Genomic DNA, 115,343 nt, shown 5'->3' with positions numbered 1-115,343 from the left:
ATAAGACAGAAGCGGTGTACAGGTCCTGTTGAATCCGTAAGCCGGTTATCGGGGACAGGCGATAAACGAAATTGGTTGGAGCCGCGCCGGACCGTTTTTGTTTCCCGGCGGCCGACAGAAAGAGCACCGGCACAGTTGGGTAAAAGACTTTCTCATCATGGGTGATCCGACTGGGACCAAAGACATAGACATGCACAAAAAAGTCTGGCGGCAGGTGGTTCAACCTCCCGCCGGATTCATTTTAGATGTACCAGAGAGAGGGTTGGGGATGGAGAAACTGGTGATCAAAGGCGGCAGGCCATTATACGGAAATGTGAGGATCAGCGGAGCCAAAAACAGCGCATTAGCGATGATTCCGGCTGCACTTCTTCCTGATTCGCCGACTGTATTGGAAAACATCCCTGAAATCGGCGACATCGCCGTTTACATAGAGATTTTGCAAAAGTTGGGAGTCAAGGTTGCGTCAACTGGTAAAGAATTGCAGATCGATCCCTCTACTCTTCAACTTCAACCGGTGCTGGACCCCAGAGTCGGTGAACTTCGCGCCTCTTATTATCTCATGGGGGCACTTTTGGGCAAATTTCATGAGGTGACCATTGGCTTGCCGGGCGGGTGCAAGCTGGGCCTGCGCCCGATTGACCAGCATATCAAGGGGTTTGAAGCGCTGGGTGCAAAAGTGAACCTCAAAGACGGTGTGGTACATATAGAGGCCCCCGGTCTGAAAGGAGCCCGCATCTACCTGGATGTTGTCAGCGTGGGAGCCACGATTAACTTGATGCTGGCGGCCGTTTGTGCGGAAGGGATCACCGTGATTGAAAATGCGGCCAAAGAGCCGGAGGTCATAGACGTAGCTACTCTGCTTTCCAGCATGGGAGCACAGATCAAGGGTGCCGGGACGGATGTGATTCGCATCCGTGGGGGGCGCCGGCTGCACGGATGCCGTCATTCGATCATTCCCGACCGCATTGAAGCCGGTACCTATATGATCGCTGCTGCTGCTACGAGAGGCCAAGTAAGGATCGAACAGGTGATTCCGAAACATCTGGAGTCCGTTTCTGCTAAACTGAGAGAAATGGGTGTTCAGATCGAAGAAGAGGAAGAATCGATTACGGTGTCCGGACGAGATTCTTATGCCTCTGTCGATATCCGAACCTTGCCTTATCCCGGGTTCCCAACCGATCTTCAACAACCTTTCACCTCCCTCTTGACCCAAGCTCACGGTACCAGCCTCATCACTGATAGCATTTATTCCTCCCGTTTTGATCATGTCGGCCAATTGGAAAAAATGGGTGCCAAAATTCAGACGGAGGGCCGTACGGCCATCGTGAGAGGAGTTACACCTCTTGCGGGGACTCAGGTTCACGCCTTCGATCTGCGGGGCGGAGCGTCTCTGATCATCGCCGGGCTGATCGCCGATGGTGTGACCCGTATTACAGGAGTTGAGAAAATCCGTCGGGGTTATGAGCGGCTGGAAGAGAAGCTGAACGGTTTGGGCGCCGAAATCTGGCGGGAATAGCTTTTTCCCTTTCTTTCCCGGCGATTCCCAGGTTAAGAGTATAACATAAGCGAAAAATATGTTACTCTATTTGTGGAGAAATGACATACTTATACGGAATGGCTGGAGAACAGAAAGGGAGATGAATGACGTGGAAAGAAGTTTAACCATGGAACTGGTACGTGTCACCGAAGCGGCAGCGATTGCGGCCGCCCGCTGGATGGGCTTTGGAAAAAAAGACGAAGCGGATGAAGCGGCCACCTCCGCGATGAGAAAAGTGTTTGATACCATTCCGATGAGGGGAACGGTCGTCATCGGCGAAGGTGAGATGGATGAAGCTCCCATGCTTTATATCGGGGAGCGCCTGGGCCTGGGATATCTCCCTGAAGTGGATGTGGCCGTCGACCCGCTTGAAGGGACCAACATTGTGGCAAAAGGCCTGTGGAATGCCCTTTCAGTCGTGGCCGTCTCTGACCGGGGAGGACTGCTCCATGCGCCGGATATGTACATGGATAAGATCGCCGTCGGTCCAAAAGCGGTCGGACAGGTGGACATCGACGCTCCGGTGGAGGATAATTTAAAAGCAGTCGCCCGTGCCCAAGGGAAGGATATGGAGGATCTGGTGGCCGTGGTACTCGACCGGCCGCGCCATGCGAAACTGATCGAGGAAATCCGCAAGGCAGGGGCCCGGATCAAACTCATTCCGGACGGGGATGTCGCCGCCGCGATCCATACCGGATTTCCCGACACCGGAGTCGATATTTTATTTGGTTCAGGAGGAGCTCCGGAAGGAGTATTGGCAGCGGTTGCACTAAAATGTTTGGGTGGGGAAATCCAGGGCCGCCTGCTTCCTGAAAATGAAGAACAATATCAACGGTGTGTTCAGATGGGGATCCAAGATCCCAAACGGGTTCTGCGCATGGATGATCTCGTCAAAGGGGATGACGCCATTTTTGCGGCGACGGGTGTGACTGACGGTGAGCTCCTGCGCGGAGTGCGCTATCAAGGCAACCTGGCCACGACGCACTCGGTCGTCATGCGCGCCAAAACGGGAACGGTCCGCTTTATGGACGGAACCCACCGGCTGGAAAAGAAGCCGAATCTGGTTTTATAGGTAGTCCCTCTCAACTGCTTGCGGGAAGGGAGGGGAAAATTTGATAGTGTGGTGATGGACCATGGAAGAGCTCACACTGAGCGATCTGGAGAATCTAAGATTGACCGATCTGTATAAACTGGCGAAAGAATATCAGATCTCTTATTATAGCCAGATGAAAAAGAAAGAGTTGATTTTTGCCATCCTCAAGGCGAAAGCGGAACGGGACGGTTTAATGTTTATGGAAGGCGTTCTCGATGTTCTCCCTGAAGGATACGGATTTTTAAGGCCTATCAATTTTTTGCCGTCCTCTGAGGATATCTATATCTCCGCTTCGCAGATCCGCCGGTTTGACCTTCGCTCCGGTGATCTGGTATCCGGAAAAGTAAGGCCTCCCAAAGAGAATGAGCGTTACTTCGGCTTATTGCATGTGGAAGCGGTCAATGGGGAGGACCCCAATGTAGCGGCCGAGCGATTGCACTTTGCTGCGCTTACGCCTCTGTATCCGGAGAAGCGCTTGATTCTGGAGACGTCCCCGGATAAGCTTTCTACCCGCGTGATGGATCTCATTGCCCCCGTGGGACTGGGCCAGCGGGGATTGATCGTGGCACAGCCCAAAGCGGGAAAAACGATGCTCTTGAAAGAGATCGCCAACAGTATCACCCAAAACTATCCGCAAATCGAATTGTTTGTTTTGCTGATCGATGAGCGTCCTGAAGAAGTGACGGACATGCAGCGCTCGGTCAACGCTGAAGTGGTCAGCTCCACCTTTGACGAGCTGCCGGAAAATCATATCAAAGTGGCCGAACTCGTGTTGGAAAGGGCCCAGCGGCTGGTGGAACACAAAAAAGATGTCGTCATTCTCCTTGACAGCATCACCCGCCTCGCTCGTGCCTACAATCTGGTCATTCCTCCGAGCGGCAGGACTTTGTCCGGGGGAATCGATCCTGCTGCCCTTCATCGTCCCAAGCGCTTTTTCGGGGCGGCGCGCAATATTGAGGAAGGCGGCAGCTTGACCATCTTGGCCACTGCGCTGGTCGAAACGGGTTCGCGCATGGATGATGTGATTTACGAAGAGTTTAAGGGCACCGGCAATCTGGAACTGCATTTAGACAGAAAGCTGGCCGAACGGCGCATTTTCCCTGCCATCGATATCCGGCGTTCCGGAACCCGCCGCGAAGAGCTTCTCTTAAGCAAGACGGAACTGGAAAAGCTGTGGATGTTGCGCAAGTCGATGAATGACAGCTCCGATTACACCGAAGCTTTTCTCAAAAAATTGAAAAGCGCAAAGTCGAATGAAGAGTTTTTAGCTTCCCTGGAACCGAAATCTCCCCGCCCAACCACCACTGTTTCCTGACTTCGAAACTTTTCGGGGCATACGGAGGCACTTTCGCACATAAGATGAAACCGGGTGATCTCACCCCACATTTCATCTTCTGTGAGGTGCTATGATGTCTCGCAAAAAAGCGTTGTTGGCTTCTTCCCTCACCATCTGCTCAGCGTCCGCTTCTTGGGTGACAGGCACTGACAAACATCCCGTCTATGCGGAAGAGCTGCAAAACAGCAAGCCGGATGGGAATCAGGAGCAAATTGCCCAAGAAGCGTTTTACCAGTATCTCAACCCCATATCAGCAGTTGCTGAAGGGAATCTGGCCGCCAAGGTAGAGACAAAACCACTCACGTATGAAGTAAAAACAGGTGATACCCTATATCAAATCGGGCTCTTTTACGGAGTTCACCACGACCGGCTGGCTCTGTACAACCGTATCGATGATCCGCGCCGCTTGCAGGTTGGCCGGCTTCTCAATATTCCTTTGACGCGAAAATGGGTGCGGTTGAAGTTCGGGGACACGCTGGAGAGTCTGGCTGAGGAATACAACACCACCAAGGAGTTGCTTCTCCATCTCAATCCGTCGCTCAAAGATCCTCAGATTACTTACGTGGGCCAGTTGATTGCCGTCCCGCAAAAGTTGGAAGTACCCAAACCGACGGCTCCGTCTGTGAAACAGAAAAGACCCGTCCGCCTTACGACCCAACCGTCCATTCGCCGGGGATCGTATGTATTTCAGTGGCCGGTGAGCGGGCAAATCACCAGCAATTTCGGATGGAGGAACGGCCGCCAGCACAAAGGGATCGACATTTGGAGTGCGGAAAAGTCGAGGGCTGTGATTTATGCTTCGCTTGACGGTGTGGTCGTGAAGGCCGGTTATTCGGGTGCATACGGGAATCTGGTCATCGTTGACCACGGAGGAGGCTGGGTGACCTACTATGCACACTTAAGCCGGATCAGCGTGAGCAAAGGGGACAGGGTGGCGACCGGCCAGGCGTTGGGGAATATGGGACAGACGGGAAATGCGACGGGTTACCACCTTCATTTTGAAGTCCGAAAAAACGGTCAGGCGATCAATCCGTTATCTGTATTGAGATAATCTTGGCTCTTATCTTTTGCCTCTTACATCAAAACTGACCCAAGATGGATCCGCAATTTTGCGTGAACATAGAAAAAGCTCTCTTTCTCCCTCTCCTTGCAGCCAATGGTTGTTTATGCTATAATACTTCAGTGATTTGTATTGAACGAAACAGTTGCATCGGCTTAGAAAGAGGTGAGAACAGATGAAAAACGGAATTCATCCGGCATACAAATTGACAACTGTCACCTGTGCGTGTGGAAATACATTTGAAACCGGATCGACTGTAGAAAACCTGAGAGTGGATATTTGTTCCGAATGCCATCCATTCTTCACCGGTAAACAGAAATCAGCGGCCGCCCGCGGACGTGTAGACCGCTTCAAAAAGAAATACAATCTGAAGTAATCCATCTATACTGTGGATAAGATATGACAGGCAGGCGAAACCGCCTGTCTTTTTTTCTTTTTCAGGGTTGTGTCATGTATGGGAGGCGATGGAATGGAACAACTTAGCGAACAAGGGGGGTGTTTTTCATGCCGGATCAAAGGAAAGAGCTGAAATCCTCGTTGCCGGGGCCGGTTTCCGCACCCGCTGAACCGGCGGACGGAGTGGCTTCGTCAAGACCTCCGGGTCCCGCGGGGGAACGAAACAGAGAAAGATGGACGAAGAAGGGGCCTGTGACGAAATCGTGATTTCCCCGTTTTCTTCCGGTATGGGAAGGCCATCTGCTTGTCGGATGGCTTTTTTTGTGCGCGGCTTTGGTCCGGGTTTGGAACTTTGTGCCGATGCCATTTTCCCTGTAACTGTGATACAATGTCATTCGTCAGATGAGGGGGAGGAAGAGAGTTGAGATCGAATGATACGTTTCTTGTGCATCGTGAAGGATGGATCGAAGTCATTTGCGGGGGGATGTTTTCGGGGAAAAGTGAGGAGTTGATCCGCCGGATCCGGCGTGCGCAAATTGCCAAGTTGCGTGTCAAGGCATTTAAACCGGCGATCGATGACCGCTATCACAGAGAAGCGATTGCCTCCCACAACGGTTTGGTTGCTGATGCTGAGGCTGTTCGCAACGCATCTGAAATATTGGCCGGTGTGGCCCCGGAGACCGATGTAGTGGCGATCGATGAAGTGCAATTTTTTGAGCCGGAGATCGTGGAGATTTGTCAAAAGCTGGCCGATCAGGGAAAGCGGGTCATCTGTGCCGGTCTCGATCAGGATTTTCGCGGACAACCCTTTGGGCCGACTCCGCTCCTCTTAGCCGTTGCCGAGTATGTCACAAAATTACAGGCCATCTGTGTCCGATGCGGCGGTCCTGCCAGCCGTACGCAGCGGATTATCAACGGGCGTCCGGCTGCCGTTGATGAACCGGTGATTCAAGTGGGTGCTTCCGAGCAATACGAAGCCCGCTGTCGACATTGCCACGAGGTGTTGAAAAGTTCGGCCCAGGCCAAAGAAGCATAACATACTTAATTTTATTCATACGGAATACTTATCCATCCGGTCATACTTAAGCAAATCGGAACGTTTCATCCGGTTCATGGAAACGTCCGGGCGAATTCCTTGCTTGACAGCGGAAGAAGTGGCATGCAAGAATGGTAACAAGGAATGAATTTATCTGACGATAAGTGAGTGGTTGCGATGGAGGCAGGGAAAAATCCTCCCGGACAATCGCATATAACCCTCTTGAAACAAGGGACTGTGCAGCAGTGAAAGCACTCTGCACAGTCCCTTTTAGTTTATTAAAGCGACGAAAGGGCGGTCAAATCATGTTTGCAGAACAAAAGGATCGTGTCGTTCAAGGATCGCAGGTCGTGTTGGATGGTGAACGGCTGACCCCGGAAGATGTGGCGGCAGTGGCCTATGGACAAGTTCCTGTCGCATTGAGCGAGGAAGCGGTTGGGCGGGTGTCCGCGTGCCGGCGAAAGGTGGAGGATCTGGTGTCAACCGGAAAGGTCGTGTACGGGGTGACCACGGGCTTTGGAAAGTTCAGCGATGTGCGCATATCGTCAGAAGATGCGGCAGAGCTGCAAGTCAACTTGATCCGCAGTCACGCTTGTGCGGTAGGTCACCCGCTTCCGGAGCCTGCGGTCCGCGCCTTGATGATGTTGAGGGCCAATGCGCTCGCCAAAGGGTATTCAGGCATTCGACTGCAAACCTTGCAACTGTTGATCGATTGTATCAATCAGGGTATCCATCCCGTGATCCCCGAACAAGGCTCCCTCGGTGCCAGCGGTGATTTGGCCCCTCTTTCCCACCTGGCACTGGTATTGATAGGAGAGGGAGAAGCCTTTTATCGCGGGGAGCGCCTGCCGGGAGCGAAAGCATTGGCAAAAGCGGGGCTTCAACCGGTCAAACTTCAGGCCAAAGAGGGACTTGCCCTGATCAACGGCACACAGGTCATGACCTCGATCGGTACTCTGGCTTTGATCCAAGCCGAACGGTTGGCCAAGATCGCTGACGTGATCGCTTCTCTTACCCTGGAATGCTTACATGGAATTCCGGAAGCGTTTGCGGAAGAGGTCCAACGCGTACGCCCCTATCCCGAACAGATCGGTGTGGCGGCCAATCTGCGGGCCTTGTTAAACGGGAGCGGCCTGACGAGCCGGCAAGGGGAGCTTCGCGTTCAGGATGCGTACACATTGCGCTGTTTGCCGCAAGTACATGGGGCCACGCGCCAAGTGCTTGCCTATGTACGCGACAAGATTTCCATAGAGATCAATTCGGCGACGGATAACCCGTTGTTGTTTGTGGAGGAAGATCAAGTGATCTCCGGCGGTAATTTCCACGGGCAGCCCATTGCCTTTGCAATGGACTTTTTGAAAATCGGCATGAGCGAGTTGGGAAATATTTCGGAGCGGCGAACCGAACGGCTGGTAAATCCGGCTTTGTCGGGCGGTCTGCCTGCTTTCTTGAGCCGCCGTCCGGGCATGGCCTCAGGCATGATGATCCCGCAATATGTAAGCGCTTCCCTGGTCTCCGAAAACAAAGTGCTGGCGCATCCCGCGAGCGTGGATTCGATACCTTCCTCTGCCAATCAGGAAGATCATGTGTCGATGGGCACGACGGCCGCCCGTCATGCGGCAAAGGTGATTGACAATGCGGCCAAAGTGCTGGCGATCGAATTGATCTGTGCCGCGGAAGCTGCTGATTTCGCAGGGGTAAATAATCTCGCCCCCGCCACCCGGGTCCTGTACGAACAGCTGAGGGGAATCGTGCCGCCTGTCACGCAAGACCGCTCGATCAGCCGGGACATAGAGAACGTTGCCGCTCATCTCTTAAAAGGGGAATGGCTCAAAGCCGTTGAGGCGGTCTCCGGCCCTCTTTTCTAAGCCCAGGTCAATGGGACAACCGAAGGATGAGATTTCAAGGATCTTTACAATGCTCGTCGTTACAATGACACAAAAGCCAGTCCACGCATGATGGTGGCTGGCTATTGTGTCTATTTTAGTTTCATCAGAGGGCTGGAAGGAAGGAGTTCATTGGGGAGTACAACGTGATCCCGCATTTGCGCGGCACTTGTGGGATATTCCACATATTGCGGCAGATGGACTTCATCGATGAACAAGATCCCGTCATACTGTTCGCGTGGAACGATTCGTTCGTCCCATAATCCCCAGTCAAGCACTTGGCGCCCGGTAAACATCCATGAAGTGGCTTTTTTGTTTTTCGTGTGCAGAAGGTCGACAAAAATATTGGGATTACCGGACTTGCTCAGAATGGATTCCAGATTTCCTTCCGGGTGGGGATAGCGGACCGGTGCCGGCTGTCTGTTATTCAGTGCGGAAACCCCTCTGTTCATGTAGAGTCCAACGACATAAGAATCTTTTTGCAACTGTTGCGGCAACAGCTGTCCCATGGTCACAAGTGAAGTTCTGTACGGATTTTCTGTCCGGGTATTCGCTTTTCGTATATGGATATTGTGTGCCCATACGATAATCTTTTTGTTTGGATACAATTTTTCGGCTAACCAGGTGAGATTTTTGGCCATTGCCTGATCGCGTAAGACAGAACCTTCATCCAGATATTTCTGAGCCTCTTGATAGTTCTGCTCCTGGGTATATTTAGAGAACAAGATGTATTTCTCCAGAATGCGATCGATCATATGGATGCGGTCTTGCAACGCATATTCCGTCACCGCCAGCAGTTTTCGATCCCGGGGATAAACGGCGCTTAGCTCCTTTTTGTTTTCTCTTACAAATTTCAGGAGATCTTTGTAACCGCCGATCAATGATCCTTTTTCCAGCCGGAAGCGGTCCGCATCCGTTTCAGAAGTATAGATCTGAAGAAATTTGCTTTCCAATTGATAAGCCTTTTCCCCCATCAACGGGTTCACTTTTTGGAACCAGTCTTTCAAAAAGTTCCGAAATGAGCCGTTGGATGGCTGTATATCAAAACCGGTGAGAATGAGCGGATCGTTGCTTTTCTGTTCTTTTTTCAGATATTCAAAGAGCGGGAGTGTTTCTTTGGCGTGCCACACGCCATAAATTGAATCTTGCATGGTTTTGAGCGGCGTCTGATCAGCCGCATGGAGGTTGGCGGCCGTCGTTTCGGCCAGGCCCGATTCGAACGCCAATACGTCATAATCCAATTCCTCATGCAAGTATTGAATGAGTCTGGCCTTGGCTGAATTAAATTCTGCCGCGCCGTGAGAGCTTTCACCTAACAGAACCACTCGTTTGCCTTTTAATGTTTTCTTCAAAAATTGCAAATCCTCATAGGTATCCCCATCTTCCGGGGCTAATTTTTCTACGGGGTTCGCGTGACTCTGCAACCATTTTGTCCACTCGGGCTGTTCCGTCGCTGATCCGGAGTCAGCAAAGCCGGTGTGGCTTGATAAGAGCGTTGTGACAGAGAAGCATGCGGCAATCGCGAGTGTGCACCACTTCATTTTTTTGGACATGAATATCCCCCTTCCTGTGAATATTGTAAATGTTGTATCTTAACAGCAACTGAATAACAATTGAATAACATTTAAATTGTTATCAGTCGGGTTCGGGCAGAATTCATGCCGGAGAGAGTTTTAAACACCCATGATACGCCAACTTCTTTATGGTTATGGCTTGTCGATCCTGTTCCACACAGCCTGGCTGAGATATGTGTATTGCTGTTCATTTGTGTCCGCAAACGCCTCGTCTCTAGTGGAAGGAATATCTTGATATTCGATTTCCCCACTAAATTGAGATGAAGTGAAATCATATACCTGGCCGTTAATTCGCTTATAAAAATGCCAGCCTTCCGACAATGGGGTTTTTAAAATCTCACCCCCCAATAAATCATTCACAACCAGTGCCGTAACCCCGCACTGTCCGCGTGCCGGATTATCAGGGGAATATTTTGTGCTCGATTTCTCTGACCAAACCTCAAATAAAATCTTAAGCAATGTTTCATGACTCAAGTTTGAGTGTTTCATCATCATGAACTCCGTTATGGCTTAAAACACCAGATGGAGTAATGAAGAGCCAGGTTGAGTTCGTTTGCTTGTCTTATAAGTGGTTAAAAAAGCGACACCAATTTTGAAGATGTCGCTTTTTGATTTGCTTTTATGGCATGAAAAGGGTTAGCACACCCAAACCGATATTGTAAGTCGCGTGGACGACCATGCTGACAGTGGTATTGATGTAGTTGCGGACAAATGCCAAGCACAGGCCGACCAGAAAGACAATCACCGTCGCGATGCTGAAACCGTAATTGGCATGAACCAGGGCAAAGAGAAGGGTGGTGAAGATGAGCCCGAACCGCGGTTGCAGGGCTCCGCGGAAAATGGTTTCTTCCCCTATAGCGGCAGCCAGACCCAGGGTCAGGATGCCCGGGATGGAAGTGAACAGCGGACCCAGCATTTTTTGCGTCAGTTCTTCCACGTGAGGATCTGCCGTGAGCCCCAATAATCCGGCGGCGAATTCCAAAGCGAGCGCGCCGCTCATCAGCCCGATCCCGATGCCGAGGCCTGCGAGCAGTTGACGGCCGGAAGGTTTGACAAGGCCCAAGCGGGATAAGCTTTCCGGCAAAGTTCTGCGCGACAGCCAGCCGACGCCGATCAGTCCGAGAATAAAGAGCAGGATATCCTGCGACCACAGGCTGGCCAATACGCCGTTGCCCGTCGGCTGCCCCGGCAGTTCACTCAATGTGGCGAGGCCGACCCCCAGAGTGACGAAAAACTGGATAAAAACCAGCATGCTCATGGAAAGTGACAGTGCGTGAGTGCGTTTGACGGGATCGATGGGGATGATCTTGGCGATTCCTTTACGGATGGGGAAAATGAGCACCAGCATCGCGATCAGCGATGGCAGCCAGATCCCGAGTCCCACTTCATCCAATTGATTCAATATTCCGGAAACACCTGGAAGAGGCATTTGAAGTTCCTGTTGCATAGACTGCCGGATGGATGCCCCGGCAGGACCGTTCATGAACAGGCCCGCGAGATGGATGAGCAGTCCCAGCAGAAAACTGCCGGCATAGCCGATGACTACCAGTGTATAACAGACGATTCCAAGCTCTTTTCCCCTGCCGGGATTTTCGGCCGTGCGGCCCCGTTCGGAGAGGTTGGCCAGATAAAAAAGAAAAATAATCGGCGCAAACGTCGCCAGGTTACCTAAAATGTTGCTTACTACCTCATTCATCATTTAAATCTCCTTACCTGTTTTGTCAAAAAACTCTCTTTTCATCATAACATCATTCGGGGTTCGGGAGCGGATCAGATTTCTTCCAAAGGAGCAATATGATATGATACAATCATATGACGTGCCAATGAAGACGATAACGATTTCAAGTTGAAATAGAGAGACAGGAACTGGATATCGAAGTGGGAGTGAAGAAGAATGCTGGAACGGTTGGAAGCTGTTCACCAACGTTATGAAGAGCTCAGTCGTTTGCTGTGTGATCCGGAAGTGATCAATGATCCGAAAAAGTTGAAAACTTACTCGAAAGAGCAAGCGGGGTTGGAAGAGACCAACCAGGCTTATCTGGAATATAAACAAGTGGTGGAACAACTGCAAGATGCAAAAAAGATGCTGGAAGAAAAGCTGGATGACGAAATGCGCGAGCTGGTCAAGGCTGAAATAGAAGAACTGTCCGACCGCAAAGAAGAGCTGGAAGAGAGGATTAAAATTCTCCTGCTCCCCAAAGACCCCAATGATGACAAAAACGTGATCGTGGAAATCCGCGGGGCGGCGGGCGGAGAGGAAGCGGCCTTGTTTGCGGCCGATCTCTACCGGATGTATACCCGCTTTGCGGAGCGGCAGGGATGGAAAGTGGAATTGCTCGAAGCGAACGCCACCGGGCTTGGCGGATTCAAAGAGGTCATTTTCTCCATCCAGGGCAGCGGTGCCTACAGCCGTCTCAAGTATGAAAGCGGGGCCCACCGCGTTCAGCGCGTTCCCGCCACCGAGTCGGGCGGCCGGATTCATACTTCCACCGCAACGGTTGCCGTCCTGCCGGAGGCAGAGGAAGTGGAAGTGGAGATTAACGAAAAAGATCTGCGAATCGATACCTTCTGCTCCAGCGGTCCGGGAGGCCAAAGCGTCAATACGACGAAATCGGCGGTGCGCATCACTCACCTGCCAACCGGAATCGTCGTTTCCTGTCAGGACGAAAAATCGCAAAACAGCAACAAAGAGAAAGCGTTGCGTGTGTTGCGCGCCCGGCTGTATGACATGAAGCAGCAGGAAGAGAGAGCCAAACTGGCCGATCAAAGAAAAAGCCAAGTGGGGACCGGAGACCGCAGTGAACGGATCCGCACCTATAACTTCCCGCAAAGCCGTGTGACCGACCATCGCATCGGTTTAACCCTGCACAAGCTGGACTTAATCCTCGATGGGGATTTATCCGAAATCGTTGATGCACTCATTTTGAATGAACAGGCGGAGCTGTTAAAACAAGCCGAGTAACCTTCAGCCTTGAAGGGAGCTGAACAGATGGAATCGATCGGTACGATTCGGGAAGCCTATCAATGGGCTTCCTCTTTTTTGCAGGATGGGGGGATTTCATCCCCGGAATTTGAAGCGGAACTCCTCATTCGCCGCTCCCTTGGAGTGGATCGCACCCGCTTTTTTACCATGTGGAAAGAGCCCTGGCCCGCCGAACTCACCCCGCGGCTCAGGCAGTGGATACAGAGACGGGTGCAGGGTGAGCCCCTTCAATATATATTCGGGGATCAGGAGTTTTATGGACGAACGTTTGAAGTGAATCCTTCTGTTTTGATCCCCCGTCCTGAAACGGAGCTGTTAGTGGAGACGGTTTTAAGGGAAGCGGACAAAGAGTGGGGAGATCAGCCGCTTCATGTGGTGGACGTTGGGACGGGAAGCGGTGCGATTGCGGTGACACTGGCCGTCGAACGCCCCCGTTGGCGCGTGACCGCTATCGACATCTCCCGGTCGGCACTGCAAACAGCGAGGAGAAATGCAGCCCGTCACGGAGTGGAAGAACGGATGGAGTGGATTCACGGGGAATATTTGACCCCGCTCTTGGGAACCGCCTCTGCACCTGATATTCTTGTTTCCAATCCCCCTTATATTCCTTCCGGTCAGGTCCCCAAACTGGAAAAACAAGTCAGTCAGTTTGAACCCCGTCTGGCCTTGGACGGTGGAGAAGACGGTCTCGATCCTTACCGGGTGTTGACGAAGCAACTGGCCGAATGGGACGGGAAAAGAGTTCGTCTGGTCTGTTTTGAGATCGGTGCGGACCAGGGGCCAGAGGTCTCGAACCTGGTACGCAACATTTCCCGTGAAGTGAGCGTGTCTGTACGTCAGGATTTGGCCGGCCGTGACCGGATTGTCGTCGGATGGATTCGCGGGTAGAGAATTGATTTCAAAAAAGTGCGATTAAACCGCCTCCTCTTTGTCCATACTTTTGATAGGGACAAGGAGGAGGGCTTAAAACCATGAAAGCTGGAAATTATTTATTGGTTATCCTGTTTATTTTTTGTGCGTGGTTGGTTTATTCCCATCCGGGGACGGACGACAGGTGGCTGGTGGGGGAGGCTTCCGGTGATGTGCAAATCCCGGATCAGGCTATTCGTTTGCGCATCCTGGCAAACAGTGACCGGGGCGAGGATCAGTGGCTGAAGCGGAAAGTCCGGGATGAAGTGGTCAAAGAAATGGAAACTTGGGTCAAACAGCCCAGAACCATCACAGAAGCCCGTCAGGCCATCAAGCAACATTTGCCCCGCTTTGAGCAAATCGCTGAGGAGACGGTGGCCCGGAACGGATTCCATTATCCGGTCAAAGTGGACTTTGGTCTGGTTCCGTTTCCGACCAAGCTTTACGGGGATAAAGTCTACCCGGCGGGAAACTATGAAGCCTTGCGCATCACACTGGGTGAGGGAAAAGGGGACAACTGGTGGTGTGTGCTGTTTCCGCCTCTCTGCTTTGTGGATATGAGCAACGGGGATGCCGTGCCGAAGGAGAACCAAAAAACATTGTCAGCGTCCATCGCTACATCCGATCAAGCCTATGCGGCACAACTCAAACAGGAGAAAAAAAATACGGTCGAAGTCCGTTTTCTGATTCTGGAACAATTGAATCATCTTTTCAAATGAGAATCCGGTCGAACCGGATTTTTTTGTTCTAGCGCTCCCGTTCCCTTCATACCGCTTAGTATAGGACAAGATGTCAGGAGGGGAATCAAGGATGTTTGTGATTCGCCGGGCAGCCGAGCGGGATCTGTTTCAGATGAGAAGGTTGTTAAATGAAACAGGGCTGAATGATCACGGAATGGAAGACCATCTCCGGCATTTTTTCGTCGTCGAAAGGCCGGGAGGAGAAGAGGAACCGCCGGAAATTGTTGGGGCCATCGGGATGGAGGTATACCATCCTTTCGGGTTATTGCGCTCATTTGTTTTAAAACGGGCTTCATGGAACCCGGCCATCGGGGTTAAACTGATTCACATTTTGCTTTCCTATGCCGCCCAGCTAAAGCTGACACATGTTTACTTGCTGGCGGGAACGACCACTTCCTTTTTTGAGCAAATGGGGTTTTCAGTGATTCCCTTTGCGGACATCCCCGAAGATATTCAAGAATCGGAACACATGGAACGCTGCGCATCCAAAGGGACGCCGATGGTTTATGCATGTTTTCCCAACGATCCGCATTAGAGGAAACCGTCCCCTTTTTTGTGGTATGATATCTGAACAACATCAACGGTCACTGCCGGAGCGGCTGGTTTTCAAGAGTACGGAGAACCGACACGGCCGACCGCCCCGGGAAAACAATCGCAGAAGCATCTTCACAGAAAAGGGGAATGTGGAGTGGAATCGAGAGTCAGTCGCTGGTGGAAAGTTCCTGCCGGGATGGAACCGGATGAGCTCAAAAACAGGGAGGAAGTGATCCGGGCGGCCGATTGCTTGCGACAGGGGGGGCTTGTCGCTTTTCCCACCGAAACGGTTTACGGATTGGGAGCCATAGCCACCTCCGAACAAGCGGTTGCGCAGATCTTTGCCGCCAAGGGACGTCCATCGGACAACCCCCTGATCATACATATCGGAGATAAAGATCAACTGAGTCATTGGGTGAGTGAATTGCCGGATGTGGCCGGGAAACTGGTCCGTTCCTTTTGGCCCGGTCCGCTGACATTGGTGCTTCCCCATCAGGGAAATATCGCTGCCAATGTCACGGCCGGGCTCGACACCGTTGCCGTTCGCATGCCCTCCCATCCTGTCGCCTTGGCTCTGTTGCAACTGGCCGGAGAGCCTGTAGCGGCACCAAGTGCGAACCGATCGGGCCGGCCCAGCCCGACCGAAGCTGCCCATGTCTGGCATGATCTGGCGGGTAGGTTGGATATTTTGCTGGATGGCGGGGAAACAGGGGTTGGCGTTGAATCGACGGTTGTCGATGTGACCGGGGAAATACCGGTGCTGCTTCGTCCGGGGGGAATTACCGTCGAAGCGCTCACCCGGGCGGTTGGACATGTCGAGATCGATGCCGGTTTGAAACAGGAAGAGAGCGTCCCCCGTTCGCCGGGAATGAAATACCGCCATTATGCTCCGCAGGCGGAGATGTGGCTGGTGGAGGGGCAAGAGGAGCATGTGCTTGCCCGGATCCGGGAACTGGGAGCCGATGCGATGCGCCGGGGGAGGAAAGTGGGAATCTTAACGACGGAAGAACATGCGGACAAGTTCCATGCAGATGTCGTGATTCCTTGCGGGCGCAGATCGGATCCGCTCAGCGTGGCCCGGGGATTGTATCAGGCATTGCGCACATTTGATGCCAGGGGGGTGGATTTCATCCTGGCGGAAGCATTTCCGGAAAAGGGGATTTTTTATTCGGTCATGAACCGGCTTCGCAAAGCGGCGGATGGGAAAGTGATTCGCGTATGAAGAGCCAAATCTGTCAAACCTGGTTAAGTCGTTAAGGCTGTTGACCTTCTTTGTCAACAGCCTTAACCGACGCCTTTTCCAATCAATCGATTTCTTTCAGCTCAATGGGCGGCCATTATTGCTGGTTTGCCAGGTACTCGGCGAGCTGGTCGAAAGTACCGCCAAAGCCCTGTTTGAGCATAGGCTTCATGGCCTCATAAGCCGCTTTCTCCGCTTCAGACGCGTTCAGCGGGAAACCTTCAAGTGTAAGAATGGTTTTGTTGTCGTTTTCTTCGAGCGTCAGGATATTGAGAATCTCAAGTGGCCAGTTTGGATGGAACGAGGCTCGAACCGGATTGCCTTCTTCGTCCGAAAAGGACTGGACAAACACCAGTTTTTCCGGAGGATTTACTTCCCGGTAAATAAAGTTGCCCCACATGACTTGATTTCCATCGGGAGTTTTCTGGCAGCCCAGAAACATGCCGCCGGGATGCACATCCATTGTAACGATATGGATCGAAAAACCTTTCGGTCCCCACCATTTCCCGAAGTGCCCGGGATCCGTCCAAACCTTAAATACAAGTTCACGCGGGGCATCGAAGACGCGGGTAAGCAACAACCCTTGATTTTGAATACTGGTCATGGAAAATCCTCCTTGTTTTGGGAAGGAACCGATACCTTTCCTACCTTCCGTTCTTTTAAATCGTCGTCAAACCGATCCGATCGTTGTCCCGCATGTAGCGGAATAACTTCAGCCATTCGTCCAATGATTGGCGTGGCTCCGGACGCAGCCGGTAACTGCGTCGCCTGGATCAGGGCGCACTTCGACAATTCCCGCTTCGTTCTGGATCTTCAAATGTTTGGACACCTGTGGATGACGGAACAGAAGCCGGTCAGCCATCTCCCCGACCGTTAGGGGACGATCACGAAGGAGTCAACCATCTGCCATCGGTTGGGTTCAGCCAGAGCTCGCAAAGTAGATACTTTCACCTCCATCAATCATTTCTCCTTTTTTTAAATATACCAATTAGAGAATATTCCCTTAATTGAATGTATTATGGTTGGGATGTGCTCCATCCCGGTTATGGGTCATAATCTCACCAGGTTTGATAAACCTGGTTCTTTTTTGTGTGGACGAGGCATACCATGTGACAAGCATGGTTCGACAGGAGGAAGCGGGATGGAGTTTACCTTGCCTGAGTGGGGACAGGTGCTCACACTCTCAATGATCGCCGTCGCATTGGGGATGGATGCGTTTTCGCTCGGGATCGGGCTGGGGATGAAACGGCTCTCTAAGCGCAAAGTGGCCTGGTTGAGCATGTCTATCGGTTTTTTCCATGTCATGATGCCCCTGGCCGGGATGATGATGGGAAAGTATCTGAGTGTGGTGATGAAGGACATAGCGGCAATGGTTGGAGGGGGACTCCTGTGTTTTTTGGGGGCCAATATGTTGTTTCAAGTAGTAAAAGGTGAAAAAGAACTGAAGACATTCAACGTGAATTCATTCATTGGTATTCAACTTTTTTCTTTAAGTGTGAGTCTCGATTCTCTGTCGGCGGGACTCAGCCTGGGACTGTTTGAAGCGGATCTTCTTCTGGCGGTTTTGATGTTCGGGTGCGCGGGTGCTTTGATGGCGGCAACCGGACTTTATCTGGGGAGATTTGTGGGGGACTGGCTCGGAAACTACGGGGAAGCGTTAGGCGGATTTATTTTACTTTTGTTGGGGAGTAAGTTTTTATGGTGACAGAAGCGAAAGAAGCTATCGTTTACAGTGCCTTGACCGGATCTTTCACTTTTTTGGGGGCGATTCTGCTATTATGTTTCTCCCTGACAAAAAGGATCATCGCCTTTTCTCTGGGGTTGTCTGCGGGAGTGATGCTGATCGTCTCTTATTTCGCTCTGCTCCCTCCGGCTTTTGTTTACGGGGGAGCCTTCCATCTCTCGGTCGGCATGGGCGCGGCGGTTCTCTTCATGCTATTGCTCCGGCAGATTCCTTTCAGTAAAGTAGGAAGTAAAGAGGAATCCTCCCGGTTTGACAGACTCGCCTTTTTCCTCGCGATCGCCGTAGCTTTGCATAATGCTCCGGAAGGGGCGGCAATGGGAATCGGGTACAGGATGGATCCGGATATGGGGCATATCCTCGCCATCGCCATGGCGATCCATAACATTCCGGAGGGGATCGGGCTGGCGGCGCCGCTCATCGCTGCAAGGCGTCATCCGCTCGTCATCGGAATAGTTGGACTTCTGTGCGGTGCGGCACTGCCGGCCGGAGCCTGGTTGGGAATCCGCTACTTGACCGGCTCGCCCGATATCCTTTCCGCCGGTCTGGTTTTTGCCGCTTCGACGATGATCTGGGTCGTGGTTTGCGAAATTTGCCCCCGAGCATTTGGCCTGGATAAGATCATGGCTTGTATCGGTACCGGGACAGGGATTTTGTTGATGTATATCATTCATCTGTTCCACTGATACTTAAGAAGAGAAGAAATGAGGGGAGCGGTTATGTTGCGAATTTTATTTGTCTGTACGGGGAACACTTGCCGCAGCCCCATGGCAGAGGCGATTTTGAGGAAGATCGCGCAGGACGAAGAGCTGGAAATAGAAGTTCGCTCTGCGGGTGTGTCGGCAATGAACGGCTCGCCGGCTTCCAAACAGGCATTGCAAGTACTGGGGGAAAAAGGGATACGGCATTCGCATCGTTCACGGTTGATCGAACCGGAACTGGTTGACTGGGCAGACCTGATCCTGACCATGACACGGACGCATAAACACTTTATGATCCACGATTTCCCGGACAGCATGGAGAAAGTCTACACCTTGAAAGAGTATGCCGATCTTGATCCGGAAAAGGAAGCGCTTCTCCGCAAGCTTGACCGGCTGGACACGGAACTGGAGGCGAAGAGGGCGGAGATCCAGGCCCGGTTTTCCCTGAGAGCGGAAGATCCATGGCCTGAAGAAGCGGAACAAGCTCTGCGTCAAGAGGTGGAGCCACTCCTGAAGGAGCGCAAGAAACTGCTGAAGAAAATGGACGAAAGCTCGTCTGATCCCGATATCAGCGACCCGTTCGGCGGGTCGGTGGACGTGTATCGCCAGTGTGCGGATGAGCTGGAGAAGGCCATCCGCAAAATCGTCCAAAGGTGGAAAAGGGAAAAACGGTTTTAGATTGTGTCAGCAGAATCCGGAGATCGAAGTCCGTTCCGGAATTTGTGTTCGCCTCCAATGCAGTGTTGCAGTGTGAAAGAGGGCCTGTTTTGCCCGCTCCGAAATCGTTTTTCCGACTCCGTTCCGATGCAGTGGCAGAGTCGCTCGTCGCAAAAATGATTCTGGCATATCAAGATTGACAAAGAAACGAATCCACGAAAGGTTGCAGAACTCTGGATGAAAGCCCGCTCCGGAATTTGTTTTCCGTTTCCGCGTGAGTGCAGCGGCAGAGTCGCTCCGCCGGAAAACAAATTCCTCCGCTCCATCGTGTCTGACTATCAGTTTCTCAAAATCACCCATCGACAGTCGACAACCTAGAGATGAAATGCAAAATCGTGCAGGGAGGCCGTGATTGGACGAAGTGCCTTTGAGGCCGTCCCCAGCGGAGGCCCCGAGCGAAGGGAGGGAGCGGATCACCTGTTTGAGCGACAGCGAGTTTGATCCGCGCCCGTAGTGAGGGGCCGGAGCGGCCGGTTTCTACTTCCTCGCCGGCCTCAAGAGCACGGAGACCCACACGGCCGACCGCCCCGGAAGCACAAACATAGAAAAAATTCTTGTCACAACCCGCATTGCTTCCTGAGGGCCTCAAGAGTATGAACACCAACACGGACAACCTCCCGGCAGCACAATCACAGAAACGCCCGCTTACCCAGCACCCTTTTATAGCAAACATGTGTGTCTGTTTCGCGGTACACCCGGAGACGAAAGTGGACTTAACCATCTTGCAAGTAAAATCACAAGAACGCTGCTACTCAGCCCCCTTTCACAAAATCGAATAACTTCAAATGTTTTCCTTGGCCTCTTTACAGACAAAGCAGGTATACTGGAAGCGAAGATGAGAACAGGAGGCAAGTGTGATGAGAGTATTACTTGGGTCGGACCACGGGGGAATCCGCTTAAAGCAAGAGATTAAAACCTTGCTGCAAGAGATGAACATTGAATTTGACGATGTGGGATGTGATTGCGAAAGCTCGGTCGACTATCCGGACTATGCCAAACCGGTGGCGGAAAGGGTGGCCAGCGGGGAGTTTGACCTGGGCATTTTAATATGCGGCACCGGAATCGGGATGTCCATTTCTGCCAACAAAGTGAAAGGAATCCGCTGTGCGGTGGTGAGCGATGAGTTTTCTGCGCGCATGAGCCGTGAGCACAACAATGCCAACATCCTGGCACTGGGGGAACGCGTCGTCGGTCCCGATTTAGCCAAATCGATCGTTCGCACCTGGTTGACCGCGGAGTTCGCGGGCGGCCGACATGCCCGGCGCGTCGAGAAAATTCATCAGCTGGAAGGAAGCGGAGAAAAGTGATTGACAACGGGCAGATCCAGACAGAAATGAAATCAGTCATCGAAGAACTGCTCGCCGAGATGCCGCTATCGGACAAGCATGTACTGGTATTTGGAGTGAGCACCAGTGAAGTCGCCGGGAAACGGATCGGTACCAGCGGCAGTGACAGGATCGCTTCCGCGCTGTTTGAAGCCATCATTCAAGTCCAGCGAGGGCATGGATTCCATCTCGCCTTTCAATGTTGCGAACATTTAAACCGGGCATTAGTGGTGGAAAGAGAAACCGCCGAAAAATTCGGCTGGCCGGAGGTGAGCGCGGTCCCTGTTCCCCAGGCGGGAGGCGCGATGGCCGCTTACGCGTTTCGTCACTTGAAGGATGCCGTCCTGGTGGAACAGATTCAGGCAGATGCCGGAATCGATATCGGGGATACATTGATCGGCATGCATTTAAAGCCGGTCGCAGTTCCGGTTCGCCCAGTGCAGAAAAAAGTGGGGGAAGCCCATGTAACTATGGCCAAAACCCGGCCCAAATTGATCGGCGGTGCCAGGGCCGTTTACGAAATTTATCTCTCCTGAACGGGACTCCTTTGGTAGAATAGGAAAAGCGGATTGAATAAAGGGGGAAAATGGTGTGGAACAACTCAGAGCAAAAGACCCGCAAGTGGCGGAAGCGATTGCTGCAGAACTTCAACGCCAACGGAACAATATCGAGCTGATCGCTTCGGAGAACTTTGTCAGCGAAGCCGTGCTCGAAGCCATGGGAACCGTACTCACCAATAAGTATGCGGAAGGTTATCCCGGAAAACGTTACTATGGCGGCTGTGAATATGTAGATGTGGCGGAAAACCTGGCGAGGGAACGGGCCAAAAAACTGTTTGGTGCAGAACATGCCAACGTCCAGCCCCACTCCGGAGCCCAGGCCAATATGGCAGTTTATTTTACCGTGCTCGAACCCGGAGACACCGTGTTGGGAATGAACCTGGCTCACGGCGGACACCTGACTCACGGGAGTCCGGTCAACTTCTCCGGCAAACAGTATAACTTCGTCGCTTACGGAGTCGATCCGGAAACCCACCGCATCGACTATGAGGAAGTTCGCAAATTGGCCCTTGAGCACAAACCGAAATTGTTGGTGGCGGGCGCCAGCGCATACCCCCGGGTCATCGACTTTGCCCGGCTGCGGGAGATCGCGGATGAAGCTGGCTGCCTGCTGATGGTGGATATGGCCCATATCGCCGGACTGGTCGCAACCGGCCATCATCCAAACCCGGTCCCTTATGCGGATTTTGTGACCACCACCACCCACAAAACCCTTCGCGGTCCGCGCGGGGGAATGATCCTGTGCAAGGAGAAATATGCCAAAGCGATCGATAAATCCGTGTTCCCCGGCATCCAGGGCGGCCCGTTGATGCATATCATCGCAGCCAAAGCGGTCGCGCTTGGAGAAGCGCTCTCAGATGAGTTTAAAGCTTACTCGCAGCAAATTGTGGACAATGCCGCCCGTTTGGCTGAAAGGCTGAAAGAACACGGTTTTAACCTGATTTCCGGCGGAACGGACAACCACTTGATTCTCATCGATGTGCGCAATTTCAACCTGACGGGGAAAGTGGCCGAGCATCTGCTGGACGAAGTGGGCATCACCACCAATAAAAACGCCATTCCGTTTGACCCTGAAAGCCCGTTCGTCACCAGCGGAATCCGGATCGGAACGGCCGCCGTCACCAGCCGCGGCATGGATCTGGCCGCGATGGATGAAATCGCCGACATCATGGCGCTTGTCCTCAAAAACCCGGAAGATGAAAAAGCCAAACAGGAAGCGCGCAACCGGGTAGCGGTGTTGACGGAAAAATACCCTCTTTACCCGGGGATGAAAATATAAGCGTAAAGCGGTGGATGGCTGCTGTACCTGAAGCGGTATAGCGGCCATTTTTTGAAAAAAGGGTTCCTGAGTATATCCGCATTTCCCGGAGATCGAGAACGGCCGCGGGAATAATTCATTGCAAAGCTTGTACACTCATCAGTTATATGGTTATATATCATTTGGATAAGCTGATAAAAAATTGGAAAACAAAACAGATGAGAGGTGAAGGTTGTGTCCAATGTATACGTATTTGACCATCCGCTCATTCAGCACAAACTGACGTACATACGGGACAAAAACACGGGAACGAAAGAGTTCCGCGAGCTGGTCGACGAAGTGGCGGCGCTGATGGCTTATGAAATTACAAGAGACATGCCGCTCAGGGACGTGACGGTGGAAACGCCGGTAGCTACGGCTAAATGCAAAGTGCTCGAAGGAAAAAAACTGGGGCTCGTGCCGATTTTGCGTGCCGGACTCGGCATGGTGGACGGGATTTTAAAGCTGATCCCCACCGCCAAAGTCGGGCATATCGGACTGTACCGCGATCCTGAGACCCTGGAACCGGTGCAATATTACTCAAAAATGCCCAGCGACATCGGCGAGCGCGACCTGATCGTGATCGATCCCATGCTCGCGACCGGGGGCTCGGCTGCTGAGGCGATTCGCATTCTCAAAGAGATGGGAGCCAAAAACATCAAACTGATGTGCTTGATCGCCGCACCGGAAGGGATCGAACGGGTGCAAAAGGATCATAGTGATGTCGACATCTATGTCGCGGCCGTGGATGAGAAGCTGAATGAAAAAAGTTATATTGTTCCCGGCCTGGGAGATGCAGGAGATCGTCTCTTCGGAACGAAATAGGCATAATCGGGAGCGTTGTTTCATGTAATGAAACTGGATATGAAAAACAGACGCCCTCTGATCGTTCACAGGCTGAAATATTTATTTATAAGGAGTTGGTTAACAAGCATCAATCAATAAAAAAAGAGTGTTGTTACAAATAATGGAATTCTTTCCGTGTGGTAACCAACAGTGTATAAATGTGACGAAACGTTCAAATCTCTCGCTGAGAAAGCGTTGACAACACATGTAGCGCTTCGTTACTATAGGCAGGGGAAAGAGATATACCCATCAGACCAATCACAAAACATTCCCACAGCTCCTCGAGTGTAAATCCTTGCCTCAATGAAAAGAATTTTTAGTGGGGGATTCAAGTGAATAACAAGGGAAACCCGTGGCAGATCGCCGCTATGATTGGTTCGCTGGGTATGGAAATCATCCTCCTCACAGTCGGTGGGGCGTGGTTGGGAAACAAGCTGGATGCGGTTTGGAACACCAAACCCTTCATGCTGCTCGCAGGAGTGATCGTCGGATTGGCTCTGGGCTTCTTCAGCGCCATCTATACATTAAAAGCTTTTACAAAGGAATGAACTCCTCATGGATCCCATGAAGCCCGTTCGCCGCCGAGTGGTGGCCTCCACTGCTGGACTCCTCATCGCTTTATTGATCACCTGGCTTCTTACCCCTTACAAAGATCTCACAGCTGGTTTGATTCTCGGTGTTTGTGTAAGTTTGTACAATGTGCTGTATATGGCGCGGAGAGTAAGGCTCGCAGGAGAATTTGCCGCTCAGACCGGCTCGACGAAAGCCAGGGGTACAGGAATGATCAACCGTTATCTCATGGTTGCCCTTGCCATCCTCATCGCGATGAAATACCCGGATTGGGTCGATGTCAGAACGGTTGCGCTAGGGGTGCCAGTCTGTTATATACTTCTCGTTTTGCTTGAGTTTTGGGAAACAAGGCGTCAAACATCGCCGTCCGGAAAGGGGTGAACTTACCTTAGATGGAGAAAACACCGAAGCTGTCTTTGGGACCAAGTGAACTGTGGAACCTTGACTTAACCGTGGTGATCACGACAACGATTACTTGCATACTGGTGTTTATCATCGCAGTGCTGGCTGCGAGAAGCCATTCCCTGGTGCCGAAAGGCATGCAAAACCTCGTTGAGATGATCATTGAGTTTACGCAAGGAATCGTGCGCTCCAATTTGCATGGTAAGATCGGCGAACGGTTCTACGGTTTTGCCTTTACGCTTTTCCTGTTCATCTTTATCGCCAACCAGTTAGGACTTATGTTTAACGTTGTCACCGAGCATCACGAACCGGTTCCCGCTCTGGGAATTGAAGCGGCTGACCATGGCGGACATGCCGCTGAAGGAAAAGAAGAACACAACGCCTATGCTTGGTGGAAGTCGCCGACGGCTGACATCAACGTTCCGATTGCGATGGCATTTGCCATTACCATTGTGGCTCACTTCTTAGGGATCAGAAAGTCGCCGAAGAAATACGCGTCTCACTATTTCCAACCATTCTGGTGGATGTTCCCGCTGCATATCATCGATGAGATCGCCAAGCCGATGACACACGGCATGCGTCTCTGGGCAAACATCTTTGCCGGTGAGGTTCTCATCATCGTTATGCTCAAGGGAAGCGTGTTCCTGACCGGAGCGCCGCTGCTCGTATGGCTCGGCTACTCCGTGTTTGTCGGAACCATTCAGGCCTATGTATTCACCGTTCTAGCCATGGTTTACATGTCTCAAAAGCTGTCCACTGATCATTAATTAAATTACATGAGTTAAAAACACAAGGAGGAACTAAACATGGAAGTTTTAGCAGGTGCAATCATGCTCGCTTTCGCAGCGATCGGTGCAGGTATTGGTAACGCATTGGTATTCGGACGTTATCTGGAAGGTGTGGCTCGTCAACCGGAAGCACGCGGAATGCTCTTTACGCAAACCTTTATCGGAATCGCTCTCGTAGAGGCTCTGCCGATCATCGCCGTTGCTTTCGGCATCATGTCAGTTCTCGGCATTCTGTAATTGGATGATGAAGTCTTCAGGACGGGGAAGATCAAGGGTCCCCGTCCTCCACTTACGAGAAGGCATAGAGTGGCTTTTTCAGGTGTTTTCAGAAGGGAGTGAACGGGATTGCTAAACATTGAAATACCAACGATGTTGTTTCAACTGGGTGCATTTATCGTATTGATGCTACTCGTTTCCAAATTTGCGCTCCGCCCGATCCTCAACACCATGAAACAGCGCCAGGATCACATCGAGAGCCAGATCAAGGCGGCTGAGCAAAACCGGCTGGATGCGGAAAAGCTGATCGAAGAACAAAAAGAAGCCTTAAAACAAGCGCGTCAGGAAGCCAAAGAAATCATTGAGCGGGCCAAAGCGCAAAAAGAGCGCGAAGCGGAAGAGATCATCCGGAAAGCACAAGAACGTGCCGAGCGCATGATCCAAGAGGCGACGACCGAAATTCAAAGGGAAAAAGAAAAAGCGCTGGCCAGCCTGCGTGATGAAGTGGGCGCCCTCTCTGTCCAGCTCGCTTCCAAAATGCTTGAAAAAGAACTGGACCAAAAAGGGCAGGCCCAACTGGTGAACCGCTATCTTGAACAGGTAGGAAGATTGCAATGAGTGGATCGGCTGTAGCGAAACGTTATGCAAAAGCGCTGTTTGAAGTCGCCTTGGAGAAAAACCTGCTCGATCAAGTGGAAAAAGATCTTCAGCTCATTGCCGAAACTTTTTCCTCCACACCGGAGCTCATCGAGTGGCTCAATCATCCTGCTACGGATACCGCTAAGAAAAAAGAATTTTTCTCCTCTGTTTTTACCCAAGTGACTGAGCTTGTAAAAAACTTGCTCTTTTTGCTCGCAGACCGTCACCGGGAAAACATCGTTGCAGAGATCTCTGCTGAGTATAAGCATTTGGCCAATGAGGCCAAAGGAATGGCAGAAGCCATCGTCACCACGGCCTTTCCCATGACCGAGGAAGACAAGAAAGAACTGGTGGAAACGTTCCAGCCGATTGTTGGCAAAACGCTTCAAATCAAAGAAGTGGTCGACTCCGACATTCTCGGGGGAGTCATCGTCCAAGTGGGAGACCGTTTGTACGACGGAAGCTTGAGAACGAAACTAACCCGCTTTCAAGAGCGGTTGAAAGGGACAAGAATCGGATAGATAGACGTTACAGATTGGGGTGACATTCAAATGAGCATTAAACCGGAAGAGATCAGCTCGCTCATTAAGCAGCAGATCGAGAACTACCGAGCTGAAGTCGAAGTGACTGATGTCGGTACCGTCATTCAAGTAGGGGACGGAATCGCTCGTGTTCACGGGCTGCAAAACGCGATGGCCGGTGAGCTTGTTGAGTTTGATAACGGCGTTATGGGTATGGTTCTGAACCTGGAAGAAAACCATGTGGGTATCGTTATCCTGGGACCGTACACCGGGATCCGCGAAGGAGACCAAGTCAAACGCACCGGACGCCTCATGGAAGTGCCTGTAGGTGAAGCCTTGCTGGGCCGGGTCGTCAACCCGCTCGGTCAGCCGCTGGACGGCAAAGGCCCGATCGAAACCACCGAATTCCGCCCGGTCGAATCTCCGGCACCCGGCGTTATCGATCGTAAATCGGTTCATGAACCGATGCAAACAGGGATCAAAGCGATTGACTCCATGGTTCCGATCGGCCGCGGTCAGCGCGAGTTGATCATCGGGGACCGTCAAACGGGTAAAACGACGATCGCCATCGACACGATCATCAACCAGAAAGATCAAAACATGATCTGTGTATATGTGGCTATCGGGCAAAAACAATCAACTGTTGCCCAGGTGGTTGAAAAACTGCGCCGCCACGGTGCGTTGGATTATACCATCGTTGTTGTCGCCAGCGCGTCCGATCCGGCACCGCTCCTGTTCCTGGCTCCTTATGCCGGATGCGCGATGGGTGAATACTTCATGTATAAAGGCGGACACGTCCTCTGTGTATACGATGACCTCTCCAAGCAAGCGGCAGCTTACCGTGAGCTTTCCCTCTTGCTTCGTCGTCCGCCGGGCCGTGAAGCTTTCCCGGGGGATGTATTCTATCTGCATTCCCGCCTGCTGGAGCGTGCGGCAAAACTTTCCGATGAGCGCGGCGGCGGTTCCTTGACCGCTCTCCCATTCATCGAAACCCAGGCCGGAGACATCTCCGCTTATATTCCGACCAACGTGATCTCCATCACGGACGGACAGATCTTCCTGGAGACGGACCTGTTCCATGCGGGGATCCGCCCGGCGGTCGCCGTAGGTTACTCCGTATCCCGTGTAGGGGGTGCGGCGCAAATCAAGGCGATGAAAAAGGTAGCCGGTACCCTGCGTCTCGACCTGTCCCAATACAACGAACTCGCTGCTTTTGCCCAGTTCGGCTCCGATCTGGATAAGGTAACCCAGGCGAAACTGGAGCGCGGTAAGCGTACGATCGAGATCTTAAAGCAGGATGAAAACCAGCCGATGCCCGTAGAAAAGCAAGTCATTTCTCTTTATCTCGTCACCAAAGGGCACTTGGACGACATCCCGGTGAAAGACGTGCGCCGCTTTGAAAGCGAGTTCCATGCTTACCTGGAGTCCAATCAGGCGGACATTTATTCGAGCATCCGCGAGAGCAAAGAGCTGAAAGAAGAGACCGAAACGAAGTTGAAACAAGCCATTGAAAGCTTCAAGAAAGGCTTTGCCGTTTCTGAGTAAGATACGACTTTTCGTCTCAAACGCTGACTGAGCATTTCCCGGGCCGCGCTGTTTTCCGGCGGCCCGGAATGAATGTTCGGTGGATGAAAGGCGGTGAACATTCACATGGCACAATCGATGCGGGATATTAAACGGCGCATCCGTTCCGTTGAGAATACGAAAAAAATCACCAAAGCGATGGAATTGGTGGCCGCGGCCAATTTGCGCCGGGCTCAGGACAAAGCGCAAGCGTCTCGGCCTTATGCCGATAAGATGCGTGATGTGATCGTGAATCTGGCACAGGGAACCACGGGGGTCAAACACCCGATGCTCGTCTCCCGTCCGGTGAAAAAGACGGGCTATCTCGTGATCACTTCCGATCGCGGCCTGGCCGGGGGTTATAACGGCAACCTGCTCCGCATGCTTTTACAAAACCTGAAAAAGCGCCATCAAAGCAGTGACGAGTATGCCATTTTTGTGATCGGCCGCAAAGGACGTGATTTCCTCAAAAAACGGAAGCTTCCGGTCATCGGAGAGGTAACCGGTCTGCCGGATTTTCCGGAGTTTGCCCATATTGGCGAGATTGCGAAACAGGCGGTTCAATTTTACGAGGAAGAAAAATTTGATGAGCTCTACATCGTATACAACCAGTTCATCAACCCGGTTGTGCAACGCCCGGTTGAGAAGCGGCTGTTGCCGCTGACCAGCGAAGATTTGCAGGAAACTTCGGCAGCGGCCCGTACGGTCTACGAATATGAGCCGTCCCAGGAAGAAGTTTTGGCGGCCATTCTGCCTCGCTATGCGGAGACGCTCATTTACAGCGCTCTGTTGGACGGAAAAGCGAGCGAATTTGCGGCCCGGATGAATGCGATGAAAAATGCGACCGATAATGCGACCGAGATGATTGAAAACCTGGTCCTGCAGTTTAACCGGGCCCGTCAAGCAGCGATTACGCAAGAGATCGCCGAAATCGTCGGCGGTGCGGCGGCCTTGTGACGGACGTGATTCTCTGCACTCTTTTATCAATCATCGGAAAATGAATCGGCAAAAGGTTTGGTTTGTGAAACCAGTTGCAAATGCAGTTTAAGGAGGGAATCTGATGAGCACTGGACGTGTTGTTCAGGTGATGGGTCCGGTTGTCGACGTGGAATTTGAACGCGGACACTTGCCTGAAATCTACAATGCGATTAAAGTTAAGCGAACTGACGGCAGCGAGCTTACACTGGAAACAGCTCTTCACCTCGGGGATAATCTGGTGCGTACGGTAGCCATGGCTTCCACCGACGGGTTGGTTCGCGGGATGGAAGCAGTCGATACAGGAGCACCGATCTCTGTCCCGGTTGGACGTGAAATCTTGGGACGCGTATTTAACGTATTGGGCGATCCGATTGATGAAGCCGGCCCGGTGGAAGCAAAGGAAACACTCCCGATTCACCGTCCGGCTCCGAGCTTTGAACAACAATCCACCGCACAGGAAATGCTGGAAACGGGAATTAAAGTCGTTGACCTGCTCGCTCCTTATGCCAAGGGTGGTAAAATCGGGCTCTTCGGCGGTGCCGGAGTGGGTAAAACCGTATTGATTCAGGAACTGATCAACAACGTGGCACAAGAGCACGGGGGACTTTCCATCTTTGCCGGTGTGGGAGAGCGTACCCGTGAGGGGAACGACCTTTACCATGAAATGAAAGACTCCGGCGTTATCAGCAAAACAGCGATGGTATTCGGTCAGATGAACGAGCCGCCGGGTGCCCGTCTGCGCGTTGCCCTCAGCGGTCTCACCATGGCTGAGCACTTCCGTGACAGCGAAGGGCAAGACGTGCTTCTCTTCATCGATAACATTTTCCGCTTTACCCAGGCTGGTTCCGAGGTATCCGCTCTCCTGGGACGTCTGCCGTCCGCGGTAGGCTATCAGCCGACACTCGCAACGGAAATGGGTCAATTGCAAGAGCGCATTACCTCGACCAAAACCGGATCGGTTACCTCGATTCAAGCGATCTACGTACCGGCGGACGACTACACGGACCCGGCTCCGGCAACCGCGTTTGCGCACTTGGATGCGACCACCAACCTGGAACGCCGCCTGGCGCAAAAAGGGATTTATCCGGCGGTAGATCCGCTGGCGTCCACCTCCCGGATTCTGACCCCGGCCGTTGTGGGCGAAGAACATTACCGCGTCGCGCGCGGTGTGCAACAACTTCTGCAGCGTTACAATGAGCTGCAGGATATTATCGCCATCCTGGGTATGGATGAATTGTCCGAAGAAGATAAACAACTCGTTGCACGGGCACGGAAAGTAGAGAAGTTCTTGTCCCAGCCGTTCCACGTAGCTGAGGCGTTTACCGGACAACCGGGCAGATATGTACCGGTCAAAGAAACGGTTCGCAGCTTCAAAGAGGTACTCGAAGGAAAACACGACGATCTGCCTGAAGATGCGTTCTACATGGTCGGTACCATTGATGAAGCGATTGAAAAAGCGAAACAACTGGGATATACCCGCGAGGTTTAATCAGGACCGCCTAACGTCTCCCGCCTCAACAGCGGGAGACAAACATGACTTTTTGGCTGATCTGTGAAGCAAATGCCAGGCTTGTGCGGCCCCTGGATGGGGCTACTTTCAAGTCCTTCCTTTCAGCAGAAAAATGAGATGATTTTAGTGTTAGTGAACAACCGACATGAAGACCTCATCCGGTGAAAATCCTGCTTCGAAAAATGAGTCAATCAAAGATAAAACGAACAAATGAAAGTGTAGGTAAACACCGGTCGACGATCAGTCCTTTTCTTCCCAATCCGGGACGGCGTGAATATTCAGTCTGCCACGGGCAGTTGATGCGATAGATTCAAGTTGCGATCTGTTGAAGGGCGTTTCAATCAATTTTTCAAAGGGAGGAGTGATGTCCGTGAGTAAAATGCAGCTGGATATCGTAACACCGGAAAAAGTCATCTATTCTGATGAAGTGGACATGGTGATTACGCGGGCTGCTGAAGGGGATATCGGAATTCTGCCCAAACATGCTCCTCTCGTCAGCCCACTCAAAGGAAACCGGGTACGTGTCAAGAAGGACGGCAAAGAAGAAGTGATTTCCGTAAGCGGGGGCTTTTTGGAAGTGCGCCCGGATAAGGTTACCATTCTGGCGGAAACCGCTGAACTTCCTGAATAAAAATCTATACACGAAAAAAAGGGGACTCTTGCCATTTGGAGTAAGGAGTCCCCTTTTTTTTAAAAATATGAAAGGGTTGTTAAATAGAGGAAACTAAAAATTACATCAGGAAGACCTGAAAAGATTGACCGTCAGAGGCAGTAACCCAAATCAGGCAAGCTTCTCACAATTAGGAAAGTGGTGTATAATCAATCAGTAGAGGCTGGCTGAATTTTGAGCAATTTCTATTTAGCTTTGCGTGATTCCTAAAGAGCGCGTTGCATAAATAAAAGGCAAAACTTGAAGCGGCCGATGGCCCAATGATGCAACAATCTCTATAAACAAATTTAAAATAAAAAGGCAGCCGGCCCGGGTCAGCGGAGGATTCATCAAATGTAAACGCTTTATTTTTTGTTTTCTTCGCCTCCTGACCCCATGTTTCCAAATCTGTTAGGTACTCAAACAGGCGGAGGGTTGTCCGGATGAGTTTAGACCCCAGTTTGATGCATATCGCTGTTTTTTTTATTGTCGGGATCGCCTTGCCGGTGGTTGCGCTCGGTATTGGACGCCTGTTGCGTCCGCATCAGCCATCTGCTGATAAGTCCGTCACTTATGAGAGCGGCGTTGACCCGACCGGGGACAGTTGGGTCCAATTTAATGTTCGTTATTATTTATTTGCCCTGCTCTTTGTTATTTTCGATGTGGAAACTGTTTTTTTGTATCCCTGGGCTGTCGTTTATGACTCCTTGCGTAAGGAGATGGGTTTGTTTGTGCTGGCTGAGATGCTGGTCTTTCTGCTGTTTCTTGTCATCGGGCTCATCTACGCATGGAAAAAGAAGGTGTTGGAATGGAAATGAATTTAGAAAATATCACCCCGTTTGAAGAGCAAGAATTAAAGAGAAACGTGCTGACGACCAATTTGGAGATGATCAAAGCATGGGCCCGCAGCAATTCCATGTGGCCTCTTACCTTCGGGCTTGCCTGCTGTGCGATCGAAATGATGGGAAGCGGGGCGTCTCACTATGATTTGGACCGCTTCGGCGTCATCTTTCGCGCATCTCCCAGGCAGTCGGATCTGATGATCGTAGCGGGAACGGTGACCAAAAAGATGGGGCCGCTCCTCAGGCGTTTGTATGATCAGATGCCCGAGCCCAAATGGGTGATCGCCATGGGCTCCTGTGCCACGGCCGGAGGGCCTTATGTGAAATCGTATTCGGTTGTGAAAGGTGTCGACCAGATCGTGCCGGTCGATGTCTATATTCCCGGGTGTCCGCCAAACCCTGCGGCTCTCATTTACGGAATCCACAAACTACAGGAAAAAATCCGATATGAAGCAAAACACGGGAAGAAGGTGACCAATCAGTGACGGAGAAAGAGAAGCGTGATCCGGCATCCTCTGAGGAAGCGGGAGAAACTTTATCGGCGGACAATCGAGCACAGGATGTGTCACCGAAGCAGCCGGGAAAAAGGGAGGAAACGGACCGGACGGATTCTGACCGCCCGCAGTCCTCTCAGAAACAGGAGGCTGCCAGAGAAGCCACTCCCAAAACCCCTCGTCCTGCAGCGGCCGGGAGAGCGCGTCCTGCTGCAGGGGCAAGGAACCGTCCGGCTGTGAAAAAGGAAGAAGAAAAACCGCTTGAGCCGTCTCCGCTGGAACCCGTGCTCAACCGCTTTGTAGAGATCATCAAAGAGAAAGCGGGGGCGGAAGCGATTGAAGAGGCTTATGTGAATCGTGCGGGCCGTCACTTGCCTGTGTTGGTCATCAAAAGAGAGTCATGGCCCTCCGTTGCCGGGCTTCTAAAGGAAGATCCGGGGCTCTCCTTCGATTATGTGCGAAATCTTTCCGGGGTGGATTACGAAACACACATGGAAGTGGTCTACCATCTGTATTCTTTTGCTCACTCCCATCAAATCGGCATTCGTGTCAAAACAGACCGGGAGGAGTCAAGGATGCCAAGCGTTCAGCATCTCTGGAAAGCAGCCGACTGGAATGAACGGGAGATCTATGATTTACTCGGCATCCGTTTTGAAGGTCATCCCAACTTGAAGCGGATTCTCATGCCGGATGATTGGGTGGGGCATCCTTTGCGCAAAGACTACGAACCACTGGATAAGGAGGTATAATCCTTGCTCCGAACGGAAGAAATGCTGTTAAACGTCGGACCCCAACATCCGAGCACGCACGGCGTTCTCCGGCTCATCGTCAAAATCGACGGCGAGACGATCGTCGATGCAGAGCCTGTGATCGGCTATTTGCACCGGGGAACGGAAAAATTGGCGGAAGACTTGAATTATACGCAAATTATCCCCTACACGGACCGGATGGACTACCTGTCGGCGATGACCAATAACTACGCAATCGTCCACGCTACCGAACAGCTGATGGGACTGGAAATTCCCGAACGGGCCGAATTTTTGCGCGTGATCGTCATGGAATTGAACCGGATTGCCAGCCATTTGGTGTGGATGGGAACCTATCTGCTCGATATCGGCGCAATGAGTCCGTTCCTGTACGCGTTCCGGGACCGTGAGCAGATCCTGAATCTGTTCAACGAATTATGCGGGGCCAGGATTACCTACAATTACATGCGCGTCGGAGGCGTGAAATGGGACGCGCCCCCGGGTTGGATCGATAAAGTGGGTGAGTTTGTCCAATACATGAAAAAGCAGATGGACGAATATCACGGGCTGATTACCGGTAACGAAATTTTCATTCAACGGACCAAGGGGATCGGCATCTATGATCGGGAGACGGCCATCCAATTTGGCTTATCCGGCGCCAACCTGCGCGTAACCGGAGTCAAGTGGGATCTGCGCAAGAACCAGCCTTACTCCATCTACGAGCGGTTTGACTTTGACGTACCGGTTGGCCAAACCGGCGATTTGTATGATAAATATCTTTGCCGTATGCAGGAGATTGTGGAATCATTGAAAATATTGGAACAAGCCGTGGAACAGTTCCCGGAAGGCGGATCGACGATGGGGAAGGTTCCGCGTGTACTTCGTGTTCCGGAAGGTGAGATATACGTAGGGATCGAATCGCCCCGCGGCGAGCTGGGCTGCCATATTGTGAGCAAAGGCAAAGACAAACCCTGGCGTCTGAAGTTCCGCCGCCCTTCGTTCTATAATTTGCAAATTCTGCCTACCCTTTTAAAAGGGGAAAACATTTCCAACCTGGTGGCTATTTTGGGCGGAATTGACATCGTGTTGGGGGAGGTGGATTGCTGATGAACCTGATGATGGTTGTGGGGCCGGTCCTTTTGCTCTTTATTGTTCTGGGGTTTGTCACTTATGCCATATTGTTTGAGCGGAAGGTGATCGGGTGGATCCAGAACAGGATCGGCCCGAACCGCGTCGGACCGTGGGGGCTTTTGCAAACGGTGGCTGACGTATTTAAATTGCTGATCAAAGAGGACATCATTCCTGCCAAAGCGGATGAGTCCCTGTTCCGATTGGCTCCGGTGATCGCGTTTGTCCCCGCATTTGCCGTGCTCGCGGTCATCCCGTTTACGGAAAAAATCCAATTTGCCGATTTTGCTGTCGGACTCCTGTATTATATGGCCATCTCCAGCATTACCATCATCGGCATATTGGTCGGGGGATGGGCATCCAACAACAAATACGCTCTGCTCGGCGGAATGAGGTCGGCGGCTCAGATGATCAGCTATGAGATCCCGCTCGTCATGTCGGTGGTCGGCATCATCATGAGCGTCGGATCATTGAATCTCCATGAAATCGTGGAGGCGCAGCAAAAGGTCTGGTTTATCTTTCCCCAGTTTGTCGGGTTTGCCGTTTTTCTGATCGCCTCCATTTCCGAATTAAACCGGACGCCGTTTGACCTTCCGGAAGCCGAATCGGAACTGGTGGCCGGTTATCATGTGGAATATACGGGATTCCGGTTCGCTTTCTTCATGTTGGCTGAATACGTTTATGTCTTTGCCATGGCCTCGCTGACGACCGTCCTGTACCTGGGAGGCTGGAACGCCCCGTTTGGGCTCACGTTTATTCCGCCGATCGTCTGGTTTATTTTGAAATTTTCCTTGATCGTCTTCTTCCTGTTCTGGGTGCGTGCCACGATGCCGCGCATCCGTGTCGACCAGCTGATGCAATTTGCCTGGAAAGTGCTGTTGCCACTGGCGCTGGCAAACATTTTTATCACCGCCGTCTTTAAAGAGATCCCCGTGATCGGGAAGTTTTATTAAACAGGATGGGAGGGAAGCGGACATGTTTGGATTAGTCAAAGGTCTTGGCATAACCTTGAAAAACATGACCAAACCCAAAGTGACCTACAGCTATCCGGATGAGCCGCTGGAAATGCCGGACCGCTTCCGGGGCATCCAGCACTTTGACCCCGAGAAGTGCATTGTGTGCAACCAGTGCGCGCGAATCTGTCCGACCGATTGCATTACCCTGACCGGCAAGAAGCATCCGGATCCCGAGAAAAAAGGAAAAGTGATCGACACCTACGATATTAACTTCGAAATTTGCATCTTGTGCGATTTATGTACGGAAGTGTGTCCCACCGAAGCGATTGTGATGACGAACAACTACGAACTGGCCGTTTACAGCCGCGATGAGCTGTTCAAAGATCTCGAGTGGCTTCATAACAACAATACAAACATTCGGGTGGAAAATAACTCGGCCAAACCGAAGGCGCCGGGAGGGAAGTCATCATGAACCTGACTGGCGAATTTGTCGCTTTTTTCATCCTTTCGGTGATGGCGATCGGCGGAGCGGTCTTCATGATCAACTTTACCCGCGTCATTCACATGGCCCTGGCCCTGGCCTTCACCTTTTTCAGTATCGCGGGCATTTACCTGCTCTTAAATGCTGAGTTCGTCGCTGTCATTCAGGTGCTCATCTACACAGGTGCCGTCTCCATTTTGATGCTGTTTGGCATCATGCTGACCAAGCACCGGGATGAAGAGAAAGGGAGTATCGCCCCCTGGCATTCCGTGCTCAGCTTCATCGCGGCAGGCGCTTTTTTTGGCATCGTGATGTGGATCATTTACCGGACCCCGATCGCGGGTGAACAGGTCGATCTGAAACAGTTCGGAGTCGCCAGGCTGGGGGAAGCCGTGTTTAAGCAATACGTCATTCCTTTTGAATTGGCTTCGGTCTTGCTCCTGGTCGCTTTAGTCGGGGCCGTGATCCTGGCCAAAAAGGAGGAAAGATGATGTACCTCACTTCTTATCTGGCCCTGGCCGCCATCTTGTTCAGCATCGGACTCTACGGGGTTTTGACGAAACGAAATGCGGTCATGGTTTTGTTTTGCATCGAATTGATGCTGAACGCCGTCAATATTAATCTGATCGCTTTTTCCAAGTTCGGGCTTTTTCCCAATTTGACCGGTCAAATCTTTACCCTGTTCACCATCACGGTGGCTGCGGCGGAAGCGGCTGTGGGAATTGCCATCCTGATCGCCCTTTACCGCAATAAGGAAACGGCAGAAGCGGATCAATACAATTCGATGAAAGGTTGACGATCATACTCGTAAAAATCATGGAAGAAGGAAGGGTAAAACATGAACGTGCTATGGATTCCCCTCTTTCCGCTGATCGCCTTTCTCCTTCTCACAGCGGGGAGGAAGGTTTGGAGCAAAGGGATTTCGGCTTTGATCGGCATCATCGCCACCGCTTTCTCGTTTCTCCTTTCGCTTCCGGTTCTGTGGGAAAGCCTTGCGGGCGGAAAGACAATCGTTTGGAAGATACCCTGGTTTCACATCAACCAACAGGTGATCCAGTTCGGGATTGAAGCCGGACCGCTCAATGTGTTGATGCTCACGATCGTCAGCGGCGTCAGTTTTCTGGTTCACCTTTATTCCTGGGGGTATATGCGGAAAGACCAACGGATCAATACGTTTTATGCATATCTCACCCTGTTCACCTTTTCCATGCTGGGTCTGGTCATTTCTTCCAACCTGCTGGAAATCTACATTTTCTGGGAACTGGTAGGAGTATGTTCGTTCCTCTTGGTCGGCTTCTGGTATTTTAAACCCGAAGCCAAAGCTGCGGCGAAAAAAGCGTTTATCGTCACCCGGATCGGTGATATCGGACTGTTTATCGCCGTTTCGCTTCTCTTCTGGCAAGTGGGAAGCTTTGAACTGAGCGATTTGAAGGCGGCAGTGGCGAACGGACAGATCGAACCGGCGATGATCACCTGGATTGCCATTCTCGTGTTCATCGGCGCGGTTGGAAAATCAGGTCAGTTTCCCCTACATACCTGGTTGCCGGATGCGATGGAAGGTCCCACTCCGGTGAGCGCTTTAATCCACGCCGCCACGATGGTCGCGGCAGGCGTTTTTCTGGTTGCCAATCTGTTTTTCTTGTTTGAGGCTTCCGAAACGGCCATGAGCGTAGTAGCTTACACGGGTGGATTTACGGCCATTTTTGCTGCTTCGATCGGCCTGGCGCAAAACGATATCAAACGGGTGCTCGCTTATTCCACGGTCAGCCAGATTGGCTACATGATGTTGGCTCTCGGTTCAGCCGGCTATGTGGCGGGCGTTTTCCATCTGATGACCCATGCTTTCTTTAAAGCTCTGTTGTTCCTTGCGGCGGGAGCAGTCATTGTCAGTCTTCATCATGAACAGGATATCCGCAAAATGGGCGGGTTGTGGAAACAGCACCGCTGGCTGGGGATCTGGTTCCTGACCGGGTGTTTGGCAATTGCCGGAATCCCTCCTTTTTCCGGGTTTTTCTCCAAAGATGAGATTCTGATGTCCGTTTATGCGGATGGCCGTCAGGGACTCTTTTCCGTGGCGGTGATTGCCGCGTTCTTCACCGCTTTTTACATGTTCAGGCTGTTTTTTATGGTTTTCTCCGGATCGTATCGCGGAGAGCAGAAGATCGAAGGGATTCCCCGGGTGATGATGATTCCCATCATTGTGTTGGCGGTGCTGTCGACAGTGGCCGGATTTGCCAACACCCCGGGCAGGCTGCTGGAACATTGGCTGGTCACCGGTTCCGGTGTCGCATCGGACTCGCTCCATCATGCACCCGGCTGGATTCCCGTGCTCGCCATCGCCGTCTCGCTCTTGGGAATCGGCCTCGCTTATGTGATGTACGGCCGGAAACGGCTGGCCCCGGAAGCGGTAGTCAAAGCCGTTCCCTGGGTCTATCAGCTCGTTTACCGCAAATATTACATCGACGAGCTTTATCAAATGATCATCGTCTTGCCGCTGAAAGCGTTTGGCTGGTTTTTGCACGGTTGGGACCGTTTTATCGTCGGCGGGCTGGTTCATCTGAGTGCCTGGTTTGTTTCTTTCCTGGGCTCTGTGGGCTCTCGGATACAAAATGGTCAAGCGCAAACCTATGCCCTGGTCAGCTTGATCGGATTGATATTGTTGATCGTCGGCCTGACAGCGGGGAGGTTGTTTGAATGAAGGTCATTACGGCTTGGTTACCTACTCTGATCACATTTCTTCCACTGATAGGCGTTCCCGTTATCCTTTGCCTTCCCCGGAAACAAACCGGCTGGCACCGCCTGGCAGCGATGCTGGCTACTTTGCCGTCTCTCTTGTTAGCGGGCTACATGTATGCCTTATTTGAAGCGGGTCAGAAAGGGATGCAGTGGTTCCAGTCGTTTGTTTGGTTCCGTATCCCGATTCCCGACCCCCAGGTGGAACCGTGGGTGTTCCACTACAGCATGGGAGCGGACGGTCTTTCCATGCCGCTGGTTTTGCTCACTTGTATCGTAAGTACGCTGGCCGCGGCCGCCTCTTTGTACATCAAAGAAAGAACAAGAGAGTACTATATTCTTCTCTTGCTCTTGCAAACAGGGATGGCGGGTGTGTTTCTGTCTGCCAACTTTTTCCTGTTCTTCATCTTCTTTGAGATTACCCTGATCTCCATGTATTTCCTCATCGGCATCTGGGGATATCTCGGAAAAGAAAAGGCGGCGAATCACTTTTTGCTGTACAACGGTCTGGGATCAGGCTTTCTGCTGTTTGCCCTGGTGGGGCTCTTGCTTTTGTCCGGCAATCTCGATTACGGAGTCATTCAACAAAACATGGCCCAGTTGATGGCCCATCCCGAGCTGGTGAACGGCCCGGTCAAAACGATGGTGTGGGCGATTTTTGTCTCGCTTATGATTGCGTTTGCCATCAAGCTTCCGATCTTCCCTTTCCATTCCTGGATGCTGCGGGTTCATGTGGAGGCCCCGACGCCGGTGGTCATGATCCACTCCGGCATTCTGCTCAAGATGGGAGCCTACGGGTTGATCCGGTTTGGGCTCGGCATTTATCCCGCGTTTATGAAAGAAGTGGCGACCCTCTTGGTCATTCTGGGACTGGTGAACATCTTGTACGGGGCCATTCTCGCCTTTGTGCAGAAAGAACTGAAGAAAGTGCTGGCCTATTCCAGCGTCAGCCATATGGGAATCATCCTGCTCGGAATTGGCTCCCTGAGTGGGGTGGGATTACAGGGAGCCGTTTTCCAGGCTGTTTCTCACGGTTTGATTTCGGCCCTCCTTTTCTTCCTGGTGGGAAGTCTGTACGAACGGACCAAGACGACGGAGTTGGATGAACTTGGCGGTTTGGCCAAATCGATGCCGCTCTTTTCCGGCATCCTGCTGGTGGCTGCGATGGCGCTGTTGGGATTGCCCGGCTTGTCCGGATTTATCAGCGAGTTTTTCGCCTTTTTGGGCTTATTCAAGGTAAAACCGGTAATGGCGGCAGTGGGAACCCTGGGCTTGATCCTCGCAGCGGTCTATACGCTGAGGGCGGTGCTAAAAACCACTTTCGGCCCGATGAAACAACGTTTTGTCAAGCTCACCGACATTCATCCGCGGGAAACTGTACCCATGCTGGTGTTCGTCGGGCTCATCGTGCTGATCGGCGTTTATCCGGATGTGCTGGGCAGACCGATGCAAGAGACATTAGAACTCATCGTTTCAAGGATCGGAGGGTAGAGACATGGAACAATATCTGCTCGATTTTGATTTAAAGGTGATGGCTCCGGAACTCGTCATCGTCTCTGCCGCCGCCCTTTTGTCGGTGATGGATTTGTTCTTAAAGGAAACGGCATCCCGAAAAGTGATCGCCGTTCTCAGTCTGGCGGCGGTGCTTGCGGCCGGGGTTTTTGCCGTGATGGGTTTTGGTCATCCGCCCTATCAAATTCTGGGGGATACCTATCGGATCGACTCGTTCAGCTTAACTTTTAAAGTGATTATTCTGGCGGGAACGGCACTTGTGTTGCTCCTGTCCCTCCATTTGAACAAAGAAGAAATTGAAACAAGGGAAGGGGAATACTATTATCTCCTGCTGACGGCTGTGCTGGGCGGAATGGTCATGGTATCTTCCGCCGACCTGATCACGCTGTTCGTCGGACTGGAACTCTTAAGCCTTTCCTCCTATGTGCTGGTCGGAATTCGCAGGAAAGATCTGAAGTCAAATGAAGCGGCCTGGAAGTACGTGGTGCTGGGAGGAGTTTCGTCTGCATTTATCCTCTACGGAATGTCCTTTGTATACGGACTGACGGGAAGCACCAACTTATTTGTGATCCGCGACCGGTTGATGCAAGCTCTCTACAGCGGATATGACCTGTTCGTGTACCTGGCCCTGTTTTTGATGGTGGTGGGCTTCGGGTTTAAGATTGCCACTGCACCGTTTCAAATGTGGACGCCGGATGTGTATCAGGGTGCCATGACGCCCGTCACGGCTTTTCTCGCCGTGGTCTCGAAAACGGCGGCATTCGCTCTGGTGATGCGCATTATGCTCATCGCTTTCCTTCCTGTCTTCAGTCCGCAAATTTCGGTTGGCGTAGAGAAGCTCTTGATGATCCTTGCTGCGCTGTCGATGATCGCCGGAAACGCGGTAGCTCTCAAACAGACCAATGCCAAGAGGCTGATGGCCTATTCCAGCATCGCCCAGGCCGGGTACATCCTGGTTCCGTTGTCCACATTGGGGTTTGTGCTCTTTCCGAGTCTGGCGTACTATTTGCTGGCGTATCTGTTTATGACGCTTGGGGCTTTTGCGGTGTTGGATGTGGTCACCCGGGAGGGGAAAAATGAGGAACTCCATGTCTTTGCCGGGCTGCATCAAAGATCGCCATGGCTCGCTTTCGCGATGTCCGTCTTCCTGATTTCCCTTGCCGGCCTGCCCGTTACAGCCGGATTTTTCGGCAAATTTTACCTGATTATCAACGCGATTGGCCGGGAGCAGCATTGGCTGGCCGGAGTGATGATCCTGACCACGGTCGTCTCGTATTACTACTACTTTGGCATCATTCGCCAGATGTACTTCCGGTCTCCGGCCAGCTTGAGGCCCATTCCGGTTCCATGGACCGCGGGGCTGGTCATCGTGGTTGGCGTGATCGGAACCATCGGTTTGGGACTTTTGCCTGATACGGTTTTGCAATCTCTTGGAAAAATCGACTGGGGATCGGGATTTGACCTGGCGAAGAACGCCGTGCGACAGTAAAGGTTTTGTTAAATATCGTGAATCCCCGTTTCCAACGCATGCGGAAACGGGGTATCTTATTGTCTGTGCGGCAATTGTCCGCTGATTGACACAAAATATTTTGATCTTCTGACCGTTTTCATGTACCATTGTTTCATGTGTAGAACTCTTTCTGAGGGAGTGCATATAATGGAAGGAGCGACTTTGCTGGGGTTAAACTCTTTAATCAATATCTGTGTGTCGCTCTTATGCATTGTCGTCAGTTGGTGGGTGCTGATGGGGGTCCGGATCGAAGCGGTGATCCGGCCAAAACGAACCGCGCAGGCAAAAGCGTTGATGATCATCTTATCCATCGTGTTGGGACATAATTTAGCCACCTTTTTGATTGATTATTTGAGTTGGTCCAGGATGATCAGCCAGCTGTTTACTTGATAAGCGCTCAGTATATTCTCTCCTTGATTTGCAAAAAATGGTAATGATAAGAAAACAGGGGAGAGGATATAATGAAAAAGTTGCAGCTGGTACCGGTCAGTTGGTTCGTCATTCTCAGTTTGTTACTGACCGGCTCAAACCTGATGCCGACCACTGAACATAGGTTGATTCAAGTGTTTGATTCGATGGGAGTAAAGCCGGAATATTTCGTATTGCATCACGGCGGTCGTACCCCTGAACGCATTTCCCGGAACCGGGCAGATGCATTTGTTCATCAACTGGCAGATCAGCTTCATTTAAAATCTGTGAGGAAAGAAGTCCGGGCGGATGGAATCCGTTATTCGGCAACGGGACAAATTGGACGAAACATTACGGCAGAATTAAACGTTATCAACGATGAACCTGAAAGACAGTGGATTCAACCATATATTTCCGTCCAGGTGAAGGGTCGTGGCAAACCCGGCCGGGAATTGGAGCGGACAAGGAACCTCCTGGCGCATACACTTCAGTCAAATGCAATGATTCCTCATTTTCATTTTTCTATTCAAGGCAGTATTTCTTCACCTCCTTCCCGCTTGGAACAGCCGATTGTTCAAGCGTTTCAGAAGTTGCACGCCAAAGAGGTTGAGTCTATGCGCACCACCCATACGGCCAGTATATCTGCTTACAGTCCCATGCTGCCAGGCGGCTTGAAGACGAAAGGCGGATGGATGAATCTCCAGGCCGCGGCGAGGGTGAACCACGATGCCCATCGGCTGATTTTCACTTTGGGAACGCCGATCATCACCATAGAATACTAAGTTGCGGAGGGAAGACACTTGGAAAAAATCATTGTTCAAGGTGGAGCACGGTTAAGAGGAAGAGTGAAAGTTCATGGGGCTAAAAATGCCGTTCTCCCTCTGATTGCTGCTTCGATTCTAGCTTCTCGGGGAAACATTACCATTTTGGACGTCCCCCTGCTGGAAGATGTAAAAACGATCACCCAACTGTTACAAAGCCTGGGGATTTTCGCGGAACTGAGTGAAAATCAGGTTTTGATCAACGCGGAAAAATTGAGTACCACTGAGGCCCCGTATGAATTGGTCCGGAAAATGAGAGCATCCGTTACCGTCATGGGGCCGCTGTTGGCGAGAAAGAAACATGCCCGTATCCCTCTCCCCGGAGGCTGTGCGATTGGCAGCCGCCCGATTGACTTGCATCTCAAGGGTTTGGAAGCTTTGGGAGCCAAATTTGAAATCGGGCACGGATATGTGGAAGGGCATGTGCCGGATCGCCTGAAGGGAGCTAGAATTTATCTTGATTTCCCAAGTGTAGGTGCAACGCAAAATATCATGATGGCTGCCACCCTCGCCAAAGGGCGTACCGTGATTGAAAATGCAGCTTGTGAACCGGAAATTGTGGATCTGGCCAATTTTCTCAATGCCATGGGGGCCAAAGTGCGCGGAGCCGGCACGGATGAAATCCGGATCGATGGAGTCGACTTCCTGCGCGGAACCGAATATACCGTCATTCCTGACCGCATTGAAGCGGGTACGTACATGGTGGCGGCGGCCATCACCCGTGGTGAAGTGTTTGTGGAGGGCGCCATCTCCAACCATTTGACTCCGTTAATCGCCAAATTGCGCGAAATGGGGGTCCATGTATTGGAGGGGGAAAACGGAATCCATGTCCGTGCTGAGGGCGAGTTGAAGCCCGTGGATGTGAAAACACTGCCTTACCCCGGATTCCCCACTGACATGCAGCCGCAAATGATGGCTTTGCAACTGATTGCCAAAGGGACCAGTTTAATGACGGAAACGGTCTTTGAAAACCGCTTTATGCATGTGGAAGAATTTAAGCGGATGGGCGGACAGATCAAGATCGACGGTCGCACGGCGATTATCGAAGGCGGACGTCCGTTGACCGGCGCGCAAGTGAAAGCGACCGATTTGCGGGCAGGCGCTTCTCTCATCCTGGCGGGTTTAGCAGCCGAAGGGATCACCGAAGTGACCGAATTGCATCATGTGGATCGCGGATATGTGGATATCGTCGGCAAACTTCAGGCATTAGGGGCTTCCATTGAACGTGTGAATGTGGATGAAGGTGAGGAATCCTCTGTTCAACAGCACTCATATGCATAATGATCTTAATGTGAAAGGTGGATTCTTTCCGCTGTACCGGGAAGAGTCCGCTTTTTTTCTTTGAAGCGATCGGCACGATGGAGCGGAAACGGAACACAAAATTCCGGAACGGTCTTCCAACAGATGATCCAATCCATCTCCTGGTTGTGCTGAAACCGACATGCATGTTTTCGCTCAAAGTTTGCTGTATAGTGGGAGTTTTTCTGTGATTGTGCTTCCGGGGCGGTCGGCCGTGTTGGTCTCCGTGCTCTTGAGGCCGGCAGGGGTGAAAAACTGGCCGCTCCGGCCCTCTCGCTGCGGGCGCGGGTAAAACTCGCTGTCGCTCAAACCCGTTACCCGCTTCCTCCCTCCGCTCGGGGCCTCCGCTGGGTACGGCCTCAAAGGCACTTCGACCAATCACGGCCTCCCTGCACGATTTTGTCATTCGTCTTGAGGTTGTATTAACTAGTCAGATTGTGATCGGCACGATGGAGCGGAGGAATTTGTTTTCCGGCGGAGTTACTCTGCCACTGCACTCACGCGGAAACGGAAAGCAAATTCCGGAGCGGGCTTTCTTCCAGAGTTCTGCAAGCATTCGTGGACCCGTTTCTTTATCAACCTTGATAAGACAGAACCAGCGTAGAAATTTGTTTTCGACGAGTGACTCTGCCGTGCATCGGAACGGAGTCGTAAACAAGATTTCGGAGCGTCTTCAAAACAGGCCCGCTTCGCAGGTACTGCACGGAAGAAAGCCGACTCAGACAGAGGACGGACAAGACAAAGACAGTTGTGCACATGTTAACCATTTTCTGGTTCTAAACAGCGGGCGCTTTCATAGTTTTAAAGTGAAAGTTTGTCCCATTTACACTCGCCGTGCGGAAGGAGGATCGGCCACAGTTCGTTTTCCTTTCGGGCAATGGGACAAAACAGCAGGGGTTCGGACGGAACTTTTAAAAATCGTCGGAGGTGAAGGTCGTTTGCAGAAGAGACTGCTTTTTTGTTTGATCACGCTCACTCTGCTCATCCTGATCATTCCCACTTTGTTGGTTTCTTTGCAGACGGAGACATCCACGGAGCCTGTATCCGCGGAAATCCGCTCACAGGCGGAAACTGCCGATGAGGAATCCTCTCTGGTTGTCCGGGTCTATTTGACAAAAGAAAAAAGAGTAGAGGAAATCCCGTTGGAATCCTATATCCGCGGTGTGATTGCGGCTGAGATGCCTGCGGACTTTCACCCGGAAGCCCTGAAAGCCCAAGCCCTGGCTGCGCGTACATACATCATCGACCGTTTGATCAAACAGGATTATTCGGATATGTCCCGCTGGGGGGAAGCGGCCAAGTCGGCGGATGTAACCGATACGACCATGCACCAGGTCTACGCAACGGATCAGGATTTGCGCAAAAAATGGGGTGCTGAGTACGGGAAAAACATCCGCCGGATGGATGAAGCCGTTCGTTCTACCGGGGGGCAAATCATCACTTATCAGGGAAAACCCATCTACCCTGCCTTTTTCTCCACCAGCAACGGGCGGACGGAAAACTCCGAGGATTATTTCGCCGGCAAATATCCTTATCTGCGCAGCGTGAATTCCGCTTGGGATCAATATTCTCCCAAGTACCGTCAAGTTCAGACTTGGGAGATTTCCCGTTTGTTGGGCAAATTGGAAGCGGAGACGGGAAAGAGGATTGCAATGTCCACCTCTTCCGGTCAGAACATGATCCGAATCCTAAAAAAGACACCTGGAAACCGGATTGCCGAGATCCAAATCGGCGACCGGAAATTTACCGGACGCGAAGTGAGAGAAGCCCTTCAGTTGCCATCCACCGATTTTTCCTGGCAGATCAAAGGAAATAAGATCCGGCTTACCACCCGGGGATACGGCCACGGAGTGGGAATGAGCCAGTGGGGGGCCAATCTGATGGCCAAGCAAGGGAAGAACGTATCCGAGATCATTGCCCATTACTATCAAGGGGTTAAGATCGAAAAAATGAGTCCGGACCGATTAGCGAACATAGCCGGCCGGTTGCGAATTTACTAAAGATTGTTCACCTTGGGTATAAAAAGAGTTTTTGCTGTCGAGAATGGTTCCTGAGGTGATCAGATATGAAACCAGAGGAACCAAATAACAATATTCCTTCCTTTGAAAAAGCGAAACGCCGCCTCAAATGGAAGCGGCTCTTTGCAAAAAAATGGTTTTTTCCGGCAGTTTATCTGACAGCAGCAGCACTGATCCTAACCCTTGCTTGGTGGTATCAAGAATACCAATTGGAACAAGTTTCAAAAACCACGAAACCAGGCAGTAGTTTGGATCAACAGCTTCCTATGGAGAGAATTCCCACCAACCCGACGGATGATGAAATGATCCTGCCGGTGGCGAAAAATTCTCAAGCTGAAAGAACCATCGGATTCTATGATGAAGCCGGATCGGAAAAGAGCAAAGAAGCATCACTTGTCAAATATGCCAATACCTTCTGGCCTCACTCCGGGGTAGACTTTGCCCGGAAAGACGGCAAAACCTTTGATGTTGTTGCCGCACTGGAAGGACGTGTCATCCGGGTCGAGGAACATCCGATTGTCGGCTATCAAGTGGAGATCCGTCATGACAGCGGAATTACCACCGTTTATCAATCGCTCGATGATGTGAGAGTCCAAAAAGGGCAAACCGTGAAAAAAGGTGAGGTCATCGCCAAAGCGGGTCGAAACAATTTTGAAAAAGAAGCCGGAAACCATCTTCACTTTGAAATCAGAAACAATGAAAACCAAGCGGTGAATCCAGCGCAATATCTTAAATAACGCCAATGAATCACCATTGATAAAAAACAAATGATTGACCGAAAAACCGTCCTCAAAACGAGGGCGGTTTTTTTATTTTATACGATTAGCTTGTCATTGCTTGTTCGCGGCGAATAACCCATAAAACGGTTCATATAATGTACCAAACATCCCCGAAAGGAGGAGCGAGGCGAGTGCATGATTATATTAAAGAAAGGACCATAAAAATCGGTCGTTACTTTGTGGAAACACAAAATACCGTGCGAATGATCGCCAAGGAATTCGGCGTTTCCAAGAGTACTGTTCATAAAGATTTGACTGAACGGTTGCCGGAAATTAATCCCGATTTAGCCAGTCAGGTTAAGGAGATTCTTGAATATCATAAGTCTATTCGCCATATCCGGGGAGGGGAAGCGACCAAGATCAAATATAAGCGAAAATCTGCGGCGAAAGAGGCAAGGACGCCTGTGAAGGTCTAGAAAATGATTTGATCGGCACCGGCAGCATTACATAATATTTTTTTCTGCACCGTTCGGACTACTTTTCATTCATATCCATCGCTCCGGTGCTCTTCCCATTTGACAAAATCCGTTCCAATCGGCAGCCTAAAGTGTAGACTTATGTTAACAGTTGCGATATATTCTAGTTATAGTGTACAAATGAGACAAAACCAATGATTTTTTTGTGTAGATGATGCATAGATTTATTGTGATGATCGGACGAGCTTTTTAGAATTTGATGAAGTTTTGTTTCTTGGAGAGGAATGTCAAATGAGTTATCCGAACAAAGAAAATCGAGTGGACAATCATCCGGAAGACATGAAGAGCTCCCCAAAACAAGGAGAAAAAATGAAAAGCTCGTTAAAAGAGTTGCGTAAGGAGCAGGAATCCAGGCTGCCTGTCGGGAAACTGAAATGGAGCAAGGATGAGGAAGAAGAGCAAGATACCCGCGCAAATCTTGAAGTCAAAGGGATCGATCCGAAGTTGGATCATGAGAATGAACCAGTTGCGGAAGGAGAATTGCCTGCCTCTGAGGGACGGGAGAAGGAAGCCGAATCATCGGTCCGGTGGAATCCGCAGGATGGGAACGGTTCAAGCGAATCTACTGACCGGGAACAATCGGATCAGTCCCGGAAAGAGACCGGACAAGAATCGCCTCGCCGTGAGCGTGCCTTATCGCTTGAAGATACGTTAACACCGATAGATTTCAAAGAATATTCCATTGAACCTGAGCGCGAGACAAACAAAGATCCGGAGTTTGAGACAGAATTCAAAAAGCCCGCCTATATCGTGGATGAAGATGATGACGAATTGACGGAAGCGGATTCTTATGGTATTCCGGATGAAAAAAAGAAAATAATAAAATGGGCGATCAAAATTCTTTGGCTGCCACTGCTTCTGTTCGTTGTTCTGATTGTGGGACTCATCATCGGCCACACGGTGATCGGGGATCAGCCAGCGGGTGAGATATTTGATCTGGATATGTGGGAACATATATATAAACTCATATATGGGTAAAAGAACCCGTCTTTAGCTTTCAGGCAATCGGCCCAAAGCGGGAAAGACGGGGTCTTTCATGTCTTTTTGCTGTTCATTTTCAGCAGAGATGGCATTGTTTTACAAAAGTCTAGCTGTGAGGGGGGATCCTAAATGAACTTGCCCAATCTGCTTACAATGATACGCTTTGCACTCATACCTTTGTATCTCTTCGTTTATTTCTCCGAAATGCCGGGGCGGATTTACTGGGCTTTGGGAATCGTCCTCTTCGCAGGGATGACAGATGTGGTGGATGGATACTTGGCGCGGCGGAATAAACAGGTTACGCAACTGGGTATCATGTTGGATCCCCTTGCTGATAAGCTGATGATGATCGCTGTTTTTCTATCGCTCTTGATCTCCGGAAAAATCGGCTACTGGGCTGCTGCCGCGATCTTCTTCCGTGATTTGACCATGATTCTCTGTTCCGCCTTTTTTCATTTCCGGGGTAAAAAAACAGTACCCGCCAATGTGCTCGGGAAAATGACCACCGTCCTGTTTTATGTGGCACTGGTATTGCTCATGTTTGACTCCGCGTATGCGCAAAACTTTTTGTGGGCGGTAATCGTGCTGTCGTATATCACTTCCTTTGTCTATATGCTCCAATTGAAAACAGTGAATGAAGAATTGATGTAATAGGCAAAGAACCGTATCCGCTTCGGTTCTTTTTTTATGTCTCCACATTTAGTATGATAAGGATTTAGGAGGTGTCGAGCGGGTGTCTATTCGCAACGTAGTCAGAACAATTATCGTAGAAACCCCGTCCAAACCAGGAAACCTTGGGAAAGTAACAACGGCGATCGGAAAAGCCGGTGGAGATATTGGAGATATCACAACCATTAAAATCGGACCCCTCTCTACGGTCCGGGACATTACCGTTCATTGTGAGAATGATGACCAGCTGCATCAAGTTGTACTGGCGATCAAAGAATTAGGCAACGGAATTCGCATTCTTTCCGTTTCCGACGACGTTCTTCGGGCGCATGAAGGCGGAAAGATTCATATGACCAGCCGCATGGATATCCGTTCCTTGGCAGACCTGCGCCGGGTCTATACCCCGGGTGTCGCCAACGTGTGCCGGGTGATTCAGGAGGAACCGGAAAAAGCGAGATATTATACAAGCATTGGCAACACCGTGGCCATCATCACGGACGGAACGGCCATTTTAGGACTTGGCAATATCGGCCCGATGGCCGGGATGCCGGTAATGGAAGGGAAGGCGGCTCTGTTTGACCGTTTCGCGGGAATCAGCGGCATCCCCATTTTGCTGGGCACCAGCGACCCGGATGAAGTAGTGCGGACCGTAAAAAACATCTATCAGGGGTTTGGGGGAATTTTGCTGGAGGATATCGGTTCCCCTCATTGTTTTGAAATTGAAGAGCGTTTGAAACAGGAACTTCCCATTCCTGTTATGCATGATGATCAGCATGGAACGGCAGTGGTCACTTTGGCCGCCGTCATCTCTGCATGCCGTTCGGCAGGGGTGAGCCTGAAAGATGCCGTAGTGGGACAAATTGGCTTAGGGGCCGCGGGTCTCGCCATTTGCCGTATGTTTATGGCTTATGGAGTGGAAGAGATGTGTGGCGTGGATCGCCAGCCGGATGCTTTGAACCGCTTGGCCGACTATGGGGGAACCCCGGTTGACTCCATCGAGGAGTTGATGGAAAGATGTGACATCGTGATCGCGACTACCGGTGTTCCGGGCTTGATTAAGCCGGAGATGGTCCGGTCCGGACAAGTGATTCTGGCATTATCCAACCCCAAACCGGAAATTGAACCGGAAGAGGCCTTAAAAGCGGGTGCCGCTTTTGCCGCGGATGGCCGTTCGGTGAACAACGTTCTCGGATTCCCGGGTATTTTCCGCGGTGTGCTGAATGCAGGGGCAAAGGAAATCACGCATCCGATGCTGGTCGCCGCCGCTCTTGCCATTGCAAACTGCACCAATCCGGGCGAGCTGGTTCCGCATCCGCTCGATCCCAAAGTGCATGAGGAAGTGGCGCTGGCTGTAGAACGGGAAGCTTCACAAGGAAAGGAATAGCAGACGCAACAGAGAGAGCGCCTATGTGAAGAGCAGGCGCTCCTTTATGTGAGCAGCGCTCTTTCATGGCAATTTGAGAAACCATTCGTTATAATGGGGACAGTGACTGAAGGAAAGGGGATCTTTTGGATGGAGCTTGATATCAAGCAAATTCAGGAAACCATTCCACACCGTTATCCGTTTCTGCTCGTCGATAAAATCACCGAGTTTGAATCAGGCAAAAGAGCGGTCGGAATCAAAAATGTAACCATCAATGAACCGTTTTTCCAGGGCCACTTTCCCGGATATCCCGTCATGCCGGGGGTATTGATCATCGAAGCTTTGGCTCAAGTGGGCGCGTTCGTCGTGCTCAGCAAGGAAGAAAATAAAGGAAAATTGGCTTTCTTTGCAGGCATTGACAACGTCCGCTTCCGTGAACAGGTCAAGCCGGGGGATGTATTGACTTTAGAAGTGGAAATGCTGCGATTGAGGGCTAACATCGGCAAAGGAAAAGGGGTAGCCAAAGTCGGCGACAAAGTGGTGGCGGAAGGTGAATTGATGTTCGCTCTCTCTTAACCAAGCTGTACATAAAAATTGGAAGGTCTCTAAGGGACCTTCCTTCTCTGTTCTCTTATTCTAAATGATTATTTCGGGGTATCGCTACTTCATTACGACCCAATAATAAAGCGCACAAAAAAATAGATCAATCCCCAGAGAGGGAGACTCAGGATCAGGCCATTGATCAGACCGAGTGCACAGTTCAAGGAGTCATTGGCAACTCTTTGCTTTTTCATTCATCGATCCGCTCCTTACCCCTATTATCACCATGAAGCAAACAGTTATCCCGAATGCTTGTATACGGTCAAGGATGGAATCGCAAATATTCAGGGAATCTTAATCAAAAAGGAAGAGGTTTGATTCCGGTGAGCCTTCGTGTATTGATCATTTCCCACATGTATCCGAATCAGGTGAATCCCGTGTCGGGGATTTTTGTTCACAACCAGGCGAAAAGTTTACAAAAAGCGGGAATCCGAGTGCGGGTCGTTTCCCCGATCCCCCGCTTTCCGCTCTACCCGAAATGGAAGGGCTATCGCAAAATGGCTCTCCAAACCCGGCTGGAGGGAATCGATGTTCAGTATGTCCCGACGCTGATGTTTCCCGGAGGCTTCTTTTTTTCGAACTACGGCCGATTTTACACAGCGTCGCTCCAGCAAGCGATCCCGGCGATCCAGAGGGAATTTCCGTTTGATCTGATCCATGCCCACACCATTTTTCCCGATGGTTATGCCGCGGGTATCTTAAAAAGATCGTTTCAGGTCCCCGTCGTCTCTACGATTCACGGTTCGGATATCATGCTGTACCCCAAACGAAACAAATCCGTCTATCGTAAAACGCTGCAAGCGCTCCAAATGAATGACCGGATCATCACGGTCAGCGGCCGGCTGCTTGCGGAAGCGGAGCGGATGGCCCCCGGAATTGAAGCGAAAACCATTTATAACGGCTTTGATCCGTCGCGTTTTTATCCGATCCGGCAGCAAAAGGCGAGGGAACAATTGGGAATCTCCGGGCGGAAAAAAGTATTGTTGTTCGTCGGCAATCTCCTGCCTGTTAAAGGGGTGGACCTGTTGCTCACCGCGTTTGCCAAAGTGGCGGCCGAAGATCCGGATTTGCATCTTTACCTGGTTGGAGACGGTCCGCTGAGACGGACGCTCGCTGAACAGTCGGCCCGTCAGGGAATCCAGGCGCAAACCCATTTTATGGGCAGGCGTCCCTATGAGGAAATTCCGGCCTGGATCAACAGTGCGGATGCGCTGGTTTTAGCCAGCCGAAGTGAGGGATTGCCGTCCATTTTGCTTGAAAGCATGGGTTGCGGGAAGCCGATGGTGTGCACTGATGTCGGAGGGATTGCCGAGATTTTGCGGGATGGCGAAACCGGATTTCTCGTTGAGCCCGGCAACACCGGCCAATTGGCGGAGCGGCTTCGCCAGATATTGGTCGAGTCCCCGGAACTGGCCCGATCCATGGGAGAGCGGGCGTTTCAGATGTCGAAGGCACTCACCTGGGAGCAAAATGCGCAAAACACCATTCAGCTTTATGAGCAAGTTCTTGCAGTGAATGGCTTGAAGCGGGATCCCGAGTAATTTTGTGAAACGGTTTTGCACTTTCATTGAAATGATCATGACTGTTTGTTCAACAGAATCGGGGAATGACGGTGGATTGCTTTAAAGGGCCGCTCCAAAATCATTTTTGCGGCTCCGTTCCGATGCTTGCCGGCCTCAGGAGCACGGAGATCCACACGGCCGACCGCCCCGGAAGCACAACCACAGACACACCCTTTTACAGCACACTTTCAAGAAAAGTTTAAGATGAGGGATACCCAAAACATTTCAACTATGTTACATTTTAAGATGGGTTTGTAATGTTCTTGTAATAAACGCAACAACATGCAAAGGCTGTCTTTGTACAACGATATTCTTAAACCGAAGTTGTCGAACCACGTTCAGGATAGAAAAGAGGGAGACATGTGATACGCTATGGAATCGTTGGTTGCGGCCACATCGCCAAAAAACATGTGGCGGCAATTGAAGCCGTAGAAGGAGCTGAATTGGTGGCCGTTTGCGATACCAATGAAGAACGCCTTCGCGAATTTGCGAAAGACGGGATTGAAGGTTACACCGATTTGGCGGACATGCTCAAAACGAATGTGGATGTGGTCTGCATCTGCACTCCAAGCGGATTACACCCCAAGCTTACCATTCAGGCTGCTGAAGCCAAAAAACATGTCATCGTGGAGAAGCCGATGGCACTCACGTTGGAAGATGCGGACCGCATGATTGAAGCTTGTGAACGTAACGGCGTGAAAATGGCTGTCGTTCATCCGAACCGCTTCCGTCCCGCCGTTGCCGAGCTCCGTCGCCAGCTGGACCGGGGCGCATTTGGAAAAATTGGTCATGCCAATGCGACGGTTCGCTGGAACCGAAACCAGGCTTATTATGATCAAGCTCCGTGGCGCGGAACCAAAGAGATGGATGGCGGGGTATTGATGAACCAGGCCATTCACAATATGGATCTCCTGTTGTGGATGATGGGCGATGTGGAAGAGGTAGCCTCTTATCATGCCACACGCATTCGCAACATCGAAGCGGAAGATACTTCTGTTTCCGTGATCAAGTTTAAAAGCGGCGCACTTGGCGTACTGGAAGCAGCCGTAACCATTTATCCCAAAAATCTGGAAGAATCGCTGAGCATTTTTGGCGAAAAAGGGACGGCGATCATCGGCGGCCCCACCGCCAACTGGATTAAACATTGGAAATTTGAAGACATCAGCGATGAAGAAGCGGAAACGACCATCAAGCGCATTGACGAAGATCCGTTTGGCGTTCCGGGACACCAGTGCATCATCCAGGACATGACCGATGCGATCCGGGAAGACCGCACTCCTGTGGTTTCCGGGGAAGAAGGACGCAAAGCGCTGAGTCTGGTCATTGCCTGCCAGCAATCGGCTGAAACCGGAAAACCGGTGCGCATGGACGATTTACAGCGGAAAAAGTAAAGGATATCATGAAGGAGCCAGGATATGATGAGCCAAATTCCTTTGTTAGACCTGAAAGCCCAGTATCAGACGATTCGTGAGGAAGTTCGTCAAGCCGTAGACAAGGTTTTAGACGGCGGCAGATATATTCTCGGTCCCGAAGTAAAAGCGCTGGAAGAAGAAGTTGCCGCATACTGCGGCGTGAAACATGCGATCGGGGTAGCCAACGGAACCGACGCACTTGTACTCGCTTTAGATGCAGCAGGAATCGGTCCCGGAGATGAAGTGATTACCACTCCATACACCTTCTTTGCCACTGCGGAAGCCGTTTCCCGGCTGGGAGCAACCCCGGTATTCGTCGATATTGATCCCCAAACATACAATATCGACGTTAAACAAATCAGAGCAAAAATCAACTCCAAGACCAAAGCCATCATTCCTGTACACATCTTTGGCCAACCAGCTGACATGGAAGAAATCATGGCGATTGCCAAAGAACATAACCTGTTTGTGCTCGAAGATGCGGCTCAAGCGATGGGTTCTGAGTATAAAGGGCGCAAAATCGGTTCCTGGGGACATGCAGCCACCTTCTCCTTCTTCCCGACCAAAAACCTGGGCGGCTACGGAGACGGTGGAATGATCACCACCAATGATGACGAACTGGCCAGGAAAATTCGCAGCTTACGTGTTCATGGAAGCAATCCTGAGTCAAAATACTATAACAGCATGATCGGATACAACAGCCGTTTGGATGAACTGCAAGCGGCCATTTTACGCATTAAGCTGCGCCATCTGGACAGTTGGAACGATGCGCGTCGCGAGAAAGCAGCCCTTTACGATGAACTGCTAAAGGATACTCCTGTTGTCACTCCTTACCATGCAGATGATCGTAAGCATATTTATCACCTGTACATCATTCAGGCAGAAGACCGGGAGCAGTTGGTGGGACACCTGAAAGAGAACGGTATTTCTACCGGAGTTTATTACTCCATTCCTCTTCACCAACAAGAAGTGTACAAATCGCTCGCCTATGAAGAAGGCAGCCTGCCAACTTCCGAATACATGTCTAAACGCACCTTTGCTTTGCCGCTCTACGCGGAGCTTTCAAACGAGAACATCCATCGCATTGTCGATATCATCAAAAGCTACTATGCGAATAAATAATCATCAAAGGGATGAATCAACGTGAACGAGACCACTAAAAGTTTGCTTCAAAAAATTGAAGACAAAACCGCGGTCATCGGCGTCGTCGGATTGGGATACGTGGGCTTGCCGCTGGCCGTGGAAAAAGCGAAAGCCGGTTATCAAGTGATCGGGTTTGATGTCCAGCAAAAAAGAGCGGATATGGTGAACCAGGGAGTAAACTATATCGGGGACGTTGTGGACGAAGAGCTCAAACAAATCGTCGAAGAAGGGCGTTTGAAAGCAACGACGGATTACTCCTTGATTTCCGGCGTGGATGCCGTTGCGATCTGCGTGCCGACTCCGCTCGATAAATACCAGCAACCGGACACCTCTTATGTGGAATCGTCCGGACGCGAAATCGCCAAATACTTGCACGAAGGCATGCTGGTCGTCCTGGAAAGCACCACCTATCCGGGAACGACGGAAGAAGTGCTGATGCCGATCCTGGAAGCAACCGGACTCAAGGTCGGAGTAGATTTCCACCTCGCCTATTCGCCGGAGCGCGTCGACCCGGGCAACAAAGTGTTTAACACCAAAAATACCCCGAAAGTCGTCGGCGGGGTTACCCCGGAATGCACGAAAGTGGCCGCCGCTATGTACCGTGCGGTTCTCGAAGGGGAAGTACACGAAGTTTCCAGCCCGAGAGTCGCGGAAATGGAAAAAATCCTGGAAAACACTTTCCGCAACATCAACATCGGCCTTGCCAACGAAATGGCTATTCTCTGCAACAAGATGGGCATCGACGTGTGGGAAGTGATCGATGCGGCCAAAACGAAGCCATACGGATTTATGGCGTTCTATCCGGGTCCCGGGCTCGGCGGTCACTGCATTCCGATCGACCCGTTCTACCTCACCTGGAAAGCGCGTGAATACAACTACCACACCCGCTTGATTGAAGTAGCCGGAGAGATCAACAACGCGATGCCCGAATTTGTCGTGGACCGCATGATGAAAATCCTCAACCGGTACGGCAAATCCCTCAACGGGTCAAAAGTAGTCGTTCTCGGCGTCGCCTACAAAAAAGATATCGATGATATGCGTGAATCGCCCGTGCTGGAGATCGTGAAGCTGCTGGAAAAATATCAGGCCGAATTTGTCACGGTCGATCCGCATATCCCGTCGTTCCGGGTGGGGGAAAAAGTATACGAAACAGCAGAACTGACCGGGGAGTTGTTGGAATCCGCCGATCTCGTCCTGATCACGACCGATCACAGCGCGTTTGACTATCAGTTTATCGCCGATAAATCCAAGGTCATCTTCGATACCCGCAATGCCTTAAAAGAAATCAAGGACATTCGCGCGGATTACGAAAAACTGTAAGGCGGTTATAACCATGAAAAACTTTGTGCATGAATCAGTGAAGATGGGAGCCAATGTCAGGATCGGGTACTTTTCCGTCATCGAGGAAGGCGTTGTTCTGGGCGATGATGTAACCATTGGCAACAATGTGACGATCCATGCCGGAACGGTCATCGGCTCCGGTGTATTCATCTCCGATAACTGTGTGATCGGACGCTGGCCCAAGCCCGCCAAAGCCTCCACCGTCAAGCTTGATCCGGATCTGCCTCCGCTCGTCATCGGCGACGGAACGACAGTGGGAGCGGGTGCGGTCTTGTATCGCGGAAGCACCTTCGGTAAAGAGGTCATGATCGGTGATCTGGCCTCCGTACGTGAAAAATGCAGCATCGGGGACCGTGTAGTCATCGGAAGAGGGGTTGCCGTGGAAAATCAGGTGGAGATCGGCCCTCACACCAAAATCCAGACCAATGCTTATATCACGGCTTATACGACACTGGAGGAACGCGTGTTTATCGCACCGACGGTTACGACTACGAATGACAACTTTATGGGCCGCACCAAAGAGCGCTTCAAATACGTACGGGGCCCGCTGGTGAAACGGGGGGCACGTGTGGGCGGAGGGTCGATCCTGCTGCCCGGCGTGACCGTAGCAGAAGAAAGCTTTATTGCTGCCGGCGCCGTCGTCAACAAAGATACGGAACCTGCCAAGGTGTATGTGGGTGTGCCTGCCCGGCCCCTCAGGGATGTACCTGAACGAGAAAAACTGGAAAACCAGGAATAACACCTAACCTAGAAGGTGTGTATAGCATGAGGCAATATATAAAAAGATTATTTTCCGATTCCGCTGCCTTTGCGGTCGCAACCATGGGGAACAAGCTGGCTGCTGCCCTGCTTGCCCCCATTTTCTTCCGCCATTTAACCGGCGCCGGTCAGTTGGGTGAGTGGGGTTTAACAAACACCCTCACCCTTATTTTGACTTATCTTTGCATTCTGGGAACCGATGCCGCAATGGCCTTTTATTTTTATGATGCCAAGGATCAACAGGAGCGAAGAATTTACTTTACCAATGCGGTCATTTTCAGTGCGGGAATGTGTCTCTTGTTTAGCATTCTCGCTTATGTGTGGGGAGCGCCGCTGGCGGAGATCATCTTCAAGGGAAAAGAAGGATACCATTTGCTGCTCCCGGTCGCTTTTCTGGCTACAGTGGGGGCCATCGTTATTCAGCATGTTTTGGGTTATGCGCGCTACAGCCGGAGAGTATGGCTGTTTAATATATTCAGCATGGCTTATGTGATCGGATCCAATTTGATCAGCATCTACTTTGTTGTGTTTGAAAATGCCGGTGTAATGGGAATCTTTTACGGCCAACTCATCGGGCAACTCGGCGTCGCCCTCATCCTGGTCTGGATCTTCCGCAGGGAATTTGTGCCGAAGCTGTCCCGGAAGCATTTGTCCCATCTGATCGCCTATGGAGCACCTCTCTTACCTACTTTGCTTTCATTCTGGGTGATGACTTCGACGGGCAGGCAGATTCTCTACTACATGGTATCTCAGACACATGCTGACATTTATGAGGCGGTCATGCGCATCGCCAGCCTCATCGTGTTGGTGACTGCGCCGTTTCAGTTGGCCTGGCGCCCTTTTTCCATGTCGATCAAAGACCGGGAAGACGCTCCGCAGATCTACGGCTTGGTCGGCAGGGCTCTCATCGTTGCCGGAACGCTGGCCATCATGTTGCTCACTTTTGTCATCGAGCCGATTTATCAGTTATATATAGGAAGAAAAGACCTGGCGACCGGTTATTTATACGTGTGGTTCCTTTCTTTCGGCACCTTGCTCAACGTCCTGCACACCGTGTTTGGAGTGGGGCTGCTCATTAAAAAGAAAACCAAGCTCATTTCACGGGGATTTTTGATCGCTGCCGTCGTATACTTAATCGGGTGTTTCATTTTGATTCCTGTGTTTCACATCTGGGGAGCCGTAAGTATGACTGTGATCGCTTATCTGATCGTGATTATCTGGGTATATATGCACAATCAAAAAAATTACCCGGTAGACTTTCGCTTTGGTTCCGTGTTAACCTATATCGCGATATATCTTTTTTTGATGGTTGGAATTACATGGGTGCAAATGACCGAAGCGGAACATGCGTGGCTTTATTACGGCATCGCTTTGGCTCTTCAGATTGTTTCCGTTTTTGCGACTAAGCTTTTCACGCTGAAATCTTTGAATCAAATTGGCAGCTTTTTGCCCAAACTAGGAGGAAAAAGGTGAGAGATGGTGAATGAGCTATTGGTACCCAGACAAAAACGTTTGGAACACCTCTTTTATGTGATGATCGCTTTTGCCCTGCTGGGTCCCACCTTGGGAATCCAGGTGACGGAGGAGTTTAATCTAACCTTCTTCCGGGTTGCGTTTGCGTTGCTCACGGGTGGGCTCATCATTCGTCTGGCACTCAATAAAGGGATGGAAACATCCTACATGTATCCTGTGCGCTGGTACGCGGCGTTCTTCCTTTTTTGGGTTGTATATGCCATGCTCTCTCTCACTTGGGCGGTTGATCTTGGCAAAGGCATTCGCTACCTGGTTTTCCTGGGCATGATGGTGCTCTTAACCCTTTCTTTTCCCTTTTTTGTGCGGACGGAAAAAAACTATTGGATTTCCCAGCGCATCCTGTTTGGCGTTTTTGCCTCCATCATCTGTTTCGGCGTCATTGAGTCGATTTTTATGATCCATCTTCCCCCGTCCAGAGCGGAAACCGGCCAGGCAACGGTAACGTCTGTTTTTACCAACCAAAACGATCTGGCGACATGTATCACCTTGGCTTTCCCTTTTGTGGCAACGGCCTTGTTTATGTTAAAACTTAAGAGAAAACATAAGCTGTTGATCTACGTGATCGGTGTGCTGTCCATGTACGTCCTGCTGGCTACCGGGTCGCGGAGCAACACTCTGTTTGCGCTGCCGCTGGCCGCTCTCGTGCTGCTGATTGCGCTTCCGTTTGCCATCGACAGGAAAAAATTGACGTGGAAGAACATTGGAAAAGGAATCGCGGCCATTCTCGCGGGGGCCGTCATCGTGCAGGCGATGAGCGTTGCCTTTCTCTCGGATGAGGCCAGGGAAAAAACGAGAACCAAGTTAAGGGGAACGGTTGACTTCTTCAAAGATATGCAACAAGGTCCCTGGAGTGTGGAAGAAAGAGAAGAGGAATTTATTCGCGGAGCGACCGGTGAAAGCCCGACAAACCGGAAGAACCTGATTTTAAATGGGATCTATTTTCTGCAAAAATCCCACTATATGGGTGTTGGCCCGGGAAACATTGAAGCCCTGATGCCGGAGGGGCCCAAAAAAGTGACCAAACGCAATTTGCACAACTGGTGGCTGGAAATTCTGGTTAACTTTGGCGTGATCATTTTTGTGCTGTATATGGCGTTGTATTTCTGGTTGCTGTGGCGGTTATGGAAACTGGTCGGGCTCAAAAATTCTCCTGAAACCAGCCCTCTGGTCCGTTGGGGGGCCGTATCCAGTTTGGCGGCATTGATCGGATACTTTGTTGGCGGAGTGGCACCAAGCACAGCCATTCACTTCACCCCGATGTGGATTTCTTACGGTCTGGCGCTGGCTGTTGTTATTTTGGGAGAACTTCAAAAGAAAGGGTCCCAGTCTGTCACTGATGGCCGGAAAAGTACCGCTTAGGTTTTCGGGTAGTGTGAGCTGTGTGGGGCATCAGGTGAGATGCCCTTCACGACTTTTTTCTCAAAGAAAAACTCCCTTTGAATCATGGGTCATGCAGAAAGGGGGAAGTTTGTGGTCCATAAAATCATGATTTTCAGTTCGGTACATCCGTATGATGATTCCCGCATTTTTCACAAACAAGCCGTCTCTTTGGTTAAAGCGGGATATCAGGTGGAGCTGCATGCAGTGGCCGATTTTGCGGAGAAAGAAGAACAGGGAATACGCATTGTCGGAGTCAAACGTGCGAATAAAAGATGGAAGCGGCTCTGGAGCGGGTGGACTTTATACAGGCGGGCCATAAAAAGCGGTGCGGACCTTTTCCATTTTCACGACCCGGAATTGCTTCCCTGGGGAGTCCTGCTTGCGTGGCGGACAGGCTGCCCGGTGATTTATGATTCGCATGAGGACCTGCCCAAGCAGCTGCATACCAAGCTCTGGATTCCCAAACTGCTTCGATCCCCTCTATCCTTTTTGGTACATAGGGTCGAAAAATGGTTAGCCAAACAATTGGCTGCGGTCATTACAGCGACTGAATCGATTCGCGACCAGTTTGAGAGTGCCCGCCAGGTGACAGTGATCAAAAACTATCCCCTGCCCATTTCAGTTACTCCTGAAAAAGCAGATGAGAAGAACCGGATCTTGTATGTAGGAGGCATCTCTTACCTTCGCGGTTATCGCGAGATGATCCGAATGATGGATTTTATTCCTGCTGAACTGGAGGCTGAACTCCATCTCATCGGTCCCCTTCAGCATATCGCCCCGGAAGATCGGGACCCGGAAAAGCTGAAGCAAAAAAACGTGTATTTGCATGGCCGGATTCCCTTTGAAGAAGTGCAAAGCTGGCTGGGAAAGGGAAAAGTGGGATTGGTGTGTCTTCATCCCATTGAAAATTACCGTGAATCGCTTCCGATCAAAATGTTCGAATACATGGCAGCCGGAATCCCTTTGGTGGCTACGGATTTTCCCCTTTGGAAGGAAATTGTGGAGAAAAGCAACTGCGGATTCGTCGTCAACCCGCTTGAACCCAAGGAAATCGCCGAGCAGGTGACGCGTCTCCTGACAGATGAAGCCTTGCGGGTTCAATTGGGTGAAAATGGCCGACGGGCTCATTTGGAAGTATATAATTGGAAAGCGGAAGAAAAAAAGCTGCTGTCCCTTTATTCACAGTTACTTGCTTCTAACAAGCAACCCCAGTCCCTTTCTCAGGGTTGACTGGGGTTTCCTGTCGTCTTAGACTCCATCCCGATGTGTTGGGTCAAAATTCGGCGCACACGGTTGATTTCTTCATCGCTGACGATGAAATAATAGGTGCCGTCCAGGGTTCTGTCTTCTCCCTGAAAGGAGACGGTGGAGATGTCTTCATTCCTGATCCCCGCATAAGCCCGCTGTAAATGGAACAGCCTGAGCGGCGGAATATCGGTTTTCATATGGTTGCCTAACTCATCGAGCAGTTGATCCAGTTTCATGATCGAGCCGAATTGGGTTCCTTTTTGAATGAGGCCGCGCAGCACTTCCTGTTGCCGCCTGATTCGTCCGAAATCGCCATGGGGGTCCGCTTTTCTCATCCGGGCAAAGGCCAGAGCTTGTTTCCCGTTTAACGTCATCTTCCCTTGATGGAACCGGTACCCGCCATAGCTGAAGTCAAAAGGAACCATGACCTCAATTCCGCCGAGCTGATCGACGATCTTTTCCAGTCCCTGCATATTGACTTTGACATATCCGTCGATGGGAATATCCAAAAAGCGTTCCACTGTTTTTCGGGTCAATTCCACACCGCCGTAGGCATAGCTGTGGTTGATTTTATTTTTTTCCGTCTGACCGGGAATATCTACAAGGGTATCCCGGGGGATATTGGTGAGGATGACGGTTTTTTTCATCGGGTTGAGGGTGGCGATCACGATGGTATCGGATCGACCGAGATCCCCTGTTCGCTCATCCACACCCAGCAAAAGTAAAGAGACTGCATCTTTCGTGATGGAAACCGCTTTTTCCCTTTTTTCCGATTTGGTCAGTGTCGGCGGTTCATAGATACGGGTAGCCGTCAGCCAGATTCGGTAGCCAAAATAACTCACGACCAACAAACCGATGAGAAGAATAAGCGTGAAAACACGAAACCATAATCGTTTCGCAGATCGTTTGGGTGACAATGTGACTCCCCGCTCTCGGCTGCTTTTCAAATGATATTTTATCACCGGCATGCACAAGGTATACCCGTTGCGGGGAATCGGGAGCTTTTGGAAACGCACATGCCCGTTTGTGATCGATGGGCTGTCCGCTTCCTTCCTTTGCTTCTTGCCAAGACTGCTGGTAAGATAATGTGGGGAAAATAACGACCATCGAAGTGATGATGAAAAGAGTCGGGAACGGTTAGCCTATTCGAGAGAGAGGGGTTTCATTCGATATGAAAGTACTGGTTACCGGGGGAGCCGGTTTCATTGGTTCCCATATCGTGGACCATTTAATCGCTGGTGGAGCTGAGGTGGCGATTGTAGACAACATCTCAACAGGCAAAAGCACACAAATCCATCCGGATGCTTCCTTTTACAGCATGGATATCAGCAGTCCGCACCTGTTGGAAGTTTTTCAAAAAGAACAGCCGGAAGTGGTCATCCACCAGGCGGCGCAAATTCATGTGGGCACATCCGTAGATGACCCTGTCTTTGACGCAACCACCAATATTTTGGGAACGATCCGCCTCTTGGAGGCGAGCCGCCAAACCGGAGTCAGAAAAATTGTCTACGCTTCATCCGCCGCCGTCTACGGAAATCCCGAGTACTTGCCGATTGATGAACAGCATCCCGTTCATCCGCTGTCCGGTTATGGAGTATCCAAATATACTCCGGAACAGTATCTTTCTGTTTACCATCATTTGTACGGCCTTCGGTACACGATTCTGCGCTATGCCAATGTATACGGAGTTCGGCAAGACCCCCGGGGAGAAGGCGGGGTCATATCCATTTTCATCGACAAAATTCTGAGCAACAGTCCGCTGACCATCTTTGGGGACGGGGAACAGACGAGAGACTATATTTACGTGGAGGATGTCGCCAAAGCCAACCTGGCTGCCATTCAAAACGGGGATGGCGAGATCTTCAATATTGGGACGGGTGTCCGCACTTCCCTGAATCAGGTGGTGCAGCTGTTTAATCAGATAACCGGCCGGCAAAACCCGGTGGAATATGGACCGGAACGTTCCGGGGATATTAAACATAGTTACTTCAACAATCAAAAAGCCCGGGCTCTTCTGTTCTGGGAACCGGCGGTCACTCTGGAGGAAGGGCTGAAAAAGACATACGAATATTATCGGGATGAATATCGTAAAATGGACAAAGAAATGTTGAAAACGTAGCAAAACGGCATTTGTCGCACTTTTTCGTTCATATTCAGCCGACGTGCGGTTTATTTCCTCATAAATCGGCTATTGTCAATTCTGTGGATCTGCAGTATACTTGGTTACAGTTGAGTTTGAAACATTTCTGTAATGTTACTGTCATTTTTGTAATCTTCGACTGAACATCTTCCCAGATCTTATCCAGCAGGAGTGGTTAGCGGATGCGTTCAAAAATGGTCTATGAAAGCAATTCGCACACATATTTCCGGGGAGCCGGTGGATCATCGCTGTATCCGTTCTTTAAACGGGTTTTTGAAGTCGTTTTTTCCATCGCTTTGTTATTGTTTACGTTACCTGTGCTGGTTTTGACGGCTATCGCAATTAAATTGGAATCACCGGGTCCCGTGTTTTACAAGCAAGAACGCGTAGGCCTGAACGGCAGAACGTTCAACATCATCAAACTCCGTTCCATGCGTACAGACGCCGAGAAGAACGGCCCGCAATGGGCAGCGAAGAACGATCCGCGAGTAACGCAAGTCGGCAAGTTCATCCGCAAAACAAGGATCGACGAAATTCCTCAGTTGATCAATGTATTGCGCGGAGATATGAGCTTAATTGGTCCCCGTCCCGAACGCCCGATGTTTACGGAGCAATTTGATAAGGAAATCCCCGGTTTCAAAAAGCGTCTTGCGGTTAAGCCGGGATTGACGGGTTGGGCTCAGGTGAATGGCGGTTACGAAGCTACCCCTGCTGAAAAACTGCAAATGGATCTGTATTACATTCGCAATCAATCTTTCCGTTTGGATATGCAAATATTGCTCCGCACCGTTTGGGTGGTTATCTCGGGCAGCGGAGCCCGCTAAAGCAAAACGGGATGCCTTTTCGCTTCAGGCAGCCCGTTTTTGTATATATAAAACAGAGTACATCTGATTCTCATCTTAAAACACGAGGCGCAGACAGAGGTACAACAGAAGCCACAACGGTACGCTCAAACAAGAGGCATTGATGATGCCGATCCAAAACGATTTCCCGACGACCGTGCAGTTCATATTGGGCACCTCCGTAAATGTTTGGGTATGTACTGTTATTATACGTCAAGGGGCTCAGGTGTAGTTAAAAATAGGCGATTTGTTAAGTAAATGTAATGTCAAAGTAATAGATGTCACGAATATGACAGCATCCGGTTTGAGGATGGATGATGGGGGTTTCCCCGTAACATCTGCTGTTGGGTAGTGAGGGGCGTAGCCGATTTCCTGTAAATAACATTACATTTTTTGTCTATATAAAAGAAATTATTATTGACTTTTTTTTCTTTCCGTGATAAATTTTCATCTAGTTGATTTGAAAAATGCATATGCACGGAATTCTCTTATCCAGAGAGGTGTAGGGACAGGCCCGATGATACCTCGGCAACCATCTGCCATCAGGGCAGAAAGGTGCCAATTCCTGCAGAACATGGATGTTCTGGCAGATGAGAGAAGGCGGTTATCGATAGATCCGAATGCCTTTCTGCATCTGTGCGGAAAGGTTTTTATTTTTATTCAGTTAGGCGGTGAGAACGCATGATCCAAGTGAAGGAAGTGACAAAAACATATCCGGCCCAAAAGAATCAGCAAGTCGTCACGGCTTTAAAAGGGGTTTCACTCCAGATTGAGCGGGGAGATATTTTTGGGATTGTCGGCCACAGCGGAGCAGGGAAAAGTACGCTCCTCCGCTTGCTGAACGGGCTTGAGACTCCTTCCTCCGGTGCGGTGATGGTGGACGGAAAGGAAATCTCGCGGTTGGCGAGTAAGGAATTGCGCCTGGCCAGGCAAAAAATCGGCATGATTTTCCAGCACTTTCATTTATTATGGTCCCGCACCGTCAGGGAAAATATCGCTTTTCCGTTGGAAATTGCCGGGAAGGCGAAAAAAGAAATCGATGAAAAAGTCGATGTGTTGCTGAAGCGGGTGGGGCTCAGCGAACGTGCCGACGCCTACCCTTCGCAACTCAGCGGCGGTCAGAAACAGAGAGTGGGCATTGCGCGTGCATTGGCCAACGATCCGGATGTTCTTCTGTGTGATGAAGCGACATCTGCGCTGGACCCCGAAACGACCGCATCGATATTGCGCCTGCTGAAGGAAATTCATCAGGAAACGGGAATCACCCTGGTCCTGATCACGCACGAAATGAGCGTGGTGCGGGCGATCTGCAACAAAATGGCGGTCATGGAAGGCGGAAAGATCGTGGAGTGCGGAGAGGTGGAAGCGATTTTCAAAAATCCGCAGCACCCGGTGACCAAACAGTTTCTAAAAGAGCTGACGGTGTCAGATGCTTCCGGTGAAACGGTTCGTCCGGGACAAGCCACCATCGAAATCAAGCTTGACCAGTTGCCGGTTTTAAGAAAGCTGGCTCAGACCCGTCCCATCACCTTCCGGCTCACTGGCGGTGAAATTACCGGAGCGGCGGACGGAGATCGTGTAAGGGTTCATGTGGACGGGGAACAAGAGCATGTGCACCAAGTTTTACAGGAGCTGAATGGGGAGGTGGAGAGCCGTGTTGAATGAAATAGATTTTAACCTGTTATGGCAAGCGACGGGTGAAACCATTTATATGGTAGGAATCTCCACCTTGTTTACCGCCGTCCTCGGGATTCCGCTCGGAGTGCTGCTGGTGATTACGGACAAGGGATATTTCTTGGAAAATCTGGTGGTGCAACGGATTTTGGCCGCCGTTGTCAATGTGTTCCGGGCTGTTCCTTTTATCGTCCTCGTTCTGTTCTTATTTCCGGTATCCCAATTAATTGTGGGGACAACCCTGGGACCGACGGCCGCCACCATCCCGCTGATCGCCGGAGCCGCTCCGTTTTATGCGCGCATGGTGGAAACGGCGATTCGTGAAATCGACCGCGGGGTGATTGAAGCATCCCAGGCAATGGGAGCCACCAAAATGACGATTATCCGCAAAGTGCTTATCCCGGAAGCCCTGCCTGCGATCGTCTCCGGATTGACGGTGACGTGCGTCTCGCTGATCAGTTTTTCCGCCATGGCGGGAATCGTCGGCGGCGGAGGCCTCGGGGATGCCGCTTACCGCTTCGGCTTCCAATCTTTTAACGACCAAATGCTGTACGCTTGCGGGATCATTCTGATTATCCTGGTGCAACTCGTTCAAGGGGTCGGCGACTGGATGGCTAGACGTTTGGACAAAAGATAAAACCATCGAGGAGGAAAGAGCATGAAAAAGATTGCTGCATTGCTTGTTGCCGCAGCAGTGGCCGTATTCGGATCTGCTTGCGCTGCCAAAAAAGATGAAGCTGCCACATTAACCGTGGGGGCCACTCAAGTTCCGCACGCGGAAATTCTGGAGCATCTGAAACCCCAATTGGAAAAACAAGGGGTGAAACTGGAGGTCAAAGTATTCCAGGACTACGTACTGCCCAATAAAGCAGTGGAAGAAGGGCAGCTGGATGCCAACTACTTCCAGCACATTCCCTGGATGACCGCAACCAATAAAGAAAAAGGGTATCATCTCGTCAAAGTGGCCGGCGTTCACATCGAGCCGATGGGAGCTTACTCGCGTAAAATCAAAGACATCAATCAGCTGAAAAACGGGGCCACGGTGGCGATCCCAAACGCGACCAGCGAATTGACCCGCGTTCTGCTGTTGCTCGACAGCCAAAAATTGATCCAGCTGGATAACCGCGAAGGGGACAAAACACTGAAAAACATCAAATCCAATCCCAAAAACCTGCAGTTTAAGCTGCTTGAACCGGCCGTATTGCCTCGCGTATTGGATCAGGTGGACTTTGCGGTGATCAACACCAACTATGCGCTTCAGGCAAAGCTGAACCCGGTGAAGGACTCGCTGTTTATTGAAGGAAAAGAATCTCCGTATGTCAACGTTTTGGCGACCAAACAGGGAAATGAAAAGAACGAAGCGCTGCAAAAATTGGCCAAGGCGCTGACTTCTCCTGAAACCAAAAAGTTCATCGAGAAAAAGTATAAAGGTGCCGTCGTACCGGCATTCTGATGCAAAACCCCGCAACACCATGTTGCGGGGTTATTTTAATGGTACCTCTTTATATTCTTTTCTCCCTGACTCTATTTTGGCCTGACCGTTTGTCCAATTCATCACCTGCTCCATCAACATTCCCTCTTCGCCGAGCGGTGTCCAGACGGGCCAGCGGACCACTTCCGCAAACTGCGGGGAATCGAGCAGGTATCCCGAACGGTGCAGTTCGTATTCCATTTTGCCCATAAAGTTGTAATCAAAGGTGAGCAGCACTTCCTGATGCATGATCCTCTGAATGATCCCGGCTGCCTCGACTGCGGCGGCGGCTCCCTGGCTGTAGGCGCGCACCAGTCCGCCTGCGCCTAGCTTGATTCCGCCAAAATAACGAGTGACCACGATTGCGGTATAAAGCAGGTTTTTGGCGTGGATCACTTCCAGAATCGGCCGCCCTGCCGTCCCTGCCGGTTCCCCGTCGTCGGAGGACTTTTGCACCGTGTCGGTGACCAGATAAGCGTAGCAATTGTGAGTGGCATCCCAGTGTTGTTTGGAAATCTCCTGTACGAATTGGACCGCTTCTTCTTCGCTCATCACCTGTTTGGCGCGGCAGATGAAGCGGGACTTTTGGATGACGATTTCTGTTTCTCCGTAATCTCCTACCGTTAGATATGACTCATGCTCCATTTCATTCACAACCTTCCTTCACTCATTATAAAGGAAGGGAGAAGCTGTGTCGCTCATCTGGTGCCATTTTTGCCCTCAGAAGTATACGCATCGGATTGTTTCATGTCTTCTTTCGGCACATATTCAATTTGCTGTTGCAAAATCCGGCTGACACGCTTTCGTTCCGAATCCGAGCAAATCTCAAACCATACTGACCTTCCGCCCGATTTTCTTTTTTCACCGTAAGTCTTCAGCTGGATTGTTTCCATATTCTTTTTCACTTTGTTGTAAGTGGCGAGCAAGGAGGGGAAATCAGAGGGTTTAAAACTGTAGGAGAAATTTTCGCCCACCACTTCGGTGACTTCGGTGAATTTAGCTAAACCTTGGGTGCTAAGCATCCGCTCGAGCAGAGCCGCGATTACTTCCTGTTGCCTCTTGTTGCGCCCGTGGTCGTTCATGGGGTCTTTCTTGCGCATCCGCACATAGGCCAAGGCTTGTTCGCCGTTCAGATGTTGCGGTCCGGGATTGAATTTTAATGATTGCCCGAGGTGATTTTGCGTACTGAAATAGAAGGGAACATTTACATCGACACCACCCAGGGTATCGACCGCATCCATAAAACCTTTAAAGTTCACTTTGGCATAATAATCGATCGGTACATGAAGGAAGTTTTGCACCGTTTCAATGGTGTTCTTTACATCACCCGCCCCGTTTTTCGTTCCATACCAAGCCGACGCGTTGATTTTATCTTTATGTCCGGGGGTGTTGGCAATTTCCACATACGTATCCCGGGGAATGCTCACCAATTTCATGGAATTCGTTTTGGGATTGATTGCCGCCACCAGCAAAACATCGGGCCTCCAGGACTCTTTTTTTTCCGTATCGGATGTCAGCTGGTCAGAACCGATGAGCAAAATGGTAAACGGATCCTTTTTGATCTCTACCTGGGCCTCTCTCCATTTGGATTTTCCAAGGTCGTCATGTCCTTTGGACAGAGCTCCGAATAGTTTTGCAGCGAAAAAACTGCCTGTGCCGACAATGATGAGAACCGTTAGCAGAAACAGCCGGAACAGCCTTTTGCGAAACCTCTTTTTTTTCACCCGTTCCAGCCGGCTTTGAATGACTCTTTCCAATTTCATTCCTCGCTTTTGGATGGACCGAGAAGGATTTTCTCGAAATTAATATGAGTTTTATACTAATACTCGGTTGAGTGAGTGATTTCCTCCCTTTACGGGAAAACGGTCAACGGGTATCATCCGTTTTTTCCGGCTTCATAAGAAAAAAGCTCTTTCGAATGAGGACAATCCGAAAGAGCAGGAGAAGGTGATGGTTGGAGAAGTTACTTTTCCAGCCAGACTTCTACGCCTATGGTATCCTCTTGAAGCTCGCATGTCCGGAAGCTGCTTTTGGACACCAGCTCCCTGAATTGATCTTTTGTGTATGCCCGTTTGATGAGCATGGACTTAAAGGCCCATTTGGTGAGCAGTAAATTGAACCCGGACAGATTCAGATCCTCTTCGACATGTTTGTTGATAGCTTCAATGGAAACGTCTCCGCGTAAGTCGATGATCACAGCCTTTCCGCCATTCTTTAATACCCGGTTGATCTCGTCAAGGGCTGTAACCGGCTGCGCAAAGTTCTTAAAGGCGGCCCGGCAGATGATAAAATCAAACGATTCGTCATCAAAGGGCATGGCGGCGGCATCCCCTTGACGGAAATCGATCGACACACCCGCTTCCTTCGCGTTTGCCCGTGCGATCTCCACGAAGCTATGACTGATGTCCAGCCCGGTGACTTGATAGTTGCCGAGCTTCGCGAGCTCGATCGCCAGGTATCCCGGTCCCGGGGCGAGCTCGAGAATAGCAGCCCCGTCGGATACCATGGAAGCAACCCGTTTCGCATCTTTTTTGTAATCCACAATATTTTTGCGGGTATTTTTGGCATACCACCAGGCAATCGGCCCATTCATTCCAATTCCCTTATAACCTTTGGAGGCTTTCATGGACATGGCATTTCCCCCTCTATTCGGTCCGTCTTCCCGGAGCACTCAGCTTCCGCTCTCCGTCTCATGCCCTTCATTTTGATCGGTTGAAGTGAATTTTTTTGCGATTGTACGCAGCCACTCCTCATTCCATTGAAGTTTTTCCGTTTGGATGTCGCGAATCACCGAACGGACCCACTCCAATTCTGCCGCTAACACGTCACGCTGGTATTCAGTCTCAAGCAAAAACAACCGGGGAATCCCCTGCTCTTTCGCTGTCTGCAATTGGCCATCGATCTGAGCCAATTTATCTTCCAGACCGCTCACTCTTGTTTGGAATTGCGCGATCACATCTTCAGGCGTTAAGAGCATGAGAAAGGAAACGGCAGCGGGAAACTCCAAAAATTCTTGCTTAGCGGTAGAAAGCATTTCACGCAGCCATGAGAACACCGCTGTTCGGCCTTCATCCGTAATCTCATACACCGTTAGCTCCGGTTTTCCGTCATTCTGCTTTTTCCCTTGAATGGCAATGGCTCCGTCCCGCCGCAACCGGTCGATGGTCTGATAGATGCTTGTTCGGTGGCGAACGTTGATAACGTCATGTTTCCCCCTCTCTTTAAGCAGTTGTTGCATGCGATAAGGGTGCATGGGTTCTTCGATCAACAGTGCAAGGATGGCTAATGCGATGGGTGATTTTTTGATTTTGCTCTTCATAGTAATAATATTACTATTAATAATATTACTATGTCAATCATCTCCATAACAATACAACTCCCCCTGCATGGATGAGGGGGAGTTTGTCGTTCGAGCTTCAAGTTTCGTCAACCACACGGAACATTTCGGAATCCCGTTCATATACTTTGTTTGAAGCGGAATAAAAAACCACAGCAGAGAACGAGCTCTGCTGTGGATACGGGTGTTATTGGTTATTGTTTTCCGTTGATTCGGCCGCACCGGATCCGCTGTCATTTCCGGTCCAGTTCAACTGTTGTCTGAGAAGCTGCCGGATTTGCTCCAGATCTTTCTCTCTGTACCTTTCCCAATAAACTTTCTTCCTGATGCCGTTTACAATTCCGTATTCCTGGGTATAGGTTTTAAACTCGATTCTTTCGATGTTTTCCTTGGGGATTTCTTTGTACAATGCCAACATGGAAGGGACTTCGCTCAGAGGGATGTTGAAGGTGAAGTTCTTGCCCACGGCCTCCACCACGTCTGAAAACTTCGTGACGCCTTCCACACTGGCGATTTTCCCGATGATTTTGGAGATCACTTCCTGTTGCCGTTTGTTGCGGCCCATATCTCCTTCCGGATCATCTTTTCGCTGCCGTACGTAGGCAAGTGCCTTCATCCCGTCCAGGTGCTGGTCACCGTAACCGATAAAGATTTTCTTTCCGATCGCGGGCCCCCGGAATGACCGCGTGTTATAAACATCCACGCCTCCTACGGCGTCTACGATATCCACAAATCCTTGGAAATTCACTTTCGCATAATAGTCAATCGGAATACCGAGCAGATTTTCAACGGTTTGCCTTACATTATCCACAGGATTGATGCCTCTCTTAACCCCTGCCATGGCTGCATCGTTGATTTTACTCCTGTGTCCGCCGGTATTGGCGATTTTCACATACGTATCCCGCGGGATGCTCACCAGTTTAGCCGATTTGGTTTTGGGATTTACAGCTGCAATCATAATGACGTCAGGCCGCCAACCTAACGATTTTTCCTCTTCAACGTCAATGGTATCAGCGCCCAGCAGCATGACGGCAAAGGGCTCTTCTTTCGGTTTCACCGGTTGGGCGCGCAACTTGGACCCGCCAACTTCGGAATCATGGCTTTTGTTCAGTGCGGATACCACTTGGTAGCCAAAATACGAGCCGATTCCGACCGTTAACAGGAGAACCAGTGTAATCACTCGAAAGACCCATCTGCGGCGCCTTTTTTTCTTCACCCGATCAACCCGGCTATGTGCAACTCTATGCATACTACCCCCACTTTAAGTACGTAAAAATAAGTACGTAAAAAATCGCTCATTTTATACTATCATTTAACTATGTGAAATATCAAGATAAATAGACAGAATTCAAAAAACGGAGAATTTGAGCTTTTATCATTTTCGTTCGCACTACAATTTATTATTTTAACTGAATTAGACCGTGAATGCTATGATAGATTTGAAGTCAGAAAAAAACGGGGTGAAGTATGATTCGATGGATCATAAAAAGGAAATTGATGAGATTCTGGATATTTGTCTGGTTGGCAGCAGCTGCTGTTTTTGTCCTTCCCTCTTCCCAAGCAATGCCGGATCCGCATCCGCCGGAAATAACCGCCCCTGATCGTGAATGGGTGGTCAAATGGAAGGGAGAGCCGAGTTTTTCCTTTCTGGAGACCGTCCAAGTGATCCATCGTTCATCAGCAAGGTCAAGCCGTCAGGAGGAGACGCTGCTTGTATCTGTAAAGGAAGGCATCAATCAAGAAGAGTGGTGGAATCGCTGGTCGCGGCATGCGGGAATCGAATATTTGCATCCCAACCACAAATTTGAAACGGCGGATCAGGCCTCGGAACCGACGGCCGGCAATTGGGACGAATTTTACTATTTGGAGCAGATCCGGGCCGTCGAAGCATGGAAAGTGTTTCGCAATAAGCATAGATCATTGCCGAGACGGTCCGGGCCCGTCATTGTGGCGGTGGTCGATACCGGTGTGGACCTCGGGAATCCGACATTAAGGCCGCTGCTGGTTCCGGGAGTCAATGTGAAAAACAAGTCACTCCCGCCGCAGGATCATCTGGGACACGGCACCCAAGTGGCCGGTGTGCTGGCAGCCGTATGGGGGGCCTTGACCGAAAAAGCACCTGTGGGGAACGGCAGGATTATGCCGATCAAAGTGATGGAAGACGGAAATGACGGGGATGTTTATTTTACGGCGGAAGGAATTCGGGAAGCGGTCCGGCGTCATGCCGATTTGATTGTGCTGGCCCAAGGGGGATGGACCTATTCGGAGGCGATCGCCGATGCGGTGAGGGAAGCGGAGCGCGCAGGCACATTGGTCGTGGCGGCGGGGGGGAATGCCAGTTATGATTTAAACGGGAATTTGCTCCATAACCGCCCGCTATTCTATCCGGCGGCCCTTCCGGAAGTTCTGGGAGTCGGGTCTGTCCGTATGGACGGGACGCATGATCCGTCTTCCAACAGCGGAGACGGGCTGGATGTGGTGGCCCCCGGTGATTTCATCGCTACGACCGGGACATCGGCAGACATGCGGATTGAATCCGGAACCTCTTTTGCGGCTCCCCAGGCGGCGGGAGTAGCGGCCCTCGTGTTACAGCTTCATCCGGAATACTCACCGTCGGACCTGAGAAATCTCATCTGTCAGACCGCCCGTAAACAAAAGGGGGAGCCGCGCTGGGACGAAGAAATGGGCTTTGGCCTTCTGGATGCCTACCGGGCGCTGACAATTCCTCTGAGTCCCGATCTGTCCGAGCCCAACAACCGTCCGGAGCTGGCGATGCCCGTCTCGTTGAATCAGCCGGTGGATGCCCTCTTATCCTGTTCAGACAGAGATTGGTATCAACTAGATCTCGAACAGCCAGGAACCCTTGTGCTTCAACTTCATAAACTGAAGGGAGATTGGAAGCATTCCTCCATCCGGATCGAGATCATGTCAGAGGGCCGGTCAGCCGTGTATCCACTCAAAGAGCGGGAGCAGATCAAGGTGACGGCTCCGCCCGGCCGAGTACGGGTGCAACTGCTGGGCGCAGGCCGGATGAAGGAGGTGTATTACCGTCTCTCTGCCACGTGGATGCCGCTCGGAGACTCCTATGAAAATAACGATTACGAATGGAATATGGCCGATTTGCAGCTGCCGGTTGATGCCACTCTCTACGAGGGAACCATTCATAAAAAAGGGGATTTTGACTGGTTTCGGCTGGTGCTTCCCCGGGAAGGGGAGCTTTCGATCCGTGTGACGTCCGCCACGCCCCGAATGGACCCGCTGTTGTTGATTCTGATGGAAGGCGACAGCAAGGGAGTCCTCATCGATGCGGGTGGGGAAGGAGAGCCGGAACAGGCCCGGATCAGAGTGAAATCCGGCTCCGTCTGCCTCCGCCTTTCCGACTACGGCAGGAATGTGATTGATGCTCCATATCAGCTGTTGCTTCACTACCAACCCGCCGGTCCGGTCAAAAAAGATGAACAAACGATGGCATCCTGGAAATGAAGGTTGTATTTCACCTATCTTTAGGTTATTCTATTGATGATGTAGAACGTGCCTGGCCTCAGGGTGGAGGAAGAGGGGCGTAGTAGATCAGCCCGTTGATTCATCAGGGTTTCGAGGGTTTCTAAAGGTTTAAAAGCAAGCGCCTTTCCTCGGAGGAAAGGTGTTTTTATTTGCCGAGAGATCAATTCCAAAGGGGGAGAACTTCATGTCCGCTGAAAAAAGACGCAGTTTATTTACTTCCGAATCCGTGACCGTCGGCCACCCGGACAAAATTTGCGATCAAATTTCCGATGCCATCTTAGATGCGATTCTGGAGAAAGATCCGAATGCCCGCGTGGCTTGTGAAACCACCGTAACCACCGGTCTCGTACTGGTTTGCGGAGAGATTTCCACGACTTGCTATGTGGATATTCCCAAAATCGTTCGTTCCACGATTCAAGACATCGGCTATACCCGTGCAAAGTTTGGATTTGACAGCGAAACTTGCGCGGTTCTCACATCCATTGATGAACAATCTCCTGATATTGCGCAAGGCGTAAATGTTGCTCTCGAAAAAAGAGAAGGGACCATGACCGAGGAACAGATCGAAGCGATCGGTGCCGGCGATCAGGGGATCATGTTTGGTTTTGCTTGCAATGAAACCCCGGAGCTGATGCCGCTTCCGATTTCCCTGGCACACAAACTGGCCCGCCGCCTGCATGAAGTTCGTGTGGACGGAACCCTGGATTACCTCCGTCCGGATGGAAAAACACAAGTGACGGTTGAGTATGAAGACGGAGTTCCGGTGCGCATCGATACGATTGTCATTTCTACCCAGCATGCGGAAGATGTCACCTTGGAGCAAATCCAAAAAGATCTTCAGACCCATGTGATCGGACCGGTGGTTCCGCGGGATATGCTGGATGAAAACACCAAATACTTCATCAACCCGACGGGACGTTTCGTGATTGGCGGACCGCTTGGGGATGCCGGATTGACCGGCCGCAAAATTATCGTGGATACCTACGGCGGTTACGCCCGTCACGGCGGCGGAGCCTTTTCCGGAAAAGACCCGACCAAGGTGGATCGTTCCGGAGCCTATGCTGCCCGTTATGTAGCCAAAAACATTGTGGCAGCCGGTCTGGCAGACAAATGCGAAGTGCAGTTGGCTTATGCCATCGGGGTCGCCCGCCCTGTTTCCATCCGCGTAGATACTTTTGGGACTGGAAAGGTAAGCGAAGACAAACTGGTTGAACTGGTGGAAAAACACTTTGACCTGCGTCCTGCCGGAATCATCCGCGAACTGGATTTGCGCCGTCCGATCTATCGCCAAACAGCTGCGTACGGTCATTTTGGCCGCACCGATCTCGACCTTCCGTGGGAACGTACCGATAAAGCGGATCTCCTCAAACAAGATGCCGGTCTATAAGGATTTTTCATTCTGCCGTCCTGTGTGGGCGGCTTTTTCTATTTCAAATTGTTCGTTTGGCATGGTAAAATTTAAATATGATCGAATTTTTAGAAGAAAGAGGTGAGTCCCTTGCTGGAGAGGCCGCCACAGACAAGACAAACGGAGCGCCAAGTAAGACCGGGGACGGTTTCTGTGGCGCCGGTCCGGGTGTTGATCGCCGATCCCGACCCGAATTTCCGTCAACAGCTCAAAACGGCATTAGCGCAGGAAGATGATATGATGTTGGTCGGAGAGTGCAGTGAAGGGGTTGAAGTTCCGCTCTTATGCGGGACGATCCTGCCGCATATCGCTGTCTTGGATTTGCATTTGCCGCGTGTCGACGGAGGGGAAGTGACATATCGTCTCAGTCAGATGGCTCCTCACACAAAGGTGCTCATCCTGTCAGAACATGATGAGCCTTATGTGCTGGAGACGATTCGCTCAGGCGCCTCGGGTTATCTTCTCAAAAACATGGGGACCACACACATCATCGAAGCGATGCGGGTGATCGCTCACGGCGGGTTTTATATCCATCCGATCATCATGGGGAGATTGGTGAACGAACTGCGCCGCTTAAGCAGAAGAGAAGGAGTTTTTCAGCATTTGTATACGAGAATTCCTCCAATTTCCTGGCAAGAAGTGTTAACATATAGAGAGATGGAAGTTTTGCGCTTAATGTCGCAGGGAAAAAACAACCGAGCCATCAGCGAACATTTGTATATCAGCGAAAAAACAGTAAAAAATCATGTGAGCAATATCCTGTACAAGTTAAATGTGCAGGACCGGACGCAGGCCGTTTTGCTGGCCATCAAGTACGGATGGGTTCAGTTGATTTAGCCGATTCACCTTAGAGTTCACGATACCTGTCTTTTCTGAATAAACTAGGGTGAAGGAGGGACGATGCGATGGAACAGTGGATCCTCTGGAGCGCTGCTCTGTACGTGGTGATGTTTTTCCTGATCAAGCATCTGTCTAAGTACTTCGGCTACTATTATCATAACAAGGCATATCATTTGGTCATCATTACCCGCAACAGTCAACGTTCCATCGAGTGGATGATCTGGTCCTATCATTTTTGGAACGGCACGAAAGGGAAAAAAGGAAGGATCACTTGCATAGATACCGGTTCATCGGATGATACATTAGCCATTTTGGAACGTCTCACAAACCGTTATCCCCAATTGGAGATTTTGAACATACCCCCGAACGTGAATGCGGATGAAGCGATTCAAAAGTGGCTGGAATCACAAAAACAGACCAAAGGCAAATTAATTGTGCTGGATCTGCGCGAAACCGACTCTGCCCGGGAATCCGAAAGACATTTAGCATAGCTCACATGCCGACCAGGCTCCCATGCGGCGTCTGGTCATATTTCTGAAATTTTTTACAGGAGGGAAGAGACTGTGAATTTTTTGTCTATCGCTTGACCGGAACATCCGGTCTTCGGATCAGCATGTCCGGCTCAGTAGACCGAACCTATTGGAGAAAGAAGGGGATCGCCATCGAGCCCGTCGCTGAAGCCGCATCAGTCGGAACCGCGTTTGAGTGGCTGGGAGAAAACAGATGGAGCGATTCCCCTTTCATAGACCCACATTTGCGGAAATATACGGAGAAAGAACTGGGTGAACGAGAGTGGCAGGAGACGGTGCAGCTTGCCGAAGAGTGCCAACCGGTTCTTGCGGGGCGGTCCTTGCTTTGGCCGGAAGTGGAAGCGCTTTTACATAAACGCGGGAAAAAAGTCCATCAAACTGTTCTTGCCCGTGTGCTGCAATTTCTTTACCTGCAGGAACAAATGAGCTTAAAACCCGGGGTGGAGATCGCCGGGCCCGCTGCGGAGTGGATCTGCCATCGCTGCTGTACAAAGGGAGCCGGCTTGAGGGTGACGGCTTGTGCGATGTGCGGTGACAAATGCGCCGTGTGCGAACGATGCCTTCTGCTCGGCAAGTCGAGAACATGTATCCCTTTTTTTCAATTTATCCATCCGGGTCGGCGGGTTCCGGAAAACGGAGCCGTTTCTGTTTCTCTTTCTTTTTCCCTCACGCCGACGCAACAAGCCGTCGCGGACCACATCGTGCGCTTTTTAACCTCTGATCACCGCCGGTTGCTCGTCTGGGCAGTCACAGGAGCGGGCAAAACGGAGATGATGGTTCCGGCGATCTCCTCCGTGTTGTCCCAAGGGGGGAAGGTGCTTTGGACGACGCCGCGCAAAGACGTGGTTCATGAGCTGGGACCAAGGCTGCAAAAAATTTTTCGGGGAATCCAAGTCCGCTCCTTGTACGGAGGGAGCCCTGATTTATGGTTGGACGGGCCTTTGGTGATCAGTACGGCACACCAGACCTGGCGCTTGTACCAGGATTTTGATCTGGTGGTGGTGGATGAAGCGGACGCATTCCCTCTCTATGGAAATCCTTCTCTGGAAGCCGGAATTGAACGGTCGATGAAACAGGGGGCCAAACAGATCTTCCTGACGGCTACACCGCCGCGGGAGTGGAAAAAGCTACTGCGGGCGGGAATCTTATCGGCCGTCACGGTTCCGGTCCGCTACCACGGTTACCCGTTGCCGGTTCCCAAGCTCCTGCGCGAATGGCGGCTGTGGAAAAAGCTGTCGGAAGGCCGGCCGATTCCCCATCTCTCATCCTTTCTCCGGCAAGCGGAAACGAAGGGCGGGCAAGTTTTTCTCTTTGTTCCACGCGTTCAGGATGTCAAGAAGGTGCTGGGGTGGCTGAAAGAGCAGGAACCGGACTTCTTCAGCAGGGCGGCGGGAGTGTTCGGACAGGACCGCCTGCGGGAGGAAACGATCCGGGCGTTTCGCCAGGAGCGGATTCAAGTTCTGGTGACGACGACCATCTTAGAACGAGGAGTTACGGTTCCGCGCGGCCATGTTTTGGTCATCGGGGCCGATCATCCGGTATTTGACCGAGCCTCACTGATCCAAATTGCAGGAAGAGTGGGCAGATCGGGAGAATACCAACAAGGAGTGGCCTGGTTTCTGGCGGGTGAAAAAACAGAGGCGCAGATTCAAGCCAAAAAAGAGACAGAATGGTTGAACCAGTTGGCCCGAACAACCTTATGGAAAAAAGAAGATCGTTTCTAGACAATCTTTCGGTATTTTGGTATCCTAATATACAAACATGTGTTCCCGTTTTCGTTTTCCTGGCAGAACAAATGTGGAATAATCCAAGGAAAAGAAGGATTTCACAGAGAAGGAGCGTATTACACATAGTGGATTGGTGGTCCGTTCTTTTTCCGCCGGATCATAGGTGCTGGCTGTGTGACTCGGCCCCTGTCCCGGCGGGTTTTTGGGTCTCCGTCCGGGAGAAAGTGTGCGCTGCGTGCCGGGAACAGTTGACACCCATCGTTTCTGCGGGCTGCCGGGTTTGCGGCCGTTCGGCAGACGGAAATTCGACGGGCATCTGTCCGGACTGTGCCCGGGTGAACCCGTCAGAGAGGATCTGTAATCGAAGTGCAGTCGTATATTCTGACGGGGCAAAGCAGATCATCCAGCTTTTTAAATACCGCGGCAAGGAAAGTTTATCTTCGCCGCTCGGGGTGTGGATGGCGGAAGTGGCAGCCTCCCACTTCGGGAAACAAATCTCTCTGGTCACTTTTGTACCGCTTCATCCGGAACGCCTCTCCGAGCGGGGGTTTAACCAGGCGGAGCTTTTGGCAAATGTGATTGGAAAGCGGTTGCGGCTTCCGGTTTGTTCCTTGCTCACAAGGAGCCGGGCCACTTTGCCGCAGAGCACGCGAACCCGGCAGGATCGGCTGGTCGCGATGCAAAATGTTTTTCAATTGTCCGAACAGGTAAATCCAAAGCGGATCGAGAATAAAAGAATTCTGATTGTGGATGATGTTTATACGACGGGAGCCACTTTAAGAGAGTGTGCAAAATCGTTACGGCAAGCCGGCGCGAGCCATGTTTGTTCCGTAACGTTTGCTAGATAGATTTTTAAAAAAAGATAGGTATAGAATAGGAAAAAGTAGTCAACACATGTGATAGGCATATTCTTTTACCTATCAAAAATAAGGAGTGTTGAAAAGTGAACAAAACGGAATTGGTAGAGCGTGTGGCTGAAAGCACAGGAAAAACCAAAAAAGAAGCCGGAATGGTTGTCGACACCGTATTGCAGACCATTTCCGAAGCCTTGAAAAACGGCGAAAAAGTAACGCTGATTGGCTTTGGCAACTTTGAAGTTCGCGAACGGGCAGCCCGTACGGGACGCAACCCGCAAACCGGTGAAGAAATCCAGATTGAAGCAAGCAAAGTCCCTGCGTTCAAACCCGGCAAACAATTAAAAGAGCTCGTCAATCAATAATTAGACAAAGATTGGAATCTGGCAGGATGGCAGCACCCTTCCGGCGTCTTGGGGAGGGTGCTTTTTCGTTTGGTTGCACTGTTGAAAAATGTTAGAATATACAGTTTACTCCCTGATATTGTAATTGCTTTAAAGGGATAAATGAAATATAATTAATCAGAAGTTTGCTATTTTTAATTCTGTGTTTTAATAAATTCATATGCATATTTAATCAAACCCCCTAATAAAGGAGGAATTTGTATTGCGGAAAGGAATTGGAATCCTGCTGTCAGCTGTGTTGTTTTCATCGATTATTCTGGCCGGATGTGCCACGAAAAAAGATGGCGGAGAAGCGTCGAAGGACACGGCAGTGGTAAAAGTGGGCACCGATGCCGCTTATCCACCTTTTGAAAAGCAGGAAGGAACCGGAGAGATCAGCGGGTTTGATGTGGATATCATGCAGGCTGTTGCCAAGGCTGCCGGTTTTAAAGTGGAAATTCGCCATACCGGCTGGGATCCGCTGTTTGAAGGGATTGACAGCGGAAAGGTGGATGCGGGGATCTCCGCGATCACCATCACCGAGGAACGCAAGAAAAAATATGACTTCTCCGAGCCTTATTTCGATGCCAAACAGTTGATTCTCGTTCCTGCAGACTCTTCGGTCACTTCGTTAAAGGACTTGAACGGGAAAAAGATCGGCGTCCAATCGGCGACGACCGGGGAAACCGTGGTGCAGGAAGCATTCGGCAAAACCTATCCGAATCTCAAAGGATATGATGACACACCGGCTGCGATTGAAGATTTGAAGCTGGGCCGCGTGGATGCCGTTGTAGCCGATAACGGGGTTGTCCTGGAGTATGTGAAGAAACTGGGGAAAGACAAATTTAAAGTGGTTGAAGATGCCTCCTTTGAACCTGAATACTACGGAATCATTGTGAAAAAAGGAAATAAAGAGCTGTTGGAGAAAATCAACGCCGGCCTGAAGAAAATCCGTGAAGACGGTACCTACGACAAGATCTATCAAAAGTATTTTGGCCAATAATTTTCGGCGTTCAGTCAAAATTATCCTTTATGAATATTTATTAAGCCGGAATCAGGCAAGGATAAAAATGGATATTTTCTCAATATTAAACCCCTTATTTTAAGCCCCGCTATAAAGGGGTTTTTTTATTTGGTTAATTTTGTAGTATATGCATTTTTATATATAATGATGTATTTTTATATATAGTATAAGATTCCAATTGAATATATATTATTTATCTATTATAATGAACACTAGTTTTTAGGGTTTCATAGGTATTTCTCTCATTCGTCCAGGAATAAAAGACATCAAATTTTTCAATTTTTTTCTAATGAGGGGAGATCAACGTGAAAAAATGGACTGGGATGTTATTTGCTCTATGTGCCATCATTTCATTGATTCTCAGTGGATGCGCTTCCAAACAGGCAGGTACCGGTGATGCGCTGAAAGTGGGAACCGATGCCCAATTCCCTCCTTTTGAAAAACAGGAAGGGGATGGAAGGATTACCGGTTTTGATGCGGATCTGCTCCAGGCGATCGCCAAAGCCGGCGGATTTAAGGCTGATTTGCAACATACCGGCTGGGACCCGATGTTTGAAGGAATTGACCGCGGCAAGCTGGATGCGGGAATCGGCGGCATAACCATCACGGAAGAACGCAAGAAAAAGTATGACTTCACGGAGCCGTACTTTGAGGCAACCCAGGTCATCTTGGTTCCCAACAGCTCTTCAGTGAAGACGCTGAAAGAATTGAACGGCAAAAAGATCGGGGTGCAATCGGCCACCACAGGTGAAAAAGTTGTGCAAGACGCATTTGGAAAGACCTATGCCGGCCTGAAGGGGTATGATGACCTTCCTTCTGCCGTGGAAGATCTGAAGCTGGGCCGTTTGGATGCCGTGGTAGCCGATAATGCGGTGGTCATGGAGTATGTGAAAAAACTGGGGAACAGTCAATTCAAGATTGTAGAAGATCCTTCGATTCCCAAAGAACAATACGGTCTCATTGTAAAAAAAGGAAACAAAAAGGTATTGGATCAATTGAATGCGGGGCTGAAAAAGATTCGTGAAGACGGGACCTATGACAAAATTTACGAAAAATACTTTGGCAAGAAATAATTGAATTCGTGCAAACCGGGAGTGCAGGGCACTCCCCTTCCCTGTCTGAGGATTCCTTATCAGAGCGCGAGGATTCCCTGTGGATAAATTGTGCTTTCATCGGTCTGTGAATACTGTGGATAATGTGGATAACTATGTGTATAACTTGATTTTAAACTCTGCTCCGCGAAGGGGGATTGTGGATAACTATGATTGACTGGTCCGTGATTAGTGATTATAAGGATCTATTTATTCGTGGATTTATTACTACGCTTGAATTAACGGTTGTGGCCGTTCTGGTTGGAATGGTCATCGGTCTTATTCTTGGTCTTATGAGGTTGTCGGGTAAAAAGTGGCTGATGCTGCCTGCACAAGTCTATGTGGACCTCTTTCGCGGCACACCCCTGCTTTTGCAGATTCTGGCCATTCACTTCGCCGTTTTGCCGACCTTGTTCCAGGATGTCCTGGGACTTGACGCACCCGAGGCGATGTTCTCCAGCTTTGTAGCTTTGTCCCTGAATGCCGGAGCTTATATCGCAGAAATTTTCCGTGCGGGAATCCAGTCCATCGAAAAGGGACAGATGGAAGCGGCCCGCTCTTTGGGAATGACGTACGGCCAGGCGATGCGGCTCGTCATTCTGCCTCAGGCGTTTAAGCGGATGCTGCCGCCTCTGGGGAACGAATTTATTGCCCTCCTGAAGGATTCCTCTCTGGTTACGGTCATTGCGGTAAACGATATTACTTATGCTGCGTTCACAACTGCCAAAAATACCTTTGAGCGCTGGGCCCCATACCTCACCGCCGCAGTCATGTACCTGATCCTGACGCTGATCCTTTCCCGTGTGGTCTTTTATTTGGAGAGACGTTTAAGCACCAGCAATAAGAAGGGGTGACCGCATTGATTCGGGTTGAACATTTGCATAAAAGTTTTGGCGATCTTGAAGTGTTGAAAGACGTGTCCATTGAGATTAAGGAAAAAGAAGTGGTTTGTGTGATCGGGCCCAGCGGTTCGGGGAAAAGTACGTTTTTGCGTTGCCTCAACCTGCTTGAACCGGTTACGTCCGGAAAAGTGATCGTCAACGGACATGATCTGACCGACAAAAAAACGGACATTAACCGTGTCCGTACGGAAGTAGGCATGGTGTTCCAACAGTTTGAACTGTTTCCCCATAAGCGGGTCATTGAAAATATTACGCTGGCCCCCGTTCACGTACGGAGGATTCCTCTTGAGCAAGCGGAGAAAAAAGCGATGGAATTATTGGAGAAAGTGGGCTTGAAAGAGAAAGCACAGGCTTATCCGGAAGAGTTGTCCGGAGGCCAAAAACAACGGGTGGCGATTGCCCGGGCACTCGCGATGGAACCCAAAATCATGCTGTTTGACGAACCTACCTCCGCGCTGGACCCCGAGATGGTGGGAGAGGTGCTGGCCGTTATGAAACAGCTGGCCAAAGAGGGGATGACCATGGTGGTGGTGACCCATGAGATGGGCTTTGCCCGTGAGGTCAGCGATCGCGTGGTATTCATGGACGGCGGCTCGATCGTGGAAGAAGGCACCCCCGACCAGATCTTTAACCATCCTGCCCACGAGAGAACCCGTTCTTTCCTTAGCAAGGTTTTATAAATTCGAGCGGGAAGGCTCGCGAATTTGATTGGCGCAGATGAAAGCGGGTGCGGCTCGGTATCCTTTATTCGGAGGATGCTTGGAGCCGCCATTTTTTTGTATCATGGTCAACGATGTGAGTGAACACCCATTTTTTGTATTTCCATAAATAGGTGTGTTTGAAGACGTAAATGTAATTGGTTCACAAACTTTTGGAAAAGTTAGTCGCCTTCTTGACAGCTTTTTTATCTGAATGATATATTTGATTCGCGTAAGATGTATGTCTTGTGCAATATATTTGAATTTAAGAAGGGAATGTTTTTTCATGCAAGGCAAAGTCAAGTGGTTCAACGCGGAAAAAGGTTATGGTTTCATCGAGCGTGAAGGCGGCGAAGATGTATTCGTACACTACTCTGCGATTCAAATGGAAGGCTTCAAGACGCTGGAAGAAGGACAAACCGTTGAATTTGAAATCGTAGAAGGTTCGCGTGGACCACAGGCTGCGAACGTTGTGAAAATCGACGTGTGATTCTTGGAAACAGGAAACCAACTCCCCTGAGCAGAAGCTCCGGGGAGTTTTATATTATCGCCCCTATATTTTGTACATTGTTAATTTTTATTAACAGTTTCCTTTATTTTCTTTTAATTTTCGGTGAAAAAAGAGGAGGAATTTTTATTCATCGGGGGAATAGATAGAGTACAAAGCGGAAGGAGGATTTCTTTTATGAAATATGTCATCCGTGGAAACAACTTAGAAGTCACAGATGCACTTCGGGATTTCGTTGAAAAGAAGTTAAGCCGTTTGGAGAAGTACTTTGATACCCCTCCATCGGCGGAAGCTCATGTCGTACTCAGCGTTCTGAGGGATGAGCACAAAGTGGAAGTGACGATTCCGTTTCCGGGATTGCTTGTTCGGGCGGAAGAGTCCAGCAAAGACATGTATGCATCTGTTGATCTAGTTGTAGAAAAGCTGGAGCGTCAGATTCGCAAGTATAAGACGAAAGTGAATCGGAAGTTCCGGCAGGATGCAAGCCTCCGCGCCCAATTTAGAGAAAATTCCCCGGATTTCAAACCCTCCGCAACTGTCGTGGAAGAGGAACCCGAGCTTGAAATCGTCCGTACCAAGCGGTTTAACTTAAAACCGATGGACATGGAAGAAGCGATTTTGCAGATGGATATGCTCGGCCACAACTTCTTCGTCTTCTCCAACGCTGCAACGGACCAGGTCAACGTTGTTTACAAACGGAAAGACGGGAAATACGGCCTGATTGAGCCGGAGTGATCCTTTGCCGTTGATATAGAGAAATGATCGGACAAGACTGAAGATCCGTCCTCTGTGAGGATGGATCTTTTATCATGGGTTAAGATAAAAGATGACTCCTAGATGATGATGATCGGATGATTACATGATCTTCTACGTGTGTTATGATAGACCTCGGATAAAACGAAAAGAGATCCTCCCATTCTATGAAACCGATTTGTACAGGGGGTTTTGCAATGAAGGTTTTAACGGTGGTCGGAGCCAGGCCTCAGTTTATCAAGGCCGCGCCTGTGTCACGCGCGATCCGGCAACAAGCCGAAGAGATTTTGGTACATACGGGCCAGCACTATGATAAGGCGATGTCCGAAGTGTTCTTTGAGGAACTGAATATCCCCGTTCCCGATTACAATTTGCATGTGGGTTCCAAGTCGCACGGGGCCCAGACAGGGGAGATGCTGAGTAAAGTGGAAGAAGTCATCGTCAAGGAAAAACCGGACTGCGTGCTGGTTTACGGCGATACCAACTCCACATTGGCCGGAGCGTTGGCGGCCGCCAAACTTCATGTTCCCGTTGCCCATGTGGAAGCGGGCCTCCGCAGTTTTAACCGCCGGATGCCGGAAGAGATCAACCGTGTATTGACGGACCATGTTTCCAGATGGCTGTTCTGCCCGACACAAACAGCTGTCGGTCACCTCGCCAATGAAGGCATCACCGACGGGGTTTACCTTTCCGGGGATGTAATGCTCGACGCGGTCAATTATAACAGCAAACTGGCCGAACAAAAGGCAACCATCCTGCAAAATCTCGGCCTGGAACCGGGCTCCTACATTCTCATCACGCTCCATCGGGCTGAAAATACGGATGACCCGTCGCGTTTGCGTTCCATCATCGGGGCGATCAATGAACTGCCCCTTCCGGCAGTGCTTCCGCTCCATCCGCGAACCCGGGGCAAACTTGCCGAATACGGACTCGAGATTACCAATCCGCTAGTCAAACGAATCGACCCGGTCGGCTATCTGGACATGCTCCAATTGGAAGTCAATGCGAAAAAAATCCTGACCGACTCCGGAGGAGTGCAAAAAGAAGCCTTTTTTGCCAAAGTTCCCTGCATCACCATGCGCGATGAAACCGAGTGGACCGAAACGGTCACCCTGGGAACCAACATTCTGGTCGGTGCGGACCAGTCCAAAATCCTTGAGGCCGTCGAACGGTTTGAAGTAGACTTCTCGAAAGTGGAGCCCGTATTTGGTGACGGACAGGCTGCCCGTAACATCGTGGAACAACTGAAACAGGATTTGAGGTAAGCAAGAAACCCCCGTGTGAGGCGTTTAAGCCTTTACGGGGGTTAATTTATGCCGTCCGGGTACCGTTTGTATGAGGGGGAATTTGTTGCTCCGCTTGGACTTTGTCCCATTTCTTAAGATTATTTTGATATATCGACAACCTTCGACAACATTTTATATAGATTTCTACTACAATCAATGATGGAGCTCTAAACTTTCGCCCATAGGAGGAATACCATGAAGAGAAAAGTGGCGGCATTGTGTTTGTCAAGCGCGTTGGCGACCAGTCTCTTAGTTGCGCAGCCTGCAGGCGCGGTCGGAAACGGACCTGACTACAACGGGAACGAAACGATTCGGAATGAACGGCTACATAACTACGAAGAAATGGTTCAGTTTCTGAGAGAAACGGACGAGCGGTCGGAGGTCATGTCACTTGAGGTATACGGAAAATCCGTCAAGGGTCGGGACCTTTATCTGGCCAAATTTGGAAATAACCCGAGCCATCCGACCATCCTGATTTTGACGCAACAGCATGGGAATGAAACGTTGACGACAGAAGGGGCGCTTCGCGTCATCAAACACTTGGCTTCGCAAGGTGCGGAAGTGAAAGAGTGGTTAAGTAAAGTAAACGTTCTTGTGGCTCCGCGCTTAAATGCGGACGGGGCGGAAGGGGATGTGAACTTCCCGCTCGATGACTATGCAGCCGGGACACATACCCGCTACAATGCAAACGGCGTTGATTTGAACCGTGACCATACCGACCGTTCCCAGCCGGAAACAAAAGGATTTCATGAAAATATTTTGAAAAAATACAAAGTGGATTATCTGATCGATCTCCATCACCAGGGAACGCAAACGACCCTTGGCGACAGTGACCGGCTGGTATCCGGGTCTATTTTGTACCCGACCAACCCCGATGTAAGCCCGGATGTCGTGCATCAATCAAAACAACTGGGCGCAGTCGTATATCATGCGGTCGAAAAAAGGGGATTTGGCACTCTGTCCAAGTACGTGGGTGGATCAGGGGCGAACATAGCCAGAAACGGTCTGGCTCTCGAGTACAAGATTGCCACCCTGCTGTTTGAAATGCGGGGCATGGCCGACCACTCCAATGATTCTTATGTCCTCGGTCAAAAGAGCAACGGATACCTGATCGAGCAAGCCGTGATTGCGATTGAATCGGCCATTGATTCCATTGCCGACGGGTCGATTCATCAGACCGATGTAAGCGTCTGGGATACCCTTCCTGAAAGCGGGTCCGGCGGCGAAGAGTAAATCAGAGAAAAACATCATCATGTTTTCTTAAGGTCATTGACGATCCATATACCCGGTTGCCCGATTCCTTGGGTTGCCGGGTTCGTTTATTATCTGAGAAGGCTCCTGAAGCTGTCGTCTGGCTATTCCTGCTATTCATTGGCTGCTTACAGGAGGGGGCAATTTTTTTCGCTTTTCCCGGTACCGGATCATGCCCCGCTCAATCGTTAAAGCGGGGAAATATTTCGTTCGGCCCATCTTGGAAACTCACTCCTTTTTCAGTCCCCCCTTTTCGGATCACCCCCGTTGTTCAACTTCCATTACGAATCTCCCTCTTCCGCAATGCTCTTGTTTTCTTTCAAATTCCGTCCGGATTTTGGATACATCCGATTACAGAAAGCGGAAAATGTTTTCCTGGTCTCGAAAAAAACAGCTTTCCCCGAATAACCCGCCGTTTTTTCCTGTAAATATAGAGAAGAAAGCATGTTCCTCCACTTGTTTTTCAAAACGTGTACCCAAAACATTTCGTTTATGTTACAGTGGTAATGTTCCTGTAATGAAATGACCTTTACGTTACAAGATGTTGTGTCGGACCATGCTGATGCGGGAGCTGCCGGAGTTCATTTCATTGGTTTCAATTTTCCGGCCCGGATCCCGCAGCAACTCAATTTTCCGTTATTTCTTTATGATTCATCATTCGATCGAACATGTTGGAAAGGTAAGTGAGTCGTGTTGCGAATCTGGTTAGCGAACCATTATGCCGTACCGCCGAACATCGCCGGAATTACCCGGCATTATGAGCTTGCCAGGGAGTGGGCGGTGGAAGAGAAAGCGGAAGTGACGCTGTTTCTGTCCAAGTTCGTCCACCCGCGCCGGACGTTTATCACCGAAGAAGAGAAAAACAGCCTGGATAAAATCAAAGGGTTAAAGCTGGAGTGGCTCTGGTCTTTTCCGCATAAGACCAACGATGTTCGCCGGATTATCAACATGGGGAGCTTTGCCGCCGTCTTTTTCCTGGCGGGTTTATTCAAAAGAAGGCCGGACGTGTTGATCGCTTCCTCCCCCCATCTGTTTACGGCGTTTGCGGGCTGGATGCTGGCAAAGATCAAGGGATGCCCGTTTGTGTTTGAGGTGCGCGACCTGTGGCCCGATTCCCTGATCAAAATGGGAGGGCTTAGCAATCGTCACATCGTCCGCCTGCTCACCTGGATGGAATCTTTCTTATACCGGAACGCCGACAAGATCATCGTCCTGACCGAGCATCAGCGCAAGTTTATTGCCGATAAGGGGATCGATGAATCCAAGATCGCGTTGATCCCCAACGGCATTGTCGTCGGCTCCTGGAAACCGGACCCTTCCAAACGGGCGGAGTTCAGGCGGAAGATGGGCGTTCCCGAGGATGAGTTTGTCGCCATTTACACCGGTGCCCACGGTCCTGCCAACGCCTTGGAGTATGTCGTGAAAGCGGGCCGTCACCTGAAGCCGGGAATTTCCATCGTGCTCATCGGGGACGGGCCGGAAAAGGAAAAACTCCTCAGAATCAAACAGGAAGAAGGCCTGGATAACGTTCTGTTGCTGGACCCAGTGCCCAAATCGGAAATCTTCGATTATACCCAGGCCGCCGATTGCGGAATCATTTCCCTGGCCGACAACGAAGTGTTCCGGGGAGCCCGTCCCAACAAACTGTTTGATTACACCTTTGTCGGATTGCCCATTGTCACCACGGTGGACGGGGAAGTCAGGGAGATCGTGGAAAACAACCGGGTGGGCGTCTTTGCCGGCGCCGAAGATCCCGAGGGATTGGCCCGGGCGATCGATCAGGTCCGTTCCTATACTTCTGAACAATTGGAAGAAATTAAGCGAAACGGGCGGGAATACATCGACCGTGAAGGGGACCGCAAAAAGCTCGCCCGCCGTTTCTATCAAATTTTGCAGGGCCTGGTGCGTCCTGGTTCCACGGGATAAGGAATGCAAGAGGATATTTTTCGCAAAAGAACGAACCGCTTACAAGGTTCGTTCTTTTTATAGGAGGAGCCGGGGAACGCGTTTGACTGCCAGACACCAATGGAAATGAACGTCCGACTGTGAGATCTTTTTCTCAGCAAATGCAGTCCGAAAGCGGGCCTGTTTGTCCCCGCTCAGAAATCATTTTTCCGACTCCGTTTCCATGCGGTGGCACGCTCGTCGCCAAAATGTTTTCCCCGCCGGTTCTGTCTGATCCTGTGATCAAAATGTCCCAGAAAAAATTAGTTGTACGGAAAAAAGTGAAAAAGTGTATTAAATTTGATAAAATGTTAGTTAGACTGTTCATTTCTTTATGTTTTGAATGAGAGTGCACGATTTTCGTTTGAGATAGATCATCCCAAATCAGGAGGGATCAAGGTGTTCAAAACCCTTCGTAAATTATTTGATTCAAATGAACGCCAACTGAAAAAGTTTTTTGCCGTTGCGGACCAAATCGATGCGATGGAACCGGAGATTGCTGCACTGTCCGATGCGGAACTCCGTGCGAAGACGGATGAGTTCAAACAAAGGCTGGAGAACGGCGCCACGCTGGACGACCTCCTTCCCGAAGCATTTGCCGTGGTGAGGGAAGCGGCCAAGCGCGTTTTGGATATGCGCCATTTCCGCGTACAGCTGGTCGGGGGAATGGTTTTGCATCAGGGCGACATTGCCGAGATGAAGACAGGGGAAGGAAAAACGCTTGTCTCCACACTTCCCGCTTACCTGAATGCGCTGACGGGCAAAGGGGTTCACATTGTCACCGTGAACGACTATCTGGCTCAGCGGGACCGGGAATGGATGGGACAGGTTTTTGAATTTTTGGGGCTGACGGTGGGCCTGAATCTGCCGACCATGACACCGGAAGAAAAGCGGGCCGCCTATCTGGCCGATATTACGTTTGGAACCAACAATGAATTCGGATTTGATTACCTGCGCGATAACATGGTTCTCTATCCGGAACAGTTGACACAGCGGGAACTCAACTATGCGATCATCGACGAAGTGGACAGCATCCTGATCGATGAAGCGCGGACACCGCTCATCATCAGCGGACAGGCAAACAAGGCGACCGATTTATACTACACCGCCGACCAGGTCGTCCGCCGGTTGAAGGCCGAAGAAGATTATACGGTGGATATCAAAACCAAACAAGTGGCGCTGACGGAAGACGGCGTGAAAAAAGTGGAGTCTTTCCTCGGCGTGGACAACCTGTACGACATGAAAAACATCACGCTCAATCACCACATCCAACAGGCGCTGAAAGCCCATGTTTTGATGAAACGGGATGAAGATTACGTGGTGAATGAAGACGGTGTGGTGATCGTGGACGAATTTACCGGCCGTCTCATGCACGGACGCCGTTACAGCGACGGATTGCACCAGGCCATTGAAGCCAAGGAAGGCTTGCAGGTTCAGCGTGAAAGCATGACACTGGCGACGATCACGCTGCAAAACTACTTCCGTTTGTATAAGAAGCTGTCCGGAATGACGGGTACGGCGAAAACGGAGGAAGAAGAATTCCGCAAAATCTACGGCATGGATGTCTATCAGATTCCGACCAACCGCCCGATGATCCGCCAGGACCTCTCCGATGTGCTCTACAAAACGGAAGATGCGAAGTTCCGCGCTGTTGTGGAAGAGGTGGCCAAGCGGCATGAACAAGGGCAGCCGGTGCTGGTGGGAACCGTTTCCATCGAGAAATCGGAAAAATTGTCGCGCATGTTGAAAAAGAGAGGGATTCCCCATCAGGTTCTGAACGCCAAGCATCATGCCCGTGAAGCGGAAATTATCGCCCAGGCGGGACAAAAAGGCGCGGTGACCATCGCCACCAACATGGCCGGCCGCGGAACGGATATCAAGCTTGGGGAAGGGGTCGCTGAACTGGGGGGCCTTCACATCATCGGTACCGAGCGCCATGAGAGCCGCCGGATCGACAACCAGCTGCGCGGCCGGGCCGGACGTCAGGGTGACCCTGGTTCTTCTCAATTCTTCCTCTCCTTCTCCGACGATCTGATGCGCCGTTTCGGGTCGGAAAATATGGAGTCTTTGATGGATCGGCTGGGTCTGGAAGAAGACCAGCCGATCGAAGGGAAAATGTTTACCAAAGCAGTGGCCAATGCCCAGAAAAAAGTAGAGGGCAACAACTTCGATGCCCGCCGCTGGGTATTGCAATATGACGATGTGCTCAACCAACAGCGGGAAATCATTTACAAACAGCGCCGTGAAGTCCTCTTATCCGACGACTTGAAAGACGTCGTGCTGGAGATGGCCAAAGCCGTGATCGAGCGGGTGGTTGAGGCTCATACGCCGAAAGAGGAATTGGAAGAAGAATGGAATCTTGAGGCGATTACCGACTTCGTCGATGGCAACCTGTTGCCGGAAGGCCGGATCGATACAGAGGATCTCGAAGAAAAAGAACCGGCGGAAATGGTTCAGATGATTTACGATGAAGTGGTCAAATACTATGAAGAGCGCCGGGCAGAGATCGGCGATGAGCGGCTGCGGGAATTCTCCAAAGTCGTCGTCCTGCGCACCGTAGACCGCAAATGGATGGACCATATCGATGCGATGGACCAGCTTCGCCAGGGAATTCACCTCCGGGCATACGGACAGGATAACCCTCTGCGGGCTTACCAGTTTGAAGGGTTTGCCATGTTTGAGCAGATGGTTCAGGAAATCCAGGAAGAAGTCGTGAAATATGTGATGAAATCTGTCATCACCGAAGAAGAAGCGATCGAGCGCGAGCAAGTGGCTGTCAACGCAACCGCTTCTTCCGGAGGAGAGGCGGAGGAGCAAAAAGAAACGGCGAAAAGACAACCGATCCGCCGGACCGAAAAAATCGGCCGCAATGAACCTTGTCCGTGCGGGAGCGGCAAGAAATATAAAAACTGTTGTCAGAAGGCGGAAAAAACGGTACAGGCGGGCATGCAAGGGTAGGGGTTTCCCCTGCCTTTTCCGTGGTGTGACATCCGTGATCCGTGCGCGTTATAATGGGAACAGATTTGAATAAGAGGTGACGGAAATGGAACTGAATGAAATCAAGCATGAACTGAACAATACAGCCAAGCGGTTGGCGGATATCAGGGGGTCTCTTTGACCTCGATAACAAGAAAGCCAGATTGAGTGAGCTGGAAGAGAAGATGGCTTCCCCCGACTTCTGGAATAACCAGTCCGAAGCGCAGAAAGTGATCGATGAGATGAAACATCTCAAAGAACAAACCGAAGCCATGGAGGCCCTGGAAGAAAAATGCGAAGAATACCAGCTCATGTATGAATTGATCGCTGAGGAAGGGGAAGACCCGGCACTGGTGGACGAACTCACCAAAGGGCTCCGGACGCTTGCCAAAGAGGTGGATGAGTTTGAACTCTCCCTTATGTTGAACGAGCCTTACGACCGGAACTCCGCCATTTTGGAGCTCCATCCGGGAGCAGGCGGTACGGAATCGCAAGACTGGGCGGAAATGCTTCTTCGCATGTATACCCGTTGGGCAGAGCGGCGCGGTTTTAAAGTGGAGACACTGGATTATCTTCCGGGGGAAGAAGCCGGCGTGAAAAGTGTTACCCTGCTCATTAAAGGAATGAATGCCTACGGCTATCTGAAAGCGGAAAAAGGCGTTCACCGTCTGGTTCGCATTTCGCCGTTTGACGCTTCGGGCAGACGTCATACTTCCTTTGTCTCGGCCAATGTGATGCCGGAAGTGGATGACGATGTCGAAGTGGAAATCCGCCCGGATGAGATAAAAATCGATACCTACCGGTCCAGCGGGGCCGGCGGACAGCATGTCAATACCACCGATTCCGCCGTGCGCATTACCCACTTGCCGACGGGCATCGTGGTCACTTGCCAATCGGAGCGCTCCCAGATCAAAAACCGTGAAAAAGCGATGAAAATCCTCAAAGCGCGACTGTACGAACGGAAAATGGAAGAACAGCAGCAAAAACTGAATGCGCTGAAAGGGGAGCAGACGGAAATCGGCTGGGGCAACCAGATCCGCTCCTATGTGTTTCATCCTTACAGCATGGTCAAAGATCACCGGACCCAGGTGGAAGTGGGCAATGTCCAGGCTGTGATGGACGGGGAGATCGATTCCTTTATTGAAGCCTATCTCCGCAGTCAGATGAATAAAAAATCCTGAAAGAAGGAATCGGCAAATCGGATGCCGAAAAGAAAAGCAGGTTTTTTTAACAGGAAAAAATCCGGGTAGATTGGCCGTTGGAGCACAGATGCGGGGTGATCGGATCATGTCCAATTGGAAAAATATCATGTTAGAGCAGGAAGAAGGCTGGGCCCTGCTTACTCTTTCCCGTCCGAAAGTCTTAAACGCGCTGAGCCGGGAATTGTTGGACGAGCTGAATGAAGCTGTTGACTGGGTCGAAAAAACGGATTCCATCCGTGTTCTGATCTTGACGGGCGACGGGGAAAAAGCTTTTGTCGCCGGTGCCGACATTTCCGAGTTCACTCAGATTGAGCACGCGGGACAGGCGGAAGAGCTGGCGATCAAGGGACAAACTTTGTTCAATCGGATTGAAAACTTGCCGAAGCCCGTCATCATGGCTGTGAACGGCTATGCGCTTGGCGGGGGTTGCGAACTGGCGTTGTGCGGGGATATCATATTAGCGTCTGAACATGCCCGTTTTGGACAGCCCGAAATCAACCTGGGAATTATCCCCGGTTACGGAGGAACCCAACGGCTGGCCAGAGTCGTTGGAAAAAACATGGCCAAGTACCTCTGCATGACCGGAGAAATGCTTACGGCGGCTGAGGCACATCGCCTGGGTCTGGTGCAAAAAGTGCTCCCCGCCTCGGAGTTGCTGAATGAGGCGAAGAGCTTGGCCAAACAACTGTCGCAAAAAGCCCCCCTCGCCATTCAATGGATAAAAAAATCGATTCAAAACGGATTGGACATCGATTTAAAAACAGGCTTGCAGCTGGAAGCTTCCTATTTTGGCCTTTGTTTTGACACCGAGGACCGGATCGAAGGTGTGAATGCCTTTTTGGAGAAGAGACCCCCCCGATTTAAGGGCAAATAACGAAAATACGCGGGCCGGCACTCCAGCCGGCTTTCCTTTATGCACATAAAAAAGTGATTCAAGGCTCAACCGGGATTGTGCGGGGGTGGAGAAAACCGATGAGGAGGTAAATCGGATGGATATCGCATCGTATCTTACCCACCCGTATTTATGGGGAGGACTGGGACTGGTTGTGATCATTATCATCGCCCTGAGCATCTGGATCAGCAAACGCCGGGCGAGAGAAGTGGAAGAGCTGGAAAAAATGTTCCCGGAAAATGTCATCAGCGGAGAAGGTTTGGACATCTCGCTGGAAAAAGTTCGCCGGGCCACGAAAGAACGGGAGAAACGGAAAAATGAACAGGCATCTCAGCCTAAGAAGACGCGTCCCCAAAAAACAGAAAAGGCGTTGCCGAATGGAGACCCAGATCTCAACCTGAAGAAAGAGGAGAGCGATCCACCTCAGCAAAAAGATGAACCAGCGACGAAGAAGGAAAGAAAAAAGTCGTTGTTGGAATCTTTTCTCCCGAAAAAACCGTCATCGGTTGACGCGGACGAAAAGAAAGAAGCTGTTGTCCCGCCGGCAGCAGGGGAGGATCGGGACAAGTCCATCGCCGTCAGAAAGATGACGCGAAAAGCACGCAGTGAGAATAAAGGCGAACCGACGAGTGAAGCGGAGCAGGTGAAAAAGAGGGAAAGCAAAACAGATGCTGCCACCAGCCGCCAATTGTATAAGAGGAGCCTGCTCAATCCGGACCGGTTTATGAATCAGGATTCCTCAAGTCCGGAGACGTCGTCCAATCCGTCTGCCGGCAAACAGGAGAATGACGGTGAAGCAAACGACGAAAAGCATGATCCAACCGTGACTGCTGACACCAAGAAAACGACTCCGGCAAACGCGGCGGAACAACCGGAGCCTCTGCAGACCGTCGCGGGCCAGGGGGATGAATTGCCGAGCCGTTCCAAACGATGGGCGAAGAAAAAAATGTTTAAACGATAATGGAATCACCGCCGATGGAGCGCGCAAGAAGGGGGAAACCATACTTGTGAAGAAGCTTGGTATGGGAATGGCCGGTGTGATCACCGCTCTACTCCTGGTTGGTTGCAACCCGCAGACAACGGGCGGCAACCAGAAAGATGATGCGGCCATGGAACCGAAAGACATCTATGTGAACAACTGCTCTTCGTGTCACGGCGGCAACTTGCAGGGCAGCATGGGGCCCGGGCTGCAAAAAATCGGCAGTAAGTTGACCAGGGAGGAAATTGCCGACATCATCAAAAACGGAACAGGAAATATGCCGGGACAACCGCAAGTCTCCGACCAGGCCAGGGAAAAACTGGCTGCCTGGCTGGCAGAACAGAAATAATTGCATACCTGGAATCAACCAACAGCAAGGGAGACCCGTTCAAAGGGTCTCCCTTGCTTTTTTTATGCAGAAGCTGAAAAAAAGATATTGAATAAATATTACATAGAATGTATAATAATACATAATTTCTTTTGCACGTCAATTTTAAAAAGGAGTGTTTGAAGTGAAAGCGGCCATTGTGGGTTCCACCGGTTACGGCGGGGTAGAGCTGATTCGCCTCATTCAAAATCATCCTTATTTGGAACCGGAAGTGCTGATTTCCTCTTCCCAGCCGGGGGAGCCTCTTGCCCGGGCATATCCTCACCTGATCCATCTTTCCTGTTCTTTTGAACAACTGGACATGGAGCGGCTTTGTACAGCTGACCTCATTTTTTTTGCCACTCCGCCGGGCGTGAGCGGCGCGTGGGCACCCGCTCTTGTGGAACAGGGGAAAGTGGTCATCGATTTGTCCGGAGATTTTCGCCTGGATTCCCCGGACACCTATCAAGAATGGTACAAACGGCCTGCTGCCCCTGCCAAGTGGCTGGAACAAGCCGTCTACGGACTGAGTGAATGGTTTCACGACCAGATCCAAACAGCCTCACTCATCGCCAATCCGGGATGTTATCCGACCGCTGCGTTACTGGCGCTGGCACCTTTACTCAAAGAGGGCATCATCCCACCTTCGTCGATTATCATCGATGCCAAATCAGGGGTGACGGGAGCCGGACGCGGAGTGAAGCAAGCCATGCTCTACTGCGAAGTCAACGAGAATTTACGTCCCTACAAGCTGGACGGGCATCAGCATATACCGGAAATCGAGCGTTTTGCAAGTTTGATCGCTCAAGAAAACATCACCGTCAGCTTCGTTCCCCATCTTGTGCCGATGAATCGCGGGATTCTGGTGACCATTTATGCGGACAATATGAATAATTATACACGGGCAGATGTAAGGGAGATCTACCGGCAAACGTATGAAGCAGCTCCGTTTGTGCGGATTCATGAGAACGGATGGCCGGAAACCAAATTTGTTCAGGGAAGCAACTATTGCGATATCGGCTACCATGTCGATGAACGAACGGGAAGGATCATGGTGCTGGCGGCCATTGACAACCTGATGAAGGGAGCGGCCGGTCAAGCGGTACAAAATGCCAATATCCGCATGGGATGGCCGGAAGAAACGGGTCTCGGTTTTTCACCTTTATTCCCCTGATGTAATTGGTTTCAATTTCAATCACTTGAATGTACGGATTTTACAGAAAAGGAGAGAATGGACGATTGAACACCCAATTATCGATCCAACCGCCATTTGAAGTGGCGGAAGACCCCAAAATCACTTCGCCGCTTGGATTTACAGCGGCGGGAGTCCACTGCGGCATCAAGAGAAAGCGTAAAGATCTGGGAATCATCATCTGTTCCGTGCCCGCTGCCGCCGCAGCCGTGTATACCACCAATGCGTTTCAAGCACCGCCGCTCAAAGTGACCCAGGAAAGCATCGGCGTGGAAGGAAAGCTGAGAGCGTTTGTGGTCAACAGCGGAAATGCCAATGCCTGTACGGGACAGCGGGGATTGCAGGATGCCTACCAGACAAGAGAGGAGACGGCATCGCTTCTCGGGATCCCGGCCCACCAAGTGGGAGTGGTTTCCACCGGCGTGATCGGCGAGTATTTGCCGATGGAGAAAATGCTCTCCGGTCTCAAACAGGTAACGAAAGTAGCGAGCGCGGACGGTGACTCATCCTTTGCTGAAGCGATTCTCACGACTGACACCTGCACCAAAAAAGCGGAAGCCCAATGTGAAATAGACGGAAAAACGGTGAAGATTGCCGGGGTTGCCAAGGGTTCGGGCATGATTGAGCCCAATATGGCGACCATGCTCGGCTTTGTCACTACCGATGCCGTGATCGATCCCAACCAGCTGCAATCGTTGCTGTGGCAAACAACGGATGAAACATTCAATATGATCACCGTGGACGGGGATTGCAGCACCAATGACATGGTGGTGGTGATGGCCAGCGGCCTGGCCGGAAACCAGCCTCTCAACCCCCAGCACCCGGAGTGGCCCAAGTTCCGGGCGGCGTTTGGATATGTGTGCCGGGAGCTGGCCAAACAGATTGCCCGTGACGGCGAGGGGGCAACGCGACTGATCGAAGTCAAAGTGGAAGGAGCCCCCACACTCGAGGTGGCCCGTAAAATCGCCAAAGCGGTCGTGGGTTCCAGCCTGGTCAAAACGGCCGTGTTTGGAGCGGATGCCAACTGGGGCAGAATCTTATGCGCCGCCGGGTACGGGGAACCGATGTTGTTTCCGGATACGGTCGATGTCTATCTCGGGCCCATCGCCGTGGTCAAGGGAGGAGTGCCGGTTGTATACGAGGAGGAAGCAGCCTCCGAGGTGCTCAGACAGGAGAAGGTGGAAATCCGTTTGCACTTGAACCAGGGAGAGCATGCAGCCACCGCCTGGGGATGTGATCTCACTTACGAATACGTCAAAATCAACGCCAGTTATCGCACTTGAGAGAAAAGCGTCCATGTCTTTTCGACACAACTTTGGGATGAAAGGCAAAATCGTGCGGGGGGGGGCCGGGATTGGGCGAAGCGCCTTTGAGGCCGTACCCAGCGGTGACCGTGACGAAGGGTGGAAGCGGATCACCCGTCCCACGCGACAGCGGGATTGATCCGCGCCCCGGAGTGAGGGGCCGGAGCGGCCGGTTTGGATATCCTTGCCGGCCTCAAAAGCACGGAGACCCACACGGCCGACCGCCCCGTAGCACCTCAAAGAAACACACTTACTACACAGCCTGCGTTCAAAGAAAAAGGAGGGGGAAGAGGTGAAACAGACAGTTGTCATCAAATTGGGCGGCAGTGTCATGCATCAGTTGCATCCTACCTTTTTTACCGATTGCGTTGAATGGATGCGGAAAAATATTTCCCCGGTAATGATCCATGGCGGCGGCCCGATGATTTCGGAGTGGATGGGGAAACTCGGAAAAACTCCCCGTTTTGTGGAAGGGCGCCGGGTGACGGATGAAGAGACGCTGTCCATTGTGGAGATGGTCTTGGCAGGCAGGGTGAACAAACAGATCGTCACCCGGTTTGCCTCTCTGGGAGCCTCAGCCCTCGGACTCAGTGGGGTGGATCTTCAGCTGCTGCAAGTGAAGCCGCAAAATCCGGAGCTCGGATATGTGGGTGAAGTCATACAAGTTAACGGGAAAGCCATTTTCGGCCTGCTCGATCAAGGCTGGATTCCGGTCATCGCCACGCTCGGGACGGACCGCGAGGGGCAACATTACAATGTCAATGCGGATGAAGCGGCGGGTGCCATCGCCCGGGCGATCGGGGCTAAAGAGTTGATTCTGGTCACCGACGTAGACGGAATCCGCACGGGTGACGGCCATGTCTTGTCGGAAGCCACGCCCGGCATGGTTGAACACTATATCCAAACCGGTGTGATTACCGGAGGGATGATTCCCAAAGTGCGTTCGGGAATCCGCTGTCTGGAAGGAAGCGTGGACGTAGTCCGGATTGTAAACGGAACAAAACCCCATCCGCTTTCTGCCGCGACAGGCGGAACCCGGCTGATCAAAGAGGAGGTGGGGAACCGTGTCACTCTTTCCCAATTATCTTCGTCATGATATCGCCTTTGTGAAGGGCAAGGGGGCTGAACTGGAGGATGTCTTTGGTAACAAGTACCTGGATTTCGGGTCAGGAATCGGAGTTACCAATCTGGGCCACTCCCACCCGCGTGTCACCCGGGCGGTGACGGAGCAAGCCCAAAAACTCTGGCATGTCTCCAATCTGTTTACCATTCCCCAGCAGGAAGAAGCGGCCCGCCTCCTGTGCGAGGCCGGCGGCATGGGCGCTGTCTTTTTCTGCAACAGCGGGGCGGAAGCCAATGAAGCGGCCATCAAACTGGCGCGCAAGTGGGGGAAAGAAGCAAAAATTATTTTGGAGCCGGAAATCATTACATTTCAAAACTCCTTTCACGGACGGACGCTTGCGACCTTGACGGCCACCGGGCAGGACAAGGTGAAAAAAGGATTTGATCCGCTGCCGAGAGGATTCCGCATCCTCCCTTACCAGGACATGGATGCCGTGAAAAGAGCGACCGGAGCGACCACAGCCGCTGTCTTCCTGGAGCTGGTACAGGGGGAAGGAGGAGTCCGGCCGGCCGATTACGATTTCGTTCAAGAGCTGGCCGCCTGGTGTAAAGAAAAAAATCTCCTGCTGATGATCGACGAAGTACAGACCGGAATCGGGCGGACCGGTGAATGCTTCGCGTTTCAAGCTTATGATATCCAGCCGGACGTGGTCACGCTGGCCAAAGGTCTCGGAAACGGCTTTCCGGTCGGCGCACTGATGGCAAAGGAAGCGATCAAGCCGATCTTAAGCCCGGGCAGCCACGGCTCCACCTTCGGCGGGAATCCGCTGGCCATGGCTGCGGTGATTGCCGTTTTGCAAGAACTGAAGGAGACCTCTTTGCTCACCGAGGCCAAAGAGAAAGGGAAGTATCTGCATCAGCTGCTGACCGCGGAACTGGCGGAAGTCCCGGAAGTGAAAGAGATTCGCGCCCTCGGCCTCATGGTGGGCATCCAGCTGGATGTACCGGCGGGTCCGCTGATCAAACAGCTGCTTGAACAGGGACTTGTCGCCTTGCCGGCCGGGGAGAACGTGTTACGTCTGCTGCCTCCTCTGGTGATCAGCAAAGAACAGATCGAGCAGGGAGTCGCCATCATCAAACGGGTATTGGTCGGAAGTAAAGAAGCACAATTGGTATAGTTGCATAGGGGAAATCATTCACAGGCTGTTGACCGGCAACGATCAACAGCCTTTTTTCTCGAAACGGAAAACGGACTATAGATAATTTTATTTAAGAGAAAGAAAAATCTACTCAATTCCGAATACAATATAAGGAGGGTTTATCATAAACGCATTTCTCCCGCCTCCGGGAAAAGGGGATCGAGTCAACCAGCGTATTTAAGGGGGAATCGAATGGATCATCATCAAGCCAAAGGCAGAAAAGCCTTGGTTTTAGGAGTGTTAGCCGCCGTTTCACTTACGACCATCTGTTCAACAAAGGAGGCAACCACTTTGGAGTCCGGACCCGGTCTGAAGCGTCTCGCCGGAGCGACCCGTTATGAAACGTCGGTCAACATCAGCAAAGAGCTCAATGCTTTGGGATTGGTTTCCGACACCGTGGTGATTGCCCGCGGCGATCTTTATGCCGATGCTTTATTCGGGGGCCCGCTGGCAGCGAAAAGCAAATCGCCGATTCTGTTGACACCGACCGCTTCGTTAAGAGAGGAGACCAAAGCGGAAATTCAGCGCCGCAAACCTTCAAGAGCGGTGATTCTCGGCGGAACGGGTGCCGTTTCCGCCACGGTGGAATCCCAGTTAAAAAGTTTGGGTGTTGCCACCGTTGAGCGGATTGCCGGGGCAGACCGCTATGCCGGATCGGCCCTGACCTCAGAGAAGGTTGTCGCCGGAGGGACAGCCGATACAGCCATCATCGCGAGCGGGTTAAACTTTCCTGATGCGCTGTCCGCTTCCAGTGTCGCCGCCCAAAAAGGCTGGCCCATTCTGCTGGTAAAAACGGATCTGATTCCGTCGCCGATTCAGCAATTTATTGCCAGGCACAGGGAAATCAAAAACTTTATCATCATCGGCGGGCCGGCTGTCGTATCCGATCAGGTCAAAACCCAGCTGCAATCTTACGGAACGGTCACCCGAATCGGCGGAGCCAACCGCTATGAAGTGTCGGTCCATGTAGCCAAGCATTTTAAGTTGCCGGTCGATTCCCTGATCTTTGCAAATGGACAGGATTTTCCTGACGCTCTTTCCGGCGGTCCGCTGGCCGGCTGTACTGGATCACCGATCATCCTGACCAAACCAGCGGTATTGCCCCCGGAAGCCTCTTCTTATTTAAGGGAGATCAAAGAGACAAAAGGTGAATTTTACAAAGGGTATATACTGGGCGGAACCGGATCGGTCTCCGCAGAAGTGGAACGAATGATCAGCAGCTTTACGACCTATCCCCCCAAAAAAGAACTTCGCGCTTTCTGGGTCGATATGTTCCGAAACGGGGCGAAAACACCGGCCCAGGTCGATCAGCTGTTGCTCGATGTAAAAAAGGCGAAAGCGAATGCGATTTTCCTGCAAGTCCGCCGCCGCGGGGATGCCTTCTACAATAACAGCCTGGAGCCCCGCACCGAAGACCCGGATATGATCCGCTGCAAGATCTCATTCAGAAAGCCCATGCTTCCAACCCGCGCATCGAGGTACATGCCTGGTTTGCCATGATGCCGGTCTGGAATCAATCAACTCCGCCGAAAGACCCGAACCATGTTTTCAATCTCCATGGGCCCGGCAAAACGGGAAGGGACCTGTGGCTGAGCAAAAATTTTGCCGGTAGTTTTACGGGGGATGGCAATTCCGAATACGTGATCGATCCCGGCCACCCGGATGCGGCAGACTATACCATCAACGTCTTGAAACATGTAGCCGCTCATTACGATGTGGATGGCATACACATGGATCTGATCCGCTATATGGGAACGGATTGGGGATATAATCCGACCAGTGTGGACAGGTTTAACCAACGGTATGGCCGGACCGGGCTGCCGGACCCGAACGATGAAACCTGGAAGGCCTGGCGCAGGGAACAGGTGAATCACCTGGTTGAAAAAGCGTACGCCAACCTGCTCGCCGTAAAGCCAAACCTGGTGGTTTCAGCAGCAACGATCGCCTGGGGAAACGGACCCAAAACGATCGACGAGTACAAAGCATCGCTCACCATGAACAGCGCTCTTCAAGATTGGAATCGTTGGCTGGAGACGGGAGCCATCGATCTGGCCATTCCCATGAACTACTTCCGGGAATACGATCCAACGCAGAAGCAATATTACGAAAACTGGCTGGCCTGGGAAAAAGATCATCAATATAAGCGTAGGATCTCCGCCGGAGTCGGTCTCTACCTCAACTCCATCCCGGACGGACTGACTCAGATCCGCAAAGCCCGGCAGCCGTCTGTTTCGGGAAATAAACTGGCCGGCGTCCATCTTTACAGCTATGCGGTCACAAACAAGGATGGAGTACCGAACAGCGAGTTTTACGCCGCACTGTCAGAACCCAGTCCCTATGACAACCAGACCCCTGTATTGGCTGAACAAGTGGCTCCGCCCGTCCTGCCCTGGAAAGCGCAACCCATCACCGGGCACTTAACCGGAAAGGTTCTGTACAGCAACGGAACCATCAGCGACAACGAAACGGTCACCATCCGAGGTCCGGAATCCCGTACCGTGCAGACAGACGGCAGCGGCGATTATTCAGCGATTGACTTAAAACCCGGAACGTATACGATCACCTGTGGCAAGATCTCAAAAACCGTATCCATTACCGCCGGAAAAGTGACCCAGGCCAATCTGACGGATTAAATCGTCAACGATCAATCCGGTAAAGAAAGCGTAGGGATTTGTGATAAAATCAGAGAGGCGCATCACATGCTGCATGGCGGGCTGTTGGTTGTTGGCAGCAGCCCTTAACTGTGAAAGACAGGCAAGGTCGCAACGACCGGATTTTACCTGTTGATTGAGGATAAAAAATTCTCAAAAACGATCATTTTCAGTACCTAAAACGAAGGTGTTATGCGAATATAGTATATGCAGGGGCTTACATAGAGCAAAACCTGTCTTTGCACCGAGGGGATCGGAGTTTAAAAGAAGAGTGAGCATGATATAGGGGGAATCAAATGTCTCGTTGGAAATCGAAAGGCGGTATGCTATTCGTCTCAGGCATTGTTGCCGCGGTCGCTTTTTCCTTGCCGGTATACCCCTCCAGTTGGGCCAAGCCTCCGGTGGTCAAAATTTTGGCGGATGATGTCCGCCAGCAATTCCAAAGCGATTTTGCCAAAGGGAAAAGCGATAAGGTCAAGATGGAAGCGGAAGGAAAACAAGCCGTCCTCACTCTGCCGGGAACGGAAAAGAAAGCGGTATATACCTCTCCGGTGATTCAATCGGACATCGTGTTTACAGACGTAGGGATTCATTGGATCAATGATTCATTGGACAAAAAAGCATCCAAGAATCTGATCCGGTTTGAAGTCCGCACTTCTCCCGACGGAGAAAACTGGACGAAATGGACAAGAGTCCAGGTTGGGGATGACCGGGAAGGTCCGGATAGCAAACAGAATGCAGAAACATTCGGTGATTTGATTTATGCCGGCAAAGCGAGTTATGCCCAGTATCGTGTCCATCTGCAAAAGGGGCAAAAACTATTGCCGCGCGTGAAAGACATCAAGTTAACCTTTATTAACGCCCGCGACGGTAAAAAAGTAGAAAGCAAACAATCTTTTTGGCAAGTATTGTTTGATGCGGTGGACGCTGCTGTCGACCGGCCCAAGATTAAGACAAGGGCCGAATGGGGAGCAGATGAATCCCTTCGTTATGATGCGAACGGGAACGAGGTTGAGCCCCGTGAATATTTTAATGTGACGCACCTTGTTGTCCATCATACAGGTCATGATCTGGCCATCATCACCGATCCGGAAACGGGTCAAAAAAGACAGCAAACTCCGGAAGAAGCTCTCCGGGCTGACTACTATTATCATGCCAAAACCAAAGGTTGGGGAGATCTGGCTTACAATGCCGTCATCGGTCCGGACGGAACCATTTATGAGGGCAGAAAAGGAAAAGACGGGGCAGAAAATCTCCTCTCCGACGGCGTCGTGGGCTTCCATGCCTACTCCTTTAATAAAGGGACTTTTGGCGTGTCCGTAATGGGAAATTACGACAACAAACCGTTGCCAAGAGTGATGCGCAACTCCTTAATTAACCTTCTGTCCTACGAGGCAAAACTGTGGAATATCAATCCCACGGGCACGGCCGATTTTGTACGGAACTACGAATATGATGATCCAAATGTTCCAAAGGTAGATTATAAAGTACCTACCATTCAGGGGCACGGACTGCTGCCAAGGGCGCAAACCGCCTGCCCGGGCGCGTATATTAAACCCGATTTGCCAAACATCCGCAATGATGTAGCCTTGACCATCAAAGCGCGCACCAACTTGAAGCGGGTGGCCGGAGCGGACCGCTACGGCACATCTGCCAGCATCAGCAATGAAATCAGCGCATTGGGTAATCTTTCCGATACCGTCGTGATTGCCCGCGGCGATGATTTCCCGGATGCCCTGTCCGGCGGGCCGCTGGCAGCGAAAAGCAAATCACCCATCCTGCTGACACCCACGAGCACATTAAAGCCGGATATCCAGGCTGAGATCCAGCGCCGCAAACCGACGAATGCCGTGATCCTCGGCGGAACGGGGGCTGTCTCCGCCAATGTGGAAACCCAGCTGAAAAACCTGGGTGTAACAAACGTCACCCGCATTGCCGGAGCGGACCGTTACGTGGTTTCCGCCTCCATCGCCAATCAAGTGACGTCCGGCGGGACAGCTGACACGGCCATCATCGCCAGCGGGTTGAACTTCCCGGATGCGCTGGCTGCCTCCAGCATTGCCGCCCAGGAAGGCTGGCCGATTTTGCTGGTGAAGACCGACTTGATCCCAACTCCGATCCAACAGTTTATCGACAATCACCCCGAGATTAAAAACTTCTACATCGTCGGCGGCTCCGGAGTGGTTTCCGACCGGGTGAAAACACAGTTGGCAACCAAAGGAACCGTCACCCGGATCGATGGAGCCAACCGTTTCGCAACAGCGGTCAATGTGGCCAAAACATTTAACATGAGCGCCTCTTCGCTGGTATTCGCAAATGGGAATGGTTTCCCGGATGCCCTGTCCGGCGGCCCGCTGGCGGCTTATACGGCCTCCCCGGTGATCCTGACGAAACCATCTGTTCTTCCTACTGAAGTACAGTCGTACCTGACCGGGAAGAAAGGCGAGTTTCAAAAGGGATACATCCTTGGCGGAGAAGGAGTCGTATATCCGGAAGTGGAACGGCAAATTGCAAGTTATACCCCGTAGTTTTCATCATGCACCGTTCCCCACATGTGGGGCGGTGCTTTTTTATTTTCTCTTCAGTCGAAGAGATTAGCCAAGCGACCGTAGGAAGTCCCTTTGTCAGAAATCCCCTGCCTTTAATTCATGGGGGTGTGGTCAAGAAATGGTTATGTTACCGGATTTTAGACAGAGTCATAATTCTTTACTGACTCAAGTTTTTTATGTATAATGTGAATGAATTAAATAAGAGAAGTGTTTTAGGAGGAGCCTGTCACCAAGGGGCTCCTCTATTTATTTTTAGGAGGGGAGAGGAGAAAATGGAAACCATTTTGGCGATTGTGGTCTTTTTGCTCACTTATGCCGTTCTCGTCACGGAAAAAATCAACCGTGCCGTACTCGCCTTGACAGGTGCCGCTCTGATGGTACTGTTGGGCATTCTGGATGTGGAAAAAGCATTCAAAGAATATATCGAGTGGAATACCATCGCTCTTTTGATCGGGATGATGATCATTGTCGGAATCACCAACAAAACGGGTGTGTTCCAATATGTGGCCATCAAATCGGCCAAAGCTGCGGGCGGCCACCCGATGCGCATCCTGATCAGCCTTTCCTTGCTGACCGCCCTGGCATCGGCATTTCTCGATAATGTCACGACCGTGCTGTTAGTGGTTCCGGTCACGTTTTCCATTACGAGAATCCTTGGCGTCAATCCGGTTCCTTACTTAATCTCTGAAGTAATCGCTTCCAATATCGGGGGCACGGCCACCTTGATCGGCGATCCGCCCAATATCATGATCGGGTCGGCCAACAAGCATCTCACCTTCAACCAGTTCCTGATCCACCTGGGACCCGCCACCGCCGTGGTTCTCGCTGCCGCCTTACTGATGCTGTATCTGATCTACCGCAAAGAACTCAAAGGGGACGCCGTCAATAAAGAAAAGTTGATGAAGCTGAACGAACAGGACTTTATCAAAGATCCGGTCTTAATGAAGAAATCATTATTCGTGCTTGGCCTTACCATTCTGGGATTCATCCTGCATTCCGTTATTCACCTAGAAGCGTCGGTCATTGCCATGGCCGGGGCCACCTTGCTGATGCTGATCGGCCTTAAGGAAGAGCAGATCGAAGAAGCTTTCCATTCCGTGGAATGGATCTCCATCTTTTTCTTCGCCGGACTGTTTACCCTGGTAGGCGGATTGCAGGAAGTGGGCGTGATCAAAGCATTGGCTACCCAGGTGCTGGACATCACCAACGGCGACATTTCCTACGCGGCCGTCCTCATTTTGTGGATCTCCGGAGTGGCGTCCGCCTTTATCGACAACATCCCGTTTGTCGCCACCATGATCCCTTTGATCAAAGACATGGCCGAAGGATTGGGACTGGCCGTCAGCTCCCCGCAAATCAACGCCCTCTGGTGGTCCCTGGCGCTCGGGGCCTGCCTCGGCGGCAACGGGACCATCATCGGCGCCTCCGCCAATGTGATAGTGGCCAGCCTGGCCGACCGGGAGGGCAAAGGCTTCAGCTATATGGAGTTTCTCAAGGTAGGAGCCCCGATCACCTTTGTCTCGCTGGTGATTTCCCATGTGTATATTTACTTGCGGTATTTGATCTTTTTGCCGTAACGGGTGAGAAGAGGATAGCGGTGTGAACAGAAAGGCAGGGTTCGGTTCCTGATGTGACCGGATCCCCTGCCTTTCTCTGTCTGCACTTAAAATCTCCCTCCACACCGAAAGATAATATGGATGTTTATTTGGGTTTGAATTAGATTTATAAACTAAATTGCTTGCAAAGCTTGATTCTGCTTATATAAGGAGTCTCTGTTCTTATGGCTTACGAACCTAAATGGGTATGATTTAATGCAAAGTGAAAGAAATGGAGTTTTTGATCTATCCTTACACTGGTATAAATGAACTACGTTTTGGAATGAAAAGAGAACAGGTACAGAAAATACTGGGAAAATTTTCTGCTAGAACCGAACAATTTACAACGACAGCAGAGGATGGAACAGAGTAGGAAAAGAGTACAAAGATTTGGAACGGAAAGTTAAATATTGTTATTAGAAAATTGTGTAAAATAGAACCTGGGTCCTGTTCAACTTTGACAAAACCGCCAGTGTCAAATTGACGGATAAAACCGCCAACACCGGTACCGGTCTGGTTGTCAGCGCCGATGCGGTCAAGCTCGAAAAAGACACCACGGGCGTGGTCGATGAAGAGCAAACCGACTTCGAGTATTCCTACGACCCGAACGGCAACATGACCCTCATGAAGGACAACTCGAAGCATGCGAAAATCCATCAATACGCCATCGCCTACACCGAGCTGAACCAGGTCAGCAAAGTGGATGAACAGGTGAAAAATGCGGAGGGAGTCTACACCACCAAACGCAGCATCACCTTCACCTACGACGAAAACGGCAACCCGCTCAACCGGAGCTACGACAGCGAGATCGCCGATTTCGAGTACGATGTCCGCAACCTGGTCACCAAGGTGACGCAGAAGAAGAATGCAGCCGATCTCAATCCGAAGGTGACCAGCTACACCTACAACGACAACGGACAAGTCGCGACCGAGAAGCTGCCAAACGGCAACATCACCACCTACTCTTACTACCTGGACAACAAATTGCAGATCCAGGAAACGAGAAAAGGCGGCTCCAACGGCACCATTGTCAACAAGCACAGCATCGATTACAACGCCAACGGGCATAAGATCAAGGATGTCGTGCAACTGGTCAATGCCAACGGCGCAAACGACAACCACACCCTGACCTATGAATACGATCCGATGGACCGGATCGCCAGGATGACCAAGGTGAACACCGCTACGGGTACAACACTCCGTACGGAAACCTATGAACATGACGCCAACCATAACGTCATCAAGCAAACGATCGGCAGCGACACGACGACATACACCTATGACCGCAACCGTCTGGTATCTGCCGTCACCAATGGAGTAACAGCAAAATACAACTATGACGTTTATGGGCGTTTGCGTTCGGTCACCTCGGGCAGCACTGTCATCGAAAGCTACAAATACGACGGGTTCGATCACATCATTGAACATAAGAAATGGAACGACCAAACCCAGGGTCTGGACACCACCAAATACGCATACGACCCGTTAGACCGTACCGTCAGCAAAACCATCAAAGCAGGTACAACCGGCGCCAAAACCACCGAGTTTGGTTACCTGGGACTCAGCGGAGAAGTCTTGACAGAGTCCGTGGCGGGAGTGGTGCAAAAATCTTACCTGTACTCCCCATGGGGCAAACGCCTGGCCATGGTGAAGCATGAGACTTTGGGAGACAAAAACTCCTACTACGGCTACAACCCTCACACGGATGTGGAGATGCTGTACAAAGAGGATGGCAGCGTCGAGGGGACCTATGGGTACACGGCATACGGAAAAGAAGACAAAGAGATGACCACAGGCCCGGATGCAGAAGGTAACCCGAACTACAATCCGGATGAACCGCATAACCCGTATCGCTACAGTGCCAAACGCTGGGATCCTGCGACCAAGTCTTATGACATGGGCTTCCGGGATTATTCGCCTGGGTTGAACCGCTTCTTGAGCTTGGATATGTATAACGGTGCATTGTCTGATATGGGACTCACCACGGACGTATGGACCAATAACCGTTATGCTTTTGCGGGAGGAAATCCGATTACCAATACGGATTACGACGGGCATATTCCAGTAGAAGTAAGTGATAGACCTTCAAATAACCCACATCGAGATTTTGTTACGCCAACAACTATCGATCTTATCGAGAAGATGTTGCAGGATTACCAGAAAGAAAAATGTCTGATCGTCAAGTAACAGATACAGATCGATTATTTAGTATCGGGATGGGTTTTGTACCTATCAATTCAGAGATTGGTGATGTTAGTAATGTACTATCAGGTAAAGATTGTTGGACAGGTGAAGAACAGTCTAGATTGTGGGGGATTGCTGGGTTACTTTCTCCTTTTGTAGGAGGATCTTCTCTCGAAGGTGGGTTTAAAAGTACTTGGGATTGGCTAAGTGCTAGATTTTCTAATGGTGGGGCTAAGGCAAGCTTTGACCATTTAAATGATAGACAAAGAGCTGTAGTAGAAACTATTGATAACCTTATTAATGATCACTTGAAACCACACGATTTTACAGGAGCGGAGAGAGATTTACAAGGAAATCCTGTTCCGAGAAAGGGTGGAGGTTACTATAATCACTTACAAGAGATGGTAGATACTCTTATTGGTTTAAAAAATGCAAGAAGAAAGTTGAGTGGGGCGCTAAAGAACCCCAATCTTGCTCCAGATGTGAGACAAACTTTACAAATCTATTATGACAAATCAGGTGATTATATCCGTCAAATTAATGAACTTTTTAGTAAGTATAATTACAATCCATATAAAAAGTAGGAAAAATCAAGATGAAATTAGTAAGGTTTTAATGTAGGATAACGAGTAGGAAGTTGGGTAACTATAAGGAAATGGCTATCTAGAAAATTTTAGGTAACCATTTCCTCGTTTATTATGAAGTGTAAGGTGATAAGATGATGGAACATAAGTTTAGTTTGTTAAAAATAAGTGACATTGGGAAAATGGAGGGAATTCAAGAGATAGAAAACATCAATTCTGACTATTCAATTACAAGCTGGCTAATTCAAATTCGCCACAAAAAAATTTCGGAGTTAAGCAACTTTGATTTATCTAGATTTTTAAGACAAGAATTGTTTCTAAAATATATTTGTTATGAAGTAATTAGTCGTCTTAAGACAAATCCTTTTCAAGGACATATGAGAGAAGGAGAGCTTTTAGAATTGTTGTCTAGATTAAATAAGGAGTTCTGGGAAGAGAACCCGTCCCTTCAAAGAGAGATAATACTATTATTAGATATAATCTTCGAAAAACACTTGCCGTTTATTAAAGAAGATGACTGGTTTGATGATGGAGATATAAGATACATCTTTCATTCATTATACAAACTTACCAGTAAGCTTCAAATTTTATATAAGTATGCAGACGCTTTTATTCAAACAGAGTTGGAATTAAGAGCTTTAGATTACTTTGGAAAACAATTAATAAAAGAGGTAAGAGATAACGCTCGCAGAGAAATTAATTCAAAATTTAATAATATATTGAAAGAAAACAACGAGCTTAGTAAAGGAATACAAACGCTTAATAAAGAACAAATACAGATGCTGAGAAGTTTTATCATGACAGCAGTTGACACCTTACTTTATCAACTTTTGTTTACGCTTGATCAAAATCCTGAAATTAAAATAAATGTAGACATTGATGGACAAGAAGTTAAAGATATAGGAAATAATGTTGGTACCAATGGGCTATATAGTAATTTATTTGGTCCAAAAGGATGGATTGCTAGGTACAGTAGTGAAAAAGAGTAGAATTCTCTTAATCTAGCCACGAAAAATGTTTTTGTCGAATTAGATTGACAGAACCAAAACGAAATCTGACATCAATAGATCTAGTAAGTTCTATGGATAGTGGAGCTGATGAGTATTATTTTGTACGTGATTTGCTCCGGGTAAAATCAAACCTGGTGAGTTGGAGCAAATTAAGAAAACTGGTTTTTATGAAAATCCAGGGTGGTTAAATATGAAATACTTTACAGCTACTAAATATGAAGCAGTGTTGTATGGAAAAATGGCTGCAAAATATGGTGAGGGTTCATATACCTTAACTTCAGCTATGACGTTTATGGGCGTTTGCGTTCGGTCACCTCGGGCAGCACTGTCATCGAAAGCTACAAATACGACGGGTTCGATCACATCATTGAACATAAGAAATGGAACGACCAAACCCAGGGTCTGGACACCACCAAATACGCATACGACCCGTTAGACCGTACCGTCAGCAAAACCATCAAAGCAGGTACAACCGGCGCCAAAACCACCGAGTTTGGTTACCTGGGACTCAGCGGAGAAGTCTTGACAGAGTCCGTGGCGGGAGTGGTGCAAAAATCTTACCTGTACTCGCCATGGGGCAAACGCCTGGCCATGGTGAAGCATGAGACTTTGGGAGACAAAAACTCCTACTACGGCTACAACCCTCACACGGATGTGGAGATGCTGTACAAAGAGGATGGCAGCGTCGAGGGGACCTATGGGTACACGGCATACGGAAAAGAAGACAAAGAGATGACCACAGGCCCGGATGCAGAAGGTAACCCGAACTACAATCCGGATGAACCGCATAACCCGTATCGCTACAGTGCCAAGCGTTGGGATCCTGCGACCAAGTCTTATGACATGGGCTTCCGGGATTATTCGCCTGGGTTGAACCGCTTCTTGAGCTTGGATATGTATAACGGTGCATTGTCTGATATGGGACTCACCACGGACGTATGGACCAACAACCGTTATGCGTTTACAGGCGGGAACCCCATTTCAAGAGTTGAGTTAGATGGTCATTATTTTGCAGGAATTGACGGAGAAAAATATGTAGAGAATCCGAATACTGGAATTGGGGAGATATCTGGATCTTCACGCCCAGGAGAGAATGGCCAGTATGAGACTATTAGGATGGGTTCAAATATCCAAATGGTTTCATATGATCCAGGTGTCACTGAACTTACTTTTGATGAAGCATTCAGCAAGATTTTAGAGGAATCAGGCTTAGGCTGGACTGAATATATTCCACTAGTAATGCTTGGTCGAAAGCAAGTTGTTGGTGCAGGGGAGAAAATGGTTCGCGAAAAATGCTGATCCATTCCGAGATATATTTGGTCCTGGAATCGAATCACATCCGGAAGAATGGAAACAAATCATTAGCCATATTGAGGAACTGGGTGGTAAGGTACATTATAGGGGTAATGGTACAATGGCCTATTCACCTACTTCCTCAGGTTCTCCTGGTGAAGTTTATATAGATGTAAACGCATCTATTAGTGCTCTAAGGCATGAGTATCAACATTTTCTCGATGATATGGCAGAGGGTTGGCCTGGGATGAGAGGATTATATGACCTTAAGAGCAGAACTAGAAAAGAGCTGAGAGCCTATTTAGCAGAAATACGTGAAGCTGAAAAATTAGGATATAAAGATGTAGTTGACCAATTGTGGAATAATTATCGAGAAGAAAGACAGCAACTAATTGACTTGCTTCTTGGAAGTAAAATTGAATAGTTTTGAGGTGGTTGTTTGAAATATCTAACTTTGATTAAAGAGATTCAGAGCGATAAATTAAGGGACGACGAGTTAATTGATTGCTTGGATATACCTCATAATTTCGTTCTAAGCAATGCAATTAAAAAAATTGTAAAAAAGAAATTGTGCAACCAAGACATCGTGTCGAAACTAGAAAAAATAAGCTCCTTAACGGCCAAAGAAAATAAATTAATGGGTATTTATACCGTAGGGCATTTGGCTATAGCTGCCTTGTATTTTTTAGACCATCCTATTTCCAGAGATAAGTATAAGGAGCTTTATATCAATTTGAGTGAATGGGATAAAGAGATTATTGAAAAGTTAACTACTGGTGACCCATTTTTAGACTGAGGTTTTTGTGGATTTTTCGGGGGTGTCCCAAAAGTAGATAAACCTACTTGAGGGTTGCCCCTTCTTTGTATTGTTTGTGAGTTGTTATTTCATTATTCGTGAAGATGGGGAGGTACCCCGTTTTAAGGAAATATGTAAACAAGACTACCAAGATGTAATATGGATTGCGCATAGTACAGATATTAAATCAGTCTATATCTCTAAATTTGGAAAAAATAGTCAAAGTCCCCGGTTTTCTTTCATAAACGAGTTATGAAGCTCTTAAATATAATTAATGAAACATTCCGTGAGTCTATGCCACCAGATGTACAACAATCTTTTAACGAGTTTTACCGAACATCTAGGACCTATATAGAAAATCAGAAGAAGATTCAAGAATGCTATAGGGAAGGAATGAAAATTGACGCTCAATTATTTGATACAAAAATAGTGACTTTAGAGCTTAACCAAAAGTTGGATTGGTATCACAGTGAGATAAGTCGTAGTGCATTCTGGCAAAATACGGTCCAGGTAGATACCTATGAAGATAGAAAAAAGCTATTACAATACTTATCTTCTCAAATATCAGCATTCGACTTGAAATTGTGGTTTGTTCTACAAGAATTAAGGTTTCATCACAATCAAATGTTGAACCGAAATAAAATGAATAAGAAAGATATTCAATTTATGGATGAGAATTATGAAGAATTAAAACATGAAATTCTTATTAGAAGAGGTTTTATGAAAAAACTTTATCAAAAATACGTAACCCTGTATAGTAATTATGAAAAATTAAATAGAAGATTGTTGAAAAATAAGAGTAACAACAGGAAGAATCTATTATTATAGACAAAAAATGGGTTCTTATGAAAGAGAATTCGAATATGCACCACAAGCTTATGAGCGTTATAGGAATATGACAGGGGATGTAAGCAAAATGCTCAAAATACTCTGTATCTCCTTTTTTATCCCATAAACGTCCAAAGTTCTTGTTTGAGTGATTTTCTACAACGTTTAATGTTCCCCCTTTCTTCAACACCCTCTTAATTTTATGATCATGTAATTGAGGAACTAAATTTTGGAATAATGAGGCAAACGAATGGGAAGAGAATTGAAATAGATTCATTGAAGCCATAATTTTTGGGAAGTTATTCTAATGTTTAATTGACAGTCTTCTTGCTCAAAGTTGCAAGAAACTGTCATTTTATAGGAGGAGCAAAATGTTAATAGATATTACAATCGATGAAAAGACAAAGTATTTTATTGATTTTAGCGAATCGACTATCTTTTTTCTTCCGCCCCATGAATTAAATGAAAAGTTATTATTAAGAGCATGGGGAATTTAGATAAAGATCTGCTAAAAGAGATAATGGGGATATCGGTTAGAGAAGATAGTTATATTGCTGGGATGTCAAAGATCCGGTTTTACGGTGTAAAAGGTGGAGAAATTAAGGTTTCTTTGTATGACCCACTTTCACCAGATGATTTTTTAAAAGATAGCCAGGGAAGAAGAGTTCAAATTTATCGCAAATGGGGAAGTTTAAATGAAGGAAATGTATATCGCTTTTTAGATGGGTGTGTGATTGATTGGCCAAGCGGTTTTGCGACTATCAATATTATTGCAGATAGTGTAAGTATAGAATTTGATACAGATAGTATGGTCTCGATAAAGGATTATAATTTAAATCCTGATAAATATTCTTTTTGATGTAAAAGAGAATAAATCCTTAATGCCCCCCATAAGTCCAGACAATTATGCAACTTTTTGAGTTAGCATTTGTCTAAATTCTCTTGGAGACCTGTAATTCAAAGCGGAGTGAG

General features: G+C 50.3%; 114 protein-coding genes, 1 pseudogene and 1 riboswitch (1 of these 116 running past the window's edge). Of the genes and pseudogenes, 104 read left to right on the top strand and 11 right to left on the bottom strand.

Annotated elements, in window-relative coordinates; all coding sequences use genetic code 11:
• The 9 genes from fsa to hutH form a co-directional block, all read left to right on the top strand.
• Positions 1-4 carry the end of a fructose-6-phosphate aldolase gene (gene fsa, locus BMW55_RS02445; protein WP_089964993.1) on the top strand. 644 nt of this gene lie to the left of the window's left edge, so 4 of the gene's 648 nt are visible here — the last part of the coding sequence; its start codon lies beyond the left edge, outside the window; its stop codon occupies positions 2-4.
• A 264-nt stretch (positions 5-268) separates the two neighbouring features.
• Positions 269-1,516, top strand: a complete 1,248-nt coding sequence (locus tag BMW55_RS02435) for a UDP-N-acetylglucosamine 1-carboxyvinyltransferase (protein ID WP_089965448.1) — start codon at positions 269-271, stop codon at positions 1,514-1,516.
• 130 nt (positions 1,517-1,646) lie between these two features.
• On the top strand, positions 1,647-2,609 hold the full coding sequence (gene glpX, locus BMW55_RS02430; RefSeq protein WP_089965446.1) for a class II fructose-bisphosphatase: 963 nt from the start codon (positions 1,647-1,649) through the stop codon (positions 2,607-2,609).
• A gap of 61 nt (positions 2,610-2,670) precedes the next feature.
• Complete coding sequence (gene rho / locus BMW55_RS02425; protein ID WP_089964989.1) at positions 2,671-3,945, top strand: transcription termination factor Rho; 1,275 nt, start codon at positions 2,671-2,673, stop codon at positions 3,943-3,945.
• Positions 3,946-4,039: 94 nt separating this feature from the next.
• The gene (locus BMW55_RS02420; RefSeq protein WP_170839700.1) at positions 4,040-5,017 is read left to right on the top strand and encodes a LysM peptidoglycan-binding domain-containing M23 family metallopeptidase; all 978 of its coding nucleotides are present in this window, start codon (positions 4,040-4,042) and stop codon (positions 5,015-5,017) included.
• A 184-nt stretch (positions 5,018-5,201) separates the two neighbouring features.
• Positions 5,202-5,402, top strand: coding sequence for a 50S ribosomal protein L31 (gene rpmE / locus BMW55_RS02415; protein WP_089964986.1), 201 nt, complete (start codon positions 5,202-5,204; stop codon positions 5,400-5,402).
• Positions 5,403-5,530: 128 nt separating this feature from the next.
• Positions 5,531-5,689: a hypothetical protein gene (locus BMW55_RS19205; RefSeq protein ID WP_170839699.1), complete on the top strand. Its 159-nt coding sequence runs from the start codon at positions 5,531-5,533 to the stop codon at positions 5,687-5,689.
• Between the two features lie 154 nt (positions 5,690-5,843).
• Positions 5,844-6,458 carry a thymidine kinase gene (locus BMW55_RS02405; RefSeq protein ID WP_280139731.1) on the top strand — a complete coding sequence of 205 codons (615 nt, stop codon included), beginning with the start codon at positions 5,844-5,846 and terminating at the stop codon, positions 6,456-6,458.
• A gap of 305 nt (positions 6,459-6,763) precedes the next feature.
• Positions 6,764-8,326, top strand: coding sequence for a histidine ammonia-lyase (gene hutH, locus BMW55_RS02400; RefSeq protein WP_089964982.1), 1,563 nt, complete (start codon positions 6,764-6,766; stop codon positions 8,324-8,326).
• 110 nt (positions 8,327-8,436) lie between these two features.
• Here hutH and BMW55_RS02395 read toward each other — a convergent pair whose 3' ends face one another.
• The 3 genes from BMW55_RS02395 to BMW55_RS02385 form a co-directional block, all read right to left on the bottom strand.
• Complete coding sequence (locus tag BMW55_RS02395; RefSeq protein ID WP_089964980.1) at positions 8,437-9,897, bottom strand: erythromycin esterase family protein; 1,461 nt, start codon at positions 9,895-9,897, stop codon at positions 8,437-8,439.
• Between the two features lie 153 nt (positions 9,898-10,050).
• Positions 10,051-10,407: a YunG family protein gene (locus BMW55_RS02390; protein WP_089964978.1), complete on the bottom strand. Its 357-nt coding sequence runs from the start codon at positions 10,405-10,407 to the stop codon at positions 10,051-10,053.
• A gap of 130 nt (positions 10,408-10,537) precedes the next feature.
• Positions 10,538-11,614: a CPBP family intramembrane glutamic endopeptidase gene (locus BMW55_RS02385; RefSeq protein WP_170839698.1), complete on the bottom strand. Its 1,077-nt coding sequence runs from the start codon at positions 11,612-11,614 to the stop codon at positions 10,538-10,540.
• A 198-nt stretch (positions 11,615-11,812) separates the two neighbouring features.
• Between BMW55_RS02385 and prfA the strand changes: the two genes are divergently transcribed.
• From prfA to BMW55_RS02360, 5 genes are all read left to right on the top strand, one after another.
• Positions 11,813-12,880: a peptide chain release factor 1 gene (gene prfA / locus BMW55_RS02380; RefSeq protein ID WP_089964974.1), complete on the top strand. Its 1,068-nt coding sequence runs from the start codon at positions 11,813-11,815 to the stop codon at positions 12,878-12,880.
• A 27-nt stretch (positions 12,881-12,907) separates the two neighbouring features.
• The gene (gene prmC / locus BMW55_RS02375; protein WP_089964971.1) at positions 12,908-13,789 is read left to right on the top strand and encodes a peptide chain release factor N(5)-glutamine methyltransferase; all 882 of its coding nucleotides are present in this window, start codon (positions 12,908-12,910) and stop codon (positions 13,787-13,789) included.
• A gap of 83 nt (positions 13,790-13,872) precedes the next feature.
• A complete protein-coding gene (spoIIR, locus tag BMW55_RS02370; RefSeq protein WP_089964970.1) occupies positions 13,873-14,529 on the top strand; it encodes a stage II sporulation protein R in 657 nt (218 codons plus the stop codon).
• Positions 14,530-14,620: 91 nt separating this feature from the next.
• Positions 14,621-15,085: a GNAT family N-acetyltransferase gene (locus BMW55_RS02365; protein WP_089964969.1), complete on the top strand. Its 465-nt coding sequence runs from the start codon at positions 14,621-14,623 to the stop codon at positions 15,083-15,085.
• Between the two features lie 195 nt (positions 15,086-15,280).
• Positions 15,281-16,306, top strand: coding sequence for an L-threonylcarbamoyladenylate synthase (locus BMW55_RS02360; RefSeq protein WP_089965443.1), 1,026 nt, complete (start codon positions 15,281-15,283; stop codon positions 16,304-16,306).
• Between the two features lie 115 nt (positions 16,307-16,421).
• Here BMW55_RS02360 and BMW55_RS02355 read toward each other — a convergent pair whose 3' ends face one another.
• Entirely contained in the window at positions 16,422-16,928 is a 507-nt protein-coding gene (locus BMW55_RS02355; RefSeq protein WP_089964965.1) for an SRPBCC family protein, read from the bottom strand.
• 537 nt (positions 16,929-17,465) lie between these two features.
• Between BMW55_RS02355 and BMW55_RS02345 the strand changes: the two genes are divergently transcribed.
• The 46 genes and pseudogenes from BMW55_RS02345 (at position 17,466) to BMW55_RS02105 (ending at position 61,523) form a co-directional block, all read left to right on the top strand.
• Positions 17,466-18,029, top strand: coding sequence for a manganese efflux pump MntP (locus BMW55_RS02345; protein ID WP_089964962.1), 564 nt, complete (start codon positions 17,466-17,468; stop codon positions 18,027-18,029).
• Complete coding sequence (locus BMW55_RS02340) at positions 18,023-18,751, top strand: ZIP family metal transporter (protein WP_089964958.1); 729 nt, start codon at positions 18,023-18,025, stop codon at positions 18,749-18,751. The genes BMW55_RS02345 and BMW55_RS02340 overlap by 7 nt, the downstream gene beginning before the upstream one ends.
• Positions 18,752-18,784: 33 nt before the next feature.
• Complete coding sequence (locus BMW55_RS19795) at positions 18,785-19,444, top strand: low molecular weight protein arginine phosphatase (RefSeq protein ID WP_089964951.1); 660 nt, start codon at positions 18,785-18,787, stop codon at positions 19,442-19,444.
• Between the two features lie 896 nt (positions 19,445-20,340).
• The gene (rpiB, locus tag BMW55_RS02320; RefSeq protein WP_089964946.1) at positions 20,341-20,790 is read left to right on the top strand and encodes a ribose 5-phosphate isomerase B; all 450 of its coding nucleotides are present in this window, start codon (positions 20,341-20,343) and stop codon (positions 20,788-20,790) included.
• Between the two features lie 26 nt (positions 20,791-20,816).
• Entirely contained in the window at positions 20,817-21,344 is a 528-nt protein-coding gene (locus BMW55_RS02315; RefSeq protein WP_211663651.1) for a TIGR01440 family protein, read from the top strand.
• Between the two features lie 55 nt (positions 21,345-21,399).
• Positions 21,400-22,647 (top strand): serine hydroxymethyltransferase, encoded by a 1,248-nt coding sequence (locus BMW55_RS02310; RefSeq protein ID WP_089964943.1) that lies wholly within the window; start codon positions 21,400-21,402, stop codon positions 22,645-22,647.
• A 213-nt stretch (positions 22,648-22,860) separates the two neighbouring features.
• The gene (gene upp, locus BMW55_RS02305; RefSeq protein ID WP_089964941.1) at positions 22,861-23,490 is read left to right on the top strand and encodes a uracil phosphoribosyltransferase; all 630 of its coding nucleotides are present in this window, start codon (positions 22,861-22,863) and stop codon (positions 23,488-23,490) included.
• Between the two features lie 353 nt (positions 23,491-23,843).
• On the top strand, positions 23,844-24,059 hold the full coding sequence (locus tag BMW55_RS02300) for an AtpZ/AtpI family protein (protein WP_089964935.1): 216 nt from the start codon (positions 23,844-23,846) through the stop codon (positions 24,057-24,059).
• A gap of 7 nt (positions 24,060-24,066) precedes the next feature.
• Positions 24,067-24,462: an ATP synthase subunit I gene (locus tag BMW55_RS02295; protein WP_089964929.1), complete on the top strand. Its 396-nt coding sequence runs from the start codon at positions 24,067-24,069 to the stop codon at positions 24,460-24,462.
• 11 nt (positions 24,463-24,473) lie between these two features.
• Positions 24,474-25,250 (top strand): F0F1 ATP synthase subunit A, encoded by a 777-nt coding sequence (atpB, locus tag BMW55_RS02290; RefSeq protein ID WP_089964926.1) that lies wholly within the window; start codon positions 24,474-24,476, stop codon positions 25,248-25,250.
• A 39-nt stretch (positions 25,251-25,289) separates the two neighbouring features.
• Positions 25,290-25,508: a F0F1 ATP synthase subunit C gene (atpE, locus tag BMW55_RS02285; RefSeq protein ID WP_089964919.1), complete on the top strand. Its 219-nt coding sequence runs from the start codon at positions 25,290-25,292 to the stop codon at positions 25,506-25,508.
• 108 nt (positions 25,509-25,616) lie between these two features.
• Positions 25,617-26,105 (top strand): F0F1 ATP synthase subunit B, encoded by a 489-nt coding sequence (gene atpF / locus BMW55_RS02280; protein ID WP_244527414.1) that lies wholly within the window; start codon positions 25,617-25,619, stop codon positions 26,103-26,105.
• Positions 26,102-26,647 carry a F0F1 ATP synthase subunit delta gene (locus tag BMW55_RS02275; protein ID WP_089964912.1) on the top strand — a complete coding sequence of 182 codons (546 nt, stop codon included), beginning with the start codon at positions 26,102-26,104 and terminating at the stop codon, positions 26,645-26,647. Before atpF ends, BMW55_RS02275 begins: the two co-directional genes overlap by 4 nt.
• Positions 26,648-26,677: 30 nt before the next feature.
• Positions 26,678-28,192, top strand: a complete 1,515-nt coding sequence (gene atpA, locus BMW55_RS02270) for a F0F1 ATP synthase subunit alpha (protein WP_089964906.1) — start codon at positions 26,678-26,680, stop codon at positions 28,190-28,192.
• Between the two features lie 105 nt (positions 28,193-28,297).
• The gene (atpG, locus tag BMW55_RS02265; protein WP_089964904.1) at positions 28,298-29,167 is read left to right on the top strand and encodes an ATP synthase F1 subunit gamma; all 870 of its coding nucleotides are present in this window, start codon (positions 28,298-28,300) and stop codon (positions 29,165-29,167) included.
• Between the two features lie 103 nt (positions 29,168-29,270).
• Positions 29,271-30,677 carry a F0F1 ATP synthase subunit beta gene (atpD, locus tag BMW55_RS02260; protein WP_089964896.1) on the top strand — a complete coding sequence of 469 codons (1,407 nt, stop codon included), beginning with the start codon at positions 29,271-29,273 and terminating at the stop codon, positions 30,675-30,677.
• 391 nt (positions 30,678-31,068) lie between these two features.
• Positions 31,069-31,323: pseudogene (gene atpC / locus BMW55_RS02255) on the top strand (ATP synthase F1 subunit epsilon); the annotation flags it as partial.
• Between the two features lie 467 nt (positions 31,324-31,790).
• A complete protein-coding gene (locus tag BMW55_RS02250; RefSeq protein WP_089964894.1) occupies positions 31,791-32,165 on the top strand; it encodes an NADH-quinone oxidoreductase subunit A in 375 nt (124 codons plus the stop codon).
• Positions 32,156-32,674, top strand: a complete 519-nt coding sequence (locus BMW55_RS02245; protein ID WP_089964892.1) for a NuoB/complex I 20 kDa subunit family protein — start codon at positions 32,156-32,158, stop codon at positions 32,672-32,674. The genes BMW55_RS02250 and BMW55_RS02245 overlap by 10 nt, the downstream gene beginning before the upstream one ends.
• Positions 32,671-33,432 carry an NADH-quinone oxidoreductase subunit C gene (locus BMW55_RS02240; protein WP_280139729.1) on the top strand — a complete coding sequence of 254 codons (762 nt, stop codon included), beginning with the start codon at positions 32,671-32,673 and terminating at the stop codon, positions 33,430-33,432. The genes BMW55_RS02245 and BMW55_RS02240 overlap by 4 nt, the downstream gene beginning before the upstream one ends.
• Positions 33,433-33,435: 3 nt before the next feature.
• The gene (locus BMW55_RS02235; protein WP_089964890.1) at positions 33,436-34,536 is read left to right on the top strand and encodes an NADH-quinone oxidoreductase subunit D; all 1,101 of its coding nucleotides are present in this window, start codon (positions 33,436-33,438) and stop codon (positions 34,534-34,536) included.
• Complete coding sequence (gene nuoH / locus BMW55_RS02230; RefSeq protein ID WP_089964888.1) at positions 34,536-35,510, top strand: NADH-quinone oxidoreductase subunit NuoH; 975 nt, start codon at positions 34,536-34,538, stop codon at positions 35,508-35,510. The genes BMW55_RS02235 and nuoH overlap by 1 nt, the downstream gene beginning before the upstream one ends.
• Before the next feature lie 22 nt (positions 35,511-35,532).
• Positions 35,533-35,985, top strand: a complete 453-nt coding sequence (gene nuoI / locus BMW55_RS02225) for an NADH-quinone oxidoreductase subunit NuoI (RefSeq protein ID WP_089964886.1) — start codon at positions 35,533-35,535, stop codon at positions 35,983-35,985.
• A 2-nt stretch (positions 35,986-35,987) separates the two neighbouring features.
• Entirely contained in the window at positions 35,988-36,485 is a 498-nt protein-coding gene (locus BMW55_RS02220; RefSeq protein ID WP_089965438.1) for an NADH-quinone oxidoreductase subunit J, read from the top strand.
• Positions 36,485-36,790, top strand: coding sequence for an NADH-quinone oxidoreductase subunit NuoK (gene nuoK, locus BMW55_RS02215; RefSeq protein WP_089964880.1), 306 nt, complete (start codon positions 36,485-36,487; stop codon positions 36,788-36,790). Before BMW55_RS02220 ends, nuoK begins: the two co-directional genes overlap by 1 nt.
• A 42-nt stretch (positions 36,791-36,832) precedes the next feature.
• Positions 36,833-38,692, top strand: coding sequence for an NADH-quinone oxidoreductase subunit L (gene nuoL, locus BMW55_RS02210; protein ID WP_089964879.1), 1,860 nt, complete (start codon positions 36,833-36,835; stop codon positions 38,690-38,692).
• Positions 38,689-40,218 (top strand): complex I subunit 4 family protein, encoded by a 1,530-nt coding sequence (locus BMW55_RS02205; protein WP_170839697.1) that lies wholly within the window; start codon positions 38,689-38,691, stop codon positions 40,216-40,218. The genes nuoL and BMW55_RS02205 overlap by 4 nt, the downstream gene beginning before the upstream one ends.
• Positions 40,219-40,222: 4 nt before the next feature.
• Positions 40,223-41,728: an NADH-quinone oxidoreductase subunit N gene (locus BMW55_RS02200; RefSeq protein ID WP_089964877.1), complete on the top strand. Its 1,506-nt coding sequence runs from the start codon at positions 40,223-40,225 to the stop codon at positions 41,726-41,728.
• A 168-nt stretch (positions 41,729-41,896) separates the two neighbouring features.
• A complete protein-coding gene (locus BMW55_RS02195; RefSeq protein ID WP_089964876.1) occupies positions 41,897-42,139 on the top strand; it encodes a DUF1146 family protein in 243 nt (80 codons plus the stop codon).
• Between the two features lie 71 nt (positions 42,140-42,210).
• On the top strand, positions 42,211-42,939 hold the full coding sequence (locus BMW55_RS02190) for a YwmB family TATA-box binding protein (RefSeq protein WP_089964875.1): 729 nt from the start codon (positions 42,211-42,213) through the stop codon (positions 42,937-42,939).
• Positions 42,940-42,957: 18 nt separating this feature from the next.
• Entirely contained in the window at positions 42,958-44,259 is a 1,302-nt protein-coding gene (gene murA / locus BMW55_RS02185; RefSeq protein WP_089964874.1) for a UDP-N-acetylglucosamine 1-carboxyvinyltransferase, read from the top strand.
• A 650-nt stretch (positions 44,260-44,909) separates the two neighbouring features.
• Positions 44,910-46,277, top strand: coding sequence for a stage II sporulation protein D (spoIID, locus tag BMW55_RS02175; RefSeq protein WP_244527413.1), 1,368 nt, complete (start codon positions 44,910-44,912; stop codon positions 46,275-46,277).
• A gap of 65 nt (positions 46,278-46,342) precedes the next feature.
• Positions 46,343-47,032 carry a M23 family metallopeptidase gene (locus BMW55_RS02170; RefSeq protein WP_089964871.1) on the top strand — a complete coding sequence of 230 codons (690 nt, stop codon included), beginning with the start codon at positions 46,343-46,345 and terminating at the stop codon, positions 47,030-47,032.
• Positions 47,033-47,205: 173 nt separating this feature from the next.
• Entirely contained in the window at positions 47,206-47,490 is a 285-nt protein-coding gene (gene spoIIID / locus BMW55_RS02165) for a sporulation transcriptional regulator SpoIIID (RefSeq protein WP_089964869.1), read from the top strand.
• 291 nt (positions 47,491-47,781) lie between these two features.
• The gene (locus BMW55_RS02160) at positions 47,782-48,528 is read left to right on the top strand and encodes a DNA-directed RNA polymerase subunit beta (protein WP_089964867.1); all 747 of its coding nucleotides are present in this window, start codon (positions 47,782-47,784) and stop codon (positions 48,526-48,528) included.
• A gap of 132 nt (positions 48,529-48,660) precedes the next feature.
• The gene (locus tag BMW55_RS02155; RefSeq protein ID WP_089964865.1) at positions 48,661-49,182 is read left to right on the top strand and encodes a CDP-alcohol phosphatidyltransferase family protein; all 522 of its coding nucleotides are present in this window, start codon (positions 48,661-48,663) and stop codon (positions 49,180-49,182) included.
• Positions 49,183-49,264: 82 nt separating this feature from the next.
• The gene (locus BMW55_RS02150) at positions 49,265-50,584 is read left to right on the top strand and encodes an NAD-dependent malic enzyme (protein ID WP_089964863.1); all 1,320 of its coding nucleotides are present in this window, start codon (positions 49,265-49,267) and stop codon (positions 50,582-50,584) included.
• Between the two features lie 129 nt (positions 50,585-50,713).
• Positions 50,714-51,139 (top strand): 3-hydroxyacyl-ACP dehydratase FabZ, encoded by a 426-nt coding sequence (fabZ, locus tag BMW55_RS02145; protein WP_089964861.1) that lies wholly within the window; start codon positions 50,714-50,716, stop codon positions 51,137-51,139.
• A gap of 347 nt (positions 51,140-51,486) precedes the next feature.
• On the top strand, positions 51,487-52,704 hold the full coding sequence (locus BMW55_RS02140) for a glycosyltransferase family 4 protein (protein ID WP_170839696.1): 1,218 nt from the start codon (positions 51,487-51,489) through the stop codon (positions 52,702-52,704).
• A 383-nt stretch (positions 52,705-53,087) separates the two neighbouring features.
• Positions 53,088-54,116 carry a Gfo/Idh/MocA family protein gene (locus BMW55_RS02135; RefSeq protein WP_089964855.1) on the top strand — a complete coding sequence of 343 codons (1,029 nt, stop codon included), beginning with the start codon at positions 53,088-53,090 and terminating at the stop codon, positions 54,114-54,116.
• Between the two features lie 27 nt (positions 54,117-54,143).
• Positions 54,144-55,259, top strand: coding sequence for a DegT/DnrJ/EryC1/StrS family aminotransferase (locus BMW55_RS02130; RefSeq protein WP_089965434.1), 1,116 nt, complete (start codon positions 54,144-54,146; stop codon positions 55,257-55,259).
• A gap of 21 nt (positions 55,260-55,280) precedes the next feature.
• A complete protein-coding gene (locus BMW55_RS02125; protein ID WP_089964854.1) occupies positions 55,281-56,600 on the top strand; it encodes a nucleotide sugar dehydrogenase in 1,320 nt (439 codons plus the stop codon).
• A gap of 13 nt (positions 56,601-56,613) precedes the next feature.
• Complete coding sequence (locus BMW55_RS02120) at positions 56,614-57,360, top strand: acyltransferase (protein WP_089964852.1); 747 nt, start codon at positions 56,614-56,616, stop codon at positions 57,358-57,360.
• A 26-nt stretch (positions 57,361-57,386) separates the two neighbouring features.
• The gene (locus BMW55_RS02115; protein WP_089964850.1) at positions 57,387-58,853 is read left to right on the top strand and encodes a lipopolysaccharide biosynthesis protein; all 1,467 of its coding nucleotides are present in this window, start codon (positions 57,387-57,389) and stop codon (positions 58,851-58,853) included.
• 6 nt (positions 58,854-58,859) lie between these two features.
• Positions 58,860-60,272 (top strand): O-antigen ligase family protein, encoded by a 1,413-nt coding sequence (locus tag BMW55_RS02110; RefSeq protein ID WP_170839695.1) that lies wholly within the window; start codon positions 58,860-58,862, stop codon positions 60,270-60,272.
• A 111-nt stretch (positions 60,273-60,383) separates the two neighbouring features.
• Positions 60,384-61,523 (top strand): glycosyltransferase family 4 protein, encoded by a 1,140-nt coding sequence (locus BMW55_RS02105; protein WP_170839694.1) that lies wholly within the window; start codon positions 60,384-60,386, stop codon positions 61,521-61,523.
• Here the strand turns inward: BMW55_RS02105 and BMW55_RS02100 are convergent.
• Complete coding sequence (locus tag BMW55_RS02100) at positions 61,514-62,458, bottom strand: LCP family protein (RefSeq protein WP_170839693.1); 945 nt, start codon at positions 62,456-62,458, stop codon at positions 61,514-61,516. The two genes, BMW55_RS02105 and BMW55_RS02100, sit on opposite strands and share 10 nt — an antisense overlap.
• A gap of 254 nt (positions 62,459-62,712) precedes the next feature.
• On the opposite strand from BMW55_RS02100, the gene BMW55_RS02095 reads away from it, so the two are divergent.
• The 5 genes from BMW55_RS02095 to BMW55_RS02075 all read left to right on the top strand — a co-directional run bounded on the left by BMW55_RS02095 (position 62,713) and on the right by BMW55_RS02075 (position 67,650).
• The gene (locus BMW55_RS02095) at positions 62,713-63,660 is read left to right on the top strand and encodes an SDR family oxidoreductase (protein ID WP_089964842.1); all 948 of its coding nucleotides are present in this window, start codon (positions 62,713-62,715) and stop codon (positions 63,658-63,660) included.
• A 203-nt stretch (positions 63,661-63,863) separates the two neighbouring features.
• Positions 63,864-64,505 (top strand): sugar transferase, encoded by a 642-nt coding sequence (locus BMW55_RS02090; protein WP_089964840.1) that lies wholly within the window; start codon positions 63,864-63,866, stop codon positions 64,503-64,505.
• Positions 64,506-65,008: 503 nt separating this feature from the next.
• A riboswitch (SAM riboswitch) is annotated at positions 65,009-65,120 on the top strand.
• A gap of 84 nt (positions 65,121-65,204) precedes the next feature.
• A complete protein-coding gene (locus tag BMW55_RS02085) occupies positions 65,205-66,188 on the top strand; it encodes a methionine ABC transporter ATP-binding protein (RefSeq protein ID WP_089964838.1) in 984 nt (327 codons plus the stop codon).
• Positions 66,160-66,834, top strand: coding sequence for a methionine ABC transporter permease (locus BMW55_RS02080; RefSeq protein ID WP_089964836.1), 675 nt, complete (start codon positions 66,160-66,162; stop codon positions 66,832-66,834). The genes BMW55_RS02085 and BMW55_RS02080 overlap by 29 nt, the downstream gene beginning before the upstream one ends.
• Before the next feature lie 21 nt (positions 66,835-66,855).
• Positions 66,856-67,650, top strand: a complete 795-nt coding sequence (locus tag BMW55_RS02075) for a MetQ/NlpA family ABC transporter substrate-binding protein (protein WP_089964834.1) — start codon at positions 66,856-66,858, stop codon at positions 67,648-67,650.
• A 30-nt stretch (positions 67,651-67,680) separates the two neighbouring features.
• Here BMW55_RS02075 and BMW55_RS02070 read toward each other — a convergent pair whose 3' ends face one another.
• The 5 genes from BMW55_RS02070 to BMW55_RS02050 form a co-directional block, all read right to left on the bottom strand.
• On the bottom strand, positions 67,681-68,313 hold the full coding sequence (locus BMW55_RS02070; protein WP_089964831.1) for a YigZ family protein: 633 nt from the start codon (positions 68,311-68,313) through the stop codon (positions 67,681-67,683).
• A gap of 53 nt (positions 68,314-68,366) precedes the next feature.
• A complete protein-coding gene (locus BMW55_RS02065) occupies positions 68,367-69,425 on the bottom strand; it encodes an LCP family protein (protein ID WP_170839692.1) in 1,059 nt (352 codons plus the stop codon).
• Between the two features lie 206 nt (positions 69,426-69,631).
• Entirely contained in the window at positions 69,632-70,300 is a 669-nt protein-coding gene (locus tag BMW55_RS02060; protein WP_244527411.1) for a class I SAM-dependent methyltransferase, read from the bottom strand.
• 39 nt (positions 70,301-70,339) lie between these two features.
• Positions 70,340-70,987 (bottom strand): PadR family transcriptional regulator, encoded by a 648-nt coding sequence (locus BMW55_RS02055; protein WP_089964828.1) that lies wholly within the window; start codon positions 70,985-70,987, stop codon positions 70,340-70,342.
• A 205-nt stretch (positions 70,988-71,192) separates the two neighbouring features.
• Complete coding sequence (locus BMW55_RS02050) at positions 71,193-72,254, bottom strand: LCP family protein (RefSeq protein WP_089964826.1); 1,062 nt, start codon at positions 72,252-72,254, stop codon at positions 71,193-71,195.
• Between the two features lie 248 nt (positions 72,255-72,502).
• Here BMW55_RS02050 and BMW55_RS02045 point away from each other — a divergent pair, with 248 nt between their 5' ends.
• The 30 genes from BMW55_RS02045 to BMW55_RS01900 all read left to right on the top strand — a co-directional run bounded on the left by BMW55_RS02045 (position 72,503) and on the right by BMW55_RS01900 (position 107,658).
• Positions 72,503-74,488 carry a S8 family peptidase gene (locus BMW55_RS02045; RefSeq protein ID WP_170839691.1) on the top strand — a complete coding sequence of 662 codons (1,986 nt, stop codon included), beginning with the start codon at positions 72,503-72,505 and terminating at the stop codon, positions 74,486-74,488.
• Positions 74,489-74,693: 205 nt separating this feature from the next.
• Entirely contained in the window at positions 74,694-75,896 is a 1,203-nt protein-coding gene (gene metK / locus BMW55_RS02040) for a methionine adenosyltransferase (protein ID WP_089964822.1), read from the top strand.
• Positions 75,897-76,007: 111 nt separating this feature from the next.
• Positions 76,008-76,754, top strand: a complete 747-nt coding sequence (locus BMW55_RS02035; protein WP_244527410.1) for a response regulator transcription factor — start codon at positions 76,008-76,010, stop codon at positions 76,752-76,754.
• A gap of 68 nt (positions 76,755-76,822) precedes the next feature.
• Positions 76,823-77,248 carry a glycosyltransferase family protein gene (locus BMW55_RS02030; protein WP_089964820.1) on the top strand — a complete coding sequence of 142 codons (426 nt, stop codon included), beginning with the start codon at positions 76,823-76,825 and terminating at the stop codon, positions 77,246-77,248.
• A gap of 122 nt (positions 77,249-77,370) precedes the next feature.
• The gene (locus BMW55_RS02025; RefSeq protein ID WP_139179416.1) at positions 77,371-79,011 is read left to right on the top strand and encodes an ATP-dependent helicase ComFA; all 1,641 of its coding nucleotides are present in this window, start codon (positions 77,371-77,373) and stop codon (positions 79,009-79,011) included.
• Positions 79,012-79,139: 128 nt separating this feature from the next.
• On the top strand, positions 79,140-79,862 hold the full coding sequence (locus tag BMW55_RS02020) for a ComFC family protein (RefSeq protein WP_089964816.1): 723 nt from the start codon (positions 79,140-79,142) through the stop codon (positions 79,860-79,862).
• A gap of 95 nt (positions 79,863-79,957) precedes the next feature.
• Positions 79,958-80,233 carry an HU family DNA-binding protein gene (locus BMW55_RS02015; RefSeq protein WP_089964814.1) on the top strand — a complete coding sequence of 92 codons (276 nt, stop codon included), beginning with the start codon at positions 79,958-79,960 and terminating at the stop codon, positions 80,231-80,233.
• Positions 80,234-80,474: 241 nt separating this feature from the next.
• Positions 80,475-81,254: a basic amino acid ABC transporter substrate-binding protein gene (locus BMW55_RS02010; RefSeq protein WP_089964812.1), complete on the top strand. Its 780-nt coding sequence runs from the start codon at positions 80,475-80,477 to the stop codon at positions 81,252-81,254.
• 326 nt (positions 81,255-81,580) lie between these two features.
• Entirely contained in the window at positions 81,581-82,348 is a 768-nt protein-coding gene (locus BMW55_RS02005; protein WP_244527409.1) for a basic amino acid ABC transporter substrate-binding protein, read from the top strand.
• Positions 82,349-82,536: 188 nt separating this feature from the next.
• Positions 82,537-83,220 carry an amino acid ABC transporter permease gene (locus tag BMW55_RS02000; protein ID WP_170839690.1) on the top strand — a complete coding sequence of 228 codons (684 nt, stop codon included), beginning with the start codon at positions 82,537-82,539 and terminating at the stop codon, positions 83,218-83,220.
• Between the two features lie 5 nt (positions 83,221-83,225).
• Positions 83,226-83,948: an amino acid ABC transporter ATP-binding protein gene (locus tag BMW55_RS01995; protein WP_089964810.1), complete on the top strand. Its 723-nt coding sequence runs from the start codon at positions 83,226-83,228 to the stop codon at positions 83,946-83,948.
• Between the two features lie 304 nt (positions 83,949-84,252).
• The gene (locus tag BMW55_RS01990) at positions 84,253-84,456 is read left to right on the top strand and encodes a cold shock domain-containing protein (RefSeq protein ID WP_089964808.1); all 204 of its coding nucleotides are present in this window, start codon (positions 84,253-84,255) and stop codon (positions 84,454-84,456) included.
• A gap of 195 nt (positions 84,457-84,651) precedes the next feature.
• Complete coding sequence (gene hpf / locus BMW55_RS01985) at positions 84,652-85,209, top strand: ribosome hibernation-promoting factor, HPF/YfiA family (RefSeq protein WP_089964806.1); 558 nt, start codon at positions 84,652-84,654, stop codon at positions 85,207-85,209.
• Positions 85,210-85,424: 215 nt separating this feature from the next.
• Entirely contained in the window at positions 85,425-86,492 is a 1,068-nt protein-coding gene (gene wecB / locus BMW55_RS01980; RefSeq protein ID WP_089964805.1) for a non-hydrolyzing UDP-N-acetylglucosamine 2-epimerase, read from the top strand.
• Positions 86,493-86,708: 216 nt separating this feature from the next.
• Positions 86,709-87,746: a M14 family zinc carboxypeptidase gene (locus BMW55_RS01975; protein ID WP_089964802.1), complete on the top strand. Its 1,038-nt coding sequence runs from the start codon at positions 86,709-86,711 to the stop codon at positions 87,744-87,746.
• Positions 87,747-88,457: 711 nt separating this feature from the next.
• Positions 88,458-89,690: a glycosyltransferase family 4 protein gene (locus BMW55_RS01970; protein WP_170839689.1), complete on the top strand. Its 1,233-nt coding sequence runs from the start codon at positions 88,458-88,460 to the stop codon at positions 89,688-89,690.
• Positions 89,691-90,107: 417 nt separating this feature from the next.
• Entirely contained in the window at positions 90,108-92,666 is a 2,559-nt protein-coding gene (gene secA, locus BMW55_RS01960) for a preprotein translocase subunit SecA (protein ID WP_089964796.1), read from the top strand.
• Between the two features lie 85 nt (positions 92,667-92,751).
• Positions 92,752-93,865, top strand: a protein-coding gene (gene prfB / locus BMW55_RS01955; protein WP_139179414.1) for a peptide chain release factor 2 whose coding sequence is annotated in 2 segments (ribosomal slippage) — positions 92,752-92,823 and positions 92,825-93,865 — 1,113 coding nt in all. Because the reading frame shifts where the segments join, the coding sequence is not laid out codon by codon here.
• 106 nt (positions 93,866-93,971) lie between these two features.
• Positions 93,972-94,760 carry an enoyl-CoA hydratase/isomerase family protein gene (locus tag BMW55_RS01950; protein WP_089964792.1) on the top strand — a complete coding sequence of 263 codons (789 nt, stop codon included), beginning with the start codon at positions 93,972-93,974 and terminating at the stop codon, positions 94,758-94,760.
• A 115-nt stretch (positions 94,761-94,875) separates the two neighbouring features.
• Entirely contained in the window at positions 94,876-95,739 is an 864-nt protein-coding gene (locus tag BMW55_RS01945; protein WP_089964790.1) for a hypothetical protein, read from the top strand.
• Positions 95,740-95,785: 46 nt separating this feature from the next.
• Positions 95,786-96,106: a c-type cytochrome gene (locus tag BMW55_RS01940; protein ID WP_089964788.1), complete on the top strand. Its 321-nt coding sequence runs from the start codon at positions 95,786-95,788 to the stop codon at positions 96,104-96,106.
• 163 nt (positions 96,107-96,269) lie between these two features.
• Complete coding sequence (gene argC, locus BMW55_RS01935; RefSeq protein ID WP_089964786.1) at positions 96,270-97,298, top strand: N-acetyl-gamma-glutamyl-phosphate reductase; 1,029 nt, start codon at positions 96,270-96,272, stop codon at positions 97,296-97,298.
• 65 nt (positions 97,299-97,363) lie between these two features.
• A complete protein-coding gene (argJ, locus tag BMW55_RS01930) occupies positions 97,364-98,599 on the top strand; it encodes a bifunctional glutamate N-acetyltransferase/amino-acid acetyltransferase ArgJ (RefSeq protein WP_244527408.1) in 1,236 nt (411 codons plus the stop codon).
• A gap of 13 nt (positions 98,600-98,612) precedes the next feature.
• On the top strand, positions 98,613-98,759 hold the full coding sequence (locus BMW55_RS19200; protein ID WP_170839688.1) for a hypothetical protein: 147 nt from the start codon (positions 98,613-98,615) through the stop codon (positions 98,757-98,759).
• A 153-nt stretch (positions 98,760-98,912) separates the two neighbouring features.
• The gene (gene argB / locus BMW55_RS01925) at positions 98,913-99,716 is read left to right on the top strand and encodes an acetylglutamate kinase (protein WP_244527407.1); all 804 of its coding nucleotides are present in this window, start codon (positions 98,913-98,915) and stop codon (positions 99,714-99,716) included.
• The gene (locus BMW55_RS01920; protein ID WP_089964783.1) at positions 99,685-100,860 is read left to right on the top strand and encodes an acetylornithine transaminase; all 1,176 of its coding nucleotides are present in this window, start codon (positions 99,685-99,687) and stop codon (positions 100,858-100,860) included. Before argB ends, BMW55_RS01920 begins: the two co-directional genes overlap by 32 nt.
• A 213-nt stretch (positions 100,861-101,073) precedes the next feature.
• Entirely contained in the window at positions 101,074-102,381 is a 1,308-nt protein-coding gene (locus BMW55_RS01915) for a cell wall-binding repeat-containing protein (protein WP_089964781.1), read from the top strand.
• Positions 102,312-103,514, top strand: a complete 1,203-nt coding sequence (locus BMW55_RS01910; protein WP_089964779.1) for a family 10 glycosylhydrolase — start codon at positions 102,312-102,314, stop codon at positions 103,512-103,514. The genes BMW55_RS01915 and BMW55_RS01910 overlap by 70 nt, the downstream gene beginning before the upstream one ends.
• A 314-nt stretch (positions 103,515-103,828) precedes the next feature.
• A complete protein-coding gene (locus tag BMW55_RS01905) occupies positions 103,829-106,060 on the top strand; it encodes a cell wall-binding repeat-containing protein (protein ID WP_089964777.1) in 2,232 nt (743 codons plus the stop codon).
• 293 nt (positions 106,061-106,353) lie between these two features.
• Entirely contained in the window at positions 106,354-107,658 is a 1,305-nt protein-coding gene (locus BMW55_RS01900) for an ArsB/NhaD family transporter (RefSeq protein ID WP_089964775.1), read from the top strand.
• Between the two features lie 270 nt (positions 107,659-107,928).
• Here BMW55_RS01900 and BMW55_RS19195 read toward each other — a convergent pair whose 3' ends face one another.
• Entirely contained in the window at positions 107,929-108,333 is a 405-nt protein-coding gene (locus BMW55_RS19195; protein ID WP_170839687.1) for a hypothetical protein, read from the bottom strand.
• On the opposite strand from BMW55_RS19195, the gene BMW55_RS01895 reads away from it, so the two are divergent.
• The 9 genes from BMW55_RS01895 to BMW55_RS01860 all read left to right on the top strand — a co-directional run bounded on the left by BMW55_RS01895 (position 108,301) and on the right by BMW55_RS01860 (position 115,230).
• Positions 108,301-109,863 carry an RHS repeat-associated core domain-containing protein gene (locus BMW55_RS01895; protein ID WP_170839686.1) on the top strand — a complete coding sequence of 521 codons (1,563 nt, stop codon included), beginning with the start codon at positions 108,301-108,303 and terminating at the stop codon, positions 109,861-109,863. The genes BMW55_RS19195 and BMW55_RS01895 overlap by 33 nt on opposite strands.
• A complete protein-coding gene (locus BMW55_RS01890) occupies positions 109,845-110,444 on the top strand; it encodes a polymorphic toxin type 28 domain-containing protein (RefSeq protein WP_089964770.1) in 600 nt (199 codons plus the stop codon). The genes BMW55_RS01895 and BMW55_RS01890 overlap by 19 nt, the downstream gene beginning before the upstream one ends.
• Positions 110,445-110,581: 137 nt before the next feature.
• A complete protein-coding gene (locus BMW55_RS01885; protein WP_089964768.1) occupies positions 110,582-111,433 on the top strand; it encodes a contact-dependent growth inhibition system immunity protein in 852 nt (283 codons plus the stop codon).
• Positions 111,434-111,754: 321 nt separating this feature from the next.
• Positions 111,755-112,753, top strand: coding sequence for an RHS repeat protein (locus tag BMW55_RS01880; RefSeq protein WP_211663649.1), 999 nt, complete (start codon positions 111,755-111,757; stop codon positions 112,751-112,753).
• Between the two features lie 115 nt (positions 112,754-112,868).
• A complete protein-coding gene (locus tag BMW55_RS01875) occupies positions 112,869-113,171 on the top strand; it encodes a hypothetical protein (protein ID WP_244527406.1) in 303 nt (100 codons plus the stop codon).
• Between the two features lie 15 nt (positions 113,172-113,186).
• Positions 113,187-113,543: a hypothetical protein gene (locus BMW55_RS01870; RefSeq protein WP_089964764.1), complete on the top strand. Its 357-nt coding sequence runs from the start codon at positions 113,187-113,189 to the stop codon at positions 113,541-113,543.
• 252 nt (positions 113,544-113,795) lie between these two features.
• Positions 113,796-114,371 (top strand): hypothetical protein, encoded by a 576-nt coding sequence (locus BMW55_RS01865; protein WP_139179411.1) that lies wholly within the window; start codon positions 113,796-113,798, stop codon positions 114,369-114,371.
• Between the two features lie 371 nt (positions 114,372-114,742).
• Positions 114,743-114,868 carry a hypothetical protein gene (locus BMW55_RS19790; protein WP_280139727.1) on the top strand — a complete coding sequence of 42 codons (126 nt, stop codon included), beginning with the start codon at positions 114,743-114,745 and terminating at the stop codon, positions 114,866-114,868.
• Positions 114,856-115,230 (top strand): hypothetical protein, encoded by a 375-nt coding sequence (locus BMW55_RS01860; RefSeq protein ID WP_089964760.1) that lies wholly within the window; start codon positions 114,856-114,858, stop codon positions 115,228-115,230. The genes BMW55_RS19790 and BMW55_RS01860 overlap by 13 nt, the downstream gene beginning before the upstream one ends.
• The last annotated feature ends 113 nt before the right edge of the window (positions 115,231-115,343 follow it).

It is taken from the genome of Lihuaxuella thermophila (assembly GCF_900110165.1).
GTDB lineage: Bacteria > Bacillota > Bacilli > Thermoactinomycetales > Thermoactinomycetaceae > Lihuaxuella > Lihuaxuella thermophila.
The sequence above is the reverse complement of the archived record's forward strand: the minus strand, read 5'-3'. Positions and strand labels throughout refer to the sequence as shown.

Bases quoted from the DNA above. Each gene is read 5' to 3' on its own strand.
- BMW55_RS02345 (WP_089964962.1), top strand. From the start codon at position 17,466: ATGGAGTTTACCTTGCCTGAGTGGGGACAGGTGCTCACACTCTCAATG.
- atpD (WP_089964896.1), top strand. From the start codon at position 29,271: ATGAGCACTGGACGTGTTGTTCAGGTGATGGGTCCGGTTGTCGACGTG.
- BMW55_RS02195 (WP_089964876.1), top strand. From the start codon at position 41,897: ATGGAAGGAGCGACTTTGCTGGGGTTAAACTCTTTAATCAATATCTGT.
- fabZ (WP_089964861.1), top strand. From the start codon at position 50,714: ATGGAGCTTGATATCAAGCAAATTCAGGAAACCATTCCACACCGTTAT.
- BMW55_RS02245 (WP_089964892.1), top strand. From the start codon at position 32,156: ATGGAAATGAATTTAGAAAATATCACCCCGTTTGAAGAGCAAGAATTA.
- BMW55_RS01950 (WP_089964792.1), top strand. From the start codon at position 93,972: ATGTCCAATTGGAAAAATATCATGTTAGAGCAGGAAGAAGGCTGGGCC.
- rho (WP_089964989.1), top strand. From the start codon at position 2,671: ATGGAAGAGCTCACACTGAGCGATCTGGAGAATCTAAGATTGACCGAT.
- atpB (WP_089964926.1), top strand. From the start codon at position 24,474: ATGGAGAAAACACCGAAGCTGTCTTTGGGACCAAGTGAACTGTGGAAC.
- BMW55_RS02200 (WP_089964877.1), top strand. From the start codon at position 40,223: ATGGAACAATATCTGCTCGATTTTGATTTAAAGGTGATGGCTCCGGAA.
- BMW55_RS01865 (WP_139179411.1), top strand. From the start codon at position 113,796: ATGAAGCTCTTAAATATAATTAATGAAACATTCCGTGAGTCTATGCCA.
- BMW55_RS02420 (WP_170839700.1), top strand. From the start codon at position 4,040: ATGTCTCGCAAAAAAGCGTTGTTGGCTTCTTCCCTCACCATCTGCTCA.
- BMW55_RS02080 (WP_089964836.1), top strand. From the start codon at position 66,160: ATGGGGAGGTGGAGAGCCGTGTTGAATGAAATAGATTTTAACCTGTTA.
- BMW55_RS02365 (WP_089964969.1), top strand. From the start codon at position 14,621: ATGTTTGTGATTCGCCGGGCAGCCGAGCGGGATCTGTTTCAGATGAGA.
- BMW55_RS02360 (WP_089965443.1), top strand. From the start codon at position 15,281: ATGGAACCGGATGAGCTCAAAAACAGGGAGGAAGTGATCCGGGCGGCC.
- prfA (WP_089964974.1), top strand. From the start codon at position 11,813: ATGCTGGAACGGTTGGAAGCTGTTCACCAACGTTATGAAGAGCTCAGT.
- BMW55_RS02070 (WP_089964831.1), bottom strand. From the start codon at position 68,313: ATGGAGCATGAGTCATATCTAACGGTAGGAGATTACGGAGAAACAGAA.
- BMW55_RS02275 (WP_089964912.1), top strand. From the start codon at position 26,102: ATGAGTGGATCGGCTGTAGCGAAACGTTATGCAAAAGCGCTGTTTGAA.
- BMW55_RS19790 (WP_280139727.1), top strand. From the start codon at position 114,743: ATGTTAATAGATATTACAATCGATGAAAAGACAAAGTATTTTATTGAT.
- nuoI (WP_089964886.1), top strand. From the start codon at position 35,533: ATGTTTGGATTAGTCAAAGGTCTTGGCATAACCTTGAAAAACATGACC.
- BMW55_RS02315 (WP_211663651.1), top strand. From the start codon at position 20,817: ATGAAATCAGTCATCGAAGAACTGCTCGCCGAGATGCCGCTATCGGAC.
- BMW55_RS02000 (WP_170839690.1), top strand. From the start codon at position 82,537: ATGATTGACTGGTCCGTGATTAGTGATTATAAGGATCTATTTATTCGT.
- nuoK (WP_089964880.1), top strand. From the start codon at position 36,485: ATGTACCTCACTTCTTATCTGGCCCTGGCCGCCATCTTGTTCAGCATC.
- BMW55_RS02115 (WP_089964850.1), top strand. From the start codon at position 57,387: ATGAGGCAATATATAAAAAGATTATTTTCCGATTCCGCTGCCTTTGCG.
- BMW55_RS02075 (WP_089964834.1), top strand. From the start codon at position 66,856: ATGAAAAAGATTGCTGCATTGCTTGTTGCCGCAGCAGTGGCCGTATTC.
- BMW55_RS02090 (WP_089964840.1), top strand. From the start codon at position 63,864: ATGCGTTCAAAAATGGTCTATGAAAGCAATTCGCACACATATTTCCGG.
- BMW55_RS02130 (WP_089965434.1), top strand. From the start codon at position 54,144: ATGAGCCAAATTCCTTTGTTAGACCTGAAAGCCCAGTATCAGACGATT.
- BMW55_RS01895 (WP_170839686.1), top strand. From the start codon at position 108,301: ATGAAGGACAACTCGAAGCATGCGAAAATCCATCAATACGCCATCGCC.
- atpG (WP_089964904.1), top strand. From the start codon at position 28,298: ATGGCACAATCGATGCGGGATATTAAACGGCGCATCCGTTCCGTTGAG.
- BMW55_RS02170 (WP_089964871.1), top strand. From the start codon at position 46,343: ATGAAACCAGAGGAACCAAATAACAATATTCCTTCCTTTGAAAAAGCG.
- BMW55_RS02160 (WP_089964867.1), top strand. From the start codon at position 47,782: ATGAGTTATCCGAACAAAGAAAATCGAGTGGACAATCATCCGGAAGAC.
- spoIIR (WP_089964970.1), top strand. From the start codon at position 13,873: ATGAAAGCTGGAAATTATTTATTGGTTATCCTGTTTATTTTTTGTGCG.
- BMW55_RS01990 (WP_089964808.1), top strand. From the start codon at position 84,253: ATGCAAGGCAAAGTCAAGTGGTTCAACGCGGAAAAAGGTTATGGTTTC.
- BMW55_RS02155 (WP_089964865.1), top strand. From the start codon at position 48,661: ATGAACTTGCCCAATCTGCTTACAATGATACGCTTTGCACTCATACCT.
- BMW55_RS02250 (WP_089964894.1), top strand. From the start codon at position 31,791: ATGAGTTTAGACCCCAGTTTGATGCATATCGCTGTTTTTTTTATTGTC.
- BMW55_RS02340 (WP_089964958.1), top strand. From the start codon at position 18,023: ATGGTGACAGAAGCGAAAGAAGCTATCGTTTACAGTGCCTTGACCGGA.
- BMW55_RS01860 (WP_089964760.1), top strand. From the start codon at position 114,856: ATGGGGAATTTAGATAAAGATCTGCTAAAAGAGATAATGGGGATATCG.
- BMW55_RS02050 (WP_089964826.1), bottom strand. From the start codon at position 72,254: ATGCATAGAGTTGCACATAGCCGGGTTGATCGGGTGAAGAAAAAAAGG.
- BMW55_RS02055 (WP_089964828.1), bottom strand. From the start codon at position 70,987: ATGAAGAGCAAAATCAAAAAATCACCCATCGCATTAGCCATCCTTGCA.
- BMW55_RS02025 (WP_139179416.1), top strand. From the start codon at position 77,371: ATGTCCGGCTCAGTAGACCGAACCTATTGGAGAAAGAAGGGGATCGCC.
- BMW55_RS02030 (WP_089964820.1), top strand. From the start codon at position 76,823: ATGGAACAGTGGATCCTCTGGAGCGCTGCTCTGTACGTGGTGATGTTT.
- BMW55_RS01885 (WP_089964768.1), top strand. From the start codon at position 110,582: ATGGAACATAAGTTTAGTTTGTTAAAAATAAGTGACATTGGGAAAATG.
- BMW55_RS19795 (WP_089964951.1), top strand. From the start codon at position 18,785: ATGTTGCGAATTTTATTTGTCTGTACGGGGAACACTTGCCGCAGCCCC.
- prmC (WP_089964971.1), top strand. From the start codon at position 12,908: ATGGAATCGATCGGTACGATTCGGGAAGCCTATCAATGGGCTTCCTCT.
- BMW55_RS01905 (WP_089964777.1), top strand. From the start codon at position 103,829: ATGTCTCGTTGGAAATCGAAAGGCGGTATGCTATTCGTCTCAGGCATT.
- rpmE (WP_089964986.1), top strand. From the start codon at position 5,202: ATGAAAAACGGAATTCATCCGGCATACAAATTGACAACTGTCACCTGT.
- BMW55_RS02390 (WP_089964978.1), bottom strand. From the start codon at position 10,407: ATGAAACACTCAAACTTGAGTCATGAAACATTGCTTAAGATTTTATTT.
- BMW55_RS02205 (WP_170839697.1), top strand. From the start codon at position 38,689: ATGAAGGTCATTACGGCTTGGTTACCTACTCTGATCACATTTCTTCCA.
- BMW55_RS02355 (WP_089964965.1), bottom strand. From the start codon at position 16,928: ATGACCAGTATTCAAAATCAAGGGTTGTTGCTTACCCGCGTCTTCGAT.
- atpE (WP_089964919.1), top strand. From the start codon at position 25,290: ATGGAAGTTTTAGCAGGTGCAATCATGCTCGCTTTCGCAGCGATCGGT.
- BMW55_RS01875 (WP_244527406.1), top strand. From the start codon at position 112,869: ATGGCCTATTCACCTACTTCCTCAGGTTCTCCTGGTGAAGTTTATATA.
- BMW55_RS02385 (WP_170839698.1), bottom strand. From the start codon at position 11,614: ATGAATGAGGTAGTAAGCAACATTTTAGGTAACCTGGCGACGTTTGCG.
- BMW55_RS02295 (WP_089964929.1), top strand. From the start codon at position 24,067: ATGGATCCCATGAAGCCCGTTCGCCGCCGAGTGGTGGCCTCCACTGCT.
- nuoH (WP_089964888.1), top strand. From the start codon at position 34,536: ATGAACCTGATGATGGTTGTGGGGCCGGTCCTTTTGCTCTTTATTGTT.
- BMW55_RS02120 (WP_089964852.1), top strand. From the start codon at position 56,614: ATGAAAAACTTTGTGCATGAATCAGTGAAGATGGGAGCCAATGTCAGG.
- rpiB (WP_089964946.1), top strand. From the start codon at position 20,341: ATGAGAGTATTACTTGGGTCGGACCACGGGGGAATCCGCTTAAAGCAA.
- BMW55_RS19205 (WP_170839699.1), top strand. From the start codon at position 5,531: ATGCCGGATCAAAGGAAAGAGCTGAAATCCTCGTTGCCGGGGCCGGTT.
- BMW55_RS02435 (WP_089965448.1), top strand. From the start codon at position 269: ATGGAGAAACTGGTGATCAAAGGCGGCAGGCCATTATACGGAAATGTG.
- BMW55_RS01900 (WP_089964775.1), top strand. From the start codon at position 106,354: ATGGAAACCATTTTGGCGATTGTGGTCTTTTTGCTCACTTATGCCGTT.
- BMW55_RS02085 (WP_089964838.1), top strand. From the start codon at position 65,205: ATGATCCAAGTGAAGGAAGTGACAAAAACATATCCGGCCCAAAAGAAT.
- BMW55_RS19200 (WP_170839688.1), top strand. From the start codon at position 98,613: ATGTCTTTTCGACACAACTTTGGGATGAAAGGCAAAATCGTGCGGGGG.
- metK (WP_089964822.1), top strand. From the start codon at position 74,694: ATGTCCGCTGAAAAAAGACGCAGTTTATTTACTTCCGAATCCGTGACC.
- wecB (WP_089964805.1), top strand. From the start codon at position 85,425: ATGAAGGTTTTAACGGTGGTCGGAGCCAGGCCTCAGTTTATCAAGGCC.
- atpA (WP_089964906.1), top strand. From the start codon at position 26,678: ATGAGCATTAAACCGGAAGAGATCAGCTCGCTCATTAAGCAGCAGATC.
- BMW55_RS01915 (WP_089964781.1), top strand. From the start codon at position 101,074: ATGGATCATCATCAAGCCAAAGGCAGAAAAGCCTTGGTTTTAGGAGTG.
- BMW55_RS02190 (WP_089964875.1), top strand. From the start codon at position 42,211: ATGAAAAAGTTGCAGCTGGTACCGGTCAGTTGGTTCGTCATTCTCAGT.
- BMW55_RS01975 (WP_089964802.1), top strand. From the start codon at position 86,709: ATGAAGAGAAAAGTGGCGGCATTGTGTTTGTCAAGCGCGTTGGCGACC.
- BMW55_RS02095 (WP_089964842.1), top strand. From the start codon at position 62,713: ATGAAAGTACTGGTTACCGGGGGAGCCGGTTTCATTGGTTCCCATATC.
- hpf (WP_089964806.1), top strand. From the start codon at position 84,652: ATGAAATATGTCATCCGTGGAAACAACTTAGAAGTCACAGATGCACTT.
- BMW55_RS01945 (WP_089964790.1), top strand. From the start codon at position 94,876: ATGGATATCGCATCGTATCTTACCCACCCGTATTTATGGGGAGGACTG.
- BMW55_RS01890 (WP_089964770.1), top strand. From the start codon at position 109,845: ATGTCTGATCGTCAAGTAACAGATACAGATCGATTATTTAGTATCGGG.
- nuoL (WP_089964879.1), top strand. From the start codon at position 36,833: ATGAACGTGCTATGGATTCCCCTCTTTCCGCTGATCGCCTTTCTCCTT.
- BMW55_RS02395 (WP_089964980.1), bottom strand. From the start codon at position 9,897: ATGTCCAAAAAAATGAAGTGGTGCACACTCGCGATTGCCGCATGCTTC.
- BMW55_RS19195 (WP_170839687.1), bottom strand. From the start codon at position 108,333: ATGGATTTTCGCATGCTTCGAGTTGTCCTTCATGAGGGTCATGTTGCC.
- BMW55_RS02060 (WP_244527411.1), bottom strand. From the start codon at position 70,300: ATGTCCATGAAAGCCTCCAAAGGTTATAAGGGAATTGGAATGAATGGG.
- hutH (WP_089964982.1), top strand. From the start codon at position 6,764: ATGTTTGCAGAACAAAAGGATCGTGTCGTTCAAGGATCGCAGGTCGTG.
- BMW55_RS02045 (WP_170839691.1), top strand. From the start codon at position 72,503: ATGAGATTCTGGATATTTGTCTGGTTGGCAGCAGCTGCTGTTTTTGTC.